Raw genomic sequence first — 115343 nt, forward strand, 5'->3', positions numbered from 1 at the left:
TTGGACGCTACTGTTTTTTTGTTCCCTTTAAAAAAGGATAGTTTATTTGGTAAAAAAAAGCCTTCAATTTATACCAGTACAGATAGTTCTGGAAATTTCTCGTTAAAAAACCTAAGAGAAGATACCTATCGCATTTATGCTTTGAAAGAAACCGGTGCAGATAGAATATATAACTCCCCTAACGAAGACATTGCTTTTCTCAAAGATTCTATTTTTTTAAATAAAGATACTTCTAATATCTCTTTAAAGCTATTTAAACAAGTTGCAGAAAATTTTAGGATTTTAGATAGGAGGATCGAAAAAGATGGTAAAATAAACCTTTATTTTAATAAGCCACTAGAAAAACCCTCAATAACATTTATAGATGCCCCTACAATCAAAAACCCTATCATAGATTTTTCTTCTAAAGGAGATACGGTACATCTATGGTTAAGGGATTACAGTTTTGACTCTCTAAAGGTTGCAATTAACAATTACGATAAGGTATTGGATACAGTAACTTTGAGGCGTTCTTTAAAAGATACATACAACAGAACTATATTATTCAATAATAATTTATCCGGTGGTAAAATTGTACCTGGTAAGCCTTTAACTTTAACGTTCAATTTACCTATATCATCTATAAACGCCTCAAAAGTGGTTTTAACCGAAGATTCTATCTCTAAAAGTGGTTTTACAATTAAAAAATTGCTCCCTTCGGAGTTAAAATACCAAATTGATTTCCCGTGGAAAACTAAAAAACGATATACATTAAGCTTTAATGAAGGTGCTATCGAAGATATTTATGGAACTAAAAATAAAGATTTAAAACTAGATTTTGAGTTAGACGAAATAGAAAATTATGGAAATCTTAGCCTGAACCTTATTAAGGAAGACAGTCTTAAAAACTATATAGTTCAGTTGCTAGTAGGTAAAGAAAATAATATCTATAAAGAATTTGTTATCACTAAAAATGCCACCGTTAACATAAATAATATTCCTACAAATACCTATAAAGTACGTGTAATTGAAGATGCCAACAATAATGGAAAATTTGATTCTGGAAACGTACGCTTAAAGATACAACCAGAAAAAGTTTGGTTTTGGGACAAAACTATTGTTACAAGGGCAAATTGGGATAGGGAAGAAAAAATTGCTATACCGAAAGATTTTAAAGATTAGACAATTCGTTAAGTATAGCAGCGGTAACTTTTTTGCACTATTCAATTATGCAAGTAGCAAAAAAGATTTATCCAACTGTTGGTGGACCTTTAAAACAGCCAATATTTCTCATTTAAACCACCCTGCATACATCACATAATTATGAGGCAACTTCTTCAACATTTCTCGCTGCTCATCAGAAATGGGCTTAATTTTTTTGGCAGGAATACCAGCGTACAAATAACCAGACTCACAAACAGTTTTCTCTAAAACAATGGCTCCTGCCGCTATAATACAAAATTCTTCTACCACGGCGTTATCCATAACAATAGCGCCCATACCAACTAAAACATTATTTTTTAAGGTGCAGCCGTGTACCAAAGCATTATGCCCAATTGATACATAACTCCCGATAGTTGTAGCAGCTTTTAAATAAGTAGCATGAATTACAGTTCCGTCTTGAATATTGGTATAATCTCCAATAGTAATGCTATTGACATCACCACGTATAACCGTGTTAAACCACACAGAACAGTTTTTTCCAATACTTACATCACCAACAATGGTACAATTTTCGGCAATAAAACAATCTGTTCCCCATTGCGGATTTTTATCTTTTACTGATAATATTAATGGCATATTACAAAATGGTATCGTGTAATTTTTCTGAATGTTTTGGATAATCTGTGGTGTAATGCAATCCCCTACTTTCTTTACGTTCTTTAGCAGATTTTATAACAATATAAGCCACTTGGATCAAGTTACGCAACTCGCAAAGCTTAACTGAAAGCTTAGTTTTCTTATAAAAATCTTCTGTTTCTTCATAAAGCAATCCTAATCTTCTCATTGCTCTTTCTAACCTAAAATCAGAACGAACGATCCCTACATAATCGCTCATCATCTTCTGCATTTCACGAACATTATGTGTAACCAAAATATCCTCGTTAGAAAGTTGGGTGTCTTTATCGTTCCAATCTGGTATCCCTTCTGGTATATTAAATTCTGTCAATCTATCTTTTGAATGCAGATAAATTCTATGCGCAAAAACTAATGCTTCTAATAAAGAATTGGATGCCAGTCTATTAGCTCCATGTAAACCTGTAGAAGTAACCTCGCCGCAGGCATATAAACCTTTAAGCGATGATTGTCCGTTTTTATCAACCATCACGCCGCCACACATATAATGGCAGGCTGGTGTAACCGGAATCATATCTTTTGTCATGTCTAAACCAATGGATAAACATTTAGCATAGATGTTTGGGAAATGTTCTAAAATATCAGACTTTTTACGATGACGGATATCCAGATAAACAAAATCTTCTCCAGACTTTTTCATCTCATTATCAATTGCCCTTGCAACAATATCCCTGGGTGCTAAAGAACCACGCTCATCATAATCATACATAAATTCAACACCATCTTTACGTTTTAAAACCCCTCCATAACCCCTAACGGCTTCAGAAATTAAAAATGAAGGATACTCGCCAGGATTGTATAAAGCAGTTGGGTGGAACTGTATAAATTCCATATTCCTTATTTTGGACTTAGCCCTATAAGCCATTGCTATACCGTCTCCTGTTGCAATTGTTGGATTGGTAGTAGAACTGTAAATATGACCAGCACCACCGGCAGCTAAAATGGTAACCTTTGATAAAAATTTTTCGATAACTCCTGTTTTTGTATCTAAAGCATACGCTCCGTAGCATTTAATATCATCACTATGCCTGTTTACAAATTCTCCTAAATGGTGTTGGGTAATTAGATCTACTACAAAATAATGCGTTAAAATTTCTATGTTGGGGTTTTCATGTATCTCTTGTAACAACGCCCTTTCAATTTCAAAACCCGTAATATCTTTATAGTGCAAAACACGATGCTCTGAATGCCCGCCTTCTTTGGCAAGATCATAAACACCACCTTTAGTTTTATCAAAGTTGGTACCGTAAGCTATAATTTCTTTTATCCTATCTGGCCCTTCCTTAACAACAATTTCTACAACTTTTTCATCGCACAAACCATCACCGGCTATCAAAGTATCTTCAATGTGCTTTTCAAAAGAATCTTCTTTCTTATCCACAACCACAGCCACACCGCCTTGTGCATATTTGGTGTTAGATTCATCTTCGTTAGATTTTGTAACTATCAGAACCTTACCATGTTTAGCAGCTTTTAAAGCGAAACTTAAACCTGCAATTCCTGATCCTATTACCAAGAAATCAACATTTTTCATAAATTTTATTATATTAAAATAGCTTATTACATAGGGTGTTTATAACCCAATAAAACTGTTAGTTTTAATGTCTGTAATTTATTAAAAGTTTTGCTTTATGTTAATAACCCTTATAAATTAATAAAACGAATAATAATATTGGTTGTTTTTACCACATAAAAATTAGATTAACTAACTTTTATAATTTTATAAGCATTAACAGTATAAAAAAATAAAATATTTTTTGCTTTTTAAAAGTCTGTTGTAAATCAGGCAGATAATATAAAGTTAATGTTAACAAGTTGTTAATTCTATTTTAATAATAAACGTTCCAAAAAAAAACATCAAAACTTATACACCAAATTAACACGCTAATAAATAATAATATATTTTATATAATATAAATTGTTTGTTATTAGAAAAGTGGAAAAGCTTAAATTTGAATTTCTACATTTGAATAATAAATAACATGAACGTAGCAGAAGAAATAAATATAAAAGGCTTTGTTGATGAATACATCGACCCGGCTTTAGATCTATTTGCAGAAATAGATAAATTAAAGAAAGAAAAAAATGCGGTTATCTTGGCACATTATTATCAAGAGTCTGATATACAAGATATTGCAGATTATATTGGCGATAGTTTAGGGCTTTCGCAAGAGGCTGCAAAAACAGATGCAAGTATGATAGTTTTTGCAGGAGTTCATTTTATGGCAGAAACCGCTAAGATTCTATCACCAAACAAAAAGGTTTTATTACCAGATAGCAAAGCAGGTTGTTCTCTGTCTGATAGCTGTCCGCCTCATTTATTTAAAAAATTTAAGGAAAAATACCCAGATCATTTGGTAATTACTTATGTAAACTGTACTGCCGAATTAAAGGCAATGAGTGATATAGTTTGTACTTCTAGCAATGCCGTACAAATTGTAAATAGCTTACCAAAAGATCAAAAGATAATTTTTGGTCCCGATAAAAATTTGGGTGCCTATGTGATAAAAAAAACAGGGCGAGATATGGTTTTATGGAATGGTGCCTGTATGGTGCATGAAATTTTTGCCCGTGAAAAAATTACTAAACTTAAGCAACGCCATCCCGAAGCTAAATTTATTGCACACCCAGAGTGCGAGGAAGTGGTTTTAGAAATGGCAGATTATATTGGATCTACCACCGGACTTTTAAATTATACCATAAACAATCCTGCTACAGCTTTTATAGTAGCAACCGAGTCTGGCATTATCCATCAAATGGAAAAATCTAGCCCGGATAAAAGTTTTATACCTGCGCCACCAAATAATGCTTGCGCCTGTAATGATTGCCCACATATGAAACGTAATACCTTAGAAAAGTTGTACTTATGTTTAAAAAACGAATTACCGGAAGTAGATGTTCCACGTGAAATTATAAATAAGGCTAGAAAGCCCATAGAAAGAATGTTGCAGATTTCTGCAGAATTAGGTCTGTAATATTTGAGCGTTCGGGCGGGCTATACGTTACAATCTTTTTGTGAAAAATAAAAGCCAGCCCGACTACTCTACTGGCGAGTATTTTTACCGCTACCCCTAACTATAAAATACATCATGTAGATGAAAAGAGAAACTGCCCGATTGAACAGGTGGGCATCATATAAATAGGTTATTATCTACTAATTATCAAATTAAGTATAGCTAAATTGCTTTACCTACATCAGAAAAAAACAAAAAATGAAATTAAAATATACCTATTTATTTTTTCTGATAATCATTCTATTTTCCTGCAAATCTCAGCAAAAAATAAATAAAAAAATAAGAGCCAAATATTCACCAACAGAGCTTAAACAAGATTTAGAAATAGTAAGAAATTCTTTAGAAAAAAACCATCCAGGTGTTTATTGGTACATCAGCAAGAAATATCTAGATTTTAAATTTGATAGTTTAAAAAGTACTTTAAAAGATTCGCTTATCCCACTTCAATTTTATAGGGAATTAGCACCAGTTGTAGCCTCTATAAAATGCGGACATACCAAATTGTTTTTCCCTGGTGTAGAATTAAATAAATTTCAAAAAGATAGCATCAAAAAAGCAGGATTAAAGCCATTATCGCAATTATTATATTTTGTGGATAACAACAGAATTTTTATAAAAGCAGTAAACGTTAAAAGTTTGGTTAAGCCTATTAAAGGGGCAGAAATTTTAGCTATCGATGGAAATAAAGCATCAGATATCATAAAGAAAACACAAAGTTTGTATTCATCAGATGGTTATAACAAAACATTCTACAACAGGGTTTTAGATAAATCTTTTGATGCTTATTATTATCTAAGTTATGGCAAAAGAGATTCATCTATCCTTACCTTAAAAAGAGCAGATAGTACCTATACCTATATCATCAAAACCATAAAACCATCAAAAGAAGAAAAGCAACTATTAACACCTGAAGAAATAGGAAAGAAAAAAATTGCAGATAAGCAGGCTCTTAAGTTAAAATTAAAGAACAGGTACAAAGGAAGCGATGATTTTGGAAACCCATTATTAGATCTAAAATATGATTCTGTAATAAATAGTACAGCCATCATGACGGTTAAAAGTTTTTCTTTTAATAGATCAAATTTTAGAAAATTTTTTAGGGAAAGTTTTGAGGATTTGAAGAGCAAAAACACACAACACCTCATTTTAGATCTAAGAAATAATGGAGGTGGTAACCTTTTATATTGCAATAGGTTATTTAGGTATTTATACAATCAACCACACCAATATACGGGCAGGGCTTATATGAATCATGGTTATTTTAAATCTATAAAATATAAAGAAGCTTCTTCATTTTCAAAAATAGCGAGTATCATTTTCTTTCCTATTACCGCTATTTCTAATCTCATTTTAACACATAAAGATAGTATTGGAATTTATGGTTACATCCCAACCGCACATATTAGAAAGCCATTAAAAAGCGTATTTAATAAAGATTTGATTGTTATTACCAACGGATATTCTTTTTCTGCTACCTCATTATTAGCTGCAAACTTGCAAGAAGTAAACCGAGGAACTTTTGTTGGGGAAGAAACGGGCGGTGGTTATAACCAATGCACCGCTGGTAGTATTCCTTACGTAAAATTACCCCACACCGGTTTAAAGTTACGGTTACCATTAAGGGTAATACAAATTACCGATAAAAGAAATTTATATGGCAGAGGCGTTTTCCCTAAATATGAAGTTCATGTAAATTTTAACGACGCCTTAAATAAAAGAGATGTAATGATGGAGAAGGCTAAGAGCCTACTAATTAAATAAAATTTTAACATTAGTATGATGATAATCAGTAGAATAAGAAATCTTCAAGATAATTTAATTAGTTTGTAGTTGGTATTTAGAAACTAAGCAAAAATTATGAAAAAAGTAACCTTATCAATATTGATATTAACTATTGCACTTTTTGGGTGCTTAAGTTTTACTAAGGATAAAAAAGAGAACAGAGAAACCATAAACACCGATGGAAACAAGGGTTTTGCCGTTGTAGAGTTATATACTTCAGAAGGCTGTTCTAGTTGCCCTTCGGCAGATAAATTATTAAAAGAGATTAGGGAAGAATATAAAAACCAAAAAGTTTATGTTTTGGCCTATCATGTAGATTATTGGAACAGATTGGGTTGGAAAGATGTTTTTAGCGATCATCGTTTTTCTGAAAGGCAATCTGCTTATGCCAATAATTTTAAAAACAGTTCTGTTTATACACCACAAGCAATTGTTAACGGGAAAGAGCAAATGGTGGGTTCGGCCTCTGGAGAATTAAAAGGAGTAATTAAAAAACATTTAGGTAAAAATGAAAGCCTTGCATTAGAGGGATCCGTAAAATCAAGTTCTGATAAACAAGTAGAGTTGATGTATAAAATTGATCCTAAAGCAAAAAACCAAGATTTGGTAGTTAACCTTGTGCAAAAAAACGCATCTACAAATGTAAAGGCAGGAGAAAACGGAGGAAGGATTTTAGAACACGCAAACGTAGTAAGATATTATACAGTGGTTAACATAAAAGATGATAGTACCAGCGTTAAAATAGATTTGCCAAACGGCTTGGGTAAAGAAGATTTTGATGTAATAGCTTTTGTACAGGAGAAAAATAAAGGAGAGATATTGGCTGCTAACGAGATTGTTTTTTAATAAATTATAGTTAAAAACTAATAAATTTTATTTCAAATAAAAAAAGCGGTCAACGTGGGGTGTTGAAGCCGCTTTTTATCGCATTGTAATTAGAAAATAGGCTTTTTTAAAACGGAAGGTCGTCATCTTCGCCCGCAGTTGCACTAATATCAACTGGGTTTGCCACTTCTGGGGCAGATGCCGTTGCCGATGCAGCTGTTGCACCAAGAACGTTAACTTTCCATAGTTGTAAGGTGTTAAAATATTGTTTTTCACCTTGTTTGTTGGTCCATTCTCTTCCTTTTAAATTAAAGAAAACCTCCACGTCATCGCCAACTTTAACGGTATCCATCAAAGCGGTACGATCTTGTATGGCCTCAAACTTCACAAACTCTGGGTATTGCGGGTTTTCAGCAAATTCTACCACCAACTCTCTTTTTCTGAAACTATCTGTAACATTTATAACGTCAGATATGTAATGAGCTTTTCCTTTGATCTCCATAATAAAATCGTTTGAATCTGTTTCAAATCTCTAAAAATTATTTGAGTAATTTGCGCTTATATATGGATCAAGTTTTCAACAATGCCTCAAAGGTTATCATCACCTGTAATAAAAGATTGTCAATTTACCTACAACAAGAGGTTTTAGCTTTAGGCTTTAAGCCGATTAGGGTTTTCCCAACGGGCGTAGAGTTAAACGCAACTATGAATGATTGTATTAAGCTGAACCTCAATTTAAGATGTGCGAGCCAAGTATTATACAAACTGCATGATTTTGTGGCAGAAAACCACGATCAGCTGTACCAAGAACTCAATAAATTAGAATGGGAAAAACTGATAGATTTTGGTGGATATTTTTCTGTGACCTCTAATGTGGATAACCCAACCATTACCACCCCCCTTTTTGCAAACTTGAGGGTTAAAGATGCCATTGTTGATAGAATTAAGCAAATCCATAAAATCCGCCCCGATTCTGGGTCTGATTATTCTAAAGCCGTAATACACTTGTACTGGAAAGAAAATAATGCCGAAATATTTATCGATACATCAGGCGAGACTTTAGCAAAACACAGCTATCGTAAAATCCCAGGCAAGGCACCAATGTTAGAAGCTTTGGCTTCCGCAGCTATTTATGCAAGCGCTTGGGATATGCAATCAAATTTTGTGAACCCAATGTGCGGCTCAGGAACGCTAGCTATAGAAGCTGCGATGATGGCCACTAACAGAACGCCCGGTTTATTAAGGATGAATTATGGCTTTATGCACATATTAGGCTATAACGAAGAGATTTTCTTAGCAGAACGCCAGTTAATAAAAGAAAAAGTTGTTAAAAATATAGATCTAAAAATAATAGCAACAGATATTTCTGAAAGTGCGATAGATATTTCTATCCGAAACGCACAAACGGCAGGTGTAGATACTTTGATAGATTTTAAAGTTTGTGATTTTGCACAAACGCCCATCCCAAACGGCAAAGGCATTGTGATGTTTAACCCAGAATATGGCGAACGCCTAGGACAAGTTAGCGATCTTGAAATCACCTATAAACGGATGGGAGATTTTATGAAACAAGAGTGCAAAGGCTACAAAGGCTATATTTTTACCGGAAACCCAGAACTCGCCAAGAAAATAGGCCTAAAGGCAGCTAAGCGGATTGAGTTTTACAGTGCAAAACTAGATTGTAGATTATTAGAATATGAACTATACGATGGCAGCAGAAGAACGGTCGCTATTGAACAATAATCATTTATTATCAGGCTTAAATCAAAAAACAACTTAAAAAGAAGCCCTTTATTATTATAAGGAGATAAATTAATGATGGTAGCAACCGAACATTTTTATATAAACATCAGATATAAATAAGCCCATTTTTGTGGGATGTTTTTTAAACAACTTAGCCTTTAGGTTAGGCTTTTCTGTCCATCATCACAGCTCTATAAATAAACAAATTTTTAAAACAATCATATTGTTAAGATTGTAACTTAAAGTATCTATTAAAAAGCAAAACCATGAAATATAATATTTTAGGAAATACAGGATTAAAGGTTTCTGAACTTTGCCTTGGCACCATGACATTTGGTGGCAGCGAAGGAATGTGGAAAGCCATTGGAGAGTTAAAACAGAACGAAGTAAATGATCTTATAAAAATGGCAGTTAACGGCGGGATCAACTTTATTGATACCGCAAATGTTTACAGCGAAGGCGTAAGTGAACAAATGACGGGAAAAGCAATTAGAGATTTGGGCCTCAACAGAGACGAGCTGGTAATTGCAACCAAAGTTAGGGGCAAAATGGGCGATGGCCCAAACCAAAGCGGCTTAACCCGTAAACACATTTTGCAACAAGCAGAAGAAAGCTTAAAACGCTTAAATGTTGATTATATAGATCTATACCAAATTCATGGTTTTGATGCTTTAACGCCCTTAGAAGAAACCTTGTCTGCTTTAGATATTTTGGTACAACACGGTAAAGTGCGTTATATTGGTTGTAGTAACCTGGCCGCTTGGCATATCATGAAAGCCCTAAGTATTTCAGAAAGAGAAAAGTTTGCAAAATTTGTTTCTTTGCAGGCCTATTATACCCTTGCCGGGAGAGATTTAGAAAGAGAGTTAATACCACTTTTGTTAGATCAAAAATTAGGTTTAATGGTTTGGAGCCCTTTAGCAGGAGGATTACTGAGCGGAAAATACGATAGAGATGGAAAATCTGGCGAAGGAAGAAGAGCAAATTTTGATTTCCCGCCGGTAAATGAAAACAGGGCGTTTAATATTATAGATGTTTTAAAACCAATGGCAGAAGAAAAGAAAGCGTCTGTGGCGCAATTATCTTTAGCATGGTTATTACATCAAAAGGCGGTAAGTACGGTAATTATCGGAGCCAAAAAAACCAGTCAGTTAACAGATAATCTAAAATCTGTTGATGTAAAGTTTACCGAAGAGGAATTAAAAAAATTAGATGAGGTAAGCAAATTAAGTTCAGAATACCCCGGCTGGATGTTGGAGAGGCAGGGCAGCGATAGAAAAGCGTAATCTGAACATCTAAATTAAAGGCAACATTTACAAACCGGCTTTATACAAACCGGCAATCTTTTTTACCTTTGAGGGCAAATATCATCCCTATACAGTCCAAAATATATGTTCGAGCAAACGGATAAAACAGAAATAGCAAACCTTGGCGAATTTGGTTTAATAGACCACCTAACCAAGCACATCACTATAAAAAACAAAAGCTCTATCAAAGGGGTTGGCGATGATGCCGCAGTTTTAGATTTTGAGGGTAAAAAAACCTTGGTTTCTACAGATATGCTTTTAGAAGGGATCCATTTTGATCTAGCTTTTACCCCGCTTAAACATTTGGGTTATAAAGCCATACAAGTTAACCTCAGCGATATTTACGCCATGAACGGCATCGCATCACAAGTAACCGTTTCTTTGGGCTTTTCTAGTAAATTTCCTTTAGAGGCCATTGAAGAACTATACGCCGGTATGTTGTTGGCCTGTGAAAAATTCAATGTCGATTTGATCGGCGGCGATACCACTTCCTCACGTCAAGGCCTGGTAATCTCTATTACAAGTATTGGCTACGCCGATGAAAAAGACATCACCTATAGAAACGGGGCAGAAGAAGGGGATTTAATCTGTGTTTCTGGTGATTTGGGCGGGGCTTACGTTGGGCTACAGTTATTAGAAAGGGAAAAACAGGTTTATTTGGCCAACCCAAATATCCAGCCCGATCTAGAAGGTAAGGATTATATAGTAGAACGGCAGCTAAAGCCAGAAGCAAGGATTGATATTGTTGACCTGTTGAAAAAGATGAAGATCAAACCAACATCAATGATAGATGTTTCTGATGGTTTGGCCTCAGAAATTTTGCACATAACCCGGCAATCTAACAAAGGCTGCAAAATTTACGAGGAGAAAATCCCCTTGGACCCAATGACGGCCGAGACCGCCCGAGAATTTGGTTTAGACCCAACCGTGTGCGCACTAAACGGGGGCGAGGATTATGAGCTGCTTTTTACCATTAAACAAGCAGATTACGACAATATGAAACACGATGTGGACATCAGCATTATTGGTTATATCACTGAAGAAAGCGCAGGAAATTACCTGATTACCAAGGCGGGCAACGTTCATGAATTAAAAGCCCAAGGTTGGAACGCTTTTAGATCTTCTGAGGGTTAAAAAGCACCCTATTAACACATCCCTAACAATGATTATAGGTTTTAGAAAGGTCTTTGCTTTCCCCTCTCGAAAGGGGGGAATGGAGGTCTTTCGTTTTTGCAAAATTTCTATAAGGAGTGTGTTAAACAAATTATAATATAGCTATAAATTTAAACTCTAAAATCAATGCAAAAAAAGCCAAACATCATCATTATTGGGGGCGGTTTGGCCGGCTTAACAAGTGCCATTGTTTTGGCTAAGGCCGATTTTAACGTTACACTCATCGAGCGCAAAAAATTCCCCTTTCATCGGGTTTGCGGCGAGTACGTAAGTTTTGAGGTCTTGCCTTTTTTACAAAGCATCGGGTTTAACCCAAAAGATTTTAATGCAGCAACCATCTCTAAACTTGTAGTCACATCGCCAACGGGCAATGCCTTAAAAGCCGATCTAAGTTTAGGGGCCTTTGGCTTAAGCCGATACGAACTTGACAACGCTTTATACCAAATCGCATTAAAAGAAGGCGTTAATTTTTTACTAGAAACCAAAGTTTTGGATGTTGTATTCGATAATGAAAAATTTCGAATAGAAACAACAACACAAGTTTTACAGACCGATCTGGCTATTGGGGCCTTTGGAAAAAGATCTAACCTAGACCAAAAGCTAAAGCGCAAATTCTTTTATCAAAGAAGCCCCTATCTGGGTGTCAAATATCATATCAAATCAGATTTTCCAACAGATACCATCCAATTAGATAACTTTAAGGGTGGTTATTGCGGCATCAGTAAAATAGAGAACGATTTGTATTGTCTCTGCTATTTGATCGAGAATAGCTATTTGAAAACATTTGGTTCTGTTGCCAAAATGGAGCAACAGATTTTATACAAAAACCCACACCTTGGGCATCATTTTAAGAACGCAACATTTGTTTGGGATCAGCCAGAAACCATCAATGAAATATCTTTCGAGAAAAAATCTTTAATAGAAAACCATATCCTAATGTGTGGCGATACTGCCGGGATGATCGCACCGCTTTGTGGGAACGGGATGGCAATGGCCATACATTCTGGAAAAATATTGGCCGATCATATCATTCAATTTTGTTCTGAAGGTATTGATCCAAGAAAGAGAAAATCTTTAGAAGAGAACTATCAAGCGCAATGGAACCAGGTATTCGCTTTGCGCTTAAAGATAGGGCGAGGCATACAAACCCTTTTTGGTAATGAAATACTGACCCAAATAATAGTATCAGGATTAAAAAAATTCCCATCTTTAACAGAGGCAATGGTTAATAAAACCCACGGTAAGCCGTTTTAAAACCCAAGATCATGAAACTACGCACCCTTGTATTCTTAAACGCATTTGCAGTAGGCGTTTCTATTGCTGCGGTTAATCTTTACTTCCAACATAAGTGGTTTTTCTTCTGGGTTTCATTGGTAATAGCAACCATTGTTAGTTATTTGGTTTTCTATTATCTCATTAATAAATACGTTTATACCAAAATAAAGATCATCTATAAAATGATCCATAGCCTTAAATTAGGTAAAGACTTAAAAGATGCCTTGGGAGAATACATTAGCCCAGACCCCATAAACGATGTGGAGCAAGAAGTTAAAGAATGGGCAAGGGACAAAAAACAAGAAATAGACGATCTAAAAAAACAAGAAAAATTTAGGAAAGAGTTTTTATCAAACATTTCACACGAGTTTAAAACCCCTCTTTTTGCCATTGAAGGATATGTGGAGGCACTACAAGACGGGGGCTTAAAAGACCCAGAAACGTCAAAAGGTTTTTTAAACAAGGTTTCTAAAAATGTGGATCGTTTAAGTGTGCTAATAAAAGACCTAAATGAAATCTCAAAACTTGAAAGTGGCGAGATCCCGATAAATAGCGAAAAATTTGAACTCACGGCATTAATAAAGGAAGTAATGGAGTCTTTAGAACTTAAAGCCGATAAGTATAAAATAGAACTGGTTTTTAAAAATAAATATGATGTACCAACCTGGGTAGTGGCAGACCGAGAAAAAATCAGGCAAGTTTTAGTTAATCTGATAGACAACTCCTTTAAGTATGGAAAAGAAAACGGGCATACCTATATCACTATTTTTACTTTGCATGATCAAATCCTTACCGAAATTACCGATGAAGGCATTGGCATTAATGAAGAACATTTACCCCGTTTATTTGAACGATTTTATAGAACAGATAGCAGTAGATCAAGGCAAATTGGTGGCTCTGGCTTAGGGTTGGCCATTGTTAAACATATTGTAGAAGCGCATAACCAAACCATCAACGTAAGAAGTACGCAAGGTTTGGGCTCTACTTTTGGCTTTACCCTACAAAAAGCAAAAGAAAACTTTATCAGCATCCCGTTAATTAGTTAACAATCCGCAAAAAGTTAACATTATCTTAACATTGGGATTGTAGTTTTGGGGCATAAAATAGAACACCAAAAATGAATAATATATTCTCTTACTTTATTCCGAAGGACAGGAAATTTTTCCCCCTATTTGAAAGCGCAAGCTCTAACTTGGTAGAAATGGGAATCCTCATTAAAAAACTGGTTAATACCGACGATCTAGCAATCAGAGAGCCTATTCATAAAGAAATTGAGCAGTTAGAGCATAAAGGAGATGAGATAACGCATCAGATTTACCTAGAATTAAGTAAAACCTTCATTACCCCTTTTGATAGGGAAGACATTCACACGCTTGCCACAACCATAGACGATGTTGCCGATTATATCCACGGCAGCTCTAATCGTATTTTGCTATACAACGTTAATGAATCAACCCCGGCCATAAAAAAGCTGGCAGATTTAGTGGCACAGGCTTGCGTAGATGTAGATAAGGCAATAAAAGAAATTAAAAACCTTAAAAACATCAGGGTAATTACAGACTCTTGCGTAAGGATAAACAGCATAGAAAACCAAGCCGATGAAGTTTTTGACCAAGCCATAGGCGATCTTTTTGATTACGAGGATGATGCCAAAGTGATCATGAAATACAAAGAGGTTTTAAATGCGCTAGAAGCAGCCACAGATATGTGCGAAGATGTTGCTAACGTTTTAGAGACCATTTTGGTTAAAAACGCCTAATTTTTACCATAAATAATTGATTAAATGGTTACTACACTATTAGTTGTTGTTATAATTCTTGCCATCGTTTTTGATTTTATCAACGGCTTTCATGATGCCGCAAACTCAATCGCAACAATCGTATCAACAAAAGTTCTTTCTCCTTTTCAGGCCGTATTGTGGGCGGCTTTGTTCAATTTTGCAGCTTACTTTTATTTTACCGATCATAAAGTTGCAGATACAGTTGCCAAAGTAGTTTATGCACAATTTGTAACCCTAGAAGTTGTGCTGTCTGGTTTGATTGCCGCTATCGCCTGGAACCTTCTTACTTGGTATTACGGGATCCCATCAAGCTCTTCCCACACCTTGGTTGGTGGTTTTGCAGGTGCCGGAATGGCAAAGGCAATGTCTTTAGGAACCGGTCCTCTTGTGGCTGTAAACTTTGTTCCCATCATTAAAGTAATTGCTTTTATAGTCTTAGCGCCCATAATCGGGATGGTTATCGCCATAGTTATAAATTTGCTCATCATAAATATTTCTAAAAACGCAAAGCCCGCAACCGCAGAAAAGTGGTTCAAAAGATTACAATTGGTTTCTTCTGCCGCATTAAGTTTTACACATGGTGGTAATGATGCCCAAAAAGTGATGGGGATTATTTTTGCCGCGTTGGTGGCCAATAATGTACTTGTCCCGGGGGCCGATATGCCAGAATGGATCCCTTTGGTTTGTTATTCTGCGATAGCTTTAGGAACAATGAGCGGTGGCTGGAGAATTGTAAAAACGATGGGAACTAAAATCACAAAAGTTACCCCACTAGAAGGGGTTAGCGCAGAGACCGCGGGCGCCATAACCTTAGGGATCACAGAGCATTTTGGTATTCCTGTTTCTACAACGCACACCATTACAGGTTCTATTATTGGTGTGGGCTTAACAAAAAGAGTTTCTGCCGTAAAATGGGGGGTAACTTACAGCTTAATCTGGGCTTTTATTTTAACCATTCCAATAACCGCAACTTTGGCCACAATTGTTTTTGCCCTTGTTCATTACATATTTTAGCGGGGCAAAAAACAGATAGGTTGGTTTTAAGGGTTTAATTTCTGATAAAGCTAAAATTGGTTGGTAGATAACAAAACCAAGGTACAGGCCTCTAAAGTTTCTATACCATTATCATTTGCAAGTTTTTGCAATTCTGGATTTTCTGCTCCCGGATTAAAAATAATTCTCTTTGGCTTTGTTTTGATCACATAATCGTATAGATCTTTTTGATTTTGTGGCCCAACATACATGGTAATGGTATCTATATCTGTATGGATGGTTACGGGCCTTTCAATGGTTTGTTCTGCAACTTCTCCTTTTTTTATCCCAACGTTAACAATTGGATGCCCGTGTAAAACCAAGCGGCAAGCCGCCATGTGTGCATAACGAGAAGGGTCGGTTGTAGCACCCAATATCAATGTTTTTTTAGTTCCCATTTTGTTTGTTAAATTGTTTTCAAGACGGCATCTGCACAAGCTTGTCCGTCTATGGCAGCAGAAATGATGCCACCCGCATAGCCCGCCCCTTCCGCACAAGGGAATAAGCCTTTAATCTGTGGATGTTGTAAACTGTCTTTGTCTCTAGGGATACGGACTGGCGAGGAAGTTCTTGATTCTACGCCAACCAAAACAGCTTCATTGGTAAAATATCCCCCGTTACCATAAACCGAAGGAATCTTTTTGCCAAATTGAGGTAAAGCGTCTTTTATCCGTTCGCTGATAAACGAGGGTAAAACCTGATGTAGATCGGCAGATGTTAAGCCGGGTAAATAAGAATTTAGAGGCAAATCCGTTGAAACTTTATGGTTTACAAAATCTACCATTCTTTGCGCCGGAGCTTTTAGATTCCCTCCACCGGCATTAAACGCCAACCTTTCTATTTTTGATTGAAACTCTAATAGGGCAAACGGGTCTTCATCGGGGTTTTTGGACACATCATTTACACTTACCTGCACAACTGTACCAGAATTAGCAAAAGGATTGTTCCTTTTAGAAGGGCTCCACCCGTTTACAACAATTTCGTTTTCATCGGTAGCGCATGGCGCTATAATGCCCCCGGGGCACATGCAAAAAGAAAAAACGCCCCTATCTTTAACCTGGGTAACCAAACTATAGTAAGAAGGCGGAAGGTTTTGATGCCGGGCACTACAATGATATTGAGCTTGATCAATAATATATTGTGGATGCTCTATCCTTACGCCCAAAGCAAAAGGTTTTGCCTCTAATAAAACGCCTTTATCCCGCAACAAATAATAAATATCTTTTGCAGAATGCCCGGTTGCCAAAATTAAATGTTTGGTTTCAAAATTTCCCCTGTTGGTTATTGCGGCTTTTATCTGTTGATTTTTTATCTCCAGATCCATCAGTTTGGTGCCAAAATGAATTTCTCCACCAGCGTTTAAAATCGTTTCACGAATTTCTGTTATAATCTGTGGGAGTTTATTGGTTCCAATATGGGGGCGGGCATCAATCAAAATATCCTCGGTTGCACCATGTTGCACCAAAATCTGCAGCATTTTATTTACATCTCCTCGTTTATCCGATCTTGTATAAAGCTTCCCATCAGAATAGGTGCCCGCCCCACCCTCGCCAAAACAGTAATTAGACTCTGGGTTTAATTTCCCTACTTTGTTGATGGCCGCTAAATCCCTTCTGCGTTCTTTAACGTCTTTTCCACGCTCTATAATTATCGGCTTTAAGCCTAACTCTATTAAACGCAATGCGGCAAACAAGCCCGCTGGCCCGGCACCAACTATTAAAACAGACTTGGCATTTTTAACATCTGGATATTTTATCGAATTAATTTCTAAAACAGGTTGCTCATCTACATACAAAACAACCTTTAATCTATAAACAGGGTGTTTGCTGCGGGCATCAATAGATCTTTTTCTTATCTTAAAATAACAAAGGCTATGGGGCTTTAGCTTTTCTTGAAATAAGATCTTAGTTTCGATTTTCTGTAAATCGTGGATATCATCAGGAGAGACAACCAATTCTATTTCTTTGATCATGATATTTTGTCGGGTTTTTATCCCGAAGTGTAACAAAGGTATGAAAATTGAGTCCAAAGTGTTAAATTGAAAAAAATTATAAAACGGACATGAAAAAATTACTATTTGGCTTTATTGCCTTAATTACGGCCGCATCGTTAAGTTCTTGTGGTTACAATAGCTCTGTTACCAAAGACGAGAAAGTAAAAGCCCAATGGGGCGAGGTAGAAAACCAGTACCAAAGAAGGGCCGATCTAATCCCTAATTTGGTTAATACGGTTAAAGGTGCGGCAGATTTTGAGAAAAGCACCCTTACCCAAGTAATCGAGGCCAGGGCAAAAGCTACATCAGTACAAATTGACCCCAATAAATTGACCCCAGAAAACATTCAGAAGTTTCAAAGCGCACAAGGAGAGGTTGGCCAGGCTTTGGGCAGATTGATGGTGGTTTCTGAAAGATACCCAGAACTAAAGGCTAACGCGAATTTCCAAGAATTACAAGCTCAATTAGAGGGCACAGAAAACAGGATTACCGTTGCCAGAAGAGATTTTAACCTTGCCGTACAAGATTATAACACCAATATCAGGACTTTTCCTAACAATATTTTTGCTGGGATGTTCGGCTTTCAACAAAAGGGAAGTTTTGCTGCCGAAGCAGGTGCCGATAAAGCACCAAAAGTTGATTTTAAAAATTAAGAACTTTCAAAAACTTATTTTGAGCCGTTTTAAGGTTTATGATCGGTTTTAGTAAATAATCAAACCATGAGCGCATTAAGCGATAAAGAGCAAGAAAAAATAAAGCAATCTATAGAGTGGGCAGAGAAAGCAACCAGCGGGGAAGTGAGGGTTTGCATAGAAAGCAAGTGCGAAAAAGAAGCTTATGAAAGAGCCGTTGAGTGTTTTTATGATTTAAAAATGGATGCCACCGCTCTTAGGAACGGAGTATTGGTTTATGTGGCGATGGATTCTAAAAAGTTGGCCATTATTGGCGATGAAGGAATAAATAAGGCTGTTCCGCCAGATTTTTGGAAAAGCGCTAAAGATTTAATGATCGATAAATTTAAGAAGAACGAGATTGCAGAAGGCATTAGCTTGGGGGTTATTGAAGCAGGAAAGCAATTGAAAAAATATTTCCCATACCAAAGCAATGATATTAATGAACTACCAGACGATATTGTTTTCTTAAATTGATGCCCAAATACATGAAGAACTTTTTTTTAACCATTAGCCTTGGGTTTATTTCGTTTCTTGGCTTCTCTCAAAATTTTCCCACAAAACCAGATCGTTTAGTTAACGATTATACCAACACTTTAAGCGCTTCTCAAATTGCCGATTTAGAAAGCAAATTGGTTGCTTTTGATGACTCTACCTCTATACAGGTTGCGGTGGTATTGATCAAAACATTAGATGGTTATGATATCCAAGATTATGGCTATCAATTAGGCAGGGCTTGGGGAATTGGAGGAAAGGGTAAAAATACCGGGATTTTGGTATTGGCCTCTATTGGCGATAGAAAAATAACCATACAAACCGGTTATGGAATGGAAGGCGCTTTGCCCGATGCCATTGCAAAGCGGATCATTGAAAACGAAATAAAACCAAACTTTAGGGCGGGAGATTATTTTGCTGGACTTGATGCGGGCACAAATGCCATTATTAGCTATACAAAAGGAGAATATAAAAATACAGACCCTAAAAAATCTGGAAAAAGCAGTGGCTTTCCTGTTGGCTTGGTCGTTCTGATTGTCATCATCGTGATCAGTTTGATTAGTAGGGGCGGCCGGGGCGGTGGCGGACGAAATGTGATTGGCGGAAGAGGCGCAGCAAATATATTTTGGTGGTCCTTACTTTCTGGGATGGGAAACAGCGGAAGAGGTGGTGGATTTGGCGGCGGCGGCGGTTTTGGCGGCGGCTCTTCTGGCGGCGGTTTTGGTGGCTTTGGCGGAGGGAGTTTTGGTGGCGGCGGAGCCAGCGGAGGCTGGTAATTATAGCTTTATCGATAAAAGTTTAAGACCGGCCCAAATAATTCTAATTAACTATAGAAATAAAAAAGCCCACTTTGGATTTTCAAAGCGGGCTTTTTACTACTTAATTTTTTACTAAGCTTCAGGGGTTTTTTCTTCCTTAACCTCGGCAGCAGGAGTTTCCTCGGCAGCAACCTCGGCCTCTTCTTTAACCTCCGCAACAGGAGCTTCTTCAACCACCTCAGTTGGTGTTTCTGCCTCAGTAGTTTCAGCAACCGGTGCTTCCTCTACGGCAGGGGCTTCTTCAACAACAGGGGCGTTTTTAGCTGCAATTGCAGCTGCTTGTGCTTCTTTTTTCTTGGTTTCTGCAGCCAAGGCCGATTTCTTAACCTCTGCTTTAGAAGAAACTAAACCTTCTTTTTTAGCGCTGATTTCTTTGTTTTTTCCTTCTAACCAAACGTTAAATTTCTCGTTTGCTTGTTCTTCTGTTAAAGCGCCTTTTCTAACACCACCGTTTAAATGGTTTTTGTAAAGTACACCTTTGTAAGAAAGGATAGCTTTTGTGGTATCGGTGGGCGTTGCCCCAGTACCTACCCAAGCCACAGCTTTATCAAAATTTAATTCGATAGTTGCGGGGTTTGTGTTTGGATTGTAAGAACCTAATCTTTCGATGAATTTACCATCCCTAGGTGATCTTGAATCTGCTACTACGATATAATAAAAAGGTTTTCCTTTTTTACCGTGTCTTTGTAATCTAATTTTAGTTGCCATTTTTTAATACATTAAATTTTTGCAATATCCCTCTTACACGAAAAGGGACGCAAATGTAAGTTTTTTAAACTTAAAAAGCTAAAGCACAACAAATTATTTTTTGTTTATCGAAACATAAAAAATCTATTTACATTTATTGCATGAATTTTAAACCGCTGATCTTTGCTTTTATATTTTGTTTCTCTTCTGTGGTTACATTGGCGCAAGAAAACAAGATATTATTATCCTTTGCTAAAGGGAAAACCGACATTATAAAAAAAGGCGACAATGTTCGCTTGGCATACCCCGTAAGTAAATTGCAACTAAGGAATATAAGATCAAATCAACAGGTAATCGGTTTTAGGGGAAAGGTAGATTCTATCACAACAGATAAGGTTTATCTTCGTATTGATAAGAGAACGGCCAAACAAATCATCCTCAACTTCGATGATATTATGGCGATTAAAAAGGTTAATAAATCTTCAGAGCTTTTAACTTTTATCGGCACTTTTGCGGTAATTGGAACAGGTGCTGCCCTAGCCGCAAACGTAGCGGATATAAGTCCCGCAATAACGGCATTTTCAGCCGCCTTTTCTGTCTTTCCTGCGGCAATTATAACCGCCAACGTTTTTTACCCAACCAAACCAAGCCGTAAAATCGGTAAGGGCTACTCGGCAAAAATCATCACCATTAATTAATAAACCCAATTTTTTGGCTTTGAAGCATCATGGGTTATTTTCTTCAATTCAGAGCTTTTATTGTTTCTTAATTATCACTCCCGCTTAGTGGTCTCTGCGTCCGCTACGGTTAAAATTAAAACATGAAGAATGGTTTAAACATATCCGGCTGATTTTCACAGAACTAAATCGACAATATCTCCCATGATGGATTGATAAAGCATGCTTTTTGCGGACAAGAAACTTTTGCGATTTTAAAACATAGTGTTAAACCTTGAATAATTGATGATTAAATTGATTGAAACATGATTTTATCGTTTTACAATATTGTTCATCAGCCCAATTTTGTGTTTACCGCATTCCCTGAGGTTACAATTAGAACACGTAGGAATGAAAAAAATGAAGGCTAAACGCAGGCACTTTGAAATCAATCTAAGATCAAAACATATTATCAACCCTTTTTTTGTGCTTACAAACAAAAAAACCTCGCCAGTTTGACGAGGTTTTTAAAATCAAATATTCTATTAAGCTTATGCCAACAACCTAATTGGTTGTTCTAATAAAGCTTTTAAAGTTTGTAAAAACTGAGCCCCGGTTGCGCCATCAATTACCCGGTGATCACAACCCAAACTTAATTTCATGATATTACCAGGTACAACAGCTCCGTTTTTCACAACTGGAACCTGTTGAATGGCACCAACTGATAAAATTGCCCCATCTGGCGTGTTAATGATAGACGTAAACTCATCTATACCAAACATCCCCAAGTTTGAAACCGTAAAAGTAGAGCCTTCCCAATCTTTAGGCTGTAATTTTTTGGCCTTTGCTTTTTGAGCGAAATCTTTAACCTCCATAGAAATGTGGGATAAGCTTTTTCCATCGGCAAAACGTACAACAGGCACTAAAAGCCCATCTTCAATTGCCATTGCAACACCAATATTTGTATGTTCGTTAAAACGGATTTTATCTCCCCTAAAAGAAGAGTTTACGGCCGGGTGTTGCTTTAAAGCAATGGCTACCGCTTTAATTACAATATCATTAAATGAAACTTTTACCGGGGCAACCGTATTAATTTGGGTGCGGGCAGCCATTGCGCCATCCATATCCACAGTAATGTTCAAATAAAAATGTGGAGCGGTAAACAGGCTCTCTGTTAAACTTCGGCTAATTGCTTTACGCATCTGAGAAACGGGTTTCTCTGTAAACTTCTCTTCTCCAATATATTGAGGAATCACTGGTGCAGGGGCGGTTGGCTTGCTTGGTGCCGTTGGCGAAGTTTCATTTATTTGGTTAGCAGATTTTTCTGAAGGTTTAAAGTCTTCAATATCTTTTTTGACTATTCTGCCGCCTTCTGCGCTTCCTTTTACATCATTTAAGTTAATGCCCTTATCTTGCGCTAATTTTTTTGCCAAAGGCGATGCTTTTACACGGCCACCATCACCAGAAGTAGGATCTTCTGAAGTTGTTGGCTTCTCTTCTTCTTTTGTTTTCTCTTTAACGGGGGCAGCGTTAGTATTTGGGGTTGCAGAAGCAGCTGTTTCTTCTTTTTTCTCTTCTTTATTCTCTGTAGAAGCATCATTTAATAAAGGAGAAATATCGGTGCCTTCTTTACCCACAATAGCGATGATTCCGTTTACGGGAACGGCTTCTCCTTCTTTTACCGATAAATAAAGTAACGTACCTTCTTCGTAACCAACCACTTCCATCGTTGCTTTGTCGGTTTCAACGTCTGCTAGGCTATCATCAGCTTTAATCTTATCGCCAACTTTGAAATTCCATTTGTTAATAACACCTTCTGTCATGGTATCACTAAGTGCGGGCATTCTTATCACAGAGGCAGGGATGTTAGAAACATCAATTTTTTCTGCTTTTTTAGGCTCTTCTTTGGCAACCGCGGCTTTTTCTTCTTTTTCAGCAGCAGGGCTTTCTGCTTGCTTTTCTTCTTTTTCGGAGGTTTTCTCTCCCTCTAAAGCGGTTTTATAATCTTCTCCCTCTTTGCCAATTACCGCTATGAGCGTGTCAACAGGTACGGCCTTGCCCTCATCCACACCAATATGGAGCAAAACCCCTTCTTGATAGGATTCAAAATCCATAGTAGCTTTATCTGTTTCTATTTCTGCTAGTACATCTCCCGCCTTTACCTTATCACCAACTTTTTTGTGCCACTTTGCTAAAACACCTTCGGTCATGGTGTCGCTCATTTTGGGCATTTTTACTGCTTCAGCCATTTTTATATTAAATATAATATGTTTTTGAAATTAATCTTTTATGAAAGGATAATCCTTTTGTGCGTAAACGTCTTTATAAAGTTCTTCTGGTTCTGGATAAGGAGATTCTTCAGCAAATTTAACAGCTTCATCAACCTGTGATTTAACTTTATCGGCTATTTCTTCAAACCAAGCATCATCGGCCCATTTTTCATTAACTATATGGTTTTTTACCACTTCAATAGGGTCTTTTGCTTTATACTCTTCTACCTCTTCTTTTGTGCGATATTTTTGAGGATCGGACATGGAATGGCCTTTGTACCTGTAAGTCCTTATTTCTAAGAAAGTTGGCCCTTCCCCTTTTCTAGCCCTTTGTACTGCTTCATCCATGGCATTGTGTACGGCAACCGGGTCCATACCGTCAACAGGCATACAAGGCATTTCATAACCTAAGCCCAATTTATAAATATCTGTGGTATTAGAAGTGCGGGCTACGGAAGTTCCCATGGCGTAACCGTTGTTCTCACAAACAAAAATTACCGGAAGTTTCCACAACATGGCCATGTTAAAGGTTTCGTTTAATGAACCTTGGCGCACCGCCCCGTCTCCCATGTAGCAAACGTTTACGTTGTCTGTACCTAAATATTGTTCAGCGAAAGCGATACCTGCGCCTAAAGGGATTTGACCACCAACAATACCATGGCCACCAAAAAACTTGTTTTCTTTATCAAAAAAGTGCATAGAACCGCCTTTTCCTTTAGAACAACCAGTCGCTTTCCCGTAAAGTTCTGCCATGGCAGCATTAGGAGACATCCCTTTTGCAATTGGATGGGCATGATCACGATAAGCTGTTATCAAGCTATCGTCGGCTTTTGTTGCCGACATGGTGCCCGCAATTACCGCCTCTTGGCCTATATATAGATGACAAAAACCTCTTATTTTTTGTTGTCCGTATAATTGTCCTGCTTTTTCTTCAAACCTTCTAAGTAGCAGCATCATTTCATACCAATAAAGGTATGTCTCTTTTGTTATCGCAATTGAACTCATTTGTAAATTCTAATTATGGGAAAGCAAATCTATCAATATCTACGCAAATATAAAACCCGCAATTTCTTTCATTAACGATTAAAAGCGAATTAGGTGTTAAAAATAGTTAAAACTTTTATTTTAGACTTGCGTAAAACAAACTTTAAACCTAATTTCGCAACTTAACAAAATATAATTTTGTTAAGTTCGTTTTAAAAGGCAATGTTTAAAACATCAAAATCGCATTAAATGAAGAAAATCTTAATTTTTACTCTTTTAGTTTGCTTTATTTCTACAACAAAAGCTCAAAATTCTAATCAAACATCTTCCTCTCCTTCAAAAACCGAAACCTCTGACCCGGATAATCTTGCCAGCCAATTTTTTTCTCAGGTAATGGGCGTGGCAATTTCGGCAACCAGCAATACAAAAATGTATCAGTTTATTTATGATTGGCTGGGCACCCCTTATCACCTTGGCGGCGACACCAAAAAAGGAATAGATTGCTCGGGCTTTGCTTATAAGCTTTATGATAAAACATTTAATACCATTATAGGTAGCAATGCCAGAAATATATTTAGCATGGTTAACCCCATCAATAAAAACGACTTAAAAGAAGGGGATTTGGTTTTCTTTAAGATACACAGTAAATCTATAAGCCATGTTGGCGTTTACATTGGTGATAACAAATTTGCTCATGCTTCTTCTAGCAGGGGTGTTATGATTTCTAATTTGAACGAAGCTTACTGGCAACGCTATTTTTATAAGGGCGGGAGGATTTTAGAATCGCTCAAAAGCCAAATGAACGATAATTAAAGTATTTATTTTATCCCGCTTTAGCGGGATTTTTTTTGAAACCTTTTTAAGACTCATCTTTGGTGGTTCTTACTAAGCTTATCCCCGTAAAGAAAAAGAGGACACCTAAAACACCTAAAACAATAACCGTTCTGGTGTCTCCAGAATGATTTATAAAATTGATGGCTGTATAAATTAGCCCAATTATTCCAAGAATGGTTAATATAGTACCAAATGTTCTTTTTAAGTTCATAACGGTTTATTTGTTTTTGATGTGCTAAAACAAAGATGTTGCCAGTAAATTTTAAAAAACGATTTTTAAGGCTTAAGAATTATTTTCCCAAACTGGTTAGCGCTTGCCATTCTCTCTATGGCAGAATTAGCATCTTCAAAACCAAAAACTTGATCTATAATTGGTACAATTTTATGCGTATTTATAAATTGGAGCATATCTGCAAAATCTTTATCGGTACCCATGGTGGTCCCAAGAATTTGGATTTGTTTCCAGAAGATTGTTCTGGCATTTAAAGCGGGTAAATCTCCTGCTGTTGCCCCGAAGAAAACAATCCTCCCACCAAAATTAATATAGGTTAAATGTTTTGAAAACCCGTCTCCAATTGCGCTATCAATAATAATATCTATACCGCCAGAAATTTCTTTTAGATCATTATCCCAGTTTTTGTTGTTATAGTTTACGCCGCCCTTTGCGCCCATTTTAATGGCGGCATTAATTTTTTGATCAGAACTAGAGGTAACGTAAACATTTGCCCCAAGGCTTGTTGCCCATAGCAATGCAAAGGTTGCCGTACCGCCACCAATGCCCGTTATTAGAATATTATCACGCTTTGTTGCATGGGCTTTCGTAAACAAAGCCCTGTGTGCGGTAAGCCCTGCAAGCGGAAATGCCGCAGCTTCTTCAAAAGTTAAATGCTGTGGCTTGGGGAAAATACTAGAAGCGTTTACTTTTACGTATTCTGCAAAGGTGCCGTTTTCTGGCAGGCCTAATATTTTAAAATCTTTAGACTGGAAATTTTCATTATCGCCCCAATTACTTCCGGGGTTTATGATTACTTGTTTACCAATCAAGTTTTTATGCTCATCATCAAAAACGCTATCTACAAGCCCGCTACCATCAGAGCCTAAAATTATCGGGAATTTTAAACCGGCATATTGTCCTTTGGTTATCCAATAATCTCTATGGTTTAAAGCGGCAGCTTTAATTTTAACTAGCACTTCGCCAGCATTTAACCTTGGTACAGGAACTTCATTAACAATAAACTTTTGATTTACGCCTTCTAATATTACGCCTTGCATTTTGATGGTTAAATTATTTTAAAAATTTATAAAGAATAAAGCCGATAACAAAAAGAACAAACAGAACGGCGAACACGCCTACATAAAAGCCGCCTTTAAATATACCTTCAATGGCAGAACAGCTACTCAAAAGCAGAGTAAATAATGCAAAAAAGCTTAAAATGGTAAATTTTTTCATAATCGTAAAACAAAATAGCGGGAAGATTTATTTCTCCCCACCATTTATTCTTATAAAATAATGCCAAGATTATTTTGCCGCTGCAAAACGTTTGGCAACCTCTGCCCAATTAACGGTATTAAAAAATGCCGCAATATAATCAGGGCGTTTGTTCTGATATTTTAAATAATAAGCATGTTCCCAAACATCCATCCCTAAAATTGGCGTTCCTTTAACTTCGGCGACATCCATCAATGGATTATCTTGGTTTGGGGTAGAGGTTACGGCTAACTTACCATCTGCACCAACTATTAACCAAGCCCAACCAGACCCAAAACGCGTAGCGCCCGCCTTAGAAAAATCTTCTTTAAATTTATCGAAAGAACCAAAAGCAGCATCTATTGCTTTGGCTAAATCGCCAGAAGGATGACCGCCTCCGTTTGGCCCCATTACAGACCAAAATAAAGAGTGGTTGTAATGGCCGCCGCCATTGTTTCTAACCGCAACTGGGTGTTTAGAAATGTTTTTACATATATCTTCAATAGATCCAACATCAACTTTGCCCTCTAAAGCCGCATTTAGGTTGTTTACGTAAGCCGCATGATGCTTATCATGATGGATTTCCATTGTTTGTTTATCAATGTTGGGTTCTAATGCGTCTGATGCGTATGGTAACGCAGGTAATTCAAAAGCCATAATATATTTTGTTTTAAGTTAAATAATAATTCTTTTAAAGATAAGCAGCCGAACTCGCTTTTTGTTCAGGCTAATGTTAAGATTTGTTTCTTTTTTCTAAAAAAAACCTTTTAACAATGCTACTACATTCAGCCTCAAGAATGTTGCCAATCAGTTCTGTTTTGGGATGTAATATGTTTTTAGAATGTATCGAAAAACCCCTAACAGGATCGGATGCGCCATAAACGATGCGGCCAACTTGTGCCCAAAAGGCAGCACCGGCGCACATTACACAAGGTTCTAACGTTACATAAAGTGTGCAATCTGTTAAATATTTGGCCCCGATATAATTTGCGGCGGCCGTAAAAGCTTGCATTTCTGCATGGGCGGTTACATCATTTAGCCTTTGTGTGAGGTTATGCCCTTTACCGATAATTTTGGCTTTGGAAACCACAACCGCACCAACCGGGACTTCATCTGCTTCTAATGCTAGTTGCGCTTCTTTTAACGCTTCTTTCATAAAAAACTCATCGGGGCTAACCAACGGACTGTCTGTAAAACTGTAATATTTCATTTGTTGATGTAAAGATAAATAAATTGCGTGAACGTGGGTTTGAATATAGTGGATCGAGAGGATATTAAATTTGCCCGAAGTAGGATTTGTAGGGTTTGGGGATGAGCAGTTCTGATCTATATCATTTAATCTTTTTCTGTTTGATAAACCCTTGTTTTACCTTGGTTAAAATGAAAAAGCAAATGTTAAATAAACGGGATGGAAGCGTTTGTTTGAGCTCTTTTTAATGATTTTTCTTCATTAAAAAAGCGAGTGCGTACAGCCCGACTAGCGGAGGTTTGAGGCGATAAATTTGCTTTTCAAAAAATATTGTCGCAATATTATTTTACAAAAGGAGTTTTTAGGTGAATATTTTAATTTAAAAGCACAGAGATGAAAAAAATACTATTAGCAGCATTTGTGGTGTTGGTAACATCGGCAAGTGTATTTGCCCAGTTTAATTTGGGATTAAAAGCGGGTTTAAACTACAGTACGATAAAGGCACAAGACAAGGAGTTTGACGAATCTGGGATTTTAGGTTACCAAGTTGGTGCCTGGGCAAGAATTGGCAATAAACTTTATTTACAGCCCGAAGCTTATATTGGCACTAAAGGCGCCGATTTAACGATAAACATAAACTCTACAACGGGAGCATCTACAGAAGAAAAGAAGCAAAAATTTACCACTTTAGATGTGCCGCTTTTGTTGGGGACAAAATTTGGGGTAGATAAACTGAACTTTAGGATAATGGCCGGACCGGCTTTTCAGTTCAATTTAGACGACAATAGCAGTGCGTTTGCACAAGCAACAGACCCTAATTTTTATAAGTACAGGGATTTTGTAACCAACGGGCAAATTGGTGCGGGCGTTGATGTTGGAAATTTTTCTGTTGATTTAAGGTATGAAACAAGTTTGCAGGACATTAATAAAAGCAACGGCCAAAAGCAAAACTTGGTACATTTAAGTTTGGGCTTTAAGATTTTGTAGGCTAGGTTTCTACAAAAGAGGCTCGGTTTTTACAGAAAAACCGAGCCTCTTTGTTTCAATTTTTAAAAAGCGGTAGGTGTTTTGGGTTGAAAAATTAAACGCTTTGCCCAAAAGTTAGCAGATTATTATCTGGATCTAACAAAGAAAACTCTTTTTGCCCCCAAGGTTGGGTTTTTAAACCGCCGTTGGGATGAATTTTTACGTCATCACGGATGAAGGACTTATAGAGAACATCAATATCGGTTGTCCTGATATAAACCTGGCCATAATTTTCTTTTGTGTCTAGATCTTTAAACTCAAAAAAATGGATTTCGATCTGTTCTTTTTGTAGTATTAAATATTGCGGAAAATCATGACTTCCAATATCTCTAAAACCCAGCTTAACATAAAAATATTTTGTAATGGCTTTGTTCCTCATGGGTAATTTGGGGCAGATTGATATCATCATTTTTTTAGTTTTAACTTGGTAAACTTATTTTTCCCATGCTTAAGGTTTGCCCACCAAAAACCCGATAGTTACCAGTAAGCGTTTCATTGGCTAATATAGCAAACAATAGTGCTTCTTTAGCATCTGGGTTTATGCCTAGATCAGCAATGTTTTTGAACTGGACTTCTGGGATCAGCAGTTTTAAATTACTCTTTAATAAAGGGTTATGAACGCCGCCACCGCTTAAATAAACAGGGGTATTATCCAAACTAGGCACTAATTTCTTAATCGCTTTTTCTATACAAACCGCAGAAAAACGATTTAGGGTTGCCATAATGCCTTCATTAGAAATTTCTTTAACGGCTGTTTTTTTTAAAGCCGCGGTTAAATAATCAAGGTTAAACAATTCGGGGCCCGTGGTTTTTGGGTAATCCAAATCAAAGAAGGGATGGTTTAATAAGGCATTTAAAAGGGTATGGTTTATCTTCCCCAAAGCGGCAATTTTAGCGTTTTCATCATAAAAAAGCGAGGGGTTTATACTGTTTATAAATTGATCCATTAGGGTGTTACCGGGGCCAACATCTGTACTTATAATATCCTCAAACTTTCCGTTTACCGGTAAATAAGTGAAATTGGCAATGCCTCCAATATTTAATAAAACCCTGTTTTCCTTGCTATTTTTAAACAATAAAAAATCGCCATAAATGGCTAGTGGGGCACCTTCTAAACCTTGGGCAATATTTTTTTGGCGGAAATCGCTAAAAGCAATTATCCCTGCGTTTACTGCCAATTGATCGGCATCGCCAATTTGAAGCGTGGCATTCCCCGTTTCGTCTTTTGATCTTGATCTTACTGGAGCGTGATAAATGGTTTGCCCATGGCTGGCAATGAGGTCAACATCGGCGGAAGCCAAATTTATTTTATTTAGAAACGCTTTTACCATTTGCCCATGTAAAGCACCTATTTTTTTATGGAGCAAGCAAAGGTGTTTTAGATCAACAGTTTTTTTAAAGGCGATTTTTTGGATTTGGTTTTTGAACGCTTTATCATAAGGAATGGTTTCAAACGCTTTAACCGTGGCTTTTGTGGTTAACCCCGAACCAGAGATTTCGCAGAGCGCAATATCTAAACCGTCTAAAGAAGTACCAGACATTAAACCAATAATTAGCCGGGGTTCTTTTTTAGCAATTAGGTTCAATTTTAAAAGCCAATTGTTCATTCGTTCAAAATTTATCACAAGATACAATTAGCGATCGGTTTTTGCTTGAAAAGATAGACGGGAATGATTAGATTGCTTTGTCTTTTTAAGCCAAACCAACCATGCAAAATACCATAAAGCCCAATAAAAGGCTACTTTCTTTAGATGTTTTTAGAGGGGCAACCGTTGCCGCCATGATCTTGGTAAATAACCCGGGAGATTGGGGGCATATTTATGCGCCATTAGAACATTCTGAATGGAACGGTTGCACACCAACCGACCTGATTTTCCCTTTCTTTTTATTTATTGTTGGCGTTTCTATTGTTTTTGCCTTGGATGCAAAAAAGAAGATATTGGAAAACCATCTTTCTTTAACAAGGATCATTTTAAAGAGGACGGTAATTTTATTTTGTTTGGGCTTGCTGATGTCTTTGCAGCCATATTTCGACTTTGCAACCGTTAGAATACCGGGTGTTTTACAAAGGATCGCATTGGTTTATTTGGCCAGCGCATTAATTTTTCTGTACGCTATACCTCAAAATATCTTTAAAATCTTTATTGTGCTACTAAGCAGTTATTGGCTAATGATGATCTTGATTCCGGTTCCGGGGTTTGGGGCGGCAAATTTAGAAATGGAAAGCAATTTGGGCGCTTGGCTAGACAGAACGCTTTTAACCGAAAACCATTTATGGATTTTGAGCAAAACCTGGGATCCCGAAGGGATTTTGGGTACCCTGCCTTCTATTGCTTCGGGATTATTTGGCGTGATGATGGGTAGCATATTAAGAACAGAAAGCAGAACGGCAGATAATAAAGTGGCTTGGTTGTTTGCTTTTGGCTTTATTGCTTTTTTGTTGGGTTTAACTTGGGGCTTGTTTTTCCCTATCAACAAATCTTTATGGACAAGCTCTTTTGTTTTATATTCTGGAGGCCTGGCAAGCATGGGCTTGGCATTATGTTATTGGTTAATTGATGTAAAAGGATTTACAAAGTTTACCAAGCCATTTGTAATTTATGGCGTTAACGCCATTACGGTATATTTTGTATCGGGAATAGTAGCAAGATCAATGAACCTACTAAAAACCACCTTAAACGGACAAGAGGTTAGCTGGAAAAACTTTCTTTACGAACAGTTTTTTACGCCTTATTTTTCTCCTAACAACGCATCCGTTGCTTGGGCAATTAGCTTCGTTCTTATTTGGTATATCATACTTTGGGCAATGTTTAAGAGAAATATTGTTATCAAAGTTTAAAAAGGCGGCAGGCAAAAAGCGATAAGCGGCTTTAAACCTTTCTTGGCTTGTGATCAAAAGTCTTACTGAATGGCCCTGGCTTTTTCTTCATCTGCTCCCGATTCCCTTTTTTGAAACGCCTTAACGGTTTTTTTGCCAAATTTATAACTAAAACTTAGCCTTACGCTTTGTGTTTCAGATTTATCTTCTGCAGCAACACTAAGCCCAACTAAATTGCTTGCATACCTGTTGCTGTTGGTGTTAAATAAATCGGTAATTACCAGCCTTAAACTCCCGCTTTTATTTAAAACAGGTTTGCTAAAGCCCATATTAATGAAATAAAGGGGTTTAAATCTATAAACAGCATAAGCCGTGGGGGTTTCATAAACCATGTTTATAGAGGCTTTAACAGCCCGTGGTAATTGTAAGGTATGGTTTAGGGTAATAGCACCATTAAAGCCGCTATTGTAGATTTCTTTTTTAAAGCCATCGGTATATTTAAAATATTCTTTGTTGGCTTCCGCCGATAGGTCAACATCGTACCACTTGGCGATGGAAATAGGAAAGCCAACCGATAGGCCGATGGCCTGCCGATAATCAAAATTTTGATTGCTTGTGGTGGCTATATTGCTATTTGGGTTTTGTTGATAAACGATAAAAGTGAAATTATTTGTATAGTTATAAAACAAAGACACCAAATACTTTGAATTATGCTCCCACTCTATTTTAGCACTATTAACGTAGCAGGGCCTCAATTGGGGGTTTCCTTGGTTATAGGTATATTGATCTAGGTAATAAGAGAAAGGGTTTAGCTGGTCATATCTTGGCCTTACAATTCCCTTATCATAAGAAATAGATAGTTTGTTTTTCTTATCAAGCTCTCTGGCATAACTTAAATTGGGGAATAGGCTAAAATAATTTCTATTTATTAAATCGTTTTTAGAGCTGGTATCGCCTTGGGCAAAGGTTTCTTCTAAGCGTAAACCAACAGAGAGGCTGTTCTTTTCTTTTTTATAATCATAATTGTAATATCCTGCCAAGATAGATTCTTGATAATCAAAAAGAATGCTTGGGTTAAGGGCATAACCAGAGCCCGATATAATATTGATCAACCTGTTGTTAGATGTTTTTACATGGCTAATTTTTGCGCCTAAAGCCGAAGATGCCGATTTGCCAAATGGCGCAGAATAATCTATTTTACCGCTTAAGATATTGATTTTAGAAGGGGTAAGGTTATTAAAAACCAAAGGAGGTTTATATTCGCTCCCGGTTTGGTTTAGATAAGAACTACGAAGGTTTTCATCCGATTTTCTAGAGAAGGTTAAAAAATCGACCTCGGCATTTAAGGCCTTACCTTTTTCGTTCAATTCTTTTTTAAAAGCAAAACTTCCGGATAGGTTTTTGATCGATCTGTTTTCTAAAGAGATAGAATTTACGGTAGAATCTAACTGATCGTTACTGCTGATCAAGCTTTTGTTAAACTCATCAGAAAAAAAAACGTTGCTAAAAGCATTTAATAAAACCGATACCGATTGGTTTTTATCCAGCTGATGATCATAACCCAGAACAATATTTTGGTTATTTTTGGTCTTTGTATCATTATTGGTAATATTAAAAAGCACATTGCTGCCCGCTTTGCTCATAAACGGATAGATTCTGGCCCTGTTTAAAAAGGTTTGGTCTAAGGCTTTTATTTTGGCATAATCATAATTGATATAAAAATTACTGTTTTTTGTTCTTTTATTAATGTTGATGCCGGTATTATATCTATAATTGATGCCTAGGCCTGCGCCAAAAGAAAAGGCTCCGTTGGTACCAACGTTTTTACCTTTTTTAAATTTGATATTGATAATGCCACCACGATAGGCCGCATCGTATTTTGAAGAATTACCGTCTATAATTTCTATTTTTTCTATGTTGTTGGTCTGCAGGTTCTTTAAATAATCAACCAAGTTTGGGCCAGATAAGTTGCTGGGTTTATCATCTATAAAAACGGCCACATTACTTTGCCCCTTCAGGCTAATTTCATCGTTTCTGATGCTCATCCCCGGTAGGGTTTCAAAAATTTCAAACCCCGTACTTCCCAAGCCAAAAACGCTGTTTTCTAAATTGATCACGGTTTTGCCGATCTTGCGCTCTATGTAGGGTTTATTGGCCACCACCCTTATTTCTTTTAAGCTTTTATCGGTTTTGATGATCGTAATGGTACCTATATTTACTTCTTTTGAAGAAGAGGTAATGGTTACCGGGCCAACATATTTAGTTAAAAAGCCGATATTTTGAAACAAAACCAGATATTTTAAAGGCGTTAGATCATCGAAATAAAAAGAGCCGGAAACATCGGTAATGGTACTTTTGAGCAGGGTAGAATCTTTAACGCTTAGCAAAAAAACATTAATGCCTTCAATTGGCTGATCGGCGTAAGAAACCTTACCGGCCAACTTTTCTTGGGCGTAAGAATTATTAAAAACAATTAGAAAGATAAAAACAGCAAGTAAACTTTTGATCATAGGCGAAAAACAACGGTAAAATAGTTGTTGTAAAAGATAAAACTAAAAAAATTTTTTAATAAAAAAACAAAAGCCATCTTTTTAGGGATGGCTTTTTGATCAAACTTTAACAAAGTATAGCTAGCTCATTTTAAGCTTTTTCTGAATATCGTGAACGTAAGCTTTAAATTTTTTATCGGTATCAATCAAATCTTCTACGGTTTGGCAGGCGTAAATTACGGTAGAGTGGTCTCTGCCGCCAAAGAAAGCCCCAATAGACTTTAAAGAAGTTTTTGTGTGGCTTTTAGAAAGGTACATAGAAATTTGGCGGGCCTGTACAATTTCTCTTTTTCTGGTTTTGGATTTTACCATTTCAATAGGAACTTCAAAATACTCGCACACCAACTTTTGGATGTATTCCATAGAGATTTCTTTGCTTGTATTTTTGATAAAGTTCTTTAACATCTGTTTAGCTAACGCTAAATCAATCTCTTTCTTATTTAAAGTAGATTGTGCCAGCAGGGAAACCATCGCTCCTTCTAGCTCCCTTACGTTGTTATCAATGTTGTTGGCAACATATTCTATCACATCGTTTGGTAATTCTATACCGTCTTGGTACATCTTCTTTTTTAGGATGGCCATACGTGTTTCTATATCTGGTACAGAAAGATCTGCAGACAAGCCCCATTTAAACCTAGATAATAACCTTTCTTCTAAACCTGCAAGGTCTTTCGGCGGTTTATCTGATGTTAAGATCAATTGTTTACCACTTTGGTGGAGATGGTTAAAAATATGGAAGAAAATATCCTGTGTTTTATCCTTACCCGCAAAGTTGTGCACATCATCCATAATAATGATGTCCATTGCTTGGTAAAAATTCACAAAATCGTTAATGGTGTTGTTCTTTAAAGAATCTACAAATTGTTGGCAAAATTTCTCGCAAGAGACATAGATTACCAACTTGTCGGGCATCGTTTTCTTTACCTCGTTGCCAATAGCTTGTGCCAAATGGGTTTTACCTAAGCCAACGCCGCCATAAATCATTAAGGGATTAAAAGAAGTGCCCCCGGGTTTTGCACCAACCGCATAACCTGCAGATCTTGCTAACCTATTGCAATCCCCCTCGATAAAATTCTCGAAAGTATAATTTGGGTTTAACTGCGGATCTACCTGTAATTTTTTTAATCCGGGTATAACAAACGGGTTTTTAATATCCTTATTTAATGCAATAGGCATTGGTATAGATTGGTTCTTACCCTCCGCACCGTTTCCGCTTGAAGGTAAGTTTGTGGTATATGGTTTTTGTGAAGACGATTTTTCTACAACGATATTGTATTCTAATCTGCCCTTATCCCCCAGGTGTTTTTTAACCGTTTTCCTTAACAGGCCTACATAATGTTCTTCTAGCCACTCGTAAAAGAACAAGCTTGGCACCTGAATGGTTAAAACACTTTCCTCCAACCTTAAAGGAATGATAGGCTCAAACCAAGTCTTAAAACTTTGGGTCGGAATATTATCCTTAATTATTTGGAGACAGTTTTCCCATACAAGGGTACAAGTTTTTTCCATGTTAATTTTCTAAAATGCTGATTTAAAATGCGATGGAAACGTGGCGGGGATGCCTGTTTCCTAGCATCGAAGATTGAAAAAAAAATCGGTTAAAAAAACTAAATTTTAAAATTATTATCAAGTGTCTCTAAAGCAGAAGCATAAGTGGTTTTTTCTTGTTTTTGAAACCAGATTTATGATCAAATAGCCGGAAATAATTTCGAAAGGTTTAGATTTTTTATTACCCATAAAAAAATCAGATGTGGGCAAAAAAGGAGCGGTAATTTTATTGAAGATTAAATTTTTATAACGGATGGTTGTATCGTAGGCTTAATTTAAGCCTTCTGGGTTGTATTTTTAAGTTTAAGGAAAAAAGAGCACCGTTAAGTTGTGGCAATATTTTAGTTTTCTACGGCTAAGAAACGGTTGTAAAATGGTTTTTTAAAAGGTTTTCATCAATAGAGCTTGTAACCCTTAGCACATAGAAACCCGCACAACCTGCTGTTGGAAATCGCCATAATAAATATTAAAATAGAATATGGTTATGGTTTTCCTGAACAGCCTTTTTGAGATTAAAAGGTTATGAGCTTAGCCTTAGATCCCGCTCCCTGCCGATAAATTAATACTCACCAAAAACCTCTCTCAGTACATCCGCAATTTCGCCCAAAGTTGCATATACCTCTACAGAGGCTAAAATAAAGGGCATTAAGTTATCCTTACCTTTTGCCGCTGTTTTTAATGCCGTTAATCTTAACGCAACTTCTTTATTATTTCTTTCGGCCTTAAGCTTGGTTATTTTTTCGGTTTGCTCAATCCTGATATTATCGTCAACCCTAAAAACCTCTGGGTTAACCTTCTCATCTGCGGTAAATTTATTCACCCCAACAATGATCATTTCGCCAGATTCAATAGCTTTTTGATAATCATAGGCAGCCGCCGCAATCTCGTTTTGTATATATCCTTGCTCAATGGCGTTTACAGAACCGCCTAAGGCATCAATCTTATCAAGGTATTTCTGTGCGGCAATCTCTATTTCATCGGTTAAAGATTCTACAAAGAAAGAGCCAGCCAAAGGATCAACGGTTTGGGTAACACCACTTTCGTGGGCAATTAATTGTTGGGTTCGCAAGGCGATAGACGCAGCTTCTTCTGTTGGCAAAGAAAGGGCCTCGTCGTAACCATTGGTATGTAAAGATTGCGTTCCGCCTAAAACGGCAGCCATTGCTTGGTTGGTAACTCGTACGATATTATTGATAGGTTGTTGTGCCGTTAAGGTAGATCCCCCTGTTTGGGTATGGAACCTTAACTGTTGTGCCCTTGTATCGGTTGCGCCCAACTCTTTGGTTATTTTTGCCCACATACGCCTTGCGGCCCTAAATTTGGCAATTTCCTCAAAAAAATTATTATGACAATTAAAAAAAAACGACAATCGCTTTGCAAAAACATTAATATCTAAGCCCTTATCTAAAGCGGCCTTCAAATAAGCTTTTCCGTTTGCTAAGGTAAAGGCCAATTCTTGCACAGCGGTAGAGCCCGCTTCCCTAATATGGTAACCAGAAATAGAAATGGTATTCCATTTTGGCACCTCTTTGGCGCAAAACTCAAAGATATCAGTAATTAAACGCATGGATGCCTTTGGTGGGTAAATGTAGGTTCCGCGGGCAGCGTATTCTTTTAAGATGTCGTTTTGGATGGTTCCAGAGATTTTAGCTAAATCTGCCCCTTGTTTTTTTGCTAGGGCAATGTACATGGCCAACAGCGTTGCCGCCGTTGCGTTAATGGTCATAGAGGTGGTAATTTTTTCCAACGCTATCCCATCAAATAATTCTTCAATATCTTTTAATGAATCTATCGCAACGCCAACTTTTCCAACTTCGCCATCTGCCATATCATGATCACTATCATACCCAATTTGTGTGGGTAGATCAAAAGCAACGGAAAGGCCCGTTGTGCCTTGCTGCAATAAATAATGATAACGTTTATTAGATTCGGCAGCGGTAGAAAACCCGGCATATTGCCGCATGGTCCATAAACGGCCACGGTACATATCTTTTTGGATACCTCTTGTAAAAGGAAATTCTGCTGGTAATTCTTGCATAGGGTTACAAGAAGTATAAACTTCCTTTATTTCAATTCCAGAAGAGGTCTCGTTTTTTTTATCAGACATTTTTTTATACTTCTTGGATATCGTTCTTCATTACCAACAAAGCCAGATCATAAGGGTTTTCTTCCAGTTCATCTAGCTTGGTAAAAACCGCTTTACTTAATTCTACGGCAGAAGATTCTGGGGGCAAACTTTTGGCCGTGTGGTTTACTAAACCAATGGTATCATCTTTTACCCGTTTTAAAATATTCCAAGCGTTATTGCTAATGTACAATTGTTGTGAAATATTATGCTGAAACTCTGCTTTTACCTCGTTGATAACGATATTTTGCATCATTTGGGTACTCATGCCTGGTTGATGCAACCTTACCATCAAATTGATCGGATTAATTCTTTCTGTGAAAACAATCATCCTTTCATAGGCTTGCAACTTTAAGGGCAGAATATCTTTAACCACCATTTTTTTATATTCCAATTCTTTTAAATTATAATAGGTATCAAAATGATTTTTGAGCAGAAAGTAGGCGGTAAAAAAAACAAACAATCCCGAAAGGGTATATTTTAGAACATCTACAAAGAAAGCGGTAATATCCATTGGTTTTTAATGTAAGTTAAGGGTAATAAATTTGGGTAAAAAACAAAAATCTACATTTTACCGTATATTTGTATAATTAATTTATCGATTTATGAGCACAGCAGTAGAAACAGTAGCACCAGTAAGCTTAACCGAAGGTGCAAAAAAAGAAATAAAGAAGTTGATGTCGCAACAAGAGTTGGGAGCAGAGTTTGGTTTACGGTTAGGTGTAGAGGGCGGAGGTTGTTCTGGGATGACTTATGTTTTAGGTTTTGATCAAACAAAAGAGGGCGATAGCGAATATGATATTGATGGGATTAGGGTTTTTATGCATAAAGCACATGGTTTATATTTAGCCGGTATGCAAGTAGATTTTCAACAAGGCTTAAATGCTAGGGGATTTGTTTTTAATAACCCTAACGCAGCAAGTACTTGCGGTTGTGGAACAAGTTTTTCTGTATAATATTTAGAGGCTTAAGGCAGAAAGCAAAAAGCCAAAAGGAAGCAAAAAACGCCAACGCTATTAAAGTTGGCGTTTTTTGTTTAGCTAATGTTTATCATTCCGTTAGCCAGCCGGCTAATCGGGACCTTATCAAGATGGATTCTCATATGGTTTACCAATTTGCAAATGAGATGCTGAATGCACCGGTTGGCAGACAGCAGGAACAAAAAAGCTTAAATATACCTGTTGATCAAGTTTTCTAAAAACTCTTGCTTTCCGCTAATGGTTTCTGGCTCACCTTTTTCTATGGCATAAGCCCTTAAATCTTCTAAAGAAAGTTTTCCTTCTTCAAATTCTTTCCCTTTTCCGGTATCAAAAGAGCTGTATCTATCCGTTCTAATTTTCTTGTAATCAGATTTTTGCAAGATATTATCAGCTGTGATTAAAGCCCTTGCAAATAAATCCATACCACCAACATGGGCATAAAATAAATCAGCAGCATCTGTAGAGTTTCTTCTGATTTTAGCATCAAAGTTAATACCGCCACCTTTAACGCCACCAGCATCTAAGATGATCAACATTGCCTCTGTTAATTCATTAATATCATTAGGGAATTGATCGGTATCCCAACCGTTTTGGTAATCACCACGGTTTGCATCAATGGAACCTAACATCCCAGCATCTGCAGCAACCTGCAGTTCATGTTGAAAGGTATGGCCGGCCAATGTTGCGTGGTTAACCTCCAAGTTCAATTTAAAATCCTCTGCTAAATCAAACTTGTTTAAGAAACCCAAAACGGTTGCTGCATCATAATCATACTGATGTTTAGATGGTTCACAAGGCTTTGGCTCTATAAAGAAAGGTCCATTGAAACCATTTTTGCGGGCGTAATCTTTAGAAGCGTGTAAAAACCGGGCAAAATGTTCTTGCTCGCGTTTCATATCTGTGTTAAGCAAAGTCATGTAACCTTCACGGCCGCCCCAAAAAACATAATTCTCGCCGCCCAGCTCAATAGTTGCATCAATTGCGGCCTTTACTTGCGCAGCACCATGCGCCAAAACATGAAAATCTGGGTTTGTGGCAGCACCATTCATGTATCTTGAGTGAGAAAATAAATTGGCTGTCCCCCAAAGTAATTTGATGCCCGTATCCGTTTGTTTCTGTTTTGCATAATCTACTAAAGCTTGCAAACGTTTTTCGTTTTCTGCAATGTTGTTTCCGTAATCAACCACATCAACATCGTGAAAACAATAATATGGCAAGCTCATTTTAGATAAAAACTCAAATGCGGCATCCATTTTATCTTTAGCCCTTTCTATAACATCTGCTTTTTTATCCCAAGGGAAAATATGCGTAGGCCCACCAAAAGGATCTGCGCCCGTTCCGTTAAAAGAATGCCAATATGCGCCGGCAAAGCGTAAATGTTCTTTTAATGTTTTACCCGCAATTACACGGGTTTCATCATACCATCTAAAAGCCAAAGGATTATCGCTCTCTAATCCCTCAAATTTTACCTTTCCAATTTCTTTAAAAAATTCCATGTTGTATATTGATTATTTGCTGTTCAGCTTATTCATTAAAATCGATTTCCATTCTTGATAAAAACCATCTAAGTTTTCTCCGTTTGGTTCTACCAATTTTAAAGCTTTTTTATTTTTAAAGGCCTCCGCCGAGGATTTGTAAACGCCTAAGCCTATCCCTGCGCCAATTGCAGCGCCATAACTTCCGTCATTTTCATAAAGTTGGATGGGTACGCCCGTAACGTTTACAAATGTTTGCGTAAAAACATCGCTTAAAAAAAGATTGGCTTTACCCGCTTTTATGATGGAGGGCTTTAATCCGTTTTCTCTTAAAATATCTAATCCATACCTAAAAGAAAATGCGATCCCTTCTTGTACAGAACGTAAAATATCAGCTTTGCCATGTCTGTTTAGGTCTATATTCTCTATGCTTGCGCCGATATTTTTATTGCTCAACATCCTTTCTGCGCCGTTGCCAAAAGGTAATGTTTGTAAACCTTTGCTCCCGGGTTTTGCGGTTGCGGCTAAATCGTTTATTTGGTTATAAGAGAGGTTTTCTGCAAAGGTGTTCTTGGCCCAACGGTTCATGCTTCCTGTCCCGTTGATACATAAAAGTACGCCCAGGCGTTTGTTTTCTTCTGTATGGTTAACATGGGCAAAAGTATTTACCCTCGATTTTTTATCGTACAATAAGGTGTCTGTTACCGCATAAATAACACCAGAAGTGCCCGCTGTTGCCGCAACTTCCCCAGGTTCTGATACATTTAAAGAAAGTGCATTATTGGGCTGATCGCCAGATTTATAAGTTATCGGGATATTTGGCTTTAAGCCCAACTCATTCGCAATACCGGCATTCAGCTCGCCATGGTTGGCGTAAACTAATTTTATTTCTGGAATCAATTTTTCATCGAAACCGTAATTTTTCATTACGTCTCTAGAAAGTTTATTCTCTTTAAAATCCCACAAAATCCCTTCAGATAAAGCAGACGGACTTGTGGTAACGCTACCTGTCATCTTAAGAGCAATAAAATCTCCCGGGAGCATCATTTTATCTACTTGATCATAAACCGAAGGTTCGTTTTGTTTTACCCAAGCTAATTTAGAAGCTGTAAAATTCCCTGGCGAGTTTAAAATTTTAGGCAGTATTTTTTCTCCGCCTAAATCGGCGAAAGCCTTATTGCCAATTTCTACCGCCCTACTATCGCACCAAATAATGCTGTTTCTTAAAACTTTTTGGTTCTTATCGGTAATAACCAAGCCATGCATTTGATACGCAATACCAATTGCTGCAATGTTTTTTGGGTCATATTGCTTCTTAGAATTACATAGTTTAATGGCGTGTTGTACATTTAACCACCATGTTTCCGGAGATTGCTCTGCCCAGCCAGCTTTTTGGGATAATATTTCCATTTCTTTTTCGGGATAGCTCACGCTAGCCAACAAACTGCCCGATTGTGCATCTACTACGGAAACTTTAATGGAAGAAGTCCCTAAATCTATTCCTAATAACAACATTGATCCAGATTATAAAGGTTTTGAGACGCTAAGATAAAAACTATTTTGATGTTTCGCAATCGATTGCATATTATGTTGATTAAAAATTTAATATTCTTTCTTGATAAAGATTTTATAATCTATCGAGAGGTTCTTGTTTTCTATTGCAATGTTATCACTTCTTAAACAAGCGATTCTAATGTAGATGCCTTTTTTGATGCTTTCGAGTATAAATATTTTAACCACACCTCTCCTTATTGTATGTAATAGAATTTTGGGTTATTAATTTTATATTTGTTTATAAAAATTATTAATGAGCACTTTTTTACAAATTTTTATAAATATTTTATGTAGCGTTTGTGCTTCTTTCATTTTTCTATTTCTGGTTTTATATTTATTAAGACCTAAAATTTTAATAAGTGATTACATTAGCAAACAAGCTAATACTTTTGATGATTCTTGTTCAACCACTTACGTGTTTAAAATTATAAATAAATCTTTCTTCAGCGCATTTGATGTACAATTAGAGTTATTTAAATTAGAGCAATACAGGGTTACGGCTAAAGGAATAAACAATCGGATAAAAGTTATTCCTATGAAAACCAACGAAATAAAACATATACCAAGTTATATAACTACAAATACATGTAATAGAACAAGTTTCGCTCCTCATGCTGTAATGTTTAGAACAAATGAAATTCTTGAAAACATCTTGAAAGATGAAAAACAAACGTTACAACTACAAATAACGTTAAGGCATGGGCTAACTGGACTATCTAGGGTTTATCATAAAGATTATATAACAATCAATCATATTAAAGAAGGCCAATTTAAATTTGGCAATAGTATTGATATAGATGATAAATAATATTATGACAAAAAAAATGTTGATATTATAAATGAATTCATTATTTTTAGGAAAGATTATAAAAGAAAAGATTATGAAAGATACAATGGTAGGCTAAACGCCTTTAAGCTAATAAAAAGTATATTTAGACCCTCTACAAAGCAAACTAGGGGGTCTTTTTATTTGATATTTTAATTCTGTTTCTCTGCTTCTTTCGCTTTTTTCTTAAAAAAGCCCCGCAGTAAAAAATTGTGCTGCAATGCCTCTAAATCTTGATCTAATTTTTCGCTACTTGTTTGTAGGTTTTTAATAGTAGAACGAATTTGATCTGCAGCCGCAGGGTCGTTTAGCATTACGCCGGCAACATTGTCTTTATCGTTCAATTTTGCAGATGCTTTGTTTAAATTTTCTGTAAGTGCGGCAGCCGATGTTGCGGTTTTTTGAAATTCTGCTACCGAGTTTTGAAATTTTGCAAAAACCAGGGTATCGGTAAGCATTTTATCTGCCAAACCACCCTTGGTGTTTAATTTATTGCTAAAGGCGTTTAACTGAAGCGCCATTTTATTTGCCGCAAGTGTAGTGTTTTGCAAATTAGCAACTATTGCCTTAAAGTTATCTGCAATTTTCTGGTCGGTAAGCAATGCCCCAACGGTGCCCTTGCCATCAACCATGTCTTTTGCTAAGATCTTAAAGTTTGAAGTAATATCCAGCAGATTTTTGTTGTTAACCTGAAGGGTTTTCATAATATCATCTGTAGAAAGCGTAGTATTAACGGCTATTACATCCCCATCTTCTATAAAAGGAAATTTTGGGGAACCACCATCAATTACCACAATCTTGTTTCCGATCAAACCATCGGACCCAATGCTTGCTTTAGCGTTTTTATGGATATACCTGTGGGCCTCTTCTTCTACGCTTAAAGTTACTTTAACCTGTGAGGTGCCGTAAAACTGGATTTTTTTGATGGTACCTACCTTAACACCAGAAAACCAAACGTTATTACCTATTTTTAAACCTTGTATATCGTTAAAAATAACGCTCAACTGAAAACTCTTAACAAATGTTTTCCTTTGCCCCCCTAGGGTAAAAACACCTAATAAAAATATCGCAATGCCTATAAATAGAAATATGCCTACGGTTATGGCCTTTTTATTGTCTTTTGTTTGGCTCATATATTTATTGTATAAAATTATATTCAAAAAATGGTGTTACTCTTGCGTCATCAGTATCAAAAACCTCGTTAAAAGTGCCTTTTCTTTGAAACTGGCCATCCAAGAGCATTGCAATTCTGTTACCAACTTCTTTGGCGCATGTTAGATCATGGGTAATGATGATAGAGCTTGTTTTGTAGCGTTCTTGAACCTCATTGATCAAACTGTTTATTTCTAAACAAGTAATTGGATCTAGCCCGGCAGTTGGTTCGTCATAAAGCATAATTTCTGGTTGCAGAATAAGGGTACGGGCTATCCCAATCCTTTTTCTTTGACCGCCAGAAAGTTCTGAGGGCATTTGGTTAATGGTCTGCATTAGCCCTACGGCATCTAAAACTGTTTCTACGGCATTATTTATTTCTGCTTTGGTGAGTTTTTTCTTGTTTCTGATCAATGGAAACTCTAGGTTTTGCCTAATCGTCATGCTATCGTACAAGGCACTATTTTGAAAAGAAAAACCGATCCTTAGCCTTAATTCTAAAAGTTCTTTTGCTTTTAATTGATTTACATCTTTCCCCAATACGTTTACGGTTCCACTATCTTGGGTAAGCAAACCAGAAATGATTTTGATCAAAACCGATTTGCCGGTACCAGAACGGCCTAAAACCACCAGGTTTTCTCCCTTATAGAGGTTAAGATCGGCCCCTTTAAGCACCTGATAATCGCCAAAAGATTTTGTAACCCCCTTAATGGCAATTACTTTTTCTTTGCTGGTTGTTTCGCTCTTTGCTTTCATTAGGTCCTAAACATAAAAGTAATCTGGGTGGCGATTACCTCTTCCATAAATACTAGAAACATCCCGATCACAACGGCAGAATTGGCGGCTTTGCCCACGCCCTCTGTACCTTTTGTAGAATTGAAACCCTGGTAACAACCTACCATCCCAATGGTAAAGCCAAAAATAATTGCTTTTACGGTAGATGCAATCACATCTAAAAATGTAATTGATTCTAAAAAAGATTGTACAAAAGCACTAAAACTTGCGCTTTCTGATAATGTTACATTTAAGAAGCCGCCCAATAACCCCACAAATGCGGTATAAAAAGTTAAAATGGGAATGGTAATGGTTGTTGCCAAAACCCTTGTAACCACCAAATAACTAAAGGGGTTAGTGGCAGAAACCTCCATAGCGTCTATCTGCTCGGTTACTTTCATAGAGCCAAGCTCTGCACCGATACTAGAACCCACCTTGCCGGCAGATATTAAGGCTGTTAATAAAGGGGCCAGGGTTCTTAACAGGGCTATGCCAACTAAAGATGGCAACCAAGATGTTGCGCCAAACTCTGCCAATGAAGGCCTAGATTGCTTGGTAAAAACAATCCCTGTTATGAAACCCGTTAATGATATTAGCGCTAAAGATTTGTAACCAACCTGATAGCATTGTTTTAAGATTTCTTTACCTTCAAAAGGCGGGCTAAAAGCCTCTTTAAAAAACTTGATGATGAATGTATGAACCCGGTAAATTTCCAAGAACATATTATTAAACTTTTGCGAAAAACGGGAATTTTTTACCTCCAAAATATTTTATTAAAACAATTGTTTAACAACAACTATTCCATTGATTTAACATTGCAAAAGTATCAATTAAATTTTTTTTAAACCATTAGTTAAGTAAGGATATTGTAAGATTAATCAAACGATTAAACCCGTTGCTACCTTTGTAAATAGCCATTAAAATCTACGTTTGTGTTAAATGGAGACAAATAAATATCCGAAAGGATTGCAAACGCTCTTTTATTGATCAGGGTCGTATCTTTAAAATCTGGCGAGAAACCAAACTTTTCAATGGCCCCTTTCATTATTTCTTCTTGCATGGTTATTGGATCTTTACCGCTAATAAAGCTGAACAGCGAGATCACGTTTTTAAGCGTTAAGGTATCGGGTTTGTTTTCTATGAACCAAATTTTAGCCCTTGGGTAAATCTCTGTCATGATGGGTTTTATATCAGAATTTTTAACCAATTCATTTGGGTTAAAACGCCCAGTTTTAAAATCGAACTTTAATAGTCCGGTAGAAATTGTTTTTTGTATGGCGTTATAAAAAGCATCGTTTGTTTTAATATCTAAAACAGGATATAAAAAACTCTGATAGGTAAACATTTCTGATTGCGTTAACCGGATGTTGGCTTTTGCTGGCGTAGTATCGAAGAATGGCCCATAAGCGGCCAAAGCACCAACAGCCTGCCCCATGTTTGTCCATAGCGCAATGTTTTTGAAATCATCGGTATCAAAATCTTTAAAAGCCGACATAGAAACAACCAGTAAATTTTCTTTTTCTATGGGGATAAACACGCCCAAAGGAATAAAATTAAGAACGCTATCTTTACCAAAACCCGCGGCACCGCTTGTTCTATATAATTTTTGGGTTTGATCGTAAGGCTTGTTCCTTTTTTCTTTGGTGTAAGAAACCAGGTTATCAAATTTACCTTCTTTATCTAAACTTAAAACGTTAAATTGGGTTAATAGGGAATTTGCGCTATTGGTGGTAGCATCTACCAAAACCTTGCATTTAATATCTTCTGGCTTACCGTTAATATTTACCTTTACCTCCCAGCCGTTTTTCTTTTGCGCTATACCCAATATTGGCGTAGCTTTTAAGAATGATAAATCTTTGGTGTTTTTCACGATAGATTCTAATACCAATTGAGGGGTGGTGTTAACCGTATCAGCGGTTTTGATAAACTTGTCTTTCCATTCTTTCCATAAGCCTAGATCAAAAGCGGGGATGTTCATTGAAGGCGGAACATCTCCAATCAAATTATCGCTTGGCGCAATCAATAATGTTTTGACACCGCTTCTTGCGCCTTGTATTGCAGCTGCGGTACCTGCGGCAGAACCGCCGATAACGATTATGTCTGGCTTATATTGGGCTTGGGTTTTTACCGTTAAGAAAACAAGGGCAATCCAAATAATTCTTTTTATGATCATAAACTGATTAACGATTTTCGTTGGGATTAAATTTTATAACCGTTTTGATTTTAACAAATTTTAACCGCTTAATGACAAAAATAAATCAATTAACAGCGAAACATTAAAGCGATATTTAACAAATATGTAAATTTAATTTATAGGTTTAATCTTTGGCGATGGAAATAAAGGCTTTGTTAAAAAAATTAGATAAAGAATTACTCCTGCTTTTAAAAACATTGAATGATAAGGAGTGGAGCAGAAAGTTATCTTTTAAAAATATAACCGTAAAAGATGCGGTAATAAACCTTTTACAAGAGAAAATTTACGCACCGCCAGAAAATAACAAGCTCACGGGCAGTGAGGTTATTAAGAGATTTGATAAACAGATCGATCTTGATCAAAAGGGGTTAAACAGTTTAGATAAGGAGCAATTGCAAATTGAATATCTAAAAAGATGGGAAAAGCATCAACATATATTTTATGCTTTAAACAGCCAAAAGCTTTTAGGGGCAAAATATTACAGACCTTATTTGAATATCCTTTTAAAGGGATTGCCCGCTAAATACAAATATGTTGAGGCTGGGGAGGGAGATGTTTTAAAAGTTGAAATTGTTGGAGAAGCTGGCAATGTTTGGAACATTAAAAAAGAGAATAACAGATGGATGTTTTGTGAAGATGGGGCGTATAAAGCTTTGATCTACATTGATCAACAAATCGCTTGGCTCTTGTTTGCTGGCTTAATCGATTCTTTAGAGGCCAGCCAATATTATCAAATACATGGCGATCGGGCATTAGCGAGCATGATTTTTTAAAACCACCAACAGGTTTGGAAAGAGTTTTTGCTTGATCTGGGCCTCTTTACTCATTATTACTTTTAGCTAATAAATATTTTCTGTTTCCCTACATTTATCAAAATCTATTTATCAAAAACACCGATTATAATTCTATATTTGCGCCATCAATAAGGGGTGCCTTGTTTGTGTTATACGGAAATTTGATGCTAGCTCATTTATCCCCACAAATACAAAAACAGGCTGAGAACATACCCTACGTTGAGGTAAACGGTTAAAGGTGCATGGTAAAAGGTTAAAACCTTAAACCTTCGGCCTCAAACCCTAAGCCTTTTCGTACACCTGATCCGGATAATGCCGGCGTAGGGAACAAGGTATAAGTTAAAATTTTACGAAGGCGGTAACCCCTATCGCTGGGCTGTTTAACTTAAAAAAAATCAAATTGAAAAAATTTATCCTTTCGGCAATTATTGCCATGGCCTGTCCGGTTTTATTGTTGGCGCAGTATAAACTGAGCGGAAAAGTAACAAGTTCTGAAAACAACGAACCTTTGATGGGTGCCGCCCTAAACCTAAGAACAATAGGTTCTACACAGTCTGATAATGAAGGCAATTACCAAATAAAAAAGATCAAAGGCGGTAATTATACCTTGGTTATTAGTTTTGTTGGCTATAAAACCCAAGAAATAAGCTTATCTATTAATAATGACCAGGCACTTAACATCAAGCTACAAAAAAGCGATTTAATAACCGATGAGGTGATTGTGAACGCCACTAGGGCTTCAGAAAACTCGGCAACCACTTTTAAAAACCTAAAAAAGGCGGATATTGAAAAAAATAATTTCGGGCAAGACTTGCCTTATCTATTAGATCAAACGCCAAACGTAGTCACTTTTTCTGATGCTGGTGCAGGTGTAGGTTATACAGGTTTAAGAATTAGAGGTTCTGATGCAACAAGGATTAACGTTACCATCAACGGTATTCCTTATAACGATACAGAAAGCCAAGGGTCTTATTTTGTGGATTTGCCAGATTTTGCCTCATCAGTGGAAAATATCCAGATACAACGTGGCGTAGGAACTTCTACCAACGGTGCCGGGGCTTTTGGTGGAAGTTTAAATATCCTAACCAATACTTTAAATGATCAGGCTTACGCCGAAGTAAACTCTTCTGCCGGTTCTTATAACACCTTCAAGAATACGGTAAGCCTAGGCACAGGTTTAATAAACGGCAAATTTAGTTTTGATGGAAGGCTGTCAAGGATAGTCTCTGATGGTTATATTGATAGGGCATCATCAAGATTGAAATCCTATTTTTTATCCGGAGCTTATTATGGTAAATCTAGTCTTTTGCGCCTTAATGTTTTCTCTGGCAAAGAAAAAACCTACCAAGCATGGAATGGGGTTCCAGAAGATAAATTAGCAACCGACCGCAGGTTTAATGAATTTACTTATGATGATCAAACCGATAATTATCAGCAAGACAATTATCAGCTTTTATATTCTAAAAGCTTTAGTGCCAAACTATCTTTTAACGGTGCTTTGCATTATACTCGCGGCAGCGGCTACTATGAAGAATACAAGAAAAACCAAACGTTATATGATTATAAGATCAACAATGTAATTATAGGAAACCAAACCATTACAAATTCTGATTTGATAAGGAGGCGTTGGCTGGCGAACGATTTTTATGGGCTTACTTACGCTTTTCGTTATCAACCGTCTTCTAAATTAGATTTTACCTTGGGCGGGGCTTATAATGAATACAATGGCGATCATTATGGCGAAGTGATTTGGGCACAGTTTGCTTCTGACAGTAAAATTAGACAGCGTTATTATTTTGATAACGGGTTTAAAACCGATTTTAACGCATTTGGAAAAGCAAGCGTTCAGCTTAATCAGTTTTCTCTTTTTGGAGATTTGCAACTCCGTAACATTAGCTATGATTTTTTAGGTTTCGATAGAAATAAAAACAATGTTGGACAAAGTGTTTCCCTCAATTTCTTTAACCCAAAAGTTGGCTTAACCTACCAAATTAACCCTCAAAGTAATTTATATGCTTCTTTTGCCGTGGCCAACAAAGAACCAAATAGAGATGACTACACGGAATCTACGCCAGATAGCAGGCCAAAGCCAGAGCGTTTAAACGATGTTGAAGTTGGTTATAGAATTAAAAAAGCGAGGTTTAATATTGGCGCAAACATTTATTCTATGATTTATAAAGACCAATTAGTTTTAACCGGGCAGATCAACGATGTAGGTGCTTACATCCGTTCTAATGTGGCAAACAGTTACAGAAACGGAATTGAGCTAGATGCAACCTTTGCGGTTTTGCCAAAACTGAGCTGGGGCATCACATCGGCTTTTAGCCAAAATAAAGTAAAAAACTTTGAAGAGTTTATTGATGATTACGATAACGGCGGACAAGTTAAAAACACATATAGTAAAACAGATTTGGCATTTTCGCCCAGCTTTGTTGGCGGAAGCACTATTTCTTTTAAGCCAACCAAAGCATCGGAAATTGCATTTTTGAGCAAATATGTGGGCAAGCAGTTTTTGGATAATACGGCCAACAATAGTAGAAAGTTAGATGCCTTCTTTGTAAACAATTTACGCTTGAGTTACGATTTTAAGTTAAAGAACATCAAAAAATTGGGCGTTGGTTTATTGGTAAACAATATTTTTAATACGCTTTATGAAAGTAACGGTTATACGTTTAGCTATATAGATGGTGGCCTAACCACAGAAAACTATTATTTTCCACAAGCCGAAGCCAACTTTTTGCTTTCTCTGAGCTTAAAGTTTTAAATAATTAGGCTTTAAAATACCTTTCAAAAATGTGGGCTAAAAAACAATCTTTTAGCCCACATTTTTTTGCTTAAAAAGCATTTCGGCATAATTTTTAATCTTTGCTTATAAAAGAATTAAAGCCAAAATGTTAACCATTATAAAAGAATTAAAACCGTTATTACACCCTGCGGTTGCCAAGTGTTTTATTTGGGCTCGGCATATTTATTTTTTTGTGAGCTCTGTTTATAATATCTAAAATAAATCATCATGTTAAAAAACAGCTATGCTTTTAGTGGTTTTTCTGTAAAGGATTTACAGAAAGCCAAAGAATTTTATTCAGACACCTTAGGTTTGGAAGTAAAGGAAAATAAAATGGGTTTGTTAGAGCTTCATTTAGAGGGCAATCATCCTATTATCATCTATCCAAAACCAAATCATCTTTCGGCTACTTTTACGGTCTTAAATTTTAAGGTTGATGACATTGAAAAAACCGTTGATGAGCTAATTAAAAAAGGAGTAAAATTCGAGATTTATGGTGGCGATATAAAAACAGATGAAAAAGGTATTTCCAGATCAGATAAAGGCCCAAACATTGCTTGGTTTAGAGACCCAGACGGAAACGTGATTTCTGTTTTAGCAGATAAATGATATTGTTTATTTGGCAAAATAAAGGGAGCATCTCACAAGCAAAGTCGCTATGCTATATAGTATAAAGCGACTATCCAATCGATCAAATCATTCCCCGCTCTAAAACCAACTTTAATCCCCCAAAAACTAATCATCCTTTTCTTACATTTACAGCATGATTTCGGTTCTATTAAACAAAGGCAAAGAAAAAGCGGTTTTACACCAACATCCATGGGTTTTTTCTGGGGCTTTGCAAGCTTTAAAAACTAAGCCGCAAAATGGCGAGTTAGTTAAGGTGCTTTCCCAAAAAGAAGAGTTTTTAGCTTACGGCTATTTTAACGATGCTTCTAGGGTTGCCATACGGTTGCTGAGTTTTAAGGAAGAAGAAATACCCGATGAAAATTGGTGGCGAGAAAGGATTAAAAAAGCAGTTAATGCAAGAACCCCCATTTTAAACGACCATAACAATACTTGTCGTTTAATTTTTAGTGAATCAGATTTTTTACCCGGTTTAATTGTTGATAAATACGGAGATTATTTAGCCGTACAAATTTTAACAACTGGCGTAGAGCAGATGAAATCCGTTATTTTGGATGAACTGCAAAAACTAACGGGTACAAAAGGGATTTTTGATAAAGGCGATGATAAGGCAAGAGCCCACGATGGCTTGGCTGCTTCTGAAGGATTGCTTTGGGGAGAATTACCACCAGATTTTGTGCAGGTGATAGAAAACGGGATCAAATACCACATCAACATTGTTGAAGGACAAAAGTCGGGTTTTTATTGCGACCAAAGAGAAAACCGTAAAATATTGGCTGGTTTTGTAAAAGGCAAATCGGTTTTAGATTGCTTTTCTTACAGTGGTGGTTTTGGCTTAAATGCTTTGGCAAACGACGCAAAAGAATTGGTAGCCGTTGATAGCTCTGCTTTGGCGATGGAGACTTTAAGAAAAAACGTGGCATTAAACGGATTTGACCCTTTTAAAATTGCGCCCATACAAAACGATGTAAATAAACAGCTAAGGCTATTTAAAGAAGAAAACCAAAAATTCGATATCGTTATTTTAGACCCACCAAAATATGCACCTTCGCGATCTGCATTAGATAGAGCGGCAAGGGCTTACAAAGATTTAAACCGTTTGGGAATGCAGGTTTTAGAAAGTGGCGGTTTGTTGGCCACTTTTAGTTGTTCTGGTGCGGTGGATATGGAAACTTTTAAACAAATCATTGCCTGGGCGGCTTTAGATGCGGGTAAAGAAGTTCAAATCATTCATCAATTTAACCAACCGGCAGACCATCCCATAAGATCATCTTTCCCCGAGGGCGAATATCTGAAAGGTCTTTTATGTAGGGTTTATTAAATCTTTTTGGCTTTCGCCAGATTTATGACCCTAAACGTGTTCAAAAGATAGGGCTAAAGGAAATAGCAGGCATCCGTAAGGTTTTAAAACCAATGTATTTGAGGCAAAAAGGCATTCATATTTTATAACACCTTTAAACCCCAACCCGGTTATCTTATTCCCTTGATGAGGGAGGTCTTTAAAATTTCATTTGCCACCAAATTAGAATAAAACCTTGCGCCATCTTGGTTTAGGTGAGGAGTATCATGATATAAATAGGGTTTGATCAAAGGTAAATAGTTAGAATAATCAAAAAAAGGGACATTCTCTTTTTTTGCGATTGCTTTGGCGATACTTATTGAACGATCTTTAAAACGATTTTTTGAAAGATACGGAGAACAGGCTATATACAGATTAACATTTGCTTTCTTACAATCGTTGATAAAAACCTTATAAGCCTGTAACCTATTGCTATCAACATCATAATCTTGAGGAAAGGCATAATCTGGAATTGGATCAATCCATTTATTTCTCAACGGGATATAGCCATCAAATGTATCGCGTCTTTTTTTATTCATTTCGGTATTGCCTATGGCGATCGTAAGCATTTCTGAGTTAAACGGATAAATGCCCGAAAGCAATTTCAGCTTTTCGTATTTGCCTCTCATCTCTATGATAGAGCGCATTTCGGGATGTGTTTTGTAATAAGGGAGCAAAGAAGAAAGCACATCGTAACTTCCCTCTATTTTTTCAAACTCTTGAAGGTTAACATCTAAAATTATCATTTTTGGATGATACCTTTTTAAAACGCTTTTTAAAACCGCCAAATGGTATAAAATTGGGCTGCCATACCTGCCTGCATTATAACAAGTTAATCCTAATTTTTCTTCTAAAACGCTTGGGATATAATGGTTGCAGGCCCTAGAAGATCCAAATATCAAAACATTGGCTTTGGTTTTTTCTATGGCAAAAGTAGCTTCGTATTGTAAACCGCTTTGTTGCTTAAAATAAAAGTAACGTAAAGTATGCCCAATAATAAAATCCAAAGAAAAAACCAAGAACAGAAACAGGCTAAGTTTTATTACAAAGTAAGAGAAATCGCTCTTATTGATTTTATAGATAATGGTTTCCAACATCATCATTAAAACTGAAAGTAGATAAATTGTCCGCCATCAAAAACCCCAAAAAGTAAAATGATAATGATCAAGGAAGCATAAGAAAAGTTTCTTACCAACCAGTTTTTATTGTCGAAAAACTTAACCCTGCCCTTGTAATATTCTCTCTTATATTCTATCAACATCAAAAAACCGATAGCTGCTAAAGAGTAAATCATTTTTGATGGATTTTCTATAAATAAAGGCCCTCTTAATGTGCTGATTTTTTTGATGATCGTAAAAGCATCGGTAACCTGGTTGGCCCTAAAAAATATCCAAGCAAAACAAATAAGTGTAAACGTAATTGTAGTTTGCACAAAAACAGATATTTTAGGTACCTGGTTTAACCCAACAGATTGGTTAAACTTATCACGAAATTTTTGGGAAATATTGGCAAAAATAAGGTAGAAACCGTTTAATGCGCCCCAAATTATATATGTCCAATTTGCGCCATGCCACAATCCGCTTACCAAAAAAACCAAGAATAAATTAAAATACCAACGAGGTACAGGAACCCTGTTTCCCCCTAAGGGAATGTACAGATAGTCTTTAAACCAGGTAGATAAAGAGATGTGCCATCTTTTCCAAAATTCTGCTATGTTACGGGCAAAATACGGGCGGTTAAAATTGGTCATTAAATGAAAACCCATCACTTTTGCCAAACCGATGGCTATATCAGAATAAGCAGAAAAATCGCAATAGATTTGGAAAGCAAAGAAAATTGTAGCTACAAAAAGGCTAAATCCCGAGTGATGCGGCACATTGTTGTAAACGGCATTTACGTAAATTGCCAACCGATCTGCAATAACCAGTTTTTTAAAAAACCCCCAAACAATCAGCTTTAAACCTTCAGAAACCCTAAAATATTCAAACCGGTGTTTTTCTCTAAACTGATGCAACAGGTTCTGAGGTCGTTCAATTGGCCCGGCCACCAGTTGCGGGTAAAACATCACATACAGCGAATAAATGCCAAAATGCCTTTCTGCTTTTTGGTTACCCCGATACACCTCTATGGTATAGCTCATGGCTTGGAAAGTATGGAAAGACAAACCGATGGGCAATAATATAGACAAGTACGGGATGGGGTTTTTAAGCCCAAAACCATGCATCAAAAAAGAAAAATTATGATTTAAAAAGTTAAAATATTTAAAAATGCAAAGTACAGAAATGTTGGCTATTAAACTGATGGTCAAGAAAGCTTTTCGGTTTTTTGCTTTTGCAGATTCTATGCTGATCCCGGCAAAGTAATCTATCACAATGGTTATCCCCAAGATTAAAATATAGATGGGAACAAAGGCCATATAGAAATAACAACTGCTTACTAACAGCAAAAGCCACCTCCATTTGTGTGGAACGGTAAAATATAGAGAGGTTACTACTAAAAAGAAAAATAAAAAATGAAAGGAATTAAAGAGCATTTACCAAAACATTTTTTAAATATAATAATTTGGCAAATAAAATGCTTAGTAGTTATTTTTTGTGCGGTTATTTTTTGGCAAAAGAGAATAAAATACCTAAATCTAGGAAATCTTTACCCTCCTGATGGTCTGTTTTATAATCAAATTGACGCAGATAACCGGTTTGTAATGTGATATGTTCTGATGTTTTGTAATTAAAAGCAAGCAATAGCCTGTTTCTCTCAAAATAAGGGCCTTTATCAGTCAGAAAAATCTCGTCGTTTGCGCTAATTTTAAAGGGTTTATAATCTTTAATTTCTTTACCGAAAGGATAAGCTAAGCCCAAACGATACCTAAACCTGTTTTTATAGCCTGTATTGATAAACCTGAATTCTGCCCTATAACGGCTTTCGATTTCAAACCTCCCTAAATTTTGTTCGGTGGTTATCATCGGCGAAAGCCTAAATTCAGAATTTTTCTTAGGCAATGTAAAATTCCCATCAGGCTCAAAAGTTTGATAACTCCCAGCCGCTAAAGAGAAAAATGCGTTTTTTGTGAATTTATAACTAAAACCAGCCAGATATTGATAATAAAAAAAATTGTTGTAGATGTTTTGGGAGCGAAATTGTGCTTCGCCAAATAGGCCCCAATTATTACTGAGTTTATATTTAATATTGAGGGAGTTCCAACTCCCAAGGTTACTGTTTTGGGCTAAAAGGGTGGTTGAGCTTGATAAAATTATTAGGAGCAAGCTGTATTTTAAATATTTCAATCTTAAAATGTTTAATGAAAACCTTAGTTTTTTATTAAAACGAGGTTAATTAATTGTTAAGGCAAAGATAATTTTATCTTTATAATAACATAAAGTTAACATTGAAATTATTAAGGCTAGTAAAAAAAAAGAGACTGTAAAAATGGCAGGCAAAGAAAAAATCCAACATCAGTGCGTTTTATAATCGTAAAACATAGAATTTAAGGGTTTTAAAAGCACTTTGATTGCTTTTTTTAAAAGAATTTTAAAGCTAAAGTAAATTGTTTGTTGTAAATTTTTGAAAGGAATGCTTTTTGACTATCATTATAAAAAAAACATAAAATGGGATTAATCTTATTTGGAGCCGTTGCATTAATTGGATTTTTAGTGCAGTGGCGTTTTAAAAGCAAATTCAAAAAATATTCTGAAATCGCATTATCCTCTGGATTGAGCGGTGCCGAAGTAGCGAAGAAAATGTTGACAGATAATGCTATCTATGATGTAGAGATCATTTCTGTTGATGGGCAGCTAACAGATCATTACAACCCAGAGAACAGAACGGTAAATTTATCGCCAGATGTTTACCACGGCAGAAGTATTGCCGCCGCTGCGGTTGCCGCCCATGAGTGTGGCCATGCGGTACAACACGCCAAAGCTTATGCTTGGTTACAGTTTAGGTCTGCTATGGTTCCAATGGTGGGCGTGGCAAGCAACATTATCCAATGGACATTAATGATCGGTTTTTTCTTGTTGTTATTTAGCGGGATCCCTTGGGTGTTAGCGGTTGGGGTTGGTGCCCTGGCAATTTTAACCATCTTTAGTTTTATAACCTTACCCGTAGAGTTTGATGCCAGTAGGAGGGCTTTAGCCTGGTTACAAACAGATAAAGGAATTATGCAAACAAGTTTAGAAAACCAACAGGCAAAAGATGCTTTATGGTGGGCAGCCATGACTTACGTAGTTGCCGCTTTATCTTCTTTGGCTACTTTGGTTTATTATGCTTCTATGCTTATTGGCAGGCGTAATTAAAAGGCATTAAGCCATATAAAAAAGGCCCAACCCGAAATTTCCGGGGTGGGCCTTTTTAGGTTAAAACCAGATTTTATTTTTTTTCTGGCAGTAAAATCAATTTGATGTAATCATTAGGTTTTAAATATTGGTTTGCTGCTTGCTTTGTGCTGGCAACGGTTACTTGTTCTAATGTTTTTAAGTAGGTTAAAACATCACTTGGGTTTTTACCATTACTGTAAGCATCTTGTAAATAACCTAACCAAAAGCCATTATCTCTTTGTTGCAACTCATACTGGCGGTTTTCTTCTGCTTTAAACTTTTGTATGTCGTCTTGGGTTGCTCCGTTTGCCCTTAATTTTGCAACTTCTTCATTTGCGGCATTGATCAGCTTATCTACGTTTGCAGATGCACAGCTAAAGTCTATGCTAATGGTGTATTCGGGTTTTGGCTCGTTATCATAATTTACGCTTACCCTCGGACTGTAAACGCCGCTTTCCTTCTCTCTTAAGCGCTCTAAAATTTTAATGTTTAAAGCTTCTTTTAAAGCATCTAGTTGAAGGTTGTTTTTCTCGTTGTAATCATAACCGCCATGGTAAACCAAAGAAACCGTTGCTTTATCTTCCAAGCCTTTGTAAACTTTTTTAGTGATATCACCAGATAATGGCTCTAAACCTAAGTCTTTAAAGTTTTCGGCCGTTCCTGTGCTTGGCAAGCTGGCCAAATATGTGGTTAATAAAGGTTTGATCTCATCAACTTTAAAGTTGCCCACAAAAGTAAAAACAAAACCGCCGGCATTTGCAAATCTTGATTTATAGAAACCGATCGCTTTATCCAAATTGATTTGGTTTAACTCATCAACCTTAATGGTTTGCGCCCGTTTTTTGTAGCTGTTTAAAACGGCACTGGCGGTATCTTGATAAACAGCAATTGGTTGATCAGAACGATTGCTCAATACCGTTTTCATAGATTCTAATTGAGTTTTTAAAACGCTTTCGTCTTTACGTGGGGCTGTAAAATATAGGTTTACCAACTGTAAAGCCGTTTCTAGATCTTTCGGAGAGGAAGAACCGCTAATGCCTTGGCGGTAAGTACCTATGTAAGGGTTTACGTTTACCACTTTTCCGGTAAGTAATTTGCCCAATTGGTTCTCATCAAAACCTGCAATACCAGACGATCCCACCAGTTGATCGGCTATTTCTGCCGAACGGAAATCCGCATCAGAAGCCAATGAAGTTCCGCCCTTGCTTGTTGCAGAAAACAAAATCTGATCGTTTTTAAAATCAGTTGGTTTTAAAACAACTTTAATCCCATTAGATAAAGTCAGTTCTGTAACACCAATGGCATCAACCTTATTTTCTGAAGTGATGGTTCCTGCTTTAGGTTTAGTAGCCATTAAAGGCTTATTAACCGCATTATCTACATAAGGCGTAACATCGGCACCTGCAGTTTTGATCCACGATAAATAAGTTGCCTCTGAAGGTAAATTGGCTTTTTCTTTTTCTGGAGCCTGTATAATTGCAATCATGTTATCGTCTGTAACAAAACCGGCCGCCAGTTTATTAATGTTTTCTAAAGAGAGGGAGTTTAGGTTTTCAGTATAAAAATTGTGCATATAATCTATACTTGGGATAGCATCTCCCTTTAAGAAATTATTCACATATTTTTGTACAAAAACCGCCGATTTTGTTTTGTCTTTTTCTTTAAACTGCTTATCAATTTCGGTTTGTATGTTAATTTTTGCCCTATCCAACTCTGGCTGGGTAAAGCCAAATTTTTTCATCCTCACGTTTTCTGCAACAACTGCTTTAACTGCGGCTTCTAAACCTGCGGCATCTTTAGAAACGGCAACGCTATTAAATGCATCTAAATTTACCAAACCGCCCTGGAAAGCACCGTAATTGCTTTGTGCAAAAATAAATGGCGCATTCCCTTTTTGTACGATCTCTGTTAAACGATTAGAGAGCATGATGTTTATTAACGACACCATGGTTTTCTTCTTCAGATCAGCTTCTGTAGAAAGCTTTTCTGCCTTATGTTTATAAGTAACCATCCCAATATTGTACGGAAACTCTGGGTCGGTTACGATTTTAACTAAAGGGGCCGTATTATCGGGTATGCCGTATTGTTCTCTTTTTCTTTCGTCTTTCGGGTTTTTAAGCTCAGAGAAATTATCCTTGATCAATTGCTCTACCCTGTTCACGTCAAAATCGCCAACCGCAATAACGGCCTGTAAATCTGGGCGGTACCAATCATGATAAAAATCTCTGATCGTTTGATGCTGGAAGTTATTTATAATGTCCAACTTGCCGATAGGGATCCTTTCTGCATATCTAGAATTTGCCAATAGCACCGGCAATAATTGTTTGCTCATACGTTCTTGAGCGTTTTTGCCCCTTTGTCTGTCTTCCTCTACAATAACACCACGTTCTTGATCAATTTCTTTATCGTCAAACGTTAAATAGCCGGCCCAATTAGAAAGAATATCAAACCCTTTTTCAAAAACAGCGGTACTATCCGTTGGTAAAGGCAATTGATAAACCGTTTGGTTAAAGCCAGTATAAGCGTTCAAATCCGCACCAAACCTTACCCCCGCTTTCTGTAAATAATTTACCAATTCGTTTTTCGGGAAATCGCGGGTCCCGTTAAAAGCCATGTGCTCTGTAAAGTGGGCCAAACCTTGCTGGTCGTCGTTCTCTACAATAGAACCTATCTTATTTACCAAATAAAGCTCGGCCCTGTTTTTAGGTTCCACGTTTTTTCTGATGTAATAAGTTAAACCGTTTGGCAACGTCCCAATCTTAACATTACTGTCTGTTGGTAGTGTTTTTGCCATCTCTGTGGCCATTGCGTCCTTTTTAACCGTAGTAGCTTTGGGACTACAAGCGGCAATAAATAGAGCAACCGCTAATGATGAGGTGATGTACTTAAATTTCATAAAATTGATTTTGAGTAATTATAGTTTTGTTTAGGATAAAATAAATATTTACCATATAAATTAAGTTATTTGGGCGTTCGGGCGGGCTTTCCACTCATACGCCATAAGGCATTATCCACAAGCTGTCCCACTCACCCATCTCTAGGCCGGTATACGTTTCAATCCCTAACGCAAACAGATTAATCTAATCTTCAGTTTTTATTAATGGATTTTCAATAAAAAAAGAAGCTCTAATTAAGCATTAACTACAAGTTTAAAGAAAATAAATAATTATCAATTGCTTTAACTGCATTTTTTAATCTATCCGTTTGCCCGCCAACCTCTTGATAGTTAGCGTTGATTGCCTTCAATTCTTTATGCCAAACCCCTAAAAAGTAATCTCCCATCCCTTTAAAGTCCCTCAAGGGATCTTCTTCCCAAGGTAAATCGTTTTTTAGCAGAATATAAAAATCGTATTTATGTACCTTTAATCCATCTAAAACAGGTTTTGGAGTTTCTCCCAATTGATGATCGCTCCAAATTTTAACCGTTAAAAAAGTAGTATCGCAAATCATTAAATGGCTGGGCAAAACGGTTTCCATCGCTTTTTCTAAAGCAACCTGTCCGTAATACATATTAAGTTCATCTTGTAAAGTGCAGGCACCTGTTAAACCTTCGCAATAATAACGGGCATATTCTGGCACCCAAAGTGTGTTATAATGTTTTGCCAAAGCCGCAGAAACTGTAGATTTCCCAGAAGACTCTGGCCCAACAACGGCAATTTTGATTATTTTTTTCTCCATTAACTTGCTAGTATAATCATATAGACTACTTGTCTCTGCTATATGATTTTTGCCTTTTGCTTTAAGCCTTCGGCTTTAGAATAGCTTTTCTTCCAATCTATATAACCTTTAAGCGCAATAAAGAGGAATATAAAATAAAGCACAGAAGTAGCCAAAAGGTTTTTATGAATGTATAAAGGGATATAAATAATATCCACAAAAACCCAGATCAGCCAGTTTTCTAATTTCTTTCTCGTGAGTAAATATTGAGCTATAAAACTGGTTACGGTGCAAAAAGCATCAATATATGGCACATCGGTATCTGTATATTTTTTTAAAAGAAAACCAATCAACAAACTGAAACCGATCAATATCAAAGCAATAATCATCCAATCTTTTGGTTTCAAGATACCGATGGGTCTCTCAGATTTTAGGTTGGCGGCTTGGCCATAAGTCCAATAATACCAGCCATAAATAGAAGTTGCCAAAAAGTAGAACTGAAGGATAGTATCGCCATAAAGTTTGGCATTGTAGAAAATATAGATGTAGGTAGTTACGCTTAAAATAGCAATGGGCCAGTTAAGGACGTTTTCTTTGGCCGCCAAATAAACACAAAGCGCCCCGGTAACTGTACCAAACCATTCTATCCAAGTGATAGCCCTAATTTGATCGATGATATGTTGTAAAAACAGTTCCAAAACAAAAAAATCTTATCCCGAAAGATGGGGATAAGATTTTAGGGTTCAAAATAAATGTTATTCTAATTGGTAGATGCAGGGCTTGCATTGAAACCTAAACTTGCCTTAACGCTTAAATCAACGTTTAAACCATTTTGCAAAACATATTCTACTCTTACCTTAACATTGCCAGATTTTAAATAATCATCCAAAAATTTACTGTTATCTACATCTAAAACCAGGCTATTGCCAACAGTTGTAGAAACATCTTTTCTAGAAGCTACCAAGGTTTGGTTAGCGCCATTTAACAAATAGACTTGTACCGATTTAAAAACACCCAAGTTTTGGTTTGAAGGGTTCTCTGCCTCTATTTTGGCCGAATTGATTCTTACCTGCGAAATCTGACTGGTATTTGAGCCGTTTCCTGTAAAAATCTCATCAAAACTACTTGCGCTACTTGTTGCCGTTAAGGTTTTGCCCGTTTCTGAAGAAGCCGGTATAATTAAAGTAGAAGTATAAGGAAAGGTAGATTTTACTATTGATTGTACCGTTGCGCAACTTGTGATAACCGCCGTAAGTACAAATAATCCTGTTATTACTTTTTTCATGATCTCTTTTTTTACAAACAACAAGGCAAAGATTATTCCATTAAAATTATTATTATTGAGTTTTAAACCTAAATACATGAAATTATTTATAACCTTTCTACTGCTCATTAGCATAACATTGTGCTATTCACAAGAAAATAAAAATGTGAAAACATATTTTGTTAAAATGCGAGATACCCCTTTTGGTAACCGCGAAACAAGAGTAAGTGTGATTGATAGTGCAGATTTTACCAGAACAATTTCTATAACAAAAAACAACGAAAACCTGTACGATGTAAATGAATATTATTTAGATAAAACCGTTAAAAAAATTGGTAACTCTACAACCGATCATTTTTTACCCAGCTACAATGGTAACGTAATTAGTTATTACCACAACGGCAAAAAAAAATCAGAAGAAATCTTTGTTAAAGGGGTTTTAAAAGGGGAATCAAAATATTATTATCATAACGGTGCTTTAAAAAAGGATGTAATTTTTGATATTGATGATAAACAAAACAGGATTGAACAAATAAAAGAGTTTAAAGATTCCTTAGGTAATAATTTTTTAGATGCAGAGGCAACGGGGGCTTTCAAATTAATAGAAAGCAACGGAAACATCATAGAGGGAAATTATTTAAAGGGATATAAAGATAAAGAATGGAAAACCGTTAATAAGAAATTAAATGTTACGTATTTAGATGAATATAATAGTGGGAAATTTGTTTCAGGAAAAACAATTGATCCTGAAGGAAAAACCACTAAATATAATGAATTAGAAACTTTTCCTACGTTTAATGGTGGTTTGTCGGCATTTGGGTCTTTTTTATCTCATAATTTACGTTATCCCTCAAACGCAATAGACAATAATCTGCAAGGAAGAGTTTACTTACAATTTGTTATAGAAAAAGATGGCGCTTTAACAGATGCTAAAGTAATAAAGGGAATAGGCGGTGGCTGTGATGAAGAAGCGTTAAGGGTAATCAATCTCTCTCCCAAATGGAACCCCGGTACGCAACGAGGAAAACCGGTAAGGGTAAACTACACGGTTCCTATATTTTTTCAACTTCAAACCAGCTCGCCCTCCAGAACCAAACACTTTGGCTCTTACCGATAGACCCAATAAAAATCTCAAATTTATCCGCTAAAAAACTTTAGTTTTTCTATCTTTGCATCCCGACAAACAAGTCGGGATTTTTGTTTAAAAGCGTATAAAATCCCCTTAAACTTACGCCATGCCAAAAGACAACTCCATCAAATCAGTTTTAATTATCGGTTCGGGCCCTATTATTATTGGGCAAGCTTGCGAATTTGATTATGCCGGTTCCCAAGCATCACTTTCGTTGAAAGAAGAAGGGATTATCGTTTCCATCATCAATTCTAATCCGGCAACCATCATGACGGATAAGGTAATTGCAGACCATGTTTACTTAAAATCTTTGGATGTTACTTCGTTAGAAGAGATTTTAAAACTGCACCAAGAGAGCGCAGAACTACCTCAAATTGATGCGGTTTTACCTACCATGGGCGGCCAAACGGCCTTAAACTTAGCTATTGAGGCAGAAGAACGCGGGGTTTGGGAAAAATACGGGGTAAGGATAATTGGTGTAGATACCGCCGCAATAGAGAAAACCGAAAACAGGGAAGAGTTTAGGAAACTAATGGTAGAAATTGGTATCGGCGTAGCCAAATCTAAAATAGCCAATTCATTTTTAGAAGGTAAAGAAGCAGCGCAACAAATAGGTTTTCCTTTGGTAATTCGCCCTTCATATACCTTAGGCGGTTACGGAGGCGGTTTTGTTCATAAAAAGGAAGATTTTGATGCCGCACTTTCCCACGGTTTGCAAGCTTCGCCAACGCATGAGGTTTTGGTAGAACAAGCCGTTTTGGGATGGAAAGAATACGAGTTGGAATTATTAAGGGATAATAAGGATAATGTGATCATCATCTGTTCAATAGAGAACTTTGATCCTATGGGCATCCATACAGGAGACTCAATCACGGTTGCCCCGGCAATGACATTGTCTGATCGTTGTTACCAAGATATGCGCAACCAGGCCATCAAAATGATGCGGGCCATCGGGAATTTTGCGGGTGGGTGTAACGTTCAGTTTTCGGTAAACCCTGAAGATGAAAAGATCATCGCCATAGAAATTAACCCACGTGTTTCAAGATCATCGGCCTTGGCCTCAAAGGCAACGGGTTACCCAATTGCAAAAATAGCTGCTAAATTGGCTATCGGGTATAATCTGGATGAATTAGAAAACCAGATCACCAAAACCACATCCGCATATTTTGAACCAACCTTAGACTATGTGATCGTAAAGATCCCTCGTTGGAATTTCGATAAATTTAAAGGGGCAAATATGGAATTAGGCCTTCAGATGAAATCCGTTGGCGAGGTAATGGGAATTGGCCGTTCTTTTATCGAAGCCTTACAAAAAGCTTGTCAATCTTTAGAGATTGGTAGGGCGGGCTTAGGTTCCGACGGTAAGCAAAACCGAAACATTGAAGATATTATGCACAAGCTAGAACACCCAAGTTGGGATCGTTTGTTTGCCATAAAAGATGCCATGAGGATGGGAGTTCCGGTAGAATCTATCAGAAAGGCCACTAAAATTGATCGTTGGTTTTTAAACCAGATACAAGAATTAGCCACGCTAGAGCAAGAGCTAAAGCGCTATTCCTTGAACAATATCCCAAAAGATGTTTTTCTAACATTAAAACAAAAAGGCTTTTCTGATGTGCAAATCGCTTGGATTTTGGGCAACGTTACAGAAGACGATGTTTATGATAGAAGAAAAGAGCTAGGCCTACGCCGAGTTTATAAAATGGTGGATACCTGTGCGGCAGAGTTCCAGGCAAAAACGCCTTATTTTTACTCTACCTACGATGGAGAGAATGAATCTGTCCCATCAGACAAAAAGAAAGTGATTGTTTTAGGTTCGGGGCCTAATAGGATTGGGCAAGGCATAGAGTTCGATTATTCTTGCGTACATGGGTTAATCGCAGCACACGAGGAAGGATATGAATCTATCATGGTAAACTGTAACCCAGAAACGGTTTCTACAGATTTTAACATGGCAGATAAATTATATTTTGAACCGGTTTTTTGGGAACACGTCCGTGAAATTATAGATTTAGAGCAGCCAGAAGGCGTAATTGTTCAGCTTGGTGGGCAAACGGCTTTAAAAATGGCAGAGAAACTTTATGAAAAGGGGATAAAAATCATCGGCACCTCTTATCCAAATATGGATATTGCCGAAGATCGTGGACGTTTTTCTGATCTGTTGAAAGACCTCGGGATCCCTTATCCAAAATATGGCGTGGCAGAAGATGCCGAAGAAGCCATCAAAGTGGCAAATGAAGTTGGTTACCCTGTTTTGGTTCGTCCTTCTTACGTTTTAGGCGGACAAGGAATGAGCATTGTGATAAACGACGAGGATCTTGAAAAAGCAGTAGTTAAATTACTGGGCGATTTGCCGGGAAACCGTGTTTTGATCGATCACTTTTTAGACAGGGCCGAAGAAGCAGAATCAGATTCTATTTTTGATGGCGATGATGTTCATATCATAGGTTTAATGGAACATATAGAACCAGCGGGAATCCACTCTGGAGACTCAAGTGCGGTGTTGCCACCATTTAACCTTTCTAAGGATGTGATAACCAAAATGGAAGAATATACCCATAAAATTGCCAGGGCATTAAAAATAAGAGGTTTGATGAATATGCAATTTGCGATAAAGAATGGAGACGTTTATGTGATAGAGGCCAACCCAAGAGCTTCTAGAACTGTTCCTTTTATTGCGAAAGCTTATGATGTTCCTTATATCAACATTGCTACAAAAATAATGTTGGGCACAAAAAAACTGAAGGATTTTACCATAGAGCGAAAGCTAAAAGGTTATGCGATTAAAGAACCCGTTTTCTCTCACCATAAATTCCCAGAGGTACAAAAAGAATTAGGCCCAGAAATGAAATCTACAGGCGAAGCCATCCGTTTTATCAAAGATTTAGAAGACCCGCATTTTATTCAGTTATACAGAGAAAAATCTATGTATTTGAGCAAGTAGCGATAACCCTCGGGTTATCATATGTGTAACGATAACCCTCGGGTTATCCCGAATAAACATCATATTATTTATATTCTAGCCATCTCATTAATTTGGGATGGTTTTTCTTTTTAGCCCAATTAGCGGCGGATACCATAAACCAGCTCACGTATGCAAAAGCTTCTAAAACATTTTTACCGATCTAAGCTTATATTTGTAGATGGTTATGAAAGATAAGGGCATTATTTTGTTTGATGGCGTATGCAATTTGTGCAATGGTTTTGTGCAAAAGGTAATCGCGGCAGATAAGAAAGATTATTTTAGGTTAGCTTCCTTACAATCGGCCCAAGCCAAGGAATTGTTAAAAGAACATCCAGAATATGAGGATCTAAAAACCATTATTTTTTTAGAAAACGGCCATGTTTATACGCATTCTACTGCAGCTTTAAAAATAAGCAAGCATTTAAAGGGATTTTGGCCCCTGCTACAAATAGGATATGTTTTTCCTGCTTTTTTAAGAGACGGAGTTTATAATTTCATTGCAAAAAACAGGTACAGATGGTTCGGTAAAAAAGATCAATGTATGATCCCCTCCCCAAACCTAAAACGCAAATTTTTATAAACACCATTTAGCAATTAAAAACGTTAATCAGTTATGGTACTTTCAATTATAAAACTGTTTTTTATTGGCTTTCTTGGCTTTTTTCAAACAGACCAACCAACATTCAAGGGCGGAAAAGAGGCGCTAGATAGCTTTATTGCCTCTAAAACCATTTATCCAAGCTTTTCTAAAAACAATTGCATACAAGGGACCATTTACGTGTCATTCCAGCTTAACCAAAACGGGGAAGTTTTTGGCGCAAAGGTAGATAAGGGTTTAGGGGTTGATTTAGACCAAGAAGCACTTCGTTTAGTTAGATTGACCAATAATAAATGGGATGTGCCTACAAACCACAACATAAAATCTAGGATAATTATACCCGTAAACTTTTCTTTAAAAAATTATGATTGCGATTTGCGATCACAAGACGAGGTAAACAAAGCCATTGAACTTTATAAAACACGGGCGGCTTTAGAAAAAGTAGTAACCAATTATTACAAGAACAAAGAAGAGGGTAAAGCCATTGATAAGAACGAAGCCGAGATAATACAAATAAAGGCAGAATTAGGTTTTGACGATACCTTTATCAGCAATAAAATAAAAGAGGCAAAAAAAATGATGCGCCAAGGCGATAAGGTAGGTGCTTGCCAAGCACTAAATTTTATAAAGAACATTGGCTCTAACGCTGCAGAATCTTTAATTGCAGAAAACTGTAAATAGTTTATCTTCGCAACATGAAATGGGCACTTCGTGTTTTTGCTTTTTTAGATTTTTTTTCTTTTGTATTGATGTTTGAACAAGGGTTTGATCAGCTGCAATCTTTTTTTCAAAACCAAACTTTTACCATCAATGAAATATTTGCCAGGTTCTTGTTTTTGCTTTTGTGGCTCAGCTTGTTGTTCTCTGCCATCTTTTTAGCCATCCCCAAAAAAGCGGGCATTATCATCTATTTTTTTCAGGTATTGCCAAGAATAATATTTTTGGTTTTTTCGGTAGGCTTTATTTCATACATCAGCCATTATGTGGCCATTAATAACCTAGATCAAATTTTAATCCCCATCTTCATCTTCATAGAAATGCTTCGTCTTTATTTTAGCTACAATATTAAGAAAGAGCTGTTTTAAAAAACTCAATATCATTTTGTTATAAAAAAAACCTTGCAACAAACGCAAGGTTAAAATGATTCAAATTCCTTTTTGTTTTTAAAAGATTATCGATATAATTGTTTTTCTTAAACCTAAATAATTTACAGAATGACAGTACAAGAGTATGCGCTGCAAGACAGAAGTGCCAACCCTGCGCCATTGGGCCTATTGGGTTTTGGCATGACCACCGTTTTATTGAACATTCATAACGCTGGTGTTTTTGAAATGAATTCCATGGTTTTTGCAATGGGAATTTTTTATGGCGGCATTGCCCAGATCATCGCGGGTTTAATGGAGTCTAAAAAGAACAACTCTTTCGGTTTTACCGCATTTATCTCTTATGGCTTTTTTTGGTTAACCTTAGTAGGCCTGCTGGTAATGCCTAAATTGGGCTGGGTGGCAGCGGCTAGCGAAACCGCAATGGCATATTATTTAATGATGTGGGGCATTTTTACCTTTTTCCTGTTTTTGGGCACATTTAGAATTAGTGTAGCATTACAGGTTGTGTTTGGCACTTTGGTTGTTTTGTTTTTTCTTTTGGCCTATGGCGATGCGAGTGGAAACGCTACCATTAAAACCTTAGCGGGTTATGAAGGTATTATTTGCGGAGCTTCTGCAATTTATACTGGGATGGCCTCTTTATTAAATGAGGTTTATGGCAAAACGGTTATGCCCCTTGGTATTGTAAAGGCGTAATCTATGACATAAAAAAACCGGGTTCAAATTATTTTGACCCGGTTTTTTTGTTATGTTAAAATTTAACCGCTAAACCAGCCTGCCAAACCTGATTTTTATATACCGGTGTTTCTGTAGTCCCGTTCTCGTTGTTTTTTTGGAAATCTAAGGCATACCTTCCGTTTATGCCTAATCGAGACGTTAAATCGAAACCTATACCAACTACACCTCCCAAAATACTTTTCTTAAACTTGTCTGCATCATTCTCGTATTTGGTTTGCTCTGATGTAGTAAAAGAGCCCTCAAATTTATTGTTGGTTTTGGTTAAGAAAGACACTTGTGGCCCAATTACAATATTAAAACCATTGCCCGGAGAAATCTTAGCCAAAATAGGGACTTCTATCCAATTAGTGGTTTGCGTAACCGTACCCAATGTTTGGGTGCTTTTAAATCCTTTTTGAGAAAACATCAGCTCGGGCTGAAAAGACAATGGACTAATTATGGGGATATTAACAAACACACCAGCATTAAAACCTGTATTATAGTCTGTTTTATAGTCGGGGTTGTCTGTTTTTATGATATTGGCAAAATTTACCCCTCCTTTAATCCCAAAACTAGGTAAACCAGATTTTGTGCTTTGAGCGTTAACTAATCCCGCAAATAACAATGCAAAAGATGTTATAAATAGCTTTTTCATAATTTTAAATTTGTTTATAAAATTCATATATAAAATAATTGTGCCAAAAATTGGTAAGGGGTTATGCCGCATCTAAAGGGCGTTCTTTTTTTTGATTAGATAAATACTGAGCCAAAGAATATTACTTTTGTAATCATAAAAAAAACGGTTTGGTTATCTTATTGATTTTAGGTTATTTGATATTAAATATTGTACTTACTGTTATTTTGAAAGCCATAATCATAAAAAAGATTCACAACAAATTATTGGCATGGTCTTATGGCGCATCTATAAGCCTTGGTGTTACATTTATCATTTCAACACTAATATTGTCGTATTTTTTAAAAGATTTAACAGGTTGTTTATAAATTAAAGATGAAATCAATTTTTATCAGTATTTTTTTTGCTTTTACGCTTTCCTCTTTAAAAGCGCAAACGCCTGTTCCTTTTGTTAAAACCATAAATAACCCAAACCGATGGGTCGATTCTGTTTTTAAAAAGATGACCCGTAAAGAGAAAATAGCCCAACTATTTATGGTAAGGGCGCATAGTAACCTAGGGCAGAAATTTAGCGATTCTGTGGGCTTGGTGATAAAAAAGGAACATTTGGGCGGTGTTGTCTTTTTTCAAGGTGGGCCGGGTCGGCAAGCACCCATCGTTAATCAATATCAGAAAAATTCTAAAATACCTTTAATGATAGCCATGGATGGCGAATGGGGCTTAGGGATGAGATTGGATAGCACCGTTTCTTATCCTTATCAAATGACTTTAGGCGCCATACAAGATAATTCTTTGATCTATAAAATGGGCCAAGAAGTTGCCAAAGACTTTAAAAGATTAGGGATGCAAATCAATTTTGCACCCGTGATGGATATAAATAATAACCCCAGAAACCCGGTGATCAACTATCGTTCTTTTGGGGAAAATAAATATAACGTAGCCCAAAAGGGAATTGCCTACATGAAAGGCATGGAAGACAGCGGTTTATTTACTACCGCAAAGCATTTTCCCGGCCATGGCGATACAGATGTAGATTCCCATTATGATTTGCCACAGCTTAATTTTACGGCAGAAAGATTAGATTCTTTAGAGATGTATCCCTTTAAGCAGGCTTTCGCCGAGGATTTGAGCGGGGTAATGGTAGCGCACATGAATATTCCTGCTTTAGACCCAACCCCTAATTTGCCGTCCACTTTATCTAAGCCGATAGTTACTGGCATTTTAAAGGAAAAATTAGGTTTTAAAGGATTGGTTTTTTCTGATGCTATGGAAATGAAAGGCGTAGTAAAATATTTCCCTAATGGCGAAGCCGATGTAAGAGGTGTAATTGCCGGTATGGATGTGATCGAGCTATCACAAAATACCGGTCGAGCCATTAAATTGATAAGAAAGTCTATTCGACAAAAACGCTTGACCTGGGCCGACATAGATGGAAAGGTAAAAAGAATTTTAGCCGCAAAATATTGGATGGGTTTAAACAAAACCGATTCGGTTAAAAAACAAAACCTGATACAAGATTTAAACCGGCCGGAGGCATACCAGTTGGTACAACAACTATCAGATGCAGCCATTACCGTTGTAAAAGGTGCAGAAAACCTGCCTTTAAGAAACGATTTTGTTAGAAAAACAGCCATATTAAGCATTGGAGAAACTACGCCCACTGTTTTTTCTGATCAAATTAAAAAAGCGGATAGCAATACCCAGCTTTTTATCATCCCCAAAGACATTACCATTAAAGAAATGGTAAACGTAAAAGCCGAGCTAAAGAACTACGATCAAATAATCATGGCAATTTATGATACCAGATCTAGGCCCGTTAGCACTTTGGATTACCCAATAGATTTAAAACTTTTTATTGCAGATATGGCAAGTAACAATACCATTAGCGTAGTTTTTGCCAATCCTTATACGGTAGCAGGGTTGCCAGGCATAGAAAAAAGCAAGTCTGTTTTGATAGGGTACCAAAACCTTAAAGAGATGCAAAAAGCAGCAGCGAAGGTAATTTTAGGAAGTTTAAAAGCCACCGGAAAACTTCCCGTTACCATCAATTCATTTTTTAAATATGGCGATGGTGCGCAGATGAAATAGCGGTTCTTTTTTCATTACCCGTTAGAGCTTTTTTCATATTTTTTATTGGCCATAACGGTAACATCTCTTGGTTTTTTAAAATCAAAAAAGTGTTTTTTTTAACCGGTTTTTTAGAGTATTATTGGTAATAAAGCGCATATTTATTGGTTTTAGCTTTCTTGTATGGGTAAATAAAAAACGATGGCAAAACAACAACAATGTCAATAGTTCTTATCGGTTGTAAATCCTTTGTTTATATTTGCACTTTAACAAAAAAGAATGATTTACATCACAAGGAAAGAGCACTTTAACGCAGCTCATAAATTATATAGGGAAGATTGGAGCAAAGAGAAAAACGAAGAGGTTTTTGGTAGGTGCGCCAATGCAAATTGGCATGGCCATAATTATGATCTTTTTGTTACCATAAAAGGAGAAATTAACCCAGAAACCGGCTTTGTTGTAGATTTAAAAGATTTAAAAGATATTATTTTAAAACAAGTTGTTGATAAATTGGATCATAGAAACTTAAATTTAGATGTGGATTTTATGATAGGCAAAATGGCATCAACAGAGGTTTTGGCCATAGAAGTTTGGAAACAATTAGCCCCACATATAGAATTGAGAGGGGCAAAACTACATTGTATTAAGTTGTACGAAACCGCAAGCAATTATGTGGAATATTTTGGAGATTAATTAAATGGGCGATAAAAGTGGCGACGGTTACCAAAAAATAGACCGGTACAACGAGACGGTAATAGAAAATATTGCTGGCAATTATAAGCATATTTTAACGGCAATTGGCGAAGACGCCAACCGAGAAGGCTTACTAAAAACGCCCGAAAGAGTAGCCAAAGCTTTGCAGTTTTTAACACACGGGTATGATTTAGACGCTGCCGAAATATTAAGATCGGCGATGTTTAAAGAGGATTATAGCCAAATGGTTATTGTAAAAGATATTGAGGTTTACTCTATGTGCGAACACCACATGCTGCCTTTTTTTGGGAAAGCCCATATTGCTTATATCCCAAACGGGCATATTGTTGGTTTAAGTAAATTACCTAGGGTTGTTGATGTTTTTGCTAGACGCTTGCAGGTGCAAGAAAGGCTCACAAATGAGATCAGGGATTGCATCCAAAATACGTTAAACCCTGCCGGTGTGGCTATTGTGATGGAATGCAGGCACATGTGTATGAGCATGAGGGGCATACAAAAACAAAACTCGGTAACAACCACATCTGCTTTTACGGGTGAGTTTGAAAATGATAAAACAAGATCAGAATTTTTGAGATTGATCACGGCAGATTTGACTTGATAGGGTTTTAAGCGTTAACGATCGGAACGGGATACCCGGCTATAATTCATGCGGGCTTTTTTCTGTAATCCCGAGCATTGTCGCTCTGAGCATTGTCACTCTGAGCTGAGTCGAAGAGGGGGTCGAAGAGGGGACTGAAGGTCAGAAAAAAAGATATAGTGGAATCCGCCAGCTGGCGGATAAAACGCCCAAATAAATTTTTAAAACACACAGCTCAAAACCGTTATGTTGAATGATAATGAAACCTGCCCCAGAATACAGGTGGGTATCACATAAACAGGTATTATATGGCATAGCAACCTTGCAAGCGAGATGCCCGCTTGAACTTTCGGGCAGGTCTCCTTTCGTCGAAATGACGATTAAAGGAAAGAATACCTTAAATACCATCGTAAAAAATAATTTTATAATCCTAAAAAAATAAAAATGAAAGCATACTTATTTCCAGGACAGGGCGCACAATTTGTAGGCATGGGCAAAAACCTTTATGATAATTCTGCAGAGGCTAAAGCAATGTTTGAAAAAGCGAACGAGATTTTAGGTTTCGGGATTACCGATATAATGTTTAGCGGCACAGAAGAAGAGTTAAAAGAAACAAAGGTTACCCAACCTGCAATTTTTTTGCATTCTGTTATATTGGCTAAGGTTTTAGGGAGTGCTTTTAAGCCAGATATGGCAGCAGGACATTCTTTAGGGGAGTTTTCTGCTTTAACGGCAGCCGGTGCTTTAACTTTTGAAGATGGTTTAACGCTAGTTGCAAAAAGGGCAAATGCTATGCAAAAAGCATGTGAATTGCAGCCCAGCACAATGGCCGCTGTTTTAGGTCTGGATGATTTTACAGTAGAGGATATTTGCCAAAGAGTGAGCGATGTGGTAGTGCCGGCAAACTATAATTGCCCAGGGCAGTTGGTAATTTCTGGAAGTATTGCGGGCATAGATAAAGCTTGTGAATTATTGTTGGCAGCAGGCGCAAAAAGAGCTTTAAAATTAAATGTTGGCGGGGCTTTTCACTCCCCGTTGATGGAATCTGCAAAAATAGAATTAGAAGCGGCAATTGTTGCCACAGAAATTAAGGAACCAATTTGCCCGATCTATCAAAATATCAACGCAAAACCTTATAAAGACGTTAAAAGCATTAAACAGAATTTGATTTCGCAGTTAACGGGTTCTGTAAAATGGACGCAAACCATGGAAAAAATGCTACACGATGGGGCTTCCGAATTTGTTGAAGTTGGCCCGGGGAGCGTTTTACAAGGTTTAGTTAAAAAAATAGACAGAAAATTAGCCACATCTAGTGCCGAGATTTAACAGAATAAAAATCAGGTAAAAACAATTGTTTGGCTTGATTTTGGGATGCCGATTGCTTTGCGGATAAACGGTTTAGAAAGTATAAAAATTTTTATCTGTAAAACGTAATTTCGCTTTTGGCGTTTTGCTCTTAGCCCACAAAAATGCAATAATATTAGAATTGAAAACCGCTACAAAAATTCGTTGGTTATTATTATTGGTTACCATAGGTTTATTTGCCACCTCTTTAACAGCAAGATGGGCATCTACAAAATTGGTTGATCTTAACGATGTTGCCATAGATATTAATAGCGATTTAAACCAAAAAGAAACCAAGATAAGCAACTACCTCTCTCATGAAGAGAATTTAAAGAGCCTAGAAAAACTTCATCTGAACGCCAATTTGGCAACCAAAGTTTTAAATAGGTTCACTGGGCAAAACATATTTTTTCAAACCTACGTTAATAAAAAGCTTGTTTTTTGGTCAGATATTTCCATTAGTGCCAACAATGTAGATAATTACAAAGAAGGAAGTAGCTTTGTAGCCTACAAAAACGGATGGTACGAAGCCATCAAAAGGAGCGAGAACAATTTCTTCGTTGTTTTTTTTATCCCAATAAAGTCCCACGTTCCCTACAATAACCAATACATCAATGATGCCGACAATCAATTTTTGATAAACAACCCAACTATTGAAATAGCCTCCTTAACAGATAAAGACGTTGTTGATATTAAGAATCTAAACGGCAGGTACCTTTTTTCTATCATGAAAAGCAATCGGGTTTCTGAAATACCGTACAACAAGATTGAAGTAATGATGTGGTGTTGCGGCCTGGTTACCCTTTTGTTTTTGCTCAATAGTATCTGTAAGTACTATGCGGATGATGGCTATCCTATTTTGGCAACCATAGTTTTAGGATTGTTCTTTTGTTTGATAAGGTATTTGGGTTTAAAATACCACTTCCCAAATGCCATTTATAGCCTCGCCTACTTCGACCCCAAAATATACGCCTCTAGCTTTTATTTTCCCTCTTTTGCAGATCTTATCATTAACGTTTTCGCCTTTCTATGGCTAATAATTTTTTTTTATAGCTATCGCGATAAAGCCTTTAAACCAATAAAAAGCCCTTGGTTGGGCTACCCAACTTTGCTTTACGGAGCGATATTTATAATATTTGTTTCTTACAAATTCTCTGATGTTTTTTTTGGTTTGGTTTTTAACTCTACCATTAACTTAAATGTTTCTAACCTTGTAAACCTTAACCTTTTAAGTTTTTTGGGTGTTATGGTTTTAATTGGCGGTTTGCTAATTTATTATCTATTGTTGGACCTCTTGGTTTACCTTTCTAGTTTTGTAGAAATACCTTTCAAATTTAAACTTGCGCTGTTTTTTGTAAGTTTTGCAGCTTATACCTGTTATGGGTTTTTGCATCGCGATTATTCTATATTTTGCCCTTTGATTTTTGTGTTGATCTTTATAATTGGGCGTGTAGTCTACACCAATAAAGGAAAAATCGTTTTCCCGGCCTTGGTGCTGATCACTTTTATATTCGCAACCATTGTATCTGTTAAATTAAGCGTTTTTGAAGGGTATAAAGAACTTGAGGTAAGGAAAACATTATTGCAAAAACTAGAAAACGCTTCAGATTCTTATGCCTTAATGGCTTTTGGCGAACTTGAGACCAAGATCACAAAAGAAAGGATATTGCTAAACGATTTAAGAGCCAACAGGGCAGATAATAAACAATTGATCACATTAATAGGCAACAAGTACCTCTCCGGATATTTAAACAAGTTTAATTTTAAGGCCTATCTTTTTAATAAAGACGATTCTTTGATTAGCCAAAACATTAACCAAAAGATACAGGTATTTAAAAAATTGGTAGAAAACAAATCTAACAAAGTTACCAAGTATTTCTACAAGAAGAACAATACTTTTGGCACCCAAAACTACTTTGCAATCATCCCGCTAAAGGCAGATAGCAACGCTTCTGGAACCCTGATCCTGGATTTAAAATCTAAAACTTTAGAACGCTATGGTGCATTTCCACATATTTTACAAAACGGGGTCATAAACCCCCAATCAGAATTTTTAAACTATTCTTATGCTTTTTATCAAAACAAAAAGCTCTTAAACCAATTTGGTTCTTTTGTTTATGATAATTTTAATACCGAGTATAATGGGGAAACAAAGCAATTTATAGTATTGAAAAAAGGAGACGTAGACCATCTTATCTACAAGCCAAGCACCAACCAAACCATTGTTATAACCCATGTTACAAGTACTTTTTGGATAGAACTGGCCGCCCTATCTTTCTTTTTCATCATTTTTTTATGCTTCGGGATCGTATTGATCTCATACCGATGGATATTGCAATCACTTTTTTCCTATAAAATAAGTTTCAAAAACTTAAGGATAAAGATACTGGCAAGCAATAATCGTATTTTATACAAAACGCGTATTCAAATTGCACTGGTTTTAGCGGTGGTAAGTTCTTTGTTGATCATTGGGATAATTACCTTTTCTTATATTTCTATACAATACACAGAACAGCAAGAAGATTTTTTAAAAAGTAAGATCAAGGTAATTAGCAGTGCTTTTGAAGACAATACCCTGCCCGATATTAACCCTATAAACAACGCTAAAGGAGCAATTACTTTTGATGATTTTTCTAAAATGTACAACTCGGACCTTAACCTGTTTGATGTTAACGGAATGTTGCTTTTTTCTACCCAAAATAAGCTTTATTCTACTGGGATAATTGCCGAGCGGATGAACCCCTTGGCCTTTATCAATCTCAATATCAAGAAGAAATCAGAATTTATACAACAAGAAAGCATCAGGTCTTTAAAATTTACATCGGCCTATGTGCCCATAAAAAATGCCGACAATAATATAATTGCCTATTTGCAACTTCCGTATTTTGCCAATCAGGATGATTATAACCAAAAGATCGGGACATTTTTAAACCTCTTGATCAATATTTATGTTTTGGTTTTTGTGGCCATCGCTTTTTTTGCCTTTGTGGTTGCCAACCAAATTACCAGCCCTTTAAGTTTGATCCAAGAAAGCATTTCTAAAACCGTTATCGGTAAAAAGAACAATCCCATAAAATGGAAACGCAACGATGAAATTGGGAGCTTAATTTCAGAATATAACGCCATGATTGCCACGTTAGAAGAAAACGCAAATAAACTGGCGCAGTCTGAAAGGGAAACCGCTTGGCGAGAAATGGCCAAACAAGTGGCGCATGAAATTAAAAACCCGCTAACGCCATTAAGGTTGGGCATACAAATGCTAGATCGATCTTGGAAAGATAAAGACGAGAAATTTGACGAGAAATTTAAGAAATTCAGTAAATCTTTTTTAGAGCAGATAGATAGCCTTAGCCGCATTGCCTCTGAGTTTTCAAATTTTGCCAAAATGCCAGAACTAAAGTTAGAAAAGGTAAAAGTTTTGGATGTTTTGAACAGGGCTATCGAGGTTTACTCACAAATGGGGCATATAAAAATTATTTGCGATGAGCCGTCTTTAGAAAAATGCTTGGTACTGGTTGATAAGGACCAGCTGCTACGATCTTTCAACAACCTGCTTAAGAACGCAATAGAAGCTATGCCAGAAGAGCAGGAAGGCATTATAGAAATTAAAGGAGAAAGAACACAACATAGCATTAAGATCGCCATTTCTGATAACGGAAATGGGATACCGCTTAATTCTAGAGAAAATATATTTGTCCCAAATTTTACCACCAAAAGCTCTGGTACGGGCCTAGGCTTGGCATTTGTTAAGCAAGCTGTGGAGAATGTGAAGGGAAATATTTATTTTACCACAGAAATTAATGTAGGCACAACTTTCTACATTACACTTCCATTGGTAAATAAATGATAAAAAAAAGCATCATCGGGATAGTATTCTTACTGGGTAGTATCGCCGGTTATGCACAAACAGATCAGTTGGCGATCATCAAAAAGATCGCGGTTAAAGACTCCTTGGTTTTAGATTCGCTCAGCATAATTCCCAATACTCTCAAAATCACAGAGGGCTTTTTAATAATTGATAAAAAAAATTATCAGATCAATTATGCCAGTACTTTATTGCTTTGGAAAAATAAGCCCAAAGCAGATTCTGTAACGGTGCAATACCAAACCTTCCCCATTCTATTCTCAAAAAAGCAGTTTAATAAAGATCCTAAAATAATAGAAGAAGTAGTTATTGGGAAAAATCCTTTTACTTATAGCGCCCCAAAAGAAGAGGGCTCTATCTTCGGTTTCGAGGGCTTTCAAAAAAGTGGCAGCATCTCTCGGGGTATAGGTTTTGGGAACAACCAAAACCTGGCGGTAAATTCTAACCTGGTTTTACAACTATCGGGAAAGCTCAATAATGATATAGAGATTCTGGCTGCTATTTCTGATGATAATATACCTATACAGCCAGATGGTAACACACAACAAATCAATGATTTTGATAAGGTTTTTATCCAATTAAAAAGAAAAGGAACAACACTTATTGCCGGCGATTATGAATTGCGCCGCCCCGATAGTTATTTTACGAATTACTATAAACGAACCCAGGGTGCTTTGTTTAGTAATGATTTTAAAGACAAAAAAGGGAACCAATATAGTACCGCATTTGCAGCGGCGGTAGCAAAGGGAAGGTCTGCAAGAAACCAATTTAACGGGATCGAGGGCAACCAAGGGCCATATCGTTTACAGGGCAACAATGGCGAACAGTTTATTATAATACTTTCTGGTACAGAAAGGGTTTATATTGATGGTGTTTTGCTGCTAAGAGGGCAAGAGAATGATTATGTGATGGATTATAACACGGCAGAGCTCACCTTCACATCTAAAAGGCTAATTACCCAAAACGCTAGGATCGTAGTAGAATTTGAATATTCTGATAAGGTTTTTGCTAGAAGTTTATACAATCTAAACCAAGGGTTCAAATCAAAAAAAATAAAAATAGGTTTTAATTATTACAGCGAACAAGACAACCCAAACAAGCCGCTATTGCAAAGTCTAAACAATCAGCAAAAGCAATTTTTATCGGGCATTGGCAACCAGATCAACCAAGCGGTTTTTCCAAATATAGATAGCGTCGGTTTTAACGGGAACGAGATTTTATATAAAAAAGTTGATACTTTGGGGGCAAAGGCCGTTTATGTATATAGCACAAACCCAAACCAGGCAAAGTTTAGGGTGGGCTTTACCTATGTTGGCCCTAATGCGGGTAATTATAGCATCAACACCAATGCACAGGCAAACGGTAGGGTTTATGTTTTTGTGCCGCCAATAAACGGTGTTTTACAGGGCGATTATGCGCCTGTTACGTTATTGGTAACGCCTAAAAAGCAACAATTGATTACCCTTAACGCCGATTATAAAATAGGGAAAAAAACAAATATATTTTCTGAGATTGGCTTTAGCGATAATGACGTAAACCTGTATTCCGATATCGGCAACAGCCAAAATAAAGGAATTGCCTACAAGCTGATATTTGAGGACCAACGCAATTTAAAAGGTAACGACAGCACAGGCTTAAAGTTAAAAAGCAGCCTAAGTTATGAATATGTTAACCAACAGTTTAAGCCTTTAGAACGGTACCGACCCGTAGAATTTGACCGTGATTTTAATTTAAACGGTGCAAATTTGGCTGCCGCCGATGAATATTGGACAACTTTAAACTTTAAACTTTATAAAAACGATTTAAAGCAAATCAGCTACACGTTTTCTAACTTTAACAGAGGGAGTAGTTATAACGGAATTCAACAAGGTTTGGCAACGGCCTATCAATATAAAAAATACCGATTGGCTTATACAGGAAGCCTGTTAAATTCTAAAACCAATTTATTAGAGGGCACTTACTATAAAAATAATTTAGCGTTCTCAAAAATCTTTAAAAATACCGAAGCGGGCTTGGCCTACAGAGAAGAAAACAACCAAACCAACGAACTGGCGGCCGGTCAACTTTCTTTGCAATCTTTTGCTTTTAGAGAATATGAAGGGTTTTATAAATCGGCAGATACCGCAAAGAACGGGTTTTTGCTAATGTTTAACCAACGGTTTGATGATTTACCGATAGCTAAGAAATTAAATGCGTTTTCTAAGGCCGAAACTTATACCGGTAAATTGATCATCAATAAAACAGCCAACTCCAATTTAGCCATCAATGCTTCATATCGCACTTTAAAATACCTCAATAACGATACTTTGAAACAAAACGAGGAAACACTTTTAGGTAGGGTAGATTATAATTTTACGGCTTTGAAGGGCTTTATTAACTTGCAATCTTTTTATGAGTTGGGCACCGGGCAAGAGCCAAAAAGAGAATTTGTTTACCTAGAAGTAGCCGCCGCACAAGGTATTTACTCTTGGAACGATTATAATAAAAACGGCATTAAAGAGCTAAACGAATTTGAGGTCTCTAAATACCCAGATCAAGCTAAATACATTAAAATATATATACCAAACAACCAGTTTGTGCGGTCTAATTTTACCAACATCAATCAAACATTAACCTTAAACCCGGCCATCGTTTTAAAAAACAAGAAAGGGAAAACCGCTAAGTTTATCTCTAAATTTTCTAATATTTCTTCTTTACGTATTGATAAAAAGGTATTGGCAGGCAATGGGATTTTATTTAATCCATACCAAACAAACATCAAAGAAAGCAACCTGATCTCTCTTAATTCATTTATCAGAAATACGGTTTTTTATAATCGATCAAACCCTGTTTTTGGGTTTGATGTTAGCCTACAAAAGCTAGGGAGCAAATTGTTGCTTACCAATGGTTTTGATAGCAGGAACACCGAAGAGCAAAGTTTAAGGATAAGATGGAATTTCATCAGAAAAAGTAATTTTAATGTTTCTTTTAATAAAGGGATAAAAGATTTTTCTTCGCAATTATTTACAGAAAGAAATTACCATATCAACTATTTAGAACTGCAGCCAGAATTTGGCTATCAGTTTAACACTAATTTTAAAACCACTTTTTTGCTCGATCTAAAAAACCAAAAAAACGAGATTGCTTTTGGTGGCGAGAAAACTTTTAACACTAAAATAGGATCTGAACTGCGGTATAATATTTTAAAAAAAGGAACCGTAACGGCGCAATTTAATTTTATTAACAATAGTTTTGAGGGGGCAAACAATACCTCCATAGCCTATGAACTATTAGAAGGGCTGCAGCCGGGCAAAAATTTAACATGGTCGGCAGGTTTTCAAAGAACCATCGCCAACGGCATACAATTGAATTTTACTTATGAAGGCCGAAAATCTAACGATGTAAAAACCATACATACCGGAGGCCTGCAAGTGAGGGCTTATTTTTAGGTTATTGATTTAAAGCTAAATACAAAATACAAGAATTGAGGGGTTTAATGAAAAGAAGCACCACATAAATAGGGGTTCTTTTAGTGGGGCAATATTGCAAGTGAGATGTTTCGTGTCCTCGGCTAGCGTTAAAAAGAGCTAACCACATTGCCTACGGTAGAAAAGGTTAATGCGATCAATTGAACAATAAACCAGCAGGATAAATATCCAATCAATAATTAAGCGCAAAAAGACAAAAAATCGGGGCAAACCACATTGTGATATTAAATTAATGTTTATTAATCATAACATTTTAGTTAAGTGCCAATAATTAGCATCTAGAAAGCATAAATTAGCATCTTATAAAGATAATAACATGAAATATATTAAAACCCTGGTTCTTGCGGTAATATTAATTCCCCTAACCTCGTTAGCGCAAAAATCAAAAACCAACACTCCTCAAAACATCAATAAACCGGCTAGGCCAAAATTGGTGGTAGGTATTGTGGTAGATCAAATGCGATGGGATTATTTATATAGATATGCCGGCCGTTACGGGGCAGGGGGTTTTAATAGATTGTTAAACGAAGGTTTTACTTGTGAAAACACACAAGTGCCATATATACCAACTGTTACTGCGGCTGGGCATACGGGTATTTACACAGGCTCTGTGCCTTCAATTACGGGTATTGCCGGTAACGATTTCATTATCCAAGCAACAGGAAAATCTATTTATTGTACCGATGATCCAACCGTGAAAACCGTGGGAAGTTCTTCTAACGCCGGAGAAATGTCGCCCAGAAATTTATACGCAAGTACCATTACAGATGAGTTGAAGCTAGCAACCAATTTTAGATCTAAAGTATTAGGTATTGCTTTAAAAGATCGTGGCGGGATCTTACCTGCTGGCCATGCTGCCGATGCTGCTTATTGGTTTGATGACGAAACAGGCAACTGGATCACCAGCACTTTTTATATGAAACAATTACCAACTTGGGTTAATGGTTTTAACGATAAAAAATTGGCAGAAAAATATTTGAAGCAAGATTGGAACACACTTTACCCCATAGATACCTATTTACAAAGTACCGCAGATAACACGCCTTATGAAGGAAAATCAAAAGGAGAAACAGCGCCAGTTTTCCCACATTTAACTTCCAAATTACTAAACGGCTCTTTTAGCGCAATTAGGGCTACACCTTACGGTAACTCGCTAACTTTAGATTTTGCCAAGGAAACTATCGCTAACGAGCAAATGGGCAAGCATGATCAAGCAGATTTTTTAGCCATAAGCTTATCATCAACAGATTATGTTGGGCATCAATACGGCGTTAATGCGGTTGAAACGGAAGACACCTACTTGAGGTTGGACAAAGATTTAGCAGAATTTTTTAATTATTTGGATTTAACGGTTGGTAAAGGCCAATACACTTTGTTTTTAACGGCAGATCACGGCGCAGCACATAATCCACAATTTTTGATAGATCATGAAATACCAGCTGGGCTATGGGCCGGCCCTACCATTTTGAAAGGACTTAATGCACAGCTAGAAAAGGAATTTAAACAACCCAAAATAGTGCTGAGCTTCAATAACTATCAGGTAAACTTCAATAATTTATTGATCAAAGAGAAAAACCTCGATTTACAGGCCATCAAAAAATTCAGTATAGATTATTTAGAAAATCAAGAAGGGGTTGCCTATGCCATCGATATGAAAAAAATAGCCATCTCTTCTATTCCAGAAGCTTTAAAACAACGTGTAATAAATGGATATAATAGAGAACGAAGCGGCGAGATACAGATCTTACTAAAACCCGGATATTTTCAAGGATATGGGGTAACAGGCACTACACACGGCACTTGGAATCCTTACGACACCCATATTCCATTGGTTTTTATGGGATGGGGAATTAAACACGGATCCCTAAACCGCGAAACCAGCATGGCAGATATTGCGCCAACGTTGGCCGCTCTGTTGCACATTCAGGAACCTAGCGGCAATATAGGCTTGCCGATAGAAGAGGTTCTGAAAAAATAATGAACCAAATGTTTATTGGCAAAAGGGAGATTTGAAAAAATCTCCTTTTTTGCTGTACAAGGTTTTCAAAAATGTTTCTGAGCCTATAAAATAATAATTGCACCTGTTTAAATGAATGTTAAAAAGTGTTAAACCACGCTATTTAGGGTTATTACCCGTTATATTTGCTAATTAGGATGAAAAAGAAAAGTATTGTTTTGATCATGGCTTTAATGAGTTTCGCTTTACTAGGCGTTATGGCCATGCAATACTATTTCATCAAAGAATCTTATGGTTTAAAATCACAATTATTTAACCAGGCGGTAAATAATGCGCTAAAAAATGTTTCTACAAAATTAGAGAAAAAAGAAGCCATGGTTTTTTTGGCTCAAAAAGCCGATAAAGAGCTTCAAAGAAACCAAGAAAAGAGCTTAAAAAGCAACCTGCACAAATCTGATAAAGAAATAGAAGATCTTTATAAAAAACGGAAGAAAATAAAACAACAGAACGAGATAATAGCCTTTGTAAAAAGAATGGAGGCTAACCAAGCGAAATCTGATAGTGTTTTTAGGCTTAGAGACAGCTTGGTTAGAACAAAATATCCTTACAGAATGGTTTACAACGGGCCTGTAATTGCAGAAAACGTTCCGTTTAGTGTAAACTTTAAAGTAGATGTGGATCAAATAGTAGATGATTATGGCATTGTGCATACCATTCAAAGGCAATCAATTATAGAAACCCCACCAATTGTAAGCGGTAAAAAAATTGTAAAAAGGGGTGCCGCCGTGGTTGATACCGTAAGGAAATACATGGTACAAGACCCGGTTTTGGGTACAGTTTTAAAAACAATACCCAAACCTAATTTTTTAACCGGTATTTCTGAAGCAGAGCTAAAATTGGCATCCCAAAAAAACCAGAACCAAGCAAAAAAGGTAAACAACTACTTAGATTCTGTAGAGAAAAGCGGTAACAAAAGTGCTGTTTTTGAAGATATTGCTTCAGAGATGCAGCAGGTTAACGTTCCTTTAGAAAAAAGAATACAGCCGCAAACAATAGATTCTTTATTAGCCCTAGAATTGGCAAATAACGGCATCAACCTAAACTATAGTTATAAAATAAGCTCCGTACAGGACGATTCTGTTATCTTTACCAAAGCCTCTTTAAACAACGATAAATTTGTACCCGAGAACACTTACAGAACATTATTGTTTGCAAAAGACCTGGTGCGTGATGCGGGCTACCTTACCATTACCTTCCCCCAAAAAAATACATTGATCTTAAATAATATGGGTACCATATTGTTTTCTTCTGCTGGTTTATTATTGATATTGGCCGCCAGTTTTATCTACACAATTCTTTCTATTCTGAGGCAGAAAAAGGTCTCGGAGATGAAAACCGATTTCATTAACAACATGACCCACGAGTTTAAAACGCCCGTGGCAACCATAATGATAGCTAGCGAAGCCTTAAAAGACCCAGAGATTAATGATAATAAAGCCAGGGTAAGCAAATTAGCCGGAATAATTTATGATGAAAACATAAGGCTTGGCAACCATATAGAACGGGTTTTAAATATTGCAAAAATAGATAAAGATGATCTTAAGTTAGAGCAAGAACATCAAGATGTTAACGATATTATTACCAATGTGGTGGATAGCATGAGCTTGCAATTGCAGAAGAAAGAAGCAAACATCAACCTTTACCTAAACGCCCCAAGATCAACCATTGTGGCAGACGAACTACACCTATCCAACGTGATCTTCAATTTGATTGATAACGCCAATAAGTATAGCCCCGGCCAACCAGAGATTACCGTTACAACAGAAAATATCGGAAATCAAATAATTGTTAAAATTTCTGATAAGGGAATTGGGATGAACAGGGACCAGCAGAAGAAAATTTTTGAGCAATTTTATAGGATACCAACGGGGAATTTACACGATGTTAAAGGCTTTGGGCTAGGCTTAAGTTATGTGAGCAATATGGTTAAGAGAATGAACGGTAGCATAAACGTGAGAAGCGAGAAAGATAAGGGCTCTGAGTTTGAAATAAAATTTACATTGGCGTAAGCTTTTCAGGCGTAGGGCTTTATCGGTAATCAGTTAATTATGTTATGGGAATTGTATTCGGTAGTCAGAAAAATATTAGAAGAAAATTTGCGGCCGGTTAGAGCCTAATCAACCAATGAACTAAATTCAACTTTTTACAAGCCTAATGAACTAATTCAACCAATGAACTAAATTCAACTTTTTAATAGCCTAACAAACTAATTATCATGAACAAAAAAATATTATTGGTAGAAGACGACCCAAATTTGGGCATGCTCTTAGAAGATTACTTGGTGCTAAAGGGAAAGTTTGATGTTTCTTTATGCGTTGATGGTGATGAAGGATTAAGGGCTTTTACTTCTGATAGTTATGATATTTGCATCTTAGATGTAATGATGCCAAAAAAAGATGGTTTTAGTTTGGCCAAAGACATCCGGAAGATAAACCCAAACACCCCTATTATTTTTGCTACCGCAAAAGGGATGATGGAAGATAAGACCGAAGCTTATAACCTTGGGGGAGATGATTATATTACCAAACCTTTTAGGATAGAAGAGTTGTTACTTAGGATCAACGCTTTGTTAAAAAGAGTGGCACAGCAAGACCAATCAGTAGAAGAAAAACCCACAAAATTTGATATTGGGAACTACCATTTTGATTACCATAACCAAATAATCTCTTTGGGTGATCAGCAGCAAAAGGTTAGCACCAAAGAAGCCGAATTGCTGCGTTTGCTTTGTTTAAAAATGAACGATGTTTTAACCAGGGAAGAGGCTTTACTGCAAATTTGGCATGATGATAATTACTTTAACGGCCGTAGTATGGATGTTTTTTTAAGTAAGCTGCGGAAGTATTTAAAAGAAGACCCAAAAGTAGAAATCATTAATGTACACGGCAGGGGTTACAAGCTTTTGGTAAGTTAAAAGCAACAAAAAAGCCCTAAACAAGTGTTTAAGGCCAAAGCTTTGTAATTCTAGAAAACTTAATCAACAAAAACTTCTAAAGCTTTATTTATTCTGTTTATCGTTTCTTCTGCACCAAGGGTTGCAGCTATATCAAATACCTGGGGGCCAAATTTATCCCCAACCAACATTATCCTAAAGGGTAACATTACCTCGCCAACCTTTATGTTTTTTTCTGAGGCTAAGCTTTTGAAGCTCGATTCCATTTTTGCGCTCTCGTTTATCTTGCCTTTTTGCAATTCATCGGCGAAAGCCTTAAAAAAAGTTTCTTTTTCTGGTGTCCATTTTGGTTTTACCGAGTTGGTATCGTACTTTTCTGGGGCTTCAAAGAAGAAAAAAGCCTGTTGGTGAAATTCGCTCAATAATTGACAGCGTTCTTTAACCATATCAATTACCTTGGCCAAATATCCATCATCAATGTTATGGATACCATGGTAATTCAAGATGTCTTTCACGGGCATTAACAAATCATCGGTTTTGCGCCTTTTGATCCATTCGGCATTGTACCATTTGGCTTTATCATAATCAAATTTAGCACCCGCTTTATGTATCCTATCTAAAGAGAATTTTTCTATCAGGTCTTCTAGGCTAAAAAGCTCTTGATCGGTCCCGTCGTTCCAGCCCAACATGGCCAACATATTGATAAAACCCTCTGGCAAAAAGCCAACATCTTTAAACCCGTTAGATTTTACGTCCCTTTTATTATCGTACCAGTTGATGGGATATACCGGGAAACCCAATTTTTCGCCATCACGTTTGCTTAGCTTACCATTTCCGTTGGGTTTAAGTATGAGTGGCATATGTGCCCATTGCGGCATCTCATTTCCCCAACCAAGGTATTTCCAGAGCAACAAGTGTACGGGTGCAGAGGGCAACCATTCCTCGCCCCTAAAAGCGTGTGTGATCTTCATCAAATAATCATCAACAACAACCGCTAAATGGTAGGTTGGCATACCATCGGCCTTAAGCAAAACCTTATCGTCAACTTCGCTGCTGTGAAAACTAATATCGCCGCGGATCATATCTGTGAAGGTAATGTTCTCGTCTTTGGGCATTTTAATGCGGATCACGTGTGGGGCACCTTCTTTAACCAGGCTTTCTGCTGCCTCATGCGGAATGGTTAGTGAATTTCTTAAGGTATGCCTAGAATGATGATCGTACCTAAAATTCTCTGTTACTTGCCTCTTAGATTCTAGTTCTTCAGAAGTATCAAAAGCATAATAAGCATGGCCGCTTTTTACTAATTGCTCGGCATATTTGCGATAGATGGGTTTTCTTTCACTTTGGCGATAAGGGCCATATTCGCCGCCATCCCTCGGGCTTTCATCGGCCTTAATGCCGCACCATTCTAAACAAGAAAAAATATAATCTTCTGCGCCTTCTACAAAACGCGTTTGGTCTGTATCTTCTATCCTTAAAATAAATTTCCCTTTATTTTGTTTTGCAAACAGGTAATTGAACAAAATTGTTCTTACACCGCCAATATGTAAACCGCCAGTTGGGCTTGGGGCAAAACGTACTCTTACTTGATCCTTCATTTGTAAATGCTGTGAGATAAAAGTTTAACAAAAACCATGCACATTATTTAATTAACGCAAAGTTAAACTTTAAGGGATTTAAAACCTTGGTTATAAATTAAATTAATGATAAAAAATAAGGCAATTTTCTAGTAATAATTAATATTATTTTAATTGAACGCCCAAACCTGCTCGCTGGTTAAGAATGTATTTCCCGTTTTTAAATCCGGGTTTTTTATAGGGATTGTTAATGGTAAGAAATGGGCCATCTAGATCTGCCCAATCACAAAGCGGTGCTAAAGCTGCCCCCGCCAAAGTTGCCACACTGGTTTCGCTCATACAACCCATCAATATCTTAAGGTTGTTCTTCTTTGCTTGTTGTATCATCTTAGCGGCTTCAAACATTCCTGCAGATTTCATCAATTTTATATTGATACCATGATAAACGTCTTTCGCTTTTGCTAAGTCGGCAAAACGCTGTACGGCTTCATCGCCAATAATGGGAATTGGCGAGCGTTCTGTAAGCCATGCGTTTGCATCAATAGCTGCTTTTGCCATAGGCTGCTCAATTAACAATACACCTTGCTCCTTTAGCCAATGGGCCATTTCTAAAGCTCGGTTTTTATCTGTCCAGCCTTGGTTTGCATCTACATATAAAGGTAAATCGGTAACCGATCTAATGGTATCTATCAATAGCTTATCGCTATCACGGCCTAATTTTATTTTAATGAGCTTAAAGTCATCGGCTAAAGCGTCTTTTACTTTTTTTATGATGATTTCCGGCGTATCGATACCTATGGTAAAACAAGTTTGCGGCATCAAATCGGGCGAAGACCCAAACATTTCATAACAAGGTTTTTCTAAGATTTTGCCCATTAGATCATGTAGTGCAATGTCTATTGCGGCTTTAATTGCGGGTAAGCCCAGAGAAACATCATCCAGATAGGCAATAACTTCTTCCATGTTAAATGGAAATGAAAACCGGGACAGATCTATTTTTTGGAGAAAACCGATTGCCGTTTCAACGCTTTCTCCCATATACGGAACCATGGATGCTTCCCCTAAGCCAATCTTCCCTTCATGCTCAATTTCTAATAACATAATTGGTGTTGCCGTTCTAGAAAACTTGGCAATGGTAAAAGGATATTTTAATTGTAGTTGATAAGGTTTATAGGAAATGTGCATTTGAAAAATTTTTCTAAATATATTTGATAATAAATATAGTGTAATAGTTTTCGAGTTTCAATTTATATATACGGGTTGTTGTAACCTATTGTATCTTTAACTCGTCTTTATACATCAAACTAAACAAACATGAACAGCAATATTTTTAAGGTGCCCTTAATTGGATTGATCACCTCGATTTTGGTTTCTTGTAGCAGCGGTAAAAAAGCATTGCAAAACGGCGATTATGATAAAGCCGTTTATACCGCCATCAATCGTTTAAAAAGCAACCCTAATAAAGCAAAGGCCAAAGAGACCTTGGCAAAAGGATATGATTATGCTTTAAAGAGGCATTTAGCCAGGGTTGCAGATATAAAACTAACTGATGATGTTTTTAAATGGGAAGGGATTTTAAATGAGTATCAAAGCATCAATTCTTTGGCTAATGCCGTTGGCGATTGCCCTGTTTGTATGGAGGCTGTGCCAGAACCTCAGAAATTTATAGCAGAAACCTCTGATGCTAAATACTATGCTGCCGAAGCGAGATATAATAATGGGAGTAAATTATTGTTGAAGAAAGATCGCTTGGATGCGAAGAATGCTTATTTCGATTTTGAAAAGGCAGAACAGTTATACCCAGATTTTAAAGATGCACAAAGCATGATGGATAGCGCTTACTATACCGCTTTACTTAGGGTTGTTGTGGAACCTGTTCAGGTTAATTCTAGATTATATAAGTTAAGCAACCAATATTTCCAAGATAAAATTTACGAGTTTATGCAAAATTACGAACGCAAAAGCTTTGTGAAATTTTATACGCCACAAGAGGCGCAAACATCAAAATTTAGGTTTGATCAAGTCTTGAGTTTAAATTTTGATGATTTTATTGTTGGGCAAACCTATGTTAAAGAGCGCATTGAAGATATTAAGAGAGACAGCATTAAAATTGGAGTAACTAAGGACTCTGCAAAAAGACCGGTTTACACAACCGCAAGAGGTAAATTGACCACTTTTGAAAAAACGGTTACTTCTAGCGGCCTTCTCGATTTTCAAATCAAAGATATAAACGGCAAAATTATCACTCGTGAAAAAATGCCCGGAACCTTTGTTTGGAAAGATAGTTGGGGAACTTTTAAAGGAGATGAAAGAGCCTTAAACGACAACGATAAAATATTGTTGAATAGAAGGGAAGGGTATCCACCTGCCCCTCAAGATTTGTTCATAGAATTTACAAAACCCATTTATGATCAGCTAACCTATAAAATCAAGAGTTTTTACAGTAGATATTGAAGAATTTAGCACACACAAGAAAGTAATTTTTTTATTCTATTCCCCACAAGCAAAAAATACTTTGCTAAATTGCTGATGATTAAAACCCAGCAAATGAAATTTAAGATAGCCCTTTTCTTTTTTTTAATAACCACAACATTTTTATCGGCACAAACTTCTCCTCAACTTAACTCTAGTGAAATTTTGTTGGGGATAAAAAAGCTTAATGTTACCGGGAGCGTACTCTACATAGCCGCCCATCCTGATGATGAAAACACTAGGTTGCTAGCATACCTCTCTAAAGAAAAAAACTATAAAACAGGTTACCTGGCATTAACGCGTGGCGATGGAGGCCAGAATTTAATTGGCAACGAGCAGGGCGAAGACCTGGGTTTGATAAGAACCCAAGAACTTTTAGCTGCTCGTAAAAACGATGGTGCTTTGCAATTTTTTACCAGGGCAAATGATTTTGGCTATTCAAAAACACCAGAAGAAACTTTTAAAATCTGGAACAAGGATTCTATTCTTTCAGATGTGGTTTACATCATCAGAAAATTTAGGCCAGATGTAATCATTACCCGTTTCCCGCCTGATGCCAGGGCCGGTCATGGGCACCATGCAGCTTCTTCCATTTTAGCGCAAGAGGCTTTTGATGCTGCCGCAGACCCTAAAATGTTCCCTCAGCAATTAAAAGAAGTACAAGTATGGCAAGCAAAACGTATTCTTTGGAACAACTATAATTTTGGCGGTAACGATAATACTTCTAACGATCAACTAAAAATCGATGTTGGGGTATATAATCCGCTACTAGGCGAGAGTTACGGAGAGATTGCCGCCGAAAGTAGATCTAACCATAAAAGCCAAGGCTTTGGCAGCGCCAAACAACGCGGCAGCTCTATAGAATATTTTAGTGCTTGGAAAGGCAAGCTACCAAAATCCGATTTGATGGAAGGGATAGCAACAGATTGGAGCAAGATAAAAAACGGCCAATCCGTATCTGAACAAATAGCCAATATCCAACAAAATTACGATGCTTTAAATCCTATAAAAAGCGTTGGTGGTTTATTGAAACTATACCAAGAATTGCTGCAAATAAAAACAAACGCTAGCTTGGTTGCTGAAAAAACAAACGAAGTAAAAAACTTGGTTTTGGCCTGCAGCGGAACTTGGTTTGAGGCTTATGCAGAGCGGCCCCAAATTGCGGTCGATAATCCTTTTAAGGTAAGTGTTGATGCAATAAGCCAAATGGATAATGTAGTGATAGCTTCAAGTTTAAACCAACAACCGGTTACATTAAATGCCAATAAGATGCAAAGCATTAATGGTACCCAAACGGCCAAAGAAATTAGCCAACCTTACTGGTTAAAAGAAGATCACGATGTTGGGATGTACAAAATTGGGAAGCAAAGCAATTTGATGTTCCCAGATGGAAAGCCCGCATCTAGCATAGATTTTACGGTTACCATTGATGGTGTTGAAATACCTTTTACACGGCCAATAGTTTATAAATATACCGATCAAGTAAGGGGCGAGGTTTACCAACCTTTGGCAATTACACCGCCCGTAACAGCAACCTTAAACGCCAAAGCGTTCATTTTTAATAATGAGGGCAGCAAGGATATCCACATCAAATTAAAAGCTTTTAAAGATAATGCAACAGGAACTTTATCATTAGAATTTCCTAAAGGATGGATAGTTTCGCCAGCCAAAACAGGTTTTGATTTGAAGAAATATGGCGAGGAATTGGATTTGGCATTTAAAATATCTGCCCAATCAAATGCCCAAAATGGAGATTTAAAGGCAACCGTTATAATTGGCGGTAAAAAATTCGATAAAGGGATCAAAGTCATTGATTATGAGCATATCCCAACCATCACGTATTTTCCATCGGCGAAAGCCAAATTGGTAAAATTAGATATGAAAACCACCGCCAAAAATATTGGATATATAGAAGGTGCGGGAGATTTGATGCCACAAACATTAAAAGAAATAGGGCTAAACGTAACTATGCTTTCAGAAAATGAAATCATGAATGGCGACCTCTCAAAATACGATGCGATCATTGCTGGCATAAGGGCATATAACGTAAATGATAGGTTAAAGTTTGAGCAAGCAAAGCTGATGAAATATGTAGAAGACGGAGGAACTTATTTGGTGCAGTATAACGTTAACCGTCCTTTAGTTTTAGATCAGATTGGGCCTTATCCTTTTACCGTTTCTAGGGATAGGGTTACAGAGGAGAATGCGAAAGTGAACTTTATAAAACCCGATAGCAAAGCGTTAAACTACCCTAATAAAATTACAGAAACGGATTTTGAAAACTGGATACAAGAGCGAGGTATTTATTTTACAACCAATGAAGACGGTCATTATGAAAAGCCCTTGGGCGTGAAAGATACCGGGGAAAAAGAATCTGACGGCTCTTTATTGATCACCAATTACGGAAAAGGGAAATTTGTTTATACTGGCTTGGTTTTCTTTAGGGAATTACCGGCAGGAATTCCTGGAGCTTATAGATTATTTATGAACCTAATCTCAAAATAGAAATGGATAAGAAAAGGATTTTAGCCTATGCTTTAATTATTTTGGCTATCGCCGATATTATTTATTGGGTATTTGTTCCACCAACTTTGCTAGCCTACTTAAATAATGCCTACAATCATTTATCAGTAGAACGTTTTGATGGAGGGGATTACAAATTAGGATATTATATCGGGTTAGGCGCAAAACCCATTTTCCATATTGTTTTTATAGCCCTATGTTTAATTTTTGGATTTAGGAGCAGGGTTAAAGAAGAATATAATGAGGAGCATAAATCTTAAAGAAAAGCTTTTTCGCCTTTCTGATTCATATAAATAAAATTTTGCAGGTAATTATCGATTATCTCTATATCAACCCCGTCATGCAATAAGCCAATGTATTTATCTGGGCGAATAAGCAATGTTTTTTTCTCTCCGTTTCTAATATTTAGTGCATCAAATACAGGTTGGTTTTTTTCGCTGTAAGGCATATAAAAAAGCTGTACCGGATAATGAAGCTTTAGCCAACGAGCGTTATAATAGAGATTGGTTTGACTTAGCGTCCCGAAAATAATCACGGAAAAATGCCCGTAACTGCACCAATCATAGAGCTTTGAGCTTGTTTTTTTATGCTCATCAAAAAAAGAAAGATTGGGTAACAGCTCTCCGGCCTGTATGTTTCTATATTGGCTTAAGTGTAAAGAAGTTTTGCTATCTATCAAATTAAAACCACCGCTATTGAAAAACAAATTACCAAACCATTTTTGTAAGATATTTCTTTTTGATGTTGGATTTTTTAGATGATATTGGGTTTTTAAAAGCCCTGCTTCTTTTTTATAGCTGTCTATTATTTTCTTTTGTAAAGAATGAGTAGTATATATCCCAATTAATCGCCATGCTAATAATATCGAAAGTCTAATATCGATTAAATCTATGTGCGATTGAAATATTTCTTGTTTTAAGATATAACTGGTTGTGTGTTGGGCAATATTTCCATTGTTTGAAATACTGCAAACTGTTTCGCTCTTCCTAATTATCTTACCTTCCCAAATTACGTTGCACAAGTTTTTAGCGAGCAATTTTAAAGCTTGTGCTATAAACTTTTGTAAATCGATCTGTTTTTCCCTTAGCTCATCACTAGAAAATTCAAATCCGCTTTCTGTTAAAAAAGCTAAACAGTAATCATCTAAAACAGTGAATTTACAAGGGAGTTCAAACCCGTTTTGCTCATCAACCATTAAAACCTTAGCACCATTTGCAGATAAAATAACCGCAAAAGCGAGACTCTGCACACTAATCCCATCAATTAAAATTTCTGATGAAGAGGGGATGATCATCTGGTCTTTTGCAACAGAAAGATAGTTGGCTTTTTATGTAAATCTATTTTTTCGGCTTTCCACTCGGCTATGGTTTTTGTTTGCACAAACTCATCTTTTGCGGTAAGGTTACACGCCACGCAAAGTTTAGTTTGGTTGCTACAGCTTGCAACTATATCTTTAAACAAAGGATTGTTTCTAAAGGGTGTTTCTATAAAAATCTGGGTTTGTTTAAATCGTTCAGAAAAACCCTCTAAATCCCTTATCCTTTTAACCCTGTCTGCTTTGTCAATCGGGATATACCCATGGAACGCAAAAGACTGTCCGTTAAAACCAGAAGCCATTAGCGCTAAAAGAATAGAACTTGGCCCAACCAAAGGCACCACCTTTATCCCCCTCCTGTGCGCTTCAGAAACAATATCTGCCCCTGGGTCTGCCACGCCGGGGCAGCCCGCCTCGCTCATCAGCCCAACATTTTCTCCTCTTTCTAATCCTTCAAAATAAGGTTTTAAACTAAACCCGCGTTCATGTTTGCCATAATCATGGATGATCAGTCCGCTCTGTGGTATTTGTAAACCGGCAAACTTTAAACAACGCCTAGCGGTTTTTTCGTTTTCTACAATATATTCTTTGATTTCGTTGATGGTTTCGCTTAAAAAAGGGGTTAAAGATTTTGCCTCTGCCCCTTCTGCCATTACCACCGGGATTAAATAAAGTGTGCCTTTTGCCATGTTACAAATTAAACCATTTCTTTTTTAAGAACTCTATTAGTAAATATTTAATTGGTTTTAATTAGGTTTTTGGTCATTTATTGGATAATCTTATTTAAGATTTTAAACATAAAACGAGCAATTAATTTATGCAAAAGGGGAGTTATAAATTTATTGGGATTAGATTTTGCTCTAATCACAGAAATGGAAGGCTGTTAGAGCGCCCAAAAGGAATTTTTAAATTATTTGACACCTTTTAAAAATTATTATCGTCTTATCATTATAACCTATATTAAATATTGGTTTTTGTTCTTATATCAACACTTAAAATTTTATTTGACAAATTTAGCCGAACAGTATTTTGCTAAATGAGCGTCATAAAAAATATTAAAGGTATTATTTTAAGTTTTGAAGCGTTAAATAACCGTATATAAAATTAAACAAAACAATCATGAGCAGCAGCATAAAAAAAATAACAACGGCTTTTGGAATAATAATTTTATTGCTAGGCTTTAGCCTTAACAAAGTAGAGGCAAAAACTGGGGGAGACATTTCTCTACAAGTTTTTTATGATCAATTATCACCTTATGGAGAATGGGTTAACAACCCAGATTATGGCTACGTTTGGCGACCTAACGCAGGCAGGGATTTTAAACCTTATTATACCAACGGACATTGGGTAATGACAGAATATGGCAATACCTGGGTTTCTAACTATGATTGGGGATGGGCTCCTTTCCATTACGGAAGATGGTTTTATGATGATTATGACGGATGGGTTTGGGCGCCTGATACAGAATGGGGGCCGGCTTGGGTAACTTGGAGAACAGGTGGTGGCTATTATGGCTGGGCCCCTTTAGCACCAAGGATCAGTATCAATATACACTTTGGTAGAAGACACTATATACCTGATAATTATTGGGTATTTATACCACAGAGATGTATTTACTATCCATCTTATAATAGGTATTGGAACCCGAGACAAAATATCTATATCGTACACAATACCACCATAATTAATAATATTTACACCAACAGAAATGTAAGATATTATAGCGGCCCAAGGCCAGACGAAGTTAGAAACGCAACAAGGCAAGATGTCCCAATTTACAGGATGGCAGATAATACACGCCCCGGAGCTTCTAGGGTAGATAAGGGAACGGTAAATATTTATCGCCCAGATGTTAGTAGAGACAATAAGAATGATGCACCAAGAACTATTGCTAGCAGTTCATCTAGACCAAGTAGAGCAGATAATAACAGCCCAAATTATAGAAGTGGCGATGCCGCAGATAATGCAAGGAGCGGCGTAAATGGGAATTCAAATAACTCTTCGGGCAATCGTCCAGAAAGGAGCGCAGATAATAACGTGATAAAACCAGACGCTGCTTCTAATAACGATCGTTCTGATTCCCCTTCAAGAGCCCAACCCGTTAGAAGTGAAAGACCTACTTCAAACAGGCCAGAAGCCCCTGTTAGAACAGAAAGTCAAGAACCAACAAGAAGTCCTCAACCTTCTCGGTCAGAACCTTCAAGTAGGCCAAGTAGGGTAGAGAGAAGCCAACCTTCAAGAAGTGTAGAACGTTCTGCTCCATCACGATCTTCAGATGGCGGTGGAAGTTCAGGTAGAAGCAATAGGCCTTCAAGAAATAACTAAATTTTGATAATTGATTAATTTTTGCTCCCCTTCGAGGTTTTTGAGGGGGAGTTTTTTTTGTTGCTAACAACAGAACCTAAAGACCAATTTCAAATTAAAACAATTAGAGATTGATCTTGACCGTTTTGGCGGGATGATAACCCCCTTCCCCTGTTGCAATATTGATAAACCGAGGTAGATGATTTGATTTTTGAAGAGGTTTTTTTGTAAAACTAATCTTAAAACCGATACTTGCCCAGTTTTGAAGCAATGTAACCATCCCTTATCTCCTGAACATCTTTTAAGGTGTCTTCATTCGCATACCTGCTTTCCTCACTCTTAGGAATACCTATTCTTTGTGAACTGTAAATGCCAGAATGCCCGCTAAAAAAATAAGCGATAAAACAAGCAAGGGCAAAATATAGGATATACTGCCCGCCAAAAAGCTCAACCCCCATAACGGTACAGGCTAAAGGCGTGTTGGTAGCACCGGCAAAAACGGCAATAAAACCCAATGCGGCAAACAAGCTGATAGGGGCATTCATTAAAATGGCTAAAGAATTGCCCAAGGTAGATCCAATATAAAATAAGGGCGTTACCTCCCCTCCTTTAAAGCCCGTCCCTAAAGTAATGGCCGTAAAAACAGTTTTCCAGAGCCAGCTTAAAGCATCGGCACCGCCATGCGTAAAAGAAGAGATAATAGTGATGCTTCCTGGATATTCTGGATTTACACCTAAGCTCAGATAATCGGGTTTACCCACCAAAAAAAACAATAATATGATTATGATACCACCTAAAAAAGGGATTAGCCATTTAACTTTAATAAATCTTAAAAATATATTCTTGATGTTATGCACCATCTCTGCAAAAATATAACTGGCCAGCCCAAATGCTACTGCGGCAATCATGATTTTTATGATCAGTAATAAATCCCAATGTAAATATCCAGAGAATAAAAATTTTTCTCCCTGTATAAAATCTATATGGTAACCCATATGTTTTATTTGCCACGCATTTACGGTAAAATCCCCTATCATACTCGCAAATAGGCAGGGTATAATTGCATCATATTTTAATTTGCCCAAGGCGATGACTTCTATCCCGAATATGGCGCCTGTTAATGGAGTTCCGAAAACGGCACCAAAGCCGGCAGCAATACCTGCCATCAATAAAACTTTTACATCTTTTTGCGATAGGTTAAACCATTTGGCGAAAAGTTGCGCCATGCTCCCACCAATTTGTACCGCGGTTCCCTCTCTACCTGCCGATCCGCCAAATAAATGCGTTATTACCGTAGTAATTAAAACTAGCGGGCCCATTTGTGGAGGTACGCCGCCGCCCGGCTCATGTATTTCATCCATTATGAGGTTGTTGCCCTTTTCTGATGATTTTCCCCAAGCCTTATACATAAAATGAATAGCTATACCCGCAAAGGGGAGGAAATATATAAGATAAGTATGGGAGAACCTAAAAAAGATAGCGCTATTTAAGAGCCAGAGAAATAGGGCAACCATGCTGCCGATGGCAATACCTAACGGGAAGGAGATGACGAGCCATTTAATTAAATACTTAAAAATAGAATAGTGTTCTAACTGTTTGATTTTATGTAACATTCCCACAAATAAAAATATAGATTTTATCGGTAGGCGTCATCATATCTCAAACTTTACGGCCAAGATCGGTTTAAATAGGTGGAACACCATCACCTTTATAATAAAAGCCAAATATATAAATTTTTCATATCAAATACCGTCTAAATATTTGTTGGGCAATTTTAACGGCACTACATTTATGCAGTTAATTTGTTAATAACGCAAAGTTTTGAAATACAGATAATTGACGGGCTTCAATCATTTATGATTTGGAGTTATCAACAAAAATAGGTTACATTTAGGATTGTTAAACAATCTTGATATGTCTTCTAATGTAAATATCCCTCGTTTAGATTTAAACGACTATTTGAACGGAACTGCCGCACAAAAAGAAAAATTTTCTAATGATATTGGAACAGCCTTTAATGAAACCGGTTTTGTAACTATTACCAACCATGGTTTAGATAAAGATTTGATTAATAAGCTTTATAAAGAGGTTCAAAACTTCTTTTCTTTGCCAGAAGAGGCCAAACTTAAATATGAAAAAGTAGCGTTGGCTGGGCAGCGAGGATATACTTCAAAAGGCCGCGAAAAAGCAAAAGATTCTAAAACACCAGACTTAAAAGAGTTTTGGCAAACCGGGCAATATGTAGAAGATGGCGATGTGATCAAAGAAGAATACCCGGATAATGTTGAGGTAGAAGAATATCCGGGATTTAACGAAGTAACAAAAGAAGTTTACAAAAAATTAGAAAAAGCGGGCAAACAAATTTTAAATGCCATTTCTGTTTATTTGGGCTTACCAGAAAATTATTTTGAGGATAAGGTGCATAACGGCAACTCTATTTTAAGAGGGATACATTATTTCCCGATAGAAAACCCAGATGCTTTACCCCCGGATGCCGTTAGGGCGGGCGCTCATGAAGACATCAATTTAATTACCTTATTAATTGGCGCAAGTGCCGATGGCTTAGAGGTTTTAACACAACAAGGAGAGTGGTATGCCATAAAAGCACACGGAGAAGATATTGTAGTAAATGTTGGTGATATGCTGCAACGTTTAACCAATAATAAATTGCGATCCACCACCCATAGGGTGGTAAACCCACCAAGGGAATTAATGAAAACCTCCCGTTACTCTGTTCCTTTCTTTTTGCACCCAAAATCTAACATGGATTTAAGTTGTTTAGATTTATGTGTTGATGCAGAGCATCCAAAAGCTTATGATGACATTACGGCGGGCGAGTATTTAGATGAGCGGCTAAGAGAAATCGGGCTTAAAAAATAATTCTCTTAATAATTAGAGAATAGGAAAGAAGATGCCTCAAAAGGGCATCTTTCTTTGTTTTTGGTTTACTGCTATTTTAACTTCAAAATATCTTCAGAATTATGGGTTAAACTTAAACGCATTAGCCTATAAATATCTGTGGATAAAACCTTGTTAAATAAAGTAGAAGAATTTGTTTCCCAGCACCTGAGAAACAATTTATCCCCAAAGCTTTACTTCCATAATTACAGCCATACCAAAGAGGTTGTTTTTGCTGTAAAAGAAATAAAAAGCCATTGTTTTTTGAACACCCAAGAAACAGAAATCTTAACCATTGCCGCTTGGTTTCATGATTGTGGCTACAGCGTTTCCTATAAAGGGCATGAAAATGAAAGTTGCCGAATAGCCGTAGAATTTTTAAAAAATAATAATTTTCCCAACAATTTAACTTTTAGGGTTACAGATTGCATATTGGCCACAAAATATCCGCAACAACCAAAGAATATTTTAGAGGATATACTTTGCGATGCAGATCTATTCCATTTTACCAGAACAGATTATGAGCGCCATCATCTATCTTTAAGGAAAGAATGGGAAATTTATTTGAATAAAAAATATACCGATCAAGAGTGGAAGCAACTCAATTGCGACCTGCTTAAAAACCACCATTACTTCACAAAATACGGTAAAAATATTCTTGAAAAGTTTAAAGCCGTAAATCTGAAATTGATGGAATGTTAAAATTCGCAAGTTTTATCCGCTAATGCACTAATTTTCACGAATGTTATGGGCGTTAGATTTTACCAATCAGAGCATAGTTTTTCTTAATCCCTTTATGGATGCGAATGTTTTGAGGATGATTATGCTGGATAAAACATTCGGGTTACTTTTTATCTCACAGATTCAACAAAAATTTGAACTGATTTTTTTTAACAATGATTGCTAATGTAGAATTGGGACCGAAATAATGGCTAATAGAATTTTGCGATTACCGGCAAAAAAATTAATCGATAATATCTGCGGGGCTTATTTTATTTTCTATAAAATCTATCAGAGAATGTATGATCTTAATGTGTACTTCTTTTATCCTATCAGAATAACCCGTATGGGAAACCCTAATTTCTATATCACAAAGGTTTTTCATTTCGCCACCATCTTTACCGGTTAAACCAATTACTTTCATTCCCTTTTGCTTTGCTGCTTTTATAGCGTTCAGGATATTTGCTGAATTTCCGCTGGTGCTTATCGCAAATAAAACATCGTTTTTATTCCCTAAACCTTCAACAAACCTAGAGAAGACACGATCAAAGCCATAATCATTTGCCGTACAGGTAATATGGGAAACATCAGAAATAGCGATAGCGGCCATTGCTCTTCTATCTTCTCTGTAACGGCCAGAAAGTTCTTCTGCAAAGTGCATGGCATCACACATAGAACCACCATTGCCACAAGAGATAACTTTGTTGCCGTTCAAAAGTGCACCAACAATCAAATGCCCTGCTTTTTCTATGGTTTTAAAGTTTTCATCATCAGATAAAAAAGTTTTTAAAACAGAATTTGCTTGCGTAAAATGGTTTTTGATGCCTTTGTAATCCATATTTATAAAGATAATATCTCAACTATTTTTAGCAAATCTTTATTAATCTCTACGTGGTGCTTAATGGCGTGATCAAAGGGAGTAAAGGCAATTTTTCCGTGTATCAACCCCACCATTTCTCCTTTTCTGCCCGTCATAAGGTTTTCTACTGCCGCAACCGCCAACCTGCTTGCCAAAACACGGTCCATACAGGTTGGCTTACCGCCCCTTTGTATATGCCCAAGTATAGATACCCGAGTATCATACTGAGGGAATTTCAGTTTTATTTTGTCGGCAATTTCAAAGGCACCGCCAGAATCTCCTTCTCCTTCGGCAACTATCAATATTTTTGATGATTTATCCTTACGGCTGATTTCTAAACGGTGCATCAATGCGGCCATATCTGTTTTGGTTTCTGGGATCATGATAGATTCTGCACCTACGCCAATACCACTTCGCAAAGCAATTAAACCGCAATCCCTACCCATTACTTCTACAATAAATAAACGATCGTGAGATTCTGCGGTATCTCTTATTTTATCTATTGCATCGGTTACGGTGTTGATAGAAGTATCGTAGCCAATGGTAAAATCGGTCCCAAACAGATCGTTATCAATGGTGCCGGGCAAGCCTAAAATAGGGAAATCATATTCTTCGCCAAAAACCTTTGCACCGGTAAATGTACCGTCTCCGCCAATGGCAATTAATGCGTCAATTTCTGCACCTTTCAATTGGTCATAGGCTTCTTTTCTTCCTTCCGGAGTTAGAAAAGCCATGCTCCTGGCGGTTTTTAAAATCGTTCCTCCCCTTTGGATAATGTTTGCTACGGATTTCCTATCCATATCCATAAACTCTCCGTTTATCATCCCCTCATACCCTCTTTTAATGCCTAAAACCTCAATATTGTAAAATATAGCTGTTCTTACAACGGCCCTAATAGCAGCATTCATACCCGGAGAATCTCCTCCAGAAGTAAAAACACCTATTTTTCTTATTTTGTTCATTTATTATTGTTACGATAAGCAGCTAAACCGCTATCTAAAAAGTTTATATAATTTTTTATATCTAAATTGAAAGCTTGTGGCTGTACCAAAACTTTACTTGTATTATTTACTATCACATAATAAGGTTGCGAGTTGGTGGCAAAGGTTGCCGCCTGAAAATCGCTCCATTTATTTCCCAAGGTTTTAATGGTTTTCCCAGAATATTTAGAAACGTATTGCTCTTTTTCCGGAAGTTCGGTTTTATCATCCACATATAAAGAGATTAAAACATAATCTTCTTGTAGCCTTCTTAAAACCTCCCTATCGCTCCAAACAGAGGCTTCCATTTTTCTGCAATTTACACAACTATGCCCTGTAAAATCTATTAAAACGGGCTTATTCTGTTGTTTTGCATAGGCCAAACCTTGGTCGTAATCAAAGAACGCGTCTAAATTATGCGGGGCTTTAAATAAGCTTGCATACTTTTTCTTTACCGTATCTTGCTCAATATTTGGCGAAGATAAGGTATTAGTATATAAATCAAAATCTTGGGTGGTTTGTGGCGGTAACCAAGCACTAATAGCTTTTAAAGGTGCGCCCCAAAGTCCGGGAATCATGTAAACAGTAAATGCAAGAACAATAATTGATATAAAAAGACGCGGAATGGTAACAAAAGGCAGATCACTATCATGAGAGAACTTTAGCTTACCTAAAACATAAAAACCGAGCATGGCGAATATCACGATCCACAAAACCAAGAATACTTCTCTATCCAATAATTCCCAGTGGTAGGCCAGATCTACGTTTGATAAAAATTTAAGGGCCAAAGCTAATTCTATAAATCCTAGAGCAACTTTTACACTGTTTAACCAACCTCCAGATTTCGGCAATGATTTCAGTAGCGATGGAAAAGCTGCAAATAGCGTAAACGGAATAGCCAAAGCGAGTGAAAACCCAAACATACCAATTGCTGGGCCAACTCTTTCGCCCATAGAAGCAGCTTGTACCAATAAGGTTCCAATGATTGGGCCAGTGCAAGAAAAAGAAACCAACGCTAAAGCAAAAGCCATAAAAAACAGACCTGTTAAGCCGCCTTTATCAGATTTTTCATCCATTTTATTTGCCCAAGAATTAGGGAGGTTAATTTCAAAAGCACCAAAGAATGATATTGCAAAAACAACCAAAAGCAAAAAGAACAAGAAATTAAATACGCCGTTACTCGCTAAATTGTTAAGTGCATCCGATCCAAAAAACACGGTTATTGCCAAACCCAATAACACGTAAATCACAATTATAGATAGGCCATAGATAAAGGCATGAGAGATCGCTTTTGCCCTGCTATCTGCTTTTTTTGTAAAAAAGCTGACGGTTAAAGGTAGCATTGGGAAAATACAGGGCATAATCAAAGCCAATAAGCCACCTATAAATCCTGCAATAAAAATTGCCCACAAACTCTGTTTTTTTGTTTTATCGGCAATGGGTTTAATGGTTAATTGAGCAGAATCTATATTGATTTTCGGGGTTTTGGCAGCATTTAAGTTGGTATCTTTTTTACCGATGCCAACACTATCTACAATAATTACCGGTTTTTTAGTTTCTGCATCTTTAGGTTTCCCAACATCGGCGGAAGCCAAACTATTTACGGGCTGGTTTGCGCTTACTTTGATGGCAAATTCTACTTCTTCTGGTGGTAAACATTGCTTATCGTTACAAACCATAAACTCTAAAGTGCCTTTAACCGTAGTTTCTGGTTTGTTCAGTTTGATTTTTTGTTTAAAAACAGCTTTGTTTTCATGCCAAGATATTTGCATCCCAAAATTGTTATCATAGGCTGATATTGGTTTTGGTGCTTCGGTAGTTTTACCATCTAGCTTATAATCAGCTGATTTTACAAAAGTTAAACTTGTAGAAATGGGCCCTCCATCGGGGATATTTAATGAATAAACATGCCAACCGTTTTCTATGTTGGCGGTAGCTATCAAATAAGCTTCCTTTGTATTAATGTTTTGTGATGAAAATGACCATTTAACGGGCTTCAGAATTTGTGAAAACCCATAAAAACCGGTCAATATTAAAACCCACAGCGCAAATATTTTTTTCATCTCAATCAAATATGAATGTTAGCTCTTTTAAATCAAACTCCTTAATGTCATTATCGATAATTAACCTTAAATGCCCATTTGCACCAACATCTTTAATGGTGGCTATTATTTCTTTCCCATCAATTTTAAACAACCCGGGTTTGTTTATCCTTAAAAGATGTGAAAGATAATCAGCGTTAAGTAAATCTAATTTACCGGCCTTTAGTTGCAAATAGCGTTTTTCTATCGTTTTGCAAATTTGGGCTAATAAATCTGCTAAGTCATAATTTTGATGTAAGATTTTTGATAAAGAACTTGCCCTGTGGCTTAGTTCTCCAAATTCCTTTTGGTTGATGTTTAGCCCAATGCCAACAATACTTTCTTTTAATTGATAACCTTTTGTAATATTTTCGATCAAGATGCCACCAATCTTTTTATAGTGATAATAAATATCATTGGGCCATTTAATTTTACAGGCATCGCCCAAAAGGGGAATTAAACCATCTAAAATACCCAAGCAAATGGCTTTATTTAGTTCAAATTGATGATTAACGGCCAAAAAAACAGGCCTTAAATAAATGCTAAAAGTTAAATTTTCGCCAGCTTTGCTTTCCCAAACGTTATTGCTTTGCCCCCTGCCCGCAAACTGATGGTCTGCCATAATAACAGTACCTTCTAGCAATGGCTTAGAATTTGAAAGTAAATCTTTAACATAAGTATTGGTAGAATTAACCGCCGATAATTTTACAATGGTTTGTCCAACAAATAGTGTTAAAAATGTGTTATTTTGCAATGTGTTAAATAAAATTAAAATTACAGCCCAAAACTAAATCTTTTTGATGGTAAAAAATAAAAATGTAAACCTATCCACAAATCTTTCTGAAGCCATTATCCACGGAATTCAAGAAATAAAGGGGAACGATATAGTGAGATTGGATTTAAGAAACATTCATAGCTCTGTTGCCGATTATTTTGTTATCTGTCATGCCGAGTCTTCTACCCAAATAAAGGCCATTGCCGATAGCGTAGAGAAAGAAGTTTTTAAGGCATTAGGCCAAGAACCCTACAAAAAAGAAGGTTTGCAACACGCAGAATGGATCTTATTAGATTATTTTGATGTAGTAGTACACATTTTTAGAACAGATAAAAGGGCATATTACGGCATAGAAGATTTATGGGGCGATGCCGAGTTTGAATACTATAAAAGCGCTTAGCATTAAGCCAAAACAAGAAACGAGATGAAAGAAAGTTTAGATAAAAAAAAGCAAATAAAAAAAGTTCAGGGTAAGAAGATTATCCCAAAACCCCCTAAGTTTAACATTATGTGGGTTTACGGCATAGTGATCTTGATAATTTTAGGGGTTCAGTTTTTCATGAGCAGCAACAACGCCCGTTTGATAACCTACCAGAAGTTTGAGAATGAGATGTTGAAAGCAGGGGACGTTGAGAAGCTAATTGCCTATAAACAAGAAGACTTGGTGGTGGCAGAAGTTTACATTAAAAAGGACAGGCTGTCAGAAGATAAGTATAAAGACCTTAAGGATCGTAACAACTTTTCTTTAAGCGGCAATAACCCACAGTATTATTTTACAGACGGTTCTTTCGAGTCTTTACAAAACCGGTTAAAAGAGTCTCAAAAAGATTTTACCGATGATCAAAAAGTTCCGCTAAGTTATGAGTCTAGAACAAGCCCCTTTTCCTCTCTTTTTTGGTCCTTCATAGTTCCCATTGGGATATTTGTAGTGGTTTGGATATTTATTATGCGCCGTATGGGCGGTGGTGCCGGCGGTGGTGCTGGCGGGCAGTTATTTAACATAGGTAAATCAAAGGCAACACTTTTTGATAAAGAATCTCAAGTTAGCATTACTTTTAGCGATGTGGCAGGTTTAGAGGAGGCCAAGCAAGAGGTTATGGAAATTGTAGATTTTCTTAAAAACCCACAGAAATACACCAATTTAGGAGGTAAAATACCAAAGGGAGCGTTGTTGGTGGGTTCGCCCGGTACGGGTAAAACCCTAATGGCAAAAGCTGTTGCAGGCGAGGCACAAGTTCCGTTCTTTTCACTTTCAGGGTCAGATTTTGTAGAGATGTTTGTAGGTGTTGGCGCATCAAGGGTAAGGGATCTGTTTAAACAAGCAAAAGATAAAGCACCATGTATAATTTTCATAGATGAGATTGATGCCATAGGCAGGGCAAGAGGTAAAAACAGCATGGTTGGCGGTAATGATGAGCGTGAAAATACCTTGAACCAATTATTGGTAGAAATGGATGGTTTCGGTACTGATTCTGGAATTATCATCATGGCGGCAACAAACCGCCCAGATGTGTTAGATTCTGCCTTGTTAAGGCCGGGCCGTTTTGATAGGCAAATCTCTATTGATAAACCAGATCTAGTTGGTAGAGAGCAAATTTTTAAAGTGCATTTGCAACCATTAAAATTGGCAGAAGGGGTAGATCCTAAAAAACTCTCGGCACAAACGCCAGGTTTTGCAGGTGCAGAAATAGCCAACGTGTGCAACGAAGCGGCCTTAATTGCAGCCCGAAGAAACAAAGAAGCGGTTGATATGCAAGATTTCCAAGATGCGGTGGATCGTGTGATCGGAGGTTTAGAAAAGAAAAATAAGATCATATCGCCAGAAGAGAAAAAAATAGTGGCTTACCATGAAGCCGGACATGCCATTGCGGGTTGGTTTTTAGAACACGCCGATCCATTGGTTAAAGTTTCCATAGTTCCAAGAGGGGTGGCAGCTTTAGGTTATGCTCAATACCTGCCTAAAGAACAATTTCTTTACACCACAGAGCAACTTACAGACGGAATGTGCATGACAATGGGTGGAAGAGTTGCAGAAGACATCACTTTTGGTAAGATTTCTACCGGCGCACAAAACGATTTAGAAAGGATTACAAAGCTGGCCTATGCCATGGTTACCGTTTATGGCATGAGCGATAAAGTAGGTAATGTATCTTTTAACGATCAAGGTAGTGAGTATAATTTTAATAAGCCATATTCTGAAAAAACATCAGAATTGATAGATTCTGAGGTAAGGGTTTTAATTAGTGATATCTATATAAAAACCAAAGAATTGCTAATTGAGAAGAAAGTAGGTTTAGAGGCTTTAGCTGTTAAACTTTTAGAGAAGGAAATACTTTACCAAAGCGATTTAGAAGAGATTTTAGGTAAGCGCCCGTTTGATAACCGCACCACTTATGATGAGTTTGTTAACGGTAAAGAAGGAGGCGACCAAGGTATCATCGCAGAAAACATCCATCCAGAACCAGTTGGAGATTCTACAGAACCTTTAAAAGCTTCTAAAACCAGTAAATAATTTTTTGAAGAAGCGGTCTCAAAATAATTCGATTGTCATGCTGTCTGCCAATTGGCGGATAAGCATCTCATTTACAAGTTGACAAATTATATGGAAACTCATTTTGATAAAATTCAGTTTAGCCAGCCGGGTAACCGAATGACACGTGTTTTGAGACAGTTTCTTTTTGTTTAAATAAATCCTTTTAATAATAAATATGAAGGAGAGTACCACTTCAAAAGAGCGCTTATTAAAAAAGATAAGAAAGGCACTTTTAGAGAAAAGAGAAAATCCTTATCCTAATTTGGAGGAAATGCCCCTTTATCCTCCGATAACAGAGTTGCCCGAAGTTGTTTTTGCCCAAGAGTTTACCAAGGTAAGCGGACAGTTTGTTTATTGTGAAAATGAAATATCATTTATAGAAAACATTTTGCTGTTAGCCGATGAAAAAAAATGGCGTAAAATTTATTGCTGGGAACCAAAGCTTCAAGAATTACTAAACACCTACGAATACCCTTTTTATGCAACCGATAAAGATTTTGAATTAGCAGAAGTTGGTTTAACACTTTGTGAATGTTTGGTTGCCAGAAATGGCTCTATCATGGTAAGCAATGGAAATGCCGCAGGAAGAAGGCTGAGTATTTATCCCCATGCCCATATTGTTGTTGCCTATACTTCACAGCTGGTTATAGATTTAAAAGATGGCTTTAGCCTCATCAAAGAAAAGTACGGCATCAATTTGCCTTCTATGCTTTCTACCATTACAGGCCCAAGCCGTACCGCCGATATTGAAAAAACTTTGGTTTTAGGTGCGCATGGCCCTAAGGAGCTTTATGTTTTTTTGTTGGATGATAGAAAGTAGGCTTTTGGCCGATGATAAATATAAAAAACAAAAGAAAACTCAAAATCAGGATGCAACGATTAAAGAAATTGTAGAATATTTTAAAGTTTATATTTTCGATAATCATATTTCAGCTTAAGGTAACACTCATTCAAAACCTAAAAGTTATAATATTAACCCAGTATTTGTAAAATATTTATCTAAGGTTTTAGAAAACGCATACACCCCAATTGGAATCGCCAAAGCTTTATTTTTTCCGAGGGTTTTAGATACATCAATAAATACATCTTTTGGAACAGAGTTACTGGTTTTCCAAAATTCTATGATGGATGAGAAGAAAATCTATAGAAATTGATCGAGAATCTAGATACTCAAGGCTTAATTGATAAGGGCTTAGAAGAATAAGCAAAAGTTATTTACCTATTAAGGATACGTTTTTTTATTCCTTCTTGATAATCAATATCTAAAAACCTCAGTTCGAGTATTGATTAATTTTATGATGCTCAATTACTTTTTTACTATTGTAAAGCGGTTAAAGATTGAAGTGGCAACCCCGCCTGTAATTCGGGTAGGCTTTTTTGTCATTCCGGGAGGGGTAATATTTATTTCATATCAATGACATTCAGACTTAAATATATCCTCAAGGGGTATTCGCTCGGGGTCGAAGGGAATGTCACCCTGAGCGAAGTCGAAGGGAATGTCACCCTGAGCGAAGTCGAAGGGGGGCGTTGGGATTTATGCTTCGACTCCGCTCAGCATGACAAAGCGGCTCCGCTCAGCATGGCAAAGCGGCTCTGCTCAGCATGGCAAAGCGGCTCCGCTCAGCATGGCAAAGCGGCTCTGCTCAGCATGGCAAAGCGGCTCTGCCTATGTAATTCAATTTTAATAAGCGATCATCAATAACATCAGCGGTAGCGGAGTAGAAGAATAAGACAAAAAAGAGATATAACCAAAAGCCCGTCTGTTTGGGCAGGCGTGTAAAACACCCAGAAATCTTGTTCTGATAAAAAATAATTATCTAACCCAAGTTAAAACATAAAAAAGCCGCTCAATTTTTAATTGAACGGCTTTTTGCTAACTAAGAGAAATTTACAATTTCCTTTTTACTTCTACCTGTTCATAGGCCTCAACAATATCGCCTACTTGGATATCATTGTAACCTTTTATGTTCAATCCACACTCATAACCTCTGCTAACTTCTTTAACATCGTCTTTAAATCTTTTTAAAGACTCCAATTCGCCAGTATAAACCACCACGCCTTCGCGGATGATCCTAATTTTACTGTTTCTGTTGATGGTGCCATCTAAAACCATACAACCTGCAATTGTACCAACTTTAGTGATTTTGAAGGTCTCTCTAATTTCAACATTAGCAACAATTTTCTCTTCAAACTCTGGAGCCAACATGCCTTCCATTGCCGCCTTTATTTCATCAATAGCTTTATAGATAATAGAATATAACCTTACGTCAATTTCTTCTGCTTCGGCTAATTTTCTGGCACCTGCACTTGGGCGAACTTGGAAACCGATGATGATAGCATCTGATGCGGTGGCCAATAAAACATCAGATTCTGATATTGGGCCTACTGCTTTATGAACAATTTTAACCTGTATTTGCTCTGTAGATAGTTTCTGTAATGAATCTGATAACGCTTCCACAGAACCATCCACGTCGCCTTTAATAATGATATTCAACTCCTTAAAGTTACCGATCGCTAAACGACGGCCGATTTCATCTAAAGTGATGTGTTTTTGGGTACGCAAGCCCTGCTCTCTTTGTAACTGTAAACGCTTGTTTGCAATTTCACGAGCTTCTGGCTCGCTTTCTACTCCGTTAAAACGATCTCCCGCTTGTGGTGCACCTTGAAATCCTAAAACCTGTACTGGTGCAGCCGGGCCCGCTTTTTCTACCCTGCTTCCTCTTTCATTGTATAGTGCCTTAACTCTACCGCTATAAGACCCTGCAAGTATTGGGTCGCCAACCTTAAGGGTTCCGGCTTCTACCAAAACGGTTGCCACATAACCCCTGCCCTTATCTAATTGGGCTTCAATTACAGTACCAACGGCTCTCTTGTTAGGGTTTGCTTTTAACTCTAACAATTCTGCTTCTAATGATACCTTTTCTAACAATTTATCAATGTTCATCCCAGATTTAGCAGAAATTTCTTGGGTTTGGTATTTACCGCCCCATTCTTCTACCAAAATATTCATTGCTGATAATTGCTCGCGTATTTTATCGGGGTTTGCTCCCGGTTTATCCATTTTATTGAAGGCAAAAACCATTGGCAAATTAGCTGCTAAAGCATGGTTTATTGCTTCTGTAGTTTGTGGCATCACCGTATCATCTGCCGCAATTACGATAATTGCAACATCGGTTACCTTAGCACCACGAGCCCTCATTGCCGTAAAAGCTTCGTGACCCGGAGTATCTAAAAAAGTGATACTCTTTTCCTCATCTAATTTTACTTCATAAGCACCAATATGCTGTGTTATGCCCCCAGCTTCGCCAGAAATCACGTTTGCTTTACGGATAAAATCCAATAAAGATGTTTTACCATGATCTACGTGTCCCATCACCGTAACAATTGGGGAACGAGGCAATAAATCTTCTTCGGCATCTTCCTCTTCAAGGTTAACTTCCTCATCTTCTGCACCAACAAACTGAATTTCATAACCAAATTCATCTGCTACAATAGTCAGGGTTTCTGCATCTAACCTTTGGTTGATAGAAACGAATAGGCCCAGGCTCATGCAGGTAGCAATAATTTCGGTAACGGTTACATCCATCATTGTAGCCAACTCGTTTGCCGTAACAAACTCCGTTGTTTTCAATACTTTTGAATCCATTTGCTCTGCCGCTAGCCTTTCTTCGGTTGTAGCAGCAACATCATCACGTTTTTGACGGCGCAGTTTAGAACGCTGGGCAAATTTACCAGATTTACCGGCACCGCTTAATCTTGCAAGCGTTGCTTTTATCTGGTCTTGTATTTCCTTTTCTGTTGGTTCTGCTTTTGGGGGTACCGGTTGCCCTCTTCTGTGTGGTGGCCTTGCGCCTGGGGCAGCGGTTCTGTTTTGGTTATTTTGCCCATTACCAGCTTGTGGAGGCCTATTGCCTTGCTGAGGAGCACCTTGCCCTTGCGGATGGTTTGAACCACCGCCTTGAGACCCGCCTGCCGCTGGCTTGCGCTTTCTTTTTCTTTTATTATCTGCGGTATTGGGGTTAGATGATGAAGCAACAGGTTGGTCTTTTTTCTTGTTTATAGGAAGTTCTATCCTTCCAATTACTTTAGGACCCGTTAACTGTTTAGCTTTCGCTCTAATTACATCATCGGTTTCTTCTTCTGCCGCTGCTTTAGTATCTGTGTTTTCTGTAACAGTGGTATCAGTTTTTGGCTTAGTCTCAGAAACGGGTACTTCTTCAACTTTTTCTTCCTTATTTTCAACGGCCTTTTCCTCTTCAACTTTTGGCTCTTCTTTTTTTGGAGCCTCTGCAACAGGTTCTGGCTGTGTTTCTATAATTGGCTTATCTTCATGAACCGCCTCTTCTGGTTTTTCTTTAACTTCTGGTTTTACAACCTGCTCTGGCACTTCATTAAAAGATTTTTTATCAGGACGTGTTTTTGAGTTTAAACTATCTAGGTCTATTTTTCCGACTACCTTAACACCGGGACTAGAAGGAGCTGCCTCAACAGCTTCTGCGGGCTTGGTCTCCTCTTTCTTAGTTTCGATATTTATTGAAGGGGCAGAACCAACGTTTTTGATCAAAATCTCTTCTCCCTCGTCTTCATTTTTGTTTTTAGAGGAAGGGGTTGATATTGGGGTTTCATCAATAACGGTATTTGCGTCATCACGACGTATCTTGCCTATAACAATGCTCTTTGCTTCCTCTTTAAGGTTTTTATCCCCTTGGTATTCTTTCAAAAGAGCATTGTACATATCGCCTGTTAGCTTAGTATTAGGTCTTGCTTCTACTTTAAAGCCTTGACCGTTTAAAAACTCTGCTATGGTTCCCAGACCAATGTTTAGTTCTTTTGCAACTTTTAATATTCCTAAATTTTTGTCTTCTGACATTTAATCTTCTCTTTCTAAGCTATTATTAATACAAAAGTACGTTTATTACTACAAAACAAAAACTATTCAAACTCAGAACGTAAAATTCCTAGTACCTCTTCAACAGTTTCTTCTTCAAGATCGGTACGCTTAACCAAATCGGCAACGGTTAAAGCGATCACGCTTTTTGCAGTATCTAAACCTATTTTCTTAAATTCATCGATGATCCAACCATCAATTTCGTCAGAGAATTCTTCTAAATCTACGTCTTCCTCTTCCTCGGATGATTCTCTGTAAACATCAATTTCATACCCTGTAAGTTTACCGGCCAATTTAATATTGTGCCCACCTCGGCCAATGGCCAAAGAAACTTGATCGGGCTTTAAATAAACGGCAGCCCTCATGGTCTCATCATCTAATTTAATAGAGGTAATCTTAGCTGGCGATAGTGCCCTTTGGATATATAATGAAATATTGTTTGTAAAGTTGATTACATCTATATTTTCATTTCTTAGTTCTCTTACGATACCATGAATTCTGGAGCCTTTCATCCCAACGCAAGCTCCAACTGGGTCAATCCTATCGTCATAAGATTCTACCGCAACTTTTGCCCTTTCTCCTGGCTCGCGAACAATTTTTTTAATGGTGATCAATCCATCAAAAATCTCGGGAACTTCCAATTCAAATAAACGTTGTAAAAACGCCGGTGCGGTTCTAGAGATAATGATTTTTGGGTTGCTGTTCAGCATTTCTACCTTATCAACAACGGCCCTTACAGAATCTCCTTTTTTGAAATAATCTGCAGGGATTTGCTCTGTTTTAGGCAAGATCAACTCGTTACCATCATCATCTAAAACCAAGGTCTCTTTTTTCCAAACCTGATAAACCTCGCCCGTTACAATCTCACCAACCCTATCTTTGTAATTTTTAAAGATTTCGTCTTTTTCTAGTTCTAATATTTTAGAGACCAGGGTTTGGCGGGCCGCTAAAATTGCTCTCCTACCAAAACTTTCTAAGGTAATCTGTTCTATAAAATCATCGCCAACTTCTAGATCGGGATCAATTTTTGCAACGTCTGCCAATTCAATTTCCAGATCATCATCTTCAGAAAAACCATCTTCCATTACGGTTCTGGTTCTCCAAATCTCCAAATCCCCGTTATCTGGGTTAACAATAACGTCGCAATTCTCATCAGTACCGAAACGTTTACGCAACATACTTCGGAAAACCTCTTCCAAAACACTTATTACCGTTGGCCTGTCAATATTCTTGAAGTCTTTAAACTCCTGAAACGAATCGATTAAATTAATACTTTCCATTTGCTATCATTGCTATTATAAATTATGTTGTTATTTAAAAGAGACCCCAACTTTCACTTCGGCAATCTCATTTTTATTGATGTTTTTTTCTTCTTCTTTGTTTTTTTTGCCTTTTTGTTTGATGGTTTCCATGATGGTAATACCATTATCATCTGCGGAAAGCAGTTTCCCCTCGGTTTGCTTGCCTTCTTTAAGTTTTATCTCTAAAAGCCTTCCCACGTTTTTTTTAAATTGCCTATCCATGGTTAACGGGGTATCTAGACCCGGCGAACCAACTTCTAATGTATAAGCATTATCAATCAAATTTTCTTCTTCTAAATGAAACCCTACATAACGGCTTACCAAAGCGCAATCATGTATGCCTATACCTTCATCTCCGTCTAATAAAATAGTTACGTTTTTATTGTTAACTATCTTAACCTCTACCACAAAAAGATCAGGACGATCGGCCAATTTTTCGGCTATCAACTCCCTAATTCTTTCTTCTAAGTTCATTTATTGCTTTTTTGTTAAATAAAAAGAGGGGACAATGTGCCCCCTCTTTCGAATCAATGCAAATGTAATAAAATTTTTTTGAGATGCAAATTGAGATGTTTTATTGATTGGCAGAAAACTTAAAGAGGAACACTAAAAGTGGAAAGCCAGAATAAAACTTGCCAAGCAAACTTTTAACCTTTTACTTAAGAAATAAACTTGATCCAGCCTTCGCCTTCATAACCGAAAGCAAAATATTTTGGGGTAATCATTTCTGCCAGCATTTCTATGGTATCTACAATCCTTGGGCCGCTACGGTTAAAATAGGCATTCCCATCGGCAATATAAACGCGGTTGTTTTTTATTGCGGCTAAATCTCGCCAACCGGGCAAATTGATCAATAAATCTATTTCTTGCAACGTTCTGTTGATAGAAAAACCACAAGGCGCAACAATGATCACTTCTGGGTTTTCATCATATAGTTGTTGCCATTCTATATAAGGCGAATGTTTTCCGTTTTCTGCCAAAACAGATTTTCCACCAGCAATATTTACTAATTCTGGGATCCAATTTCCTGCTACCATTATCGGTGAAAGCCATTCTATTATGGCCACTTTTGGCTTTTCTGGGAAATATTTAAGTTTATGCTTTACAATATCGATACGTTCTTCTAAATCTTCGATCAATTGATTGCCTTCCTTTTCTACACCTAATTTTACGGCGGTTTCTTTTATTTCCCTTAAAATATCTGATAAGGTATTGGGTTCTAAAGAAATCAAATCTACATTAGCATCGGTTAATTCGCTCAAAGCATCCTGAACATCTTTTTCTGAAACGGCACATACCTCACATTGGTTTTGGGTTATGATAACGTTAGGGTTTAAAGATTTTATCAGCTCTTTATCAATTTTATAAATGGAAAGCGCATCGGTCAAAACCTCTTTTACTTGGGCATCTATTTTTGCACTATCATTGCCCGATAAAAATTTAGCATCAGAACAAATTGGCAGGTTGGCGATTTCTATAGGGTAATCACATTCATGCGACCTGCCCACCAAACTTTCTTGCAAACCTAAGGCACAAACAATTTCTGTTGCAGCAGGTAATAAGGAAATGATTCTTTTGTTTTGCATTTTTGGGTATTTTGCCAAATATAAAAATTTTGAGTTTCGTGAAGCGTTTTAATCCTGTACATCCATCTCTTCTTTTGCTTATTGGCTTTCTTTTTTTATCGGGATGTAAACCTGATGGCCAAAAGAATAGAAAAACGGTTTTCAATATCAATTTAGACCAAGGTTTAACTTCTTTAGACCCTGCCTTTGCCCGTAATCAAAATGTATTATGGATGTGCAACCAAATTTTTAGTTGTTTGGTACAAATTGATGACAGCTTAAATATTATACCCAGTGTTGCCAAAAAGTGGGAAATTTCTGAAGATGGTAAAACCTATACTTTCCATTTGAGGGATGATGTTTTTTTTACTGATGATGCGCGTTTCAAAAACGGCAAAGGAAGAAAGGCCGTGGCACCAGATTTTAAATATTCGTTTTCACGGATAATAGACCCAAAAATGGCATCATCAGGGGCTTGGATTTTTAACGATAAGGTAAATGGCAAACAAGATTTTATTGCCCCAAACGATTCTACCTTCATCATCAAACTAAATAAACCTTTCCCTCCATTTTTAGCCATGCTCTCTGCCCAATATTGCTCTGTTGTACCGCATGAAGTTGCAGATAAATACGGGAAAGAGTTTAGGGCCCACCCCATTGGCACTGGCCCTTTTAAGCTTAAGTATTGGAAAGAGGGCGAGGTTTTGGTTTTGCTGAAAAACGAAAATTATTTTGAAAAAGATAGTACAGGAGAAAGGTTGCCATATTTAGATGCTTTAAAGGCAACTTTTATCCCAGATAAGCAAACTGCTTTTATGGAGTTTTTGAAA

The 115343-nt window shown here is 36.9% G+C and carries 97 protein-coding genes and 1 riboswitch (2 of these 98 cut by a window edge); of the genes, 52 read left to right on the forward strand and 45 right to left on the reverse strand.

Going from position 1 to position 115343, the window contains the following annotated elements:
• Positions 1-1161, forward strand: partial view of an Ig-like domain-containing protein gene (locus I5M32_RS00520; protein WP_234461817.1) — the 3' portion only. It extends 495 nt beyond the left edge of the window; only the last 1161 of its 1656 coding nucleotides appear in the window; its start codon lies off the left edge, out of view; its stop codon occupies positions 1159-1161.
• A 108-nt stretch (positions 1162-1269) separates the two neighbouring features.
• Here I5M32_RS00520 and I5M32_RS00525 read toward each other — a convergent pair whose 3' ends face one another.
• A complete protein-coding gene (locus I5M32_RS00525; protein WP_200583811.1) occupies positions 1270-1779 on the reverse strand; it encodes a gamma carbonic anhydrase family protein in 510 nt (169 codons plus the stop codon).
• Position 1780: 1 nt separating this feature from the next.
• Entirely contained in the window at positions 1781-3370 is a 1590-nt protein-coding gene (nadB, locus tag I5M32_RS00530) for an L-aspartate oxidase (protein ID WP_200583813.1), read from the reverse strand.
• 448 nt (positions 3371-3818) lie between these two features.
• Here nadB and nadA point away from each other — a divergent pair, with 448 nt between their 5' ends.
• The 3 genes from nadA to I5M32_RS00545 all read left to right on the forward strand — a co-directional run bounded on the left by nadA (position 3819) and on the right by I5M32_RS00545 (position 7478).
• Positions 3819-4811, forward strand: coding sequence for a quinolinate synthase NadA (gene nadA / locus I5M32_RS00535; protein ID WP_200583815.1), 993 nt, complete (start codon positions 3819-3821; stop codon positions 4809-4811).
• Between the two features lie 237 nt (positions 4812-5048).
• Positions 5049-6611, forward strand: a complete 1563-nt coding sequence (locus I5M32_RS00540; RefSeq protein ID WP_200583818.1) for a S41 family peptidase — start codon at positions 5049-5051, stop codon at positions 6609-6611.
• A gap of 96 nt (positions 6612-6707) precedes the next feature.
• The gene (locus tag I5M32_RS00545) at positions 6708-7478 is read left to right on the forward strand and encodes a DUF1223 domain-containing protein (protein WP_200583821.1); all 771 of its coding nucleotides are present in this window, start codon (positions 6708-6710) and stop codon (positions 7476-7478) included.
• 106 nt (positions 7479-7584) lie between these two features.
• Here the strand turns inward: I5M32_RS00545 and I5M32_RS00550 are convergent, their stop codons facing one another.
• Positions 7585-7959, reverse strand: a complete 375-nt coding sequence (locus I5M32_RS00550; RefSeq protein WP_200583823.1) for a DUF3127 domain-containing protein — start codon at positions 7957-7959, stop codon at positions 7585-7587.
• A gap of 62 nt (positions 7960-8021) precedes the next feature.
• Between I5M32_RS00550 and I5M32_RS00555 the strand changes: the two genes are divergently transcribed.
• From I5M32_RS00555 to I5M32_RS00585, 7 genes are all read left to right on the forward strand, one after another.
• A complete protein-coding gene (locus tag I5M32_RS00555) occupies positions 8022-9200 on the forward strand; it encodes a THUMP domain-containing class I SAM-dependent RNA methyltransferase (protein ID WP_200583825.1) in 1179 nt (392 codons plus the stop codon).
• Between the two features lie 266 nt (positions 9201-9466).
• Positions 9467-10486 (forward strand): aldo/keto reductase, encoded by a 1020-nt coding sequence (locus tag I5M32_RS00560; RefSeq protein ID WP_200583828.1) that lies wholly within the window; start codon positions 9467-9469, stop codon positions 10484-10486.
• A 105-nt stretch (positions 10487-10591) separates the two neighbouring features.
• Complete coding sequence (gene thiL / locus I5M32_RS00565) at positions 10592-11641, forward strand: thiamine-phosphate kinase (RefSeq protein WP_200583830.1); 1050 nt, start codon at positions 10592-10594, stop codon at positions 11639-11641.
• A gap of 165 nt (positions 11642-11806) precedes the next feature.
• A complete protein-coding gene (locus tag I5M32_RS00570; RefSeq protein ID WP_200583832.1) occupies positions 11807-12934 on the forward strand; it encodes an NAD(P)/FAD-dependent oxidoreductase in 1128 nt (375 codons plus the stop codon).
• Between the two features lie 11 nt (positions 12935-12945).
• On the forward strand, positions 12946-14001 hold the full coding sequence (locus I5M32_RS00575) for a sensor histidine kinase (protein ID WP_200583834.1): 1056 nt from the start codon (positions 12946-12948) through the stop codon (positions 13999-14001).
• A 71-nt stretch (positions 14002-14072) separates the two neighbouring features.
• Positions 14073-14714, forward strand: a complete 642-nt coding sequence (locus I5M32_RS00580; RefSeq protein ID WP_200583837.1) for a DUF47 domain-containing protein — start codon at positions 14073-14075, stop codon at positions 14712-14714.
• A gap of 24 nt (positions 14715-14738) precedes the next feature.
• A complete protein-coding gene (locus I5M32_RS00585; protein WP_200583839.1) occupies positions 14739-15749 on the forward strand; it encodes an inorganic phosphate transporter in 1011 nt (336 codons plus the stop codon).
• 50 nt (positions 15750-15799) lie between these two features.
• On the opposite strand, the gene I5M32_RS00590 is transcribed toward I5M32_RS00585, so the two are convergent.
• Both I5M32_RS00590 and I5M32_RS00595 read right to left on the reverse strand, forming a co-directional pair.
• Entirely contained in the window at positions 15800-16165 is a 366-nt protein-coding gene (locus tag I5M32_RS00590; RefSeq protein WP_200583841.1) for a CoA-binding protein, read from the reverse strand.
• 8 nt (positions 16166-16173) lie between these two features.
• Entirely contained in the window at positions 16174-17739 is a 1566-nt protein-coding gene (locus I5M32_RS00595) for an NAD(P)/FAD-dependent oxidoreductase (RefSeq protein WP_200583843.1), read from the reverse strand.
• An 89-nt stretch (positions 17740-17828) separates the two neighbouring features.
• Between I5M32_RS00595 and I5M32_RS00600 the strand changes: the two genes are divergently transcribed.
• The 3 genes from I5M32_RS00600 to I5M32_RS00610 all read left to right on the forward strand — a co-directional run bounded on the left by I5M32_RS00600 (position 17829) and on the right by I5M32_RS00610 (position 19702).
• Positions 17829-18413 carry a LemA family protein gene (locus tag I5M32_RS00600; RefSeq protein ID WP_200583845.1) on the forward strand — a complete coding sequence of 195 codons (585 nt, stop codon included), beginning with the start codon at positions 17829-17831 and terminating at the stop codon, positions 18411-18413.
• A gap of 66 nt (positions 18414-18479) precedes the next feature.
• On the forward strand, positions 18480-18908 hold the full coding sequence (locus I5M32_RS00605) for a TPM domain-containing protein (RefSeq protein WP_200583846.1): 429 nt from the start codon (positions 18480-18482) through the stop codon (positions 18906-18908).
• A gap of 11 nt (positions 18909-18919) precedes the next feature.
• A complete protein-coding gene (locus I5M32_RS00610) occupies positions 18920-19702 on the forward strand; it encodes a TPM domain-containing protein (RefSeq protein WP_234461818.1) in 783 nt (260 codons plus the stop codon).
• Positions 19703-19816: 114 nt separating this feature from the next.
• On the opposite strand, the gene I5M32_RS00615 is transcribed toward I5M32_RS00610, so the two are convergent.
• Entirely contained in the window at positions 19817-20452 is a 636-nt protein-coding gene (locus I5M32_RS00615; RefSeq protein WP_200583849.1) for a 30S ribosomal protein S16, read from the reverse strand.
• A gap of 140 nt (positions 20453-20592) precedes the next feature.
• On the opposite strand from I5M32_RS00615, the gene I5M32_RS00620 reads away from it, so the two are divergent.
• Positions 20593-21129: a hypothetical protein gene (locus tag I5M32_RS00620; RefSeq protein ID WP_200583850.1), complete on the forward strand. Its 537-nt coding sequence runs from the start codon at positions 20593-20595 to the stop codon at positions 21127-21129.
• Between the two features lie 509 nt (positions 21130-21638).
• On the opposite strand, the gene I5M32_RS00625 is transcribed toward I5M32_RS00620, so the two are convergent.
• Together I5M32_RS00625 and pdhA are read right to left on the reverse strand one after the other, a co-directional pair.
• Positions 21639-23336 carry a pyruvate dehydrogenase complex dihydrolipoamide acetyltransferase gene (locus I5M32_RS00625; protein ID WP_200583852.1) on the reverse strand — a complete coding sequence of 566 codons (1698 nt, stop codon included), beginning with the start codon at positions 23334-23336 and terminating at the stop codon, positions 21639-21641.
• A gap of 30 nt (positions 23337-23366) precedes the next feature.
• Entirely contained in the window at positions 23367-24362 is a 996-nt protein-coding gene (gene pdhA / locus I5M32_RS00630; protein ID WP_200583854.1) for a pyruvate dehydrogenase (acetyl-transferring) E1 component subunit alpha, read from the reverse strand.
• A gap of 228 nt (positions 24363-24590) precedes the next feature.
• On the opposite strand from pdhA, the gene I5M32_RS00635 reads away from it, so the two are divergent.
• Positions 24591-25154 (forward strand): C40 family peptidase, encoded by a 564-nt coding sequence (locus I5M32_RS00635; protein WP_200583857.1) that lies wholly within the window; start codon positions 24591-24593, stop codon positions 25152-25154.
• A 46-nt stretch (positions 25155-25200) separates the two neighbouring features.
• Here the strand turns inward: I5M32_RS00635 and I5M32_RS00640 are convergent, their stop codons facing one another.
• From I5M32_RS00640 to I5M32_RS00655, 4 genes are all read right to left on the reverse strand, one after another.
• Positions 25201-25386, reverse strand: coding sequence for a hypothetical protein (locus I5M32_RS00640; protein WP_200583860.1), 186 nt, complete (start codon positions 25384-25386; stop codon positions 25201-25203).
• Positions 25387-25451: 65 nt separating this feature from the next.
• Complete coding sequence (locus I5M32_RS00645; RefSeq protein ID WP_200583863.1) at positions 25452-26447, reverse strand: zinc-binding dehydrogenase; 996 nt, start codon at positions 26445-26447, stop codon at positions 25452-25454.
• A gap of 247 nt (positions 26448-26694) precedes the next feature.
• On the reverse strand, positions 26695-27300 hold the full coding sequence (locus I5M32_RS00650; RefSeq protein WP_234461819.1) for a superoxide dismutase: 606 nt from the start codon (positions 27298-27300) through the stop codon (positions 26695-26697).
• Between the two features lie 76 nt (positions 27301-27376).
• Positions 27377-27853, reverse strand: a complete 477-nt coding sequence (locus I5M32_RS00655; protein ID WP_200583866.1) for a nucleoside deaminase — start codon at positions 27851-27853, stop codon at positions 27377-27379.
• 372 nt (positions 27854-28225) lie between these two features.
• Between I5M32_RS00655 and I5M32_RS00660 the strand changes: the two genes are divergently transcribed.
• Complete coding sequence (locus tag I5M32_RS00660; RefSeq protein WP_200583868.1) at positions 28226-28819, forward strand: porin family protein; 594 nt, start codon at positions 28226-28228, stop codon at positions 28817-28819.
• A gap of 94 nt (positions 28820-28913) precedes the next feature.
• Here I5M32_RS00660 and I5M32_RS00665 read toward each other — a convergent pair whose 3' ends face one another.
• Positions 28914-29267 (reverse strand): bleomycin resistance protein, encoded by a 354-nt coding sequence (locus tag I5M32_RS00665; protein WP_200583870.1) that lies wholly within the window; start codon positions 29265-29267, stop codon positions 28914-28916.
• Positions 29268-29277: 10 nt separating this feature from the next.
• Positions 29278-30465 carry an anhydro-N-acetylmuramic acid kinase gene (locus I5M32_RS00670; protein ID WP_200583872.1) on the reverse strand — a complete coding sequence of 396 codons (1188 nt, stop codon included), beginning with the start codon at positions 30463-30465 and terminating at the stop codon, positions 29278-29280.
• Positions 30466-30566: 101 nt separating this feature from the next.
• Here I5M32_RS00670 and I5M32_RS00675 point away from each other — a divergent pair, with 101 nt between their 5' ends.
• Positions 30567-31697, forward strand: coding sequence for an acyltransferase family protein (locus I5M32_RS00675; protein ID WP_200583874.1), 1131 nt, complete (start codon positions 30567-30569; stop codon positions 31695-31697).
• A gap of 62 nt (positions 31698-31759) precedes the next feature.
• Here I5M32_RS00675 and I5M32_RS00680 read toward each other — a convergent pair whose 3' ends face one another.
• The 4 genes from I5M32_RS00680 to I5M32_RS00695 form a co-directional block, all read right to left on the reverse strand.
• Positions 31760-34186 carry an outer membrane beta-barrel protein gene (locus I5M32_RS00680; protein ID WP_200583876.1) on the reverse strand — a complete coding sequence of 809 codons (2427 nt, stop codon included), beginning with the start codon at positions 34184-34186 and terminating at the stop codon, positions 31760-31762.
• 120 nt (positions 34187-34306) lie between these two features.
• Positions 34307-35734, reverse strand: coding sequence for a chromosomal replication initiator protein DnaA (gene dnaA / locus I5M32_RS00685; RefSeq protein ID WP_200583878.1), 1428 nt, complete (start codon positions 35732-35734; stop codon positions 34307-34309).
• Between the two features lie 598 nt (positions 35735-36332).
• Positions 36333-37880, reverse strand: a complete 1548-nt coding sequence (locus I5M32_RS00690) for an acyl-CoA mutase large subunit family protein (protein ID WP_200583880.1) — start codon at positions 37878-37880, stop codon at positions 36333-36335.
• Positions 37881-37884: 4 nt separating this feature from the next.
• Complete coding sequence (locus I5M32_RS00695; protein ID WP_200583883.1) at positions 37885-38412, reverse strand: DUF7935 family protein; 528 nt, start codon at positions 38410-38412, stop codon at positions 37885-37887.
• A 91-nt stretch (positions 38413-38503) separates the two neighbouring features.
• Here I5M32_RS00695 and I5M32_RS00700 point away from each other — a divergent pair, with 91 nt between their 5' ends.
• Positions 38504-38854, forward strand: coding sequence for a HesB/IscA family protein (locus I5M32_RS00700; protein ID WP_200583886.1), 351 nt, complete (start codon positions 38504-38506; stop codon positions 38852-38854).
• Between the two features lie 212 nt (positions 38855-39066).
• Here the strand turns inward: I5M32_RS00700 and xylA are convergent, their stop codons facing one another.
• Positions 39067-40374, reverse strand: a complete 1308-nt coding sequence (gene xylA / locus I5M32_RS00705) for a xylose isomerase (protein ID WP_200583889.1) — start codon at positions 40372-40374, stop codon at positions 39067-39069.
• Between the two features lie 12 nt (positions 40375-40386).
• Positions 40387-41868: a xylulokinase gene (locus I5M32_RS00710; protein WP_200583892.1), complete on the reverse strand. Its 1482-nt coding sequence runs from the start codon at positions 41866-41868 to the stop codon at positions 40387-40389.
• 292 nt (positions 41869-42160) lie between these two features.
• Here I5M32_RS00710 and I5M32_RS00715 point away from each other — a divergent pair, with 292 nt between their 5' ends.
• The gene (locus tag I5M32_RS00715) at positions 42161-42715 is read left to right on the forward strand and encodes a hypothetical protein (protein ID WP_200583895.1); all 555 of its coding nucleotides are present in this window, start codon (positions 42161-42163) and stop codon (positions 42713-42715) included.
• Between the two features lie 170 nt (positions 42716-42885).
• On the opposite strand, the gene I5M32_RS00720 is transcribed toward I5M32_RS00715, so the two are convergent.
• The 4 genes from I5M32_RS00720 to I5M32_RS00735 all read right to left on the reverse strand — a co-directional run bounded on the left by I5M32_RS00720 (position 42886) and on the right by I5M32_RS00735 (position 46832).
• The gene (locus I5M32_RS00720; RefSeq protein WP_200583898.1) at positions 42886-43866 is read right to left on the reverse strand and encodes an MlaD family protein; all 981 of its coding nucleotides are present in this window, start codon (positions 43864-43866) and stop codon (positions 42886-42888) included.
• 4 nt (positions 43867-43870) lie between these two features.
• On the reverse strand, positions 43871-44641 hold the full coding sequence (locus I5M32_RS00725) for an ABC transporter ATP-binding protein (RefSeq protein WP_200583901.1): 771 nt from the start codon (positions 44639-44641) through the stop codon (positions 43871-43873).
• Positions 44641-45381: an MlaE family ABC transporter permease gene (locus I5M32_RS00730; protein ID WP_200583904.1), complete on the reverse strand. Its 741-nt coding sequence runs from the start codon at positions 45379-45381 to the stop codon at positions 44641-44643. Before I5M32_RS00730 ends, I5M32_RS00725 begins: the two co-directional genes overlap by 1 nt.
• 176 nt (positions 45382-45557) lie before the next feature.
• Complete coding sequence (locus I5M32_RS00735) at positions 45558-46832, reverse strand: FAD-dependent oxidoreductase (RefSeq protein WP_200583907.1); 1275 nt, start codon at positions 46830-46832, stop codon at positions 45558-45560.
• Positions 46833-46990: 158 nt separating this feature from the next.
• Between I5M32_RS00735 and I5M32_RS00740 the strand changes: the two genes are divergently transcribed.
• The 4 genes from I5M32_RS00740 (at position 46991) to I5M32_RS00755 (ending at position 52380) form a co-directional block, all read left to right on the forward strand.
• A complete protein-coding gene (locus I5M32_RS00740; RefSeq protein WP_200583911.1) occupies positions 46991-47626 on the forward strand; it encodes a hypothetical protein in 636 nt (211 codons plus the stop codon).
• Between the two features lie 421 nt (positions 47627-48047).
• On the forward strand, positions 48048-50411 hold the full coding sequence (locus I5M32_RS00745; protein ID WP_317193079.1) for a TonB-dependent receptor: 2364 nt from the start codon (positions 48048-48050) through the stop codon (positions 50409-50411).
• Positions 50412-50660: 249 nt separating this feature from the next.
• Positions 50661-51041 carry a VOC family protein gene (locus I5M32_RS00750; RefSeq protein ID WP_200583913.1) on the forward strand — a complete coding sequence of 127 codons (381 nt, stop codon included), beginning with the start codon at positions 50661-50663 and terminating at the stop codon, positions 51039-51041.
• 154 nt (positions 51042-51195) lie between these two features.
• On the forward strand, positions 51196-52380 hold the full coding sequence (locus I5M32_RS00755; protein WP_200583917.1) for a class I SAM-dependent rRNA methyltransferase: 1185 nt from the start codon (positions 51196-51198) through the stop codon (positions 52378-52380).
• A 149-nt stretch (positions 52381-52529) separates the two neighbouring features.
• On the opposite strand, the gene I5M32_RS00760 is transcribed toward I5M32_RS00755, so the two are convergent.
• The 3 genes from I5M32_RS00760 to I5M32_RS00770 form a co-directional block, all read right to left on the reverse strand.
• On the reverse strand, positions 52530-53501 hold the full coding sequence (locus tag I5M32_RS00760) for a hypothetical protein (protein ID WP_200583922.1): 972 nt from the start codon (positions 53499-53501) through the stop codon (positions 52530-52532).
• Positions 53501-54814 carry an MBOAT family O-acyltransferase gene (locus I5M32_RS00765; protein WP_234461820.1) on the reverse strand — a complete coding sequence of 438 codons (1314 nt, stop codon included), beginning with the start codon at positions 54812-54814 and terminating at the stop codon, positions 53501-53503. The genes I5M32_RS00760 and I5M32_RS00765 overlap by 1 nt, the downstream gene beginning before the upstream one ends.
• 184 nt (positions 54815-54998) lie before the next feature.
• Positions 54999-55682, reverse strand: coding sequence for a DUF2490 domain-containing protein (locus tag I5M32_RS00770; RefSeq protein WP_200583927.1), 684 nt, complete (start codon positions 55680-55682; stop codon positions 54999-55001).
• A gap of 321 nt (positions 55683-56003) precedes the next feature.
• Between I5M32_RS00770 and I5M32_RS00775 the strand changes: the two genes are divergently transcribed.
• The gene (locus tag I5M32_RS00775) at positions 56004-56690 is read left to right on the forward strand and encodes a zinc metallopeptidase (protein WP_200583930.1); all 687 of its coding nucleotides are present in this window, start codon (positions 56004-56006) and stop codon (positions 56688-56690) included.
• Between the two features lie 73 nt (positions 56691-56763).
• On the opposite strand, the gene I5M32_RS00780 is transcribed toward I5M32_RS00775, so the two are convergent.
• The 4 genes from I5M32_RS00780 to I5M32_RS00795 all read right to left on the reverse strand — a co-directional run bounded on the left by I5M32_RS00780 (position 56764) and on the right by I5M32_RS00795 (position 61653).
• Entirely contained in the window at positions 56764-59607 is a 2844-nt protein-coding gene (locus I5M32_RS00780) for a M16 family metallopeptidase (protein ID WP_200583933.1), read from the reverse strand.
• A 245-nt stretch (positions 59608-59852) separates the two neighbouring features.
• Entirely contained in the window at positions 59853-60389 is a 537-nt protein-coding gene (locus I5M32_RS00785) for an AAA family ATPase (RefSeq protein ID WP_200583938.1), read from the reverse strand.
• A gap of 38 nt (positions 60390-60427) precedes the next feature.
• Entirely contained in the window at positions 60428-61066 is a 639-nt protein-coding gene (gene pnuC, locus I5M32_RS00790) for a nicotinamide riboside transporter PnuC (RefSeq protein WP_200583941.1), read from the reverse strand.
• A 62-nt stretch (positions 61067-61128) separates the two neighbouring features.
• On the reverse strand, positions 61129-61653 hold the full coding sequence (locus tag I5M32_RS00795; RefSeq protein WP_200583944.1) for a hypothetical protein: 525 nt from the start codon (positions 61651-61653) through the stop codon (positions 61129-61131).
• A 145-nt stretch (positions 61654-61798) separates the two neighbouring features.
• On the opposite strand from I5M32_RS00795, the gene I5M32_RS00800 reads away from it, so the two are divergent.
• The 6 genes from I5M32_RS00800 (at position 61799) to I5M32_RS00825 (ending at position 68126) form a co-directional block, all read left to right on the forward strand.
• Complete coding sequence (locus tag I5M32_RS00800; protein WP_317193080.1) at positions 61799-62749, forward strand: TonB family protein; 951 nt, start codon at positions 61799-61801, stop codon at positions 62747-62749.
• 118 nt (positions 62750-62867) lie between these two features.
• On the forward strand, positions 62868-65705 hold the full coding sequence (gene carB, locus I5M32_RS00805; RefSeq protein WP_200583947.1) for a carbamoyl-phosphate synthase large subunit: 2838 nt from the start codon (positions 62868-62870) through the stop codon (positions 65703-65705).
• Positions 65706-65910: 205 nt separating this feature from the next.
• Positions 65911-66306, forward strand: coding sequence for a thiol-disulfide oxidoreductase DCC family protein (locus I5M32_RS00810; protein WP_200583950.1), 396 nt, complete (start codon positions 65911-65913; stop codon positions 66304-66306).
• A 33-nt stretch (positions 66307-66339) separates the two neighbouring features.
• Complete coding sequence (locus I5M32_RS00815; protein ID WP_200583954.1) at positions 66340-67005, forward strand: TonB family protein; 666 nt, start codon at positions 66340-66342, stop codon at positions 67003-67005.
• A 14-nt stretch (positions 67006-67019) separates the two neighbouring features.
• Complete coding sequence (locus I5M32_RS00820; protein ID WP_200583957.1) at positions 67020-67409, forward strand: hypothetical protein; 390 nt, start codon at positions 67020-67022, stop codon at positions 67407-67409.
• A gap of 129 nt (positions 67410-67538) precedes the next feature.
• Entirely contained in the window at positions 67539-68126 is a 588-nt protein-coding gene (locus I5M32_RS00825) for an acetate uptake transporter (RefSeq protein ID WP_200583960.1), read from the forward strand.
• A gap of 55 nt (positions 68127-68181) precedes the next feature.
• Here the strand turns inward: I5M32_RS00825 and I5M32_RS00830 are convergent, their stop codons facing one another.
• The gene (locus tag I5M32_RS00830; protein WP_200583962.1) at positions 68182-68802 is read right to left on the reverse strand and encodes a porin family protein; all 621 of its coding nucleotides are present in this window, start codon (positions 68800-68802) and stop codon (positions 68182-68184) included.
• Between the two features lie 354 nt (positions 68803-69156).
• Between I5M32_RS00830 and I5M32_RS00835 the strand changes: the two genes are divergently transcribed.
• The 9 genes from I5M32_RS00835 to I5M32_RS00875 all read left to right on the forward strand — a co-directional run bounded on the left by I5M32_RS00835 (position 69157) and on the right by I5M32_RS00875 (position 85743).
• Entirely contained in the window at positions 69157-70869 is a 1713-nt protein-coding gene (locus I5M32_RS00835; RefSeq protein WP_200583965.1) for a glycoside hydrolase family 3 protein, read from the forward strand.
• Between the two features lie 258 nt (positions 70870-71127).
• The gene (locus tag I5M32_RS00840; protein ID WP_200583969.1) at positions 71128-71541 is read left to right on the forward strand and encodes a 6-pyruvoyl trahydropterin synthase family protein; all 414 of its coding nucleotides are present in this window, start codon (positions 71128-71130) and stop codon (positions 71539-71541) included.
• 4 nt (positions 71542-71545) lie between these two features.
• Positions 71546-72160 carry a GTP cyclohydrolase I FolE gene (folE, locus tag I5M32_RS00845; protein ID WP_200583972.1) on the forward strand — a complete coding sequence of 205 codons (615 nt, stop codon included), beginning with the start codon at positions 71546-71548 and terminating at the stop codon, positions 72158-72160.
• A 423-nt stretch (positions 72161-72583) separates the two neighbouring features.
• The gene (gene fabD / locus I5M32_RS00850; protein WP_200583975.1) at positions 72584-73465 is read left to right on the forward strand and encodes an ACP S-malonyltransferase; all 882 of its coding nucleotides are present in this window, start codon (positions 72584-72586) and stop codon (positions 73463-73465) included.
• A 160-nt stretch (positions 73466-73625) separates the two neighbouring features.
• The gene (locus I5M32_RS00855) at positions 73626-77330 is read left to right on the forward strand and encodes a sensor histidine kinase (protein ID WP_200583978.1); all 3705 of its coding nucleotides are present in this window, start codon (positions 73626-73628) and stop codon (positions 77328-77330) included.
• Positions 77327-80776: a hypothetical protein gene (locus tag I5M32_RS00860; protein WP_200583981.1), complete on the forward strand. Its 3450-nt coding sequence runs from the start codon at positions 77327-77329 to the stop codon at positions 80774-80776. The genes I5M32_RS00855 and I5M32_RS00860 overlap by 4 nt, the downstream gene beginning before the upstream one ends.
• Positions 80777-81131: 355 nt before the next feature.
• Complete coding sequence (gene pafA / locus I5M32_RS00865) at positions 81132-82793, forward strand: alkaline phosphatase PafA (protein WP_200583984.1); 1662 nt, start codon at positions 81132-81134, stop codon at positions 82791-82793.
• A gap of 176 nt (positions 82794-82969) precedes the next feature.
• On the forward strand, positions 82970-84841 hold the full coding sequence (locus I5M32_RS00870) for a sensor histidine kinase (RefSeq protein ID WP_234461821.1): 1872 nt from the start codon (positions 82970-82972) through the stop codon (positions 84839-84841).
• 206 nt (positions 84842-85047) lie between these two features.
• Positions 85048-85743 (forward strand): response regulator transcription factor, encoded by a 696-nt coding sequence (locus tag I5M32_RS00875; protein WP_200583987.1) that lies wholly within the window; start codon positions 85048-85050, stop codon positions 85741-85743.
• A 59-nt stretch (positions 85744-85802) separates the two neighbouring features.
• Here the strand turns inward: I5M32_RS00875 and gltX are convergent, their stop codons facing one another.
• Both gltX and I5M32_RS00885 read right to left on the reverse strand, forming a co-directional pair.
• Positions 85803-87320, reverse strand: coding sequence for a glutamate--tRNA ligase (gene gltX, locus I5M32_RS00880; protein ID WP_200583990.1), 1518 nt, complete (start codon positions 87318-87320; stop codon positions 85803-85805).
• 144 nt (positions 87321-87464) lie between these two features.
• Positions 87465-88484 carry a dipeptide epimerase gene (locus I5M32_RS00885; protein WP_200583993.1) on the reverse strand — a complete coding sequence of 340 codons (1020 nt, stop codon included), beginning with the start codon at positions 88482-88484 and terminating at the stop codon, positions 87465-87467.
• Between the two features lie 129 nt (positions 88485-88613).
• Here I5M32_RS00885 and I5M32_RS00890 point away from each other — a divergent pair, with 129 nt between their 5' ends.
• The 3 genes from I5M32_RS00890 to I5M32_RS00900 all read left to right on the forward strand — a co-directional run bounded on the left by I5M32_RS00890 (position 88614) and on the right by I5M32_RS00900 (position 92554).
• Entirely contained in the window at positions 88614-89753 is a 1140-nt protein-coding gene (locus I5M32_RS00890; protein ID WP_200583996.1) for a hypothetical protein, read from the forward strand.
• Positions 89754-89846: 93 nt separating this feature from the next.
• On the forward strand, positions 89847-92276 hold the full coding sequence (locus I5M32_RS00895) for a PIG-L family deacetylase (RefSeq protein ID WP_200583999.1): 2430 nt from the start codon (positions 89847-89849) through the stop codon (positions 92274-92276).
• Between the two features lie 2 nt (positions 92277-92278).
• The gene (locus tag I5M32_RS00900) at positions 92279-92554 is read left to right on the forward strand and encodes a hypothetical protein (RefSeq protein ID WP_200584002.1); all 276 of its coding nucleotides are present in this window, start codon (positions 92279-92281) and stop codon (positions 92552-92554) included.
• On the opposite strand, the gene I5M32_RS00905 is transcribed toward I5M32_RS00900, so the two are convergent.
• Together I5M32_RS00905 and I5M32_RS00910 are read right to left on the reverse strand one after the other, a co-directional pair.
• The gene (locus I5M32_RS00905) at positions 92551-93588 is read right to left on the reverse strand and encodes a hypothetical protein (protein WP_200584005.1); all 1038 of its coding nucleotides are present in this window, start codon (positions 93586-93588) and stop codon (positions 92551-92553) included. The genes I5M32_RS00900 and I5M32_RS00905 overlap by 4 nt on opposite strands.
• A complete protein-coding gene (locus I5M32_RS00910; protein WP_200584008.1) occupies positions 93585-94298 on the reverse strand; it encodes an SAM-dependent methyltransferase in 714 nt (237 codons plus the stop codon). The genes I5M32_RS00905 and I5M32_RS00910 overlap by 4 nt, the downstream gene beginning before the upstream one ends.
• Before the next feature lie 430 nt (positions 94299-94728).
• Here I5M32_RS00910 and I5M32_RS00915 point away from each other — a divergent pair, with 430 nt between their 5' ends.
• Positions 94729-95934, forward strand: a complete 1206-nt coding sequence (locus I5M32_RS00915) for a DUF6600 domain-containing protein (protein ID WP_200584011.1) — start codon at positions 94729-94731, stop codon at positions 95932-95934.
• Positions 95935-96152: 218 nt separating this feature from the next.
• Here the strand turns inward: I5M32_RS00915 and I5M32_RS00920 are convergent, their stop codons facing one another.
• The gene (locus I5M32_RS00920) at positions 96153-97526 is read right to left on the reverse strand and encodes a voltage-gated chloride channel family protein (RefSeq protein ID WP_200584014.1); all 1374 of its coding nucleotides are present in this window, start codon (positions 97524-97526) and stop codon (positions 96153-96155) included.
• Between the two features lie 23 nt (positions 97527-97549).
• A riboswitch (Fluoride riboswitch) is annotated at positions 97550-97629 on the reverse strand.
• 198 nt (positions 97630-97827) lie between these two features.
• On the opposite strand from I5M32_RS00920, the gene I5M32_RS00925 reads away from it, so the two are divergent.
• Both I5M32_RS00925 and I5M32_RS00930 read left to right on the forward strand, forming a co-directional pair.
• Positions 97828-98793, forward strand: coding sequence for an isopenicillin N synthase family dioxygenase (locus tag I5M32_RS00925; RefSeq protein WP_200584017.1), 966 nt, complete (start codon positions 97828-97830; stop codon positions 98791-98793).
• 138 nt (positions 98794-98931) lie between these two features.
• Positions 98932-99513: an HD domain-containing protein gene (locus tag I5M32_RS00930; RefSeq protein WP_200584020.1), complete on the forward strand. Its 582-nt coding sequence runs from the start codon at positions 98932-98934 to the stop codon at positions 99511-99513.
• 262 nt (positions 99514-99775) lie between these two features.
• Here I5M32_RS00930 and lpcA read toward each other — a convergent pair whose 3' ends face one another.
• Genes lpcA through I5M32_RS00950 form a run of 4 tightly spaced genes read right to left on the reverse strand, consistent with a single transcriptional unit; the run spans position 99776 to position 104205 of the window.
• Complete coding sequence (gene lpcA, locus I5M32_RS00935; RefSeq protein ID WP_200584023.1) at positions 99776-100369, reverse strand: D-sedoheptulose 7-phosphate isomerase; 594 nt, start codon at positions 100367-100369, stop codon at positions 99776-99778.
• A 2-nt stretch (positions 100370-100371) separates the two neighbouring features.
• Positions 100372-101352: a 6-phosphofructokinase gene (gene pfkA, locus I5M32_RS00940; protein ID WP_200584026.1), complete on the reverse strand. Its 981-nt coding sequence runs from the start codon at positions 101350-101352 to the stop codon at positions 100372-100374.
• Positions 101349-103433, reverse strand: a complete 2085-nt coding sequence (locus tag I5M32_RS00945; RefSeq protein WP_200584029.1) for a protein-disulfide reductase DsbD family protein — start codon at positions 103431-103433, stop codon at positions 101349-101351. Before I5M32_RS00945 ends, pfkA begins: the two co-directional genes overlap by 4 nt.
• Position 103434: 1 nt before the next feature.
• Positions 103435-104205, reverse strand: coding sequence for a biotin--[acetyl-CoA-carboxylase] ligase (locus I5M32_RS00950; protein ID WP_200584032.1), 771 nt, complete (start codon positions 104203-104205; stop codon positions 103435-103437).
• Positions 104206-104251: 46 nt separating this feature from the next.
• On the opposite strand from I5M32_RS00950, the gene rsfS reads away from it, so the two are divergent.
• From rsfS to I5M32_RS00970, 5 genes are all read left to right on the forward strand, one after another.
• On the forward strand, positions 104252-104626 hold the full coding sequence (gene rsfS, locus I5M32_RS00955; protein ID WP_200584035.1) for a ribosome silencing factor: 375 nt from the start codon (positions 104252-104254) through the stop codon (positions 104624-104626).
• 24 nt (positions 104627-104650) lie between these two features.
• Positions 104651-106738 carry an ATP-dependent zinc metalloprotease FtsH gene (gene ftsH, locus I5M32_RS00960; protein ID WP_200584037.1) on the forward strand — a complete coding sequence of 696 codons (2088 nt, stop codon included), beginning with the start codon at positions 104651-104653 and terminating at the stop codon, positions 106736-106738.
• Positions 106739-106934: 196 nt separating this feature from the next.
• Entirely contained in the window at positions 106935-107579 is a 645-nt protein-coding gene (locus tag I5M32_RS00965) for a LutC/YkgG family protein (RefSeq protein ID WP_200584039.1), read from the forward strand.
• Complete coding sequence (locus I5M32_RS16800; RefSeq protein ID WP_262895575.1) at positions 107566-107697, forward strand: hypothetical protein; 132 nt, start codon at positions 107566-107568, stop codon at positions 107695-107697. The genes I5M32_RS00965 and I5M32_RS16800 overlap by 14 nt, the downstream gene beginning before the upstream one ends.
• Positions 107698-108173: 476 nt before the next feature.
• Positions 108174-108461: a hypothetical protein gene (locus I5M32_RS00970; RefSeq protein WP_200584041.1), complete on the forward strand. Its 288-nt coding sequence runs from the start codon at positions 108174-108176 to the stop codon at positions 108459-108461.
• Between the two features lie 186 nt (positions 108462-108647).
• On the opposite strand, the gene infB is transcribed toward I5M32_RS00970, so the two are convergent.
• The 4 genes from infB to I5M32_RS00990 all read right to left on the reverse strand — a co-directional run bounded on the left by infB (position 108648) and on the right by I5M32_RS00990 (position 114534).
• A complete protein-coding gene (infB, locus tag I5M32_RS00975) occupies positions 108648-111629 on the reverse strand; it encodes a translation initiation factor IF-2 (RefSeq protein WP_200584043.1) in 2982 nt (993 codons plus the stop codon).
• 62 nt (positions 111630-111691) lie between these two features.
• Positions 111692-112927 carry a transcription termination factor NusA gene (gene nusA, locus I5M32_RS00980; protein WP_200584044.1) on the reverse strand — a complete coding sequence of 412 codons (1236 nt, stop codon included), beginning with the start codon at positions 112925-112927 and terminating at the stop codon, positions 111692-111694.
• A gap of 30 nt (positions 112928-112957) precedes the next feature.
• A complete protein-coding gene (rimP, locus tag I5M32_RS00985) occupies positions 112958-113422 on the reverse strand; it encodes a ribosome assembly cofactor RimP (protein WP_200584046.1) in 465 nt (154 codons plus the stop codon).
• A gap of 185 nt (positions 113423-113607) precedes the next feature.
• Positions 113608-114534 carry a cobalamin-binding protein gene (locus I5M32_RS00990; RefSeq protein ID WP_200584049.1) on the reverse strand — a complete coding sequence of 309 codons (927 nt, stop codon included), beginning with the start codon at positions 114532-114534 and terminating at the stop codon, positions 113608-113610.
• Positions 114535-114572: 38 nt separating this feature from the next.
• On the opposite strand from I5M32_RS00990, the gene I5M32_RS00995 reads away from it, so the two are divergent.
• Positions 114573-115343, forward strand: the 5' portion of a protein-coding gene (locus I5M32_RS00995; RefSeq protein ID WP_317193081.1) for an ABC transporter substrate-binding protein. Its footprint extends 873 nt past the window's final position; only the first 771 of its 1644 coding nucleotides appear in the window; its start codon is at positions 114573-114575; its stop codon lies off the right edge, out of view.

The sequence above is a fragment of the Pedobacter segetis genome (assembly GCF_016623585.1).
Taxonomy (GTDB): domain Bacteria; phylum Bacteroidota; class Bacteroidia; order Sphingobacteriales; family Sphingobacteriaceae; genus Pseudopedobacter; species Pseudopedobacter segetis.

Excerpts from the sequence above, each read along its gene's own strand:
- I5M32_RS00605 (WP_200583846.1), top strand. The coding sequence starts at position 18,480 with ATGAGCGCATTAAGCGATAAAGAGCAAGAAAAAATAAAGCAATCTATA.
- I5M32_RS00550 (WP_200583823.1), bottom strand. The coding sequence starts at position 7,959 with ATGGAGATCAAAGGAAAAGCTCATTACATATCTGACGTTATAAATGTT.
- I5M32_RS00675 (WP_200583874.1), top strand. The coding sequence starts at position 30,567 with ATGCAAAATACCATAAAGCCCAATAAAAGGCTACTTTCTTTAGATGTT.
- folE (WP_200583972.1), top strand. The coding sequence starts at position 71,546 with ATGGGCGATAAAAGTGGCGACGGTTACCAAAAAATAGACCGGTACAAC.
- I5M32_RS00615 (WP_200583849.1), bottom strand. The coding sequence starts at position 20,452 with ATGGCAACTAAAATTAGATTACAAAGACACGGTAAAAAAGGAAAACCT.
- nusA (WP_200584044.1), bottom strand. The coding sequence starts at position 112,927 with ATGGAAAGTATTAATTTAATCGATTCGTTTCAGGAGTTTAAAGACTTC.
- I5M32_RS00925 (WP_200584017.1), top strand. The coding sequence starts at position 97,828 with ATGTCTTCTAATGTAAATATCCCTCGTTTAGATTTAAACGACTATTTG.
- I5M32_RS00595 (WP_200583843.1), bottom strand. The coding sequence starts at position 17,739 with ATGATCAAAGAAATAGAATTGGTTGTCTCTCCTGATGATATCCACGAT.
- I5M32_RS00910 (WP_200584008.1), bottom strand. The coding sequence starts at position 94,298 with ATGGCAAAAGGCACACTTTATTTAATCCCGGTGGTAATGGCAGAAGGG.
- I5M32_RS00620 (WP_200583850.1), top strand. The coding sequence starts at position 20,593 with ATGAATTTTAAACCGCTGATCTTTGCTTTTATATTTTGTTTCTCTTCT.
- xylA (WP_200583889.1), bottom strand. The coding sequence starts at position 40,374 with ATGGAATTTTTTAAAGAAATTGGAAAGGTAAAATTTGAGGGATTAGAG.
- I5M32_RS00665 (WP_200583870.1), bottom strand. The coding sequence starts at position 29,267 with ATGATGATATCAATCTGCCCCAAATTACCCATGAGGAACAAAGCCATT.
- I5M32_RS00760 (WP_200583922.1), bottom strand. The coding sequence starts at position 53,501 with ATGATGATGTTGGAAACCATTATCTATAAAATCAATAAGAGCGATTTC.
- I5M32_RS00625 (WP_200583852.1), bottom strand. The coding sequence starts at position 23,336 with ATGGCTGAAGCAGTAAAAATGCCCAAAATGAGCGACACCATGACCGAA.
- carB (WP_200583947.1), top strand. The coding sequence starts at position 62,868 with ATGCCAAAAGACAACTCCATCAAATCAGTTTTAATTATCGGTTCGGGC.
- I5M32_RS00540 (WP_200583818.1), top strand. The coding sequence starts at position 5,049 with ATGAAATTAAAATATACCTATTTATTTTTTCTGATAATCATTCTATTT.
- I5M32_RS00905 (WP_200584005.1), bottom strand. The coding sequence starts at position 93,588 with ATGATCATCCCCTCTTCATCAGAAATTTTAATTGATGGGATTAGTGTG.
- I5M32_RS00970 (WP_200584041.1), top strand. The coding sequence starts at position 108,174 with ATGACATTCAGACTTAAATATATCCTCAAGGGGTATTCGCTCGGGGTC.
- I5M32_RS00860 (WP_200583981.1), top strand. The coding sequence starts at position 77,327 with ATGATAAAAAAAAGCATCATCGGGATAGTATTCTTACTGGGTAGTATC.
- pfkA (WP_200584026.1), bottom strand. The coding sequence starts at position 101,352 with ATGAACAAAATAAGAAAAATAGGTGTTTTTACTTCTGGAGGAGATTCT.
- I5M32_RS00560 (WP_200583828.1), top strand. The coding sequence starts at position 9,467 with ATGAAATATAATATTTTAGGAAATACAGGATTAAAGGTTTCTGAACTT.
- I5M32_RS00815 (WP_200583954.1), top strand. The coding sequence starts at position 66,340 with ATGGTACTTTCAATTATAAAACTGTTTTTTATTGGCTTTCTTGGCTTT.
- lpcA (WP_200584023.1), bottom strand. The coding sequence starts at position 100,369 with ATGGATTACAAAGGCATCAAAAACCATTTTACGCAAGCAAATTCTGTT.
- fabD (WP_200583975.1), top strand. The coding sequence starts at position 72,584 with ATGAAAGCATACTTATTTCCAGGACAGGGCGCACAATTTGTAGGCATG.
- rsfS (WP_200584035.1), top strand. The coding sequence starts at position 104,252 with ATGGTAAAAAATAAAAATGTAAACCTATCCACAAATCTTTCTGAAGCC.
- I5M32_RS00895 (WP_200583999.1), top strand. The coding sequence starts at position 89,847 with ATGAAATTTAAGATAGCCCTTTTCTTTTTTTTAATAACCACAACATTT.
- I5M32_RS00825 (WP_200583960.1), top strand. The coding sequence starts at position 67,539 with ATGACAGTACAAGAGTATGCGCTGCAAGACAGAAGTGCCAACCCTGCG.
- I5M32_RS00575 (WP_200583834.1), top strand. The coding sequence starts at position 12,946 with ATGAAACTACGCACCCTTGTATTCTTAAACGCATTTGCAGTAGGCGTT.
- rimP (WP_200584046.1), bottom strand. The coding sequence starts at position 113,422 with ATGAACTTAGAAGAAAGAATTAGGGAGTTGATAGCCGAAAAATTGGCC.
- I5M32_RS00755 (WP_200583917.1), top strand. The coding sequence starts at position 51,196 with ATGATTTCGGTTCTATTAAACAAAGGCAAAGAAAAAGCGGTTTTACAC.
- I5M32_RS00585 (WP_200583839.1), top strand. The coding sequence starts at position 14,739 with ATGGTTACTACACTATTAGTTGTTGTTATAATTCTTGCCATCGTTTTT.
- I5M32_RS00655 (WP_200583866.1), bottom strand. The coding sequence starts at position 27,853 with ATGAAATATTACAGTTTTACAGACAGTCCGTTGGTTAGCCCCGATGAG.
- I5M32_RS00555 (WP_200583825.1), top strand. The coding sequence starts at position 8,022 with ATGGATCAAGTTTTCAACAATGCCTCAAAGGTTATCATCACCTGTAAT.
- I5M32_RS00795 (WP_200583944.1), bottom strand. The coding sequence starts at position 61,653 with ATGAAAAAAGTAATAACAGGATTATTTGTACTTACGGCGGTTATCACA.
- I5M32_RS00720 (WP_200583898.1), bottom strand. The coding sequence starts at position 43,866 with ATGAGCCAAACAAAAGACAATAAAAAGGCCATAACCGTAGGCATATTT.
- I5M32_RS00775 (WP_200583930.1), top strand. The coding sequence starts at position 56,004 with ATGGGATTAATCTTATTTGGAGCCGTTGCATTAATTGGATTTTTAGTG.
- I5M32_RS00640 (WP_200583860.1), bottom strand. The coding sequence starts at position 25,386 with ATGAACTTAAAAAGAACATTTGGTACTATATTAACCATTCTTGGAATA.
- I5M32_RS00945 (WP_200584029.1), bottom strand. The coding sequence starts at position 103,433 with ATGAAAAAAATATTTGCGCTGTGGGTTTTAATATTGACCGGTTTTTAT.
- I5M32_RS00610 (WP_234461818.1), top strand. The coding sequence starts at position 18,920 with ATGAAGAACTTTTTTTTAACCATTAGCCTTGGGTTTATTTCGTTTCTT.
- I5M32_RS00725 (WP_200583901.1), bottom strand. The coding sequence starts at position 44,641 with ATGAAAGCAAAGAGCGAAACAACCAGCAAAGAAAAAGTAATTGCCATT.
- I5M32_RS00660 (WP_200583868.1), top strand. The coding sequence starts at position 28,226 with ATGAAAAAAATACTATTAGCAGCATTTGTGGTGTTGGTAACATCGGCA.
- I5M32_RS00735 (WP_200583907.1), bottom strand. The coding sequence starts at position 46,832 with ATGATCATAAAAAGAATTATTTGGATTGCCCTTGTTTTCTTAACGGTA.
- I5M32_RS00590 (WP_200583841.1), bottom strand. The coding sequence starts at position 16,165 with ATGGGAACTAAAAAAACATTGATATTGGGTGCTACAACCGACCCTTCT.
- I5M32_RS00765 (WP_234461820.1), bottom strand. The coding sequence starts at position 54,814 with ATGGCCTTTGTTCCCATCTATATTTTAATCTTGGGGATAACCATTGTG.
- I5M32_RS00915 (WP_200584011.1), top strand. The coding sequence starts at position 94,729 with ATGAGCAGCAGCATAAAAAAAATAACAACGGCTTTTGGAATAATAATT.
- I5M32_RS00670 (WP_200583872.1), bottom strand. The coding sequence starts at position 30,465 with ATGAACAATTGGCTTTTAAAATTGAACCTAATTGCTAAAAAAGAACCC.
- I5M32_RS00710 (WP_200583892.1), bottom strand. The coding sequence starts at position 41,868 with ATGTTGTTATTAGGAATAGATTTAGGGACTTCTTCCATTAAAGTTTCC.
- I5M32_RS00715 (WP_200583895.1), top strand. The coding sequence starts at position 42,161 with ATGAGCACTTTTTTACAAATTTTTATAAATATTTTATGTAGCGTTTGT.
- I5M32_RS00780 (WP_200583933.1), bottom strand. The coding sequence starts at position 59,607 with ATGAAATTTAAGTACATCACCTCATCATTAGCGGTTGCTCTATTTATT.
- nadA (WP_200583815.1), top strand. The coding sequence starts at position 3,819 with ATGAACGTAGCAGAAGAAATAAATATAAAAGGCTTTGTTGATGAATAC.
- I5M32_RS00570 (WP_200583832.1), top strand. The coding sequence starts at position 11,807 with ATGCAAAAAAAGCCAAACATCATCATTATTGGGGGCGGTTTGGCCGGC.
- I5M32_RS00645 (WP_200583863.1), bottom strand. The coding sequence starts at position 26,447 with ATGCAAGGCGTAATATTAGAAGGCGTAAATCAAAAGTTTATTGTTAAT.
- I5M32_RS00870 (WP_234461821.1), top strand. The coding sequence starts at position 82,970 with ATGAAAAAGAAAAGTATTGTTTTGATCATGGCTTTAATGAGTTTCGCT.
- pdhA (WP_200583854.1), bottom strand. The coding sequence starts at position 24,362 with ATGAGTTCAATTGCGATAACAAAAGAGACATACCTTTATTGGTATGAA.
- I5M32_RS00875 (WP_200583987.1), top strand. The coding sequence starts at position 85,048 with ATGAACAAAAAAATATTATTGGTAGAAGACGACCCAAATTTGGGCATG.
- I5M32_RS00525 (WP_200583811.1), bottom strand. The coding sequence starts at position 1,779 with ATGCCATTAATATTATCAGTAAAAGATAAAAATCCGCAATGGGGAACA.
- I5M32_RS00900 (WP_200584002.1), top strand. The coding sequence starts at position 92,279 with ATGGATAAGAAAAGGATTTTAGCCTATGCTTTAATTATTTTGGCTATC.
- I5M32_RS16800 (WP_262895575.1), top strand. The coding sequence starts at position 107,566 with ATGATAGAAAGTAGGCTTTTGGCCGATGATAAATATAAAAAACAAAAG.
- I5M32_RS00545 (WP_200583821.1), top strand. The coding sequence starts at position 6,708 with ATGAAAAAAGTAACCTTATCAATATTGATATTAACTATTGCACTTTTT.
- I5M32_RS00990 (WP_200584049.1), bottom strand. The coding sequence starts at position 114,534 with ATGCAAAACAAAAGAATCATTTCCTTATTACCTGCTGCAACAGAAATT.
- I5M32_RS00840 (WP_200583969.1), top strand. The coding sequence starts at position 71,128 with ATGATTTACATCACAAGGAAAGAGCACTTTAACGCAGCTCATAAATTA.
- ftsH (WP_200584037.1), top strand. The coding sequence starts at position 104,651 with ATGAAAGAAAGTTTAGATAAAAAAAAGCAAATAAAAAAAGTTCAGGGT.
- infB (WP_200584043.1), bottom strand. The coding sequence starts at position 111,629 with ATGTCAGAAGACAAAAATTTAGGAATATTAAAAGTTGCAAAAGAACTA.
- I5M32_RS00690 (WP_200583880.1), bottom strand. The coding sequence starts at position 37,880 with ATGTCTGATAAAAAAAACGAGACCTCTTCTGGAATTGAAATAAAGGAA.
- nadB (WP_200583813.1), bottom strand. The coding sequence starts at position 3,370 with ATGAAAAATGTTGATTTCTTGGTAATAGGATCAGGAATTGCAGGTTTA.
- gltX (WP_200583990.1), bottom strand. The coding sequence starts at position 87,320 with ATGAAGGATCAAGTAAGAGTACGTTTTGCCCCAAGCCCAACTGGCGGT.
- pafA (WP_200583984.1), top strand. The coding sequence starts at position 81,132 with ATGAAATATATTAAAACCCTGGTTCTTGCGGTAATATTAATTCCCCTA.
- I5M32_RS00830 (WP_200583962.1), bottom strand. The coding sequence starts at position 68,802 with ATGAAAAAGCTATTTATAACATCTTTTGCATTGTTATTTGCGGGATTA.
- I5M32_RS00730 (WP_200583904.1), bottom strand. The coding sequence starts at position 45,381 with ATGTTCTTGGAAATTTACCGGGTTCATACATTCATCATCAAGTTTTTT.
- I5M32_RS00635 (WP_200583857.1), top strand. The coding sequence starts at position 24,591 with ATGAAGAAAATCTTAATTTTTACTCTTTTAGTTTGCTTTATTTCTACA.
- I5M32_RS00820 (WP_200583957.1), top strand. The coding sequence starts at position 67,020 with ATGAAATGGGCACTTCGTGTTTTTGCTTTTTTAGATTTTTTTTCTTTT.
- thiL (WP_200583830.1), top strand. The coding sequence starts at position 10,592 with ATGTTCGAGCAAACGGATAAAACAGAAATAGCAAACCTTGGCGAATTT.
- I5M32_RS00920 (WP_200584014.1), bottom strand. The coding sequence starts at position 97,526 with ATGTTACATAAAATCAAACAGTTAGAACACTATTCTATTTTTAAGTAT.
- dnaA (WP_200583878.1), bottom strand. The coding sequence starts at position 35,734 with ATGGAAAAAACTTGTACCCTTGTATGGGAAAACTGTCTCCAAATAATT.
- I5M32_RS00580 (WP_200583837.1), top strand. The coding sequence starts at position 14,073 with ATGAATAATATATTCTCTTACTTTATTCCGAAGGACAGGAAATTTTTC.
- I5M32_RS00890 (WP_200583996.1), top strand. The coding sequence starts at position 88,614 with ATGAACAGCAATATTTTTAAGGTGCCCTTAATTGGATTGATCACCTCG.
- I5M32_RS00785 (WP_200583938.1), bottom strand. The coding sequence starts at position 60,389 with ATGGAGAAAAAAATAATCAAAATTGCCGTTGTTGGGCCAGAGTCTTCT.
- I5M32_RS00650 (WP_234461819.1), bottom strand. The coding sequence starts at position 27,300 with ATGGCTTTTGAATTACCTGCGTTACCATACGCATCAGACGCATTAGAA.
- I5M32_RS00750 (WP_200583913.1), top strand. The coding sequence starts at position 50,661 with ATGTTAAAAAACAGCTATGCTTTTAGTGGTTTTTCTGTAAAGGATTTA.
- I5M32_RS00600 (WP_200583845.1), top strand. The coding sequence starts at position 17,829 with ATGAAAAAATTACTATTTGGCTTTATTGCCTTAATTACGGCCGCATCG.
- I5M32_RS00680 (WP_200583876.1), bottom strand. The coding sequence starts at position 34,186 with ATGATCAAAAGTTTACTTGCTGTTTTTATCTTTCTAATTGTTTTTAAT.
- I5M32_RS00810 (WP_200583950.1), top strand. The coding sequence starts at position 65,911 with ATGAAAGATAAGGGCATTATTTTGTTTGATGGCGTATGCAATTTGTGC.
- I5M32_RS00740 (WP_200583911.1), top strand. The coding sequence starts at position 46,991 with ATGGAAATAAAGGCTTTGTTAAAAAAATTAGATAAAGAATTACTCCTG.
- I5M32_RS00965 (WP_200584039.1), top strand. The coding sequence starts at position 106,935 with ATGAAGGAGAGTACCACTTCAAAAGAGCGCTTATTAAAAAAGATAAGA.
- I5M32_RS00700 (WP_200583886.1), top strand. The coding sequence starts at position 38,504 with ATGAGCACAGCAGTAGAAACAGTAGCACCAGTAAGCTTAACCGAAGGT.
- I5M32_RS00695 (WP_200583883.1), bottom strand. The coding sequence starts at position 38,412 with ATGGATATTACCGCTTTCTTTGTAGATGTTCTAAAATATACCCTTTCG.
- I5M32_RS00885 (WP_200583993.1), bottom strand. The coding sequence starts at position 88,484 with ATGCACATTTCCTATAAACCTTATCAACTACAATTAAAATATCCTTTT.
- I5M32_RS00835 (WP_200583965.1), top strand. The coding sequence starts at position 69,157 with ATGAAATCAATTTTTATCAGTATTTTTTTTGCTTTTACGCTTTCCTCT.